Here is a 112,255-nt window from a genome sequence, read left to right on the forward strand (position 1 = left end):
TGCATTTAAATATAAGAAATTTTTAGGTTATCTCATAACTTTTCTTCTACCATTTATCATAGGTATGTTATTTGCTTCAACATCTGTTTTTTTTATTTCACCTGTCTTATTAGTTAGTTTAATAACTTATCACTTTTTCGTGGTAAAAACTAACGGAACATAAATTTATTTTACAGAGAACCTGACATTTGTGATTGATTATTATTGGATATAGAGGAAATAAATCTCGAAATCGAGTCTTCTGTTATAGGGGGCTTTATTATTAAAGAGGAAAGGAAATTTGATGAATTTCAGTTATGTGAAGTTTGAAGTGTTATTACCAGAAGAATTCATTGTACCTTTACGTGACCAACTGAGCAATAATAAAGTATTAACTGTTGGAGAGTATGATCATGTAGTTTCTTATACTGAAACCAAAGGGTACTGGAGGCCTCTAGAATCTTCAAACCCTTATTCAGGTGAAAAGAAAAAAGTAACATTTGGATCAAAGTGCAAAATGGAATTTAAGTTACCTTACAAGAAAATAGAGGAGCTTAGAATAATTACGTAGCTTTTAGAATGATACTTTGATATGGAGTCTTAAAGTATAGTGGCCTTTAGTGAAGGTAAGAGACATGATGTCTCGTACAAAAAGAGCCTTAGTAAAACTAAGACTCTTTAAGAATCAGTCCCATATGTCAGCTCTTTCAACACCAGCAGACCTTAAGTAATCTAAGAGTTGACCAGTATGTATAGATTCGTGATAAGCAATTCTCAATAGCATATCTCCTAGTTCTCGGATGTACCCGACATTGGATCGATCTATCTGTATGTTTGATAAATCATTTTCACTGAATGTGTGGATGGTCTTAATAAATTCATCCCTCAGAGACTGTGAAAAGTCGACTTCATCCTCCGGAGATATTAACGGACGATTTGTAAACGGTGACTCAAAGTCAGGAACGCTACCCTGATTCTTTATAGCTAAATGGTAATAATGTTCTGACTCTAATACATGACGAATCATTTCTAAGCATGACATGGCGTTGATATCTGGACGCCAGTTATAGGCTTCTTCAGGAATTGACTTCCACACTTTGAGACTTCTTCTTCTAACTTCGTTTAAATTTAAAATAATCAAATCAATTGAATTCAATTTTTTCCCTCCTCTTCAATTATCATACTAGAACAAACGTTCTTTTGGAAGAGAGTAATTAAAGACGTAATTCGACGTTTTTATGTAACATATCTCAGTGTCGAGTCTTCCTGTAACTGGGACTTTTCAGGATTACAAAAAGATCTTGTTATTGCTTTTTGAGGTAAGGATTTAGTTGAATATAGAAATAATGTACTTTGGAGGAGGAGAGAAGGATTCAAGAGAAAATCAACTTGTGGTCATTTTTCTTTTCAATTATTTGTGTGATTTTGTTTCTAACAGTTTCTTTCTCAGGTTGGTTCAGTAATTCCAAAATGATGGGTATTCACCCTTTCACTTTAATTTTATTTATTACGTTATTTACATTTCTGGCTGGTGTATTTGGTTTTTCTGGTGTTAGAGACTGGAAGGGTATGGCAAGAAGTGTATTTTCAATAATAGTAACACTTAGTTTATCAGCATTTCTGGGTTGTGTTTTACTATTTGGAAGTTTATTTAACTAATGAGTGTTAGAGAAAATAATAAGATATATCTTGATATTAAGTCTTATAAACCGCGTGCAATTATCCAGCAAGGGTAGTCACTTCCTTACTCAGTATAGGGCACTCAGTAAGCAACCGGACTTTGGTAAAGGGAAAAAAGATCTTTGGAAAATAAAAAGGCTACTTTCTAAAAAATAAAAGAACCAAAAAAGCTTGGTTCTTTAATCTCTCATGGATCCCGCCTCACGAGATGTCATATCCCCTACACCTTTGCTTACATCCTGTTGAATTTCCTGTCTTACTTTTTTTGGATCTGTTCCTGAACAGCCTGCCTTCATCGTTGATTTCTGTACCTCTTTTTGTTCCCCATTAATTCCGGGTGTTATCTGGTTCTTTTTCATTTACCAATCACCTCCATGTCAGTAGGTTTGGCAAGAAATTCAAGATTATCCCTAATTAGAAAAGCTAGCATTGTGTTTGAATGTGAATAGGAGGAATATGTAAAAAGTACTTAAATACATGTGATACTCTTGCAGTGTGCCTCTAAAATTGGCTAACGGACAGGATTTTAGAAGACATACAATGATAAAGGTTGTGATAATGTTGCAAATATATTTTCGAACTAATCGCTTAATTGCAAGACAACTAAAACTTAGTGACCTTGAACAATTTCATACGATGCAAAGCAATATGAAAGTTATGAAATATACATTGGGAAGAACAAAAACAAAAGAAGAAAATGCTGCTGAATTAAAAAACATTATCAGTGAGTATACGCTGAGTGAACCGAACAAAATTGTTATGGGGTTGTCTGAAGTATCAGATGTAACTTGTACTTTAATAGGTACCTGCGCTATTACATCGCTTGATGAAGAGTTTAATGAGGTGGGGTACAGGTTGTTGGAAGAAAGTTGGGGGAATGGGTACGGACGTGAAATTCTGGAAGGTCTTTTGACATATTGCTTCGACGATTTGAAGGTAAAGAAAGTGAAGGCAGAAGTCGAAAAAGAAAATATCTACTCTGTTCGTATACTGGAGAGTTCTCTTTTGAATTATGTAAGAGAATACTATGAAGGGGATAATCTTGTACGCCTTTATGTCATAGAAAAGGATTGATTTTTTAAATCTCATCTAAACGATTTCCTAACTATTTGCAACATCAGTTGTATAAGACTATGAAGCAGTCACAAGAAATGATTTTCCATATCAGTTGTTAAACCTATTTAACTGATGGAGCAGTAAACTTTAATAAGTAAAATGCGTTAGCGTTCAAATAACAATATATAGGGGTGTAGAAATGTGGGTAATATTTGGGGTTATTGCCATAGTAGTTACTGTTGTAAACCTTTTTTTGTATGCAGCAGGAAAGGATTATAAGCTTGCTATGGCGATGGCATTATCATTTACAGCATTAACAATTTGTGCAGATTACAGTTATCTAAATCGGTGGATAGAAGCAGAAGATTGGGCGGCTATATCGGATGTAGTACCTGGTATGACAACGGTATTTTGGTTTTTGACAATTGTTTCTATCTTACTGAATATATCACCTATACTTTTAGAACGAATAGGTAAGAAATAAAACGGGGTCTTTGTTGAATAAACCCCCGCAGAACCTTTTCATAAGAAAATAGGCTTGATCCGAGGTGTTAGTTTTGAAATAATTGGCAGTAGAGATGGGGAGGTGGAAGCAATGCAGAAGGAACCGTTCAATGATGCCGTGGAGCACCAGCAGAAGATAGAAGGATCGCCTGCACCTGGTGACAGGACGATTCCTTTGCCGATCCGGATCATCGGTTACGTTCTGTTGGGAGCTTTGCACTGATGCTGATCCTTGGGCTGCCTGGTCATGTTCTTTTTTAAGGGAGAATCAGTGCTTAGCGATGAATATGGACATAATCGGTGACGAGACGTGATAAAAAAGGAGGTCGGGCCATGTGTACATAAGGGATTGCATTTACGGAGAATCGGAAGTGGACGGAGTGTTGGAGCGACTGATCAACAGTGCGCCGGTGCAGCGTTTGAAAGGGGTCCATCAGGCAGGAGCCGCCTATCTGGTGGAAGAAACGTGGGACGTCAGCCGGTTCGAACATTCGATTGGAGTCATGCTTCTGATCCGGAAGCTTGGAGGATCGGTGGAAGAACAGATCGCAGGACTCCTGCATGACGTATCGCACACGGCTTTTTCCCATGTGGTCGATACCGTGTTTGATAATAGAGCAGAGGACTACCATGAACAAATTTTCGATTCAGTCGTCCGGCATTCCGAAATTCCTGACATTTTGGAAACGTACGGATATTGCTGCGAAGATCTTCTGGACGACAGCAGGTGGACGCTGCTGGAGCGGCCTTCGCCTGAACTGTGCGCTGACCGCGTCGATTACACGCTCCGTGATATGTACCGCTACGGTAAGATCACGAAAGAAGAGGTAGAGAGGTTTCTTGAAGAGCTTGTAGTAGTGGACGGAAGTATGTATGTCTCCTCCGTGGATGCCGGTGAGTGGTTTGTCGAGACGTACTATAAGGAAGTCATCGACTTTTTCCTTGATCCGTTGAACATCTACAGCTACGACCGGCTTGCGGAAGTGTTGAAGCTCGCTATGGGTGAAGGGATTTTAACGACAGACGATTTTCTTCTGGAGGATGAGGCGATGAGGCAGTAATAAGAAAGATCAAAAAAGCAGGAGACAGCAAAATTCTTCAGATGCTGGCTACTCTCCATTCCGATGTGGAGGTAGTGATCGATGAAGTGGACTATCATATCCACCGGGTGAACAAGATCAGGCTGATCGATCCTTCTGTGTGGAAGGGAGCAAAGCTCACCCCGGTTTCGGAGCTTTCCTCCAACGTGAGGCAAAGGAATGAGGATGCGGAAAAGAGGGCGAGGAGAGGGACGTTTGTCCGTGTTTTATCTGCTTAGTTGTCATAGGCATCGTAGTTGCGGCCTTTCTATAGCTTGAAAAATCGAAGGGAGACAGTTCAGATGAAGACGAATCGACAGCAATCTTTTACGGGGCTTCAGCAGGAGGCCGTCGCACTCGTTGAGAATAAGCAATGCGATGCAGCGCTAGAACTTCTGGAGGAAGGAAAAGCGCAATATCCAGAACGCCTGGACAGGATTGGTCATTGGAAAGCGGGCATCTACATGCTTTTGGGAGAGAAGGACAGGGCTGTCACAGAGCTTCAGCAGGTGCTTGATCAAGGAGTATGGTGGAATCCGTCCTTGCTGGAACAGGATGAGGAACTTGCCCCATTGCAGGGATCCGAGGAGTTTCAGCGTATCCTGAGTCAGTGCGCCGAGCGGTTTGAAGAAGCTGATCGCGCAGCCAGCGCGGAGCTTGAAACGACAGGTAATCCGGAAGCGGATGTTGCTATAGTTGCCCTGCATTGGAAAGGCTCCAACGCGGCTGACTTTGCAGCTCAATGGAGCGACCCGGTGATTCTCGCGCGTTATTTCTTCGGCTTCGTTCAGTCCTCGCAGGTATTCAGCAAAGATATCTACCACTGGGACGATCCAGATACGGCTGCGGCCGATGTTACGTCTATGTATCAGCGTTTCTATCAAAGCTTTCCAACAGAGAAAAAGCGGATTCTCGCGGCGGGCGCCTCCCAGGGAGGAAAGACCGTCATCGAACTGCTTCTCCAAAACAAGCTGCCTGAAGTCGAAAGCTTCCTCGCTTTTGTTCCGTCGTTTACAGATGTGGACAAGCTTGCAGCACTTTTCGGGGATCAGGATGTATCGGACGTGAAAGGGTGCGTCATTACGGGGGATGAAGATCCTTTTTATGAGGAGACGAAGAAAGTGGTCGAACTTCTTCAGTCCAAGGGAGCTGACTGCAGGTTGATGGTCATCGAAGGGATGGGGCATAGGCTCCCGGATGAACTGGCCGAAAACCTGCAGGAGGCTGTAGATTATTTAGAATAATCATTAGAATCGTTTGTGGCCAGGATGACAGATGCTCCTCTGTTCGGTAGAGTTATAATATCAAATGTTTGAATTTTTTTACTATTGTTGATTAGTTATCTACTCCATATTAGTTACTATAAAGGAGGAACGTGATGATGGAAGGCAGTCGTCTGTATCTGCGTCCCATCGAAGATCAGGACATTGATGGAATCTGTCATTCTGTCCAGGATGAAGAGACCCGCTACATGACAGGGACACGGCGGACATTCACGAAGAAAGAAATCATCGACAGGTACCGGAAGTTTCGGGAGGACTCTGCGAGACGTGATTTCGCGATCTGTCTTCGTGAAGGTGACAGGGTGATTGGAGACCTGGCGATTGTGGATATCGATCAGAATAATCGTAAGGCCGGTTTTCGAATTTCGCTTCACGCCGGAGCCTATATAAATAAGGGGTATGGGACAGAAGCGGTGAAGCTGGCCGTTTGGTATACGTTCGAAGCATTGGAGCTGAACCGGCTGGAGCTTGAGGTGTATTCGCATAATATCCGAGGTATTAAAGCCTACGAGAAAGCGGGGTTTCAAAAGGAAGGGGTGTGCAGGCAGTCGCTGTTTTGGAACGGCCGCTATTCGGATGAAATCCTGATGGCGGTCCTGAAAGACGAATATGTCGGCTGATTCTTATTAAGGTGGTTGTTCTTATATAAATATCGGAATAGGGAGGAACGGCTATGGGTGCCATAACTGCTGTACTCGTCATCCTGTTGGCGGTGGTCGTCGATTTCTTTTGGTTGGACGTCGACCAGAGGAGATGGGGTTGGATGAAGAACTGGTCGAAGCTGCAAAAAGGTTTGTTCTTTGCCGGCTTTGCGGCTGCAGCTCTGCTTATTTATGCAGGATTAAGCTTGGAGTACATATAAAGAAGGAGGATCACTATGTCCAGACACGTATCACAGGATGAGAAGGCGGAGCTTTATGCGAAATGGAAGGATCGCTTTGATACAAATGCCGAGCGTCACCCGGGCCTTGGGTGGGAACATATCGAGAAAAAGCTCGAAGCGGATGAATCGAAGCTGTGGTCGCTTCGTGAAATGGAGCGCACCGGAGGGGAGCCGGATGTCGTCGGTTATGAAGAAGAGACAGATCGGTATCTTTTCTGTGACTGTTCGCCGGAGAGCCCTAAGGGCAGACGAAGCGTCTGTTACGACAGGGCGGCGCTCGAATCGAGGAAGAAATATAAGCCGGAGACGAGTGCCGTGGATATGGCGGAAGAAATGGGCGTCGAGCTGCTGACGGAAGAGGAATACCGCTCGCTGCAGAAGCTCGGGGAATTCGATAAGAAAACCTCAAGCTGGGTACAGACGCCGGCGGACATCCGTTCTCTCGGCGGAGCGCTGTTCTGCGACTATCGCTATGGGACGGTGTTTCTCTATCACAACGGAGCGGAATCCTATTATGCCGCCCGCGGCTTCCGCTGCCGGCTGCATGTGTGAATCCAGTCTCCGTAAGGAAAGAAGAGGAGGGATCTTTGTTTGATGGTTTGGATGTTGGCACCGATTTATCTCCTTCTTCCACTGGCACTATTGTTCAATCTATGGAAGACGGATTATGCAGGCAGGAAGCTGCTCGTCCTGGAATGGCTTGCCTGCCTGATGTTTATGAGCTACATATTCTTCCTTGGTCCGTGGGCCATTTATAATCATTATCTGCGCTCGCTCTGGCCGGTATTGTTCCTAGTCGTTTCCTTCTTCGTCTGGCGCAGGTACCCGGGGCTTCCGGTGAAAGGACCGAAGAAAAATAAGCCGTACCGCTTTTCCATGGGGATCAGTATCGCTCTCTTTCTCTACTTTGGTGTCATTACCGCCGGCGCTTTGACCGGGTACAGGATGCCGGAACAAGAAAAGGCGGTGGATCTCGCTTTTCCGATGGAGGACGGGGTGTTTACGGTCGGTCATGGCGGGGCGAGTACGGCAATCAACTACCACCATGACGTTGCTCCTCAAGCCTACGCGAATGACATCACCCAGCTCCACTGGTGGGGGATGCGGGCGTCCGGACTGTCTCCGGAGAATTTGAAGAAATACCGCATTTACGGAACCCCTTTGTACAGCCCGTGCAGCGGCGAAGTGACAACGGCCGTCGATCGTTATGACGATCTATCCCCGCAGGAAGATCCGGATGAAGAGGCATCTCCAGCCGGGAACCACGTCATTTTATCCTGTGACGGGACGGAGGTCCATCTTGCTCATATGAAGCCGGCGAGTGTGGAAGTGGAAGAAGGTCAAATGGTCGAAACCGGTGACAGGCTCGGCAGCGTCGGTAATACGGGGAATACGACGGAACCTCATCTGCACATCCACGCGGAGAGAGATGGAGAAGGCGTTCCGATCACGTTTGACGGCAGATTTCTGAAGCGGAACAGTCTGGTCTTCGATTAAAGGACAGGTGGTACAGCGATGAAGAAAAGGAAATGGAAAGCCGTTGGGTTTATTTTGATGATCAGTGCAGCGATTGCCGTCGCCTCTAGCTACTATGGGTTTAAAGAGGCAGAAGCTTCCTGTCTCAAAAGCGGTGGGACGGTCGTTGAGAAGGATGTCAGCCTGCTTGCGTTTCATTGGAAGCTTTCTTGTGAGCAGGGATAGAGGCGGATCTTCTGCTGTGTAAAAGTATGCCATTGACAATCTCAATCCCTCTATATAAAATAAAAGAAAACGTTTACAACTTTATACCTAGTTGGATTGTTACTGTTCGGCAGGCAAAACCTAAATTGGTACAGAGGACGAATGGGTCTTCTTGCGCTCAATTTAGGTTTTTGTTGTTTTTAAGCGTCGCTTAAGGAGGAGGCGGGATATGGAGATCAGGAAGATACTGAACAACAATGTCGTCGTGTCAAACAATGAGGCGGACCAGGAAATTGTCGTGATGGGACGGGGACTCGCATTCAAGAAGAAGGTCGGCGAAGAGGTGGATACATCGAAAATTGAAAAGACGTTCGTGCTGGAGAAACAGGGAACAGCGGACAAGCTGGGACAGCTCTTGCGGGATACGCCGGCGGTTTATTTGGATATTTCCTCGAAAATCATGGACTATGCGCAGTCGCTGCTTCCGTATAAGCTGGACGAGTACTTGTATGTAGCCTTGACGGATCACTTGAGTTTCGCAATCAGCCGGCATGAGCAGGGGATCGAATTGAAGAATCAGCTGTTATGGGAGATCAGGAAGTACTACAAGCAGGAGTTCCAGGTCGCATTGAGAGCGCTTGACATCATCAAAGAGGAGACCGGCATCACGCTTGGGGAGGATGAAGCAGCGTCGATTGCCCTCCACCTCGTAAACAGTCAGCTTTCCAGTGACAACATGGCTTCTGCCGTGCAGGTGACGGAAATGGTCAACAATATTTTGAACATCGTGAAGTATCATTTCAAAATGGAACTCGACGAAGACTCTGTCAATTATGAACGGTTCCTGACCCATCTGCGTTTCTTTGCGGTCAGGTTCGTCCGAAAAGAGAAGCTGGAGGATTCGGTCGATGACTTCCTTTTCGATCAAATCAGACAGAAATATGAGGACGCCTTTGAAGCTACCCGAAAAGTTGCGCTGTATTTGGAGCGCAATTATGAGTGGCTGATCTCGAAGGATGAGCAGGTGTATTTGACCGTCCATATCCACAGGGTCAGTCAAAGGCAGCAGATTTCTTAAAAAAAGATTTAATTTTCTGAATGTAAGCGTTGACATAAACTCGCACTCATGCTATCTTTTATTTAACTTAATAACCTTCGAAGGAATGTTACCAAATTTGGGCATAACCTGATCTGCTTCGGAAAAGCGCGCGCTTTCCGAATCGGTTCAGGTTTTTTATTTGCAAAAAATACCTCGGAAAGCAGGGATCGATGATGAAATACGAACAGCTGGCAAGAGACATTATTGCTAACGTCGGCGGTAGAGAAAACGTGTTGAGTGTCGTTCATTGTATTACCCGTCTACGCTTTAAGTTGAAGGATGAAAGCAAAGCCAATACAGAAGTTCTGAAAGATATGGATGATGTCGTAACCGTCATGAAGAGCGGTGGTCAGTATCAAGTCGTCATCGGCAACCAGGTTCCTGATGTGTACAAGGCCGTCGTCGAAGTAGGCGGTTTCGCGGATCAGGCGGCCGTCGAACAAGAAGGACCGCGGGAGAAGGAGAGCTTGTTCAACCGATTCATCGACGTCATCGCAAGTATTTTCACCCCGGTGCTCGGTGTGCTTGCTGCAACCGGTATGATCAAAGGTTTCAATGCACTATTCGTCACGTTCGGCTGGCTCGATGAAGCCGGGGGGACCTATCAGATCCTGAATGCCATCGGGGACTGTTTGTTCTACTTCCTGCCGATTTTCCTCGGCTATACAGCCAGTAAAAAATTCGGAGGCACCCCGTTTATCGGCATGGCCATCGGTGCTTCTCTCGTCTATCCGACCCTTTCCGGTCTGACAGCAGGCGACCCGCTCTACACGCTGTTTGCCGGAACGTTGATTGAATCACCGGTTCATATCACTTTTCTAGGTATTCCAGTCATCCTAATGACCTATTCTTCTTCCGTCATTCCGATCATTCTTGCTGCCTATTTCAGCTCACGTGTGGAAAAAGGGTTGAAAAAGGTGATTCCGGATGTCGTGAAAATGTTCTTAGTTCCGTTCTGTACGCTGTTGATCGTCGTACCGCTTACGTTCATGATCATCGGACCGATCGCTACGTGGGCAGGGCAGCTTGTAGGAGCCGCCTCCGTCGGTATTTACAGCTTGAGTCCGATTATCGCCGGAATCTTTATCGGTGGATTATGGCAGGTATTCGTCATGTTCGGCCTGCATTGGGGATTGGTCCCTGTCGCCATCAACAACCTGACAGTGAACGGATCAGATCCGGTGCTTGCCATGATGTTCGCAGCTTCCTTCGCACAGATCGGTGCGGTTCTAGGCGTCTGGTTGAAGACGAGAAACCAGAAGATGAAGACGCTCAGTCTTCCAGCGTTTCTCTCCGGTATTTTCGGTGTCACCGAGCCCGCAATCTATGGAATTACTCTGCCGCTTAAACGGCCGTTCATCATCAGCTGTATCGCAGCCGGCTTCGGCGGGGCGCTCCTTGGGGTATTCGGGTCTCAAACCTTTATTATCGGCGGACTTGGTATCTTCGGTATCCCGTCCTTCATCAGTCCTTCCGGTGGTTTGGATCTAGCATTTTGGGGATCCATCATCGCCGTTGCTGCCGCATTCGTGCTGGGATTCGTGCTCACTTACCTGTTCGGTGGTGTCAATAAACAAGTGAAAGCGGACGGCCCGGAGAAGCGGGGAGCAGTGGAAGCGAAAACGACAGAAGTGAAGGTGGAGAACTTAGTTATTGCCAGTCCGCTGCACGGGGACGTCCTTCCTCTTGAGACGATCAAAGACGCAGCCTTTGCATCCGGAGCGCTTGGAAACGGTGTCGCCATCGAGCCGACGGAAGGAAAGCTGTTCGCTCCCTTCTCCGGGAACGTATCGGCGCTGTTCCCGACGAACCATGCGGTCGGTTTGACAACCGATGACGGGGCGGAAATCCTCATTCACATTGGGATGGATACGGTCAAGCTGAACGGGCGGCACTTCACGAGCCGTGTCGCTCAGGGCGACCGGGTCGAAAAGGGACAGGTGCTGATCGAGTTCGATATCGAGGCGATCAAGGCCGAAGGATTCGCTGTCACGACGCCTGTAGTCGTGACGAACCAGCTTCCCTATCAGCTTGTGACAACGAAGCAGACACAGCTGCAGGCCGGGGATACGTTGATGCAGGCGTAAAGGAGACGGGAGAGAGGAGGGCGGTGTCCCTTTTTTCTCAACAAACCAAATGTAAATGCGGCGGAAGCCGGTAAAAAATAATAAAGGGGTAAAGACAATGACAAAACAATCACAAGCATTTCCGGAAGGTTTCTTATGGGGTGGAGCGACAGCGGCCAATCAGATGGAGGGCGGCTTCGGAGAAGGAGAGAAAGGTCTGAATATCGCTGATGTTCTTCCCGGAGGAAAAAAGCGGCTTTCCATCTTAGCCGAGCCTGGGTTCAACTTTGAAATCGATAAAGAAACGTACACGTATCCGAACCATGAAGGCATCGATTTCTACCACCGGTATAAAGAAGATATCGCTCTTTTTGCCGAAATGGGATTCAAGGTCTTCCGGATGTCCATCGCCTGGACGAGAATTTTTCCGAAGGGGGACGAGAAGGATCCGAATGAAGCGGGACTCGCGTTCTATGACCGCGTGTTTGATGAGCTCCATAAGCACGGCATCGAGCCGGTCGTCACCATTTCACACTACGAAATGCCGGTCAACCTCGTCAAGGAGTACGGCGGCTGGCGGAGCCGGGAGGTCGTCACCTTCTTCGAGCGTTATGTCCATGCGATCTTCAATCGGTACAAAGGTAAGGTGAAGTACTGGATGACGTTCAATGAAATCAACAGCGGATTGATGATGCCGATCATGGGTCTCGGATTTTCCATTGAAAAGGAAGAAGACAAGTTCACGCCGACCTTCCAGGCTTTCCACCATCAGTTTGTCGCCTCAAGCCTTGCAGTCAAGGCGTGTCGTGAAATCATGCCGGAGGCGCAGATCGGCTGCATGATTATTTTTGCACCGGTGTATGCGTTTGACAGCAATCCGGAAAACCAGCTGCATGCCCTGCAGGAGGAGCGTTTGTTCAACTATTACTGTGCCGACGTCCAGGTGCGCGGGGAATACTCGCCGTTCGTTAAACGCTATTTCGAGCAGAACGGCATTGAACTCGATATCAAAGAAGGGGACCTCGAACTGCTGAAGGAACATACGGTCGATTACATCGGCTTCAGTTACTATATGTCGCGGACGGAGAAGAAGCATAAGTCTGCGGAGGATAACGTCCACGGCAACATACTTTCCGGGGTGAAGAATCCGTTCCTCGAAGCGAGCGACTGGGGATGGGAGATCGACCCGATCGGTCTGCGTGTCTCGTTGAATAAATTGTATGAACGGTATGAGGTGCCGTTGTTCATCGTAGAAAACGGGCTTGGAGCCTACGATGAAATCGAAGCGGACGGATCGATTCAGGATGATTACCGGATCGATTACTTGAAGAAGCATGTGGAAGCGATGCGTGCGGCGGTCAATGAAGACGGTGTCGACTTGATGGGCTACACGAGCTGGGGCTGTATCGATCTTGTCAGTGCATCGACAGGGGAAATGTCGAAGCGTTACGGCTATATTTATGTCGACAAACACGATGATGGAAGCGGGACGCTGGAGAGGCGCCGGAAGAAGTCCTTCTACTGGTACCAGAAGGTGATCGAAACAAACGGCGAGGAATTGTCTCTTTCCACACCCGTCGAATCATAAGAGGAGGAAGGACACATCCAACCGGATGTGTCCTTTTCACATGCGCCTATCGTTTTTATCCTTGCGTTTGCTTGTGGAGAACATTTCCAATCTGGTACACTTTAAGCAACCGCATCATTTGTGTCCGGAGGTGAGCCGATGTTGATGAAGCTTTGTTTTATGCTTTCCGCTTTATCCATCCCGTTGTCGATGACGGTGGATCAGGCAGGGTGGGGATTGATTGTTTCCTTGTTTTTCCTTTTGAGCGCAGCCTTCTTCAGTAAACCGAGGTTTGCGGATCATCCAAATGTATAGTGGATTCACAGCAAAACGCCTGTCAGGTCATTCCTGACAGGCGTTCAACTTGATGAAGAAACACTTTTCATAAGGAGTGAGCGGGCTCCGTGGAATCGAGCGCTTTCCGTGGGGTGGCCGGTGAGCCTTCTCATCGCTCTGCTCTTCCGGGGTCTCACCTGTGCCACTATTCCCACAGGAGTCTGCTCGATTCCCCTCCACCCTTTGTCCAAATGTCTTTCTTTTGTTTTCTTCCAATCGTCTATAGTTTTTAATGGTTGATCGGAATGTTTATGCTTTCCGTCCATAGCGAAGGGTTTCTCGACACCCTGAAACGCCTGTCAGGTCATCCTTGACAGGCGTTTCCTTTTGATCAAGTGACTGGCAGGTTCTCCTTCTTCCATTGGTGGAAGCCGCCTGTAACGTTGATGACTTCATACCCTTTGTTCAAGAGGATGCTTGCTGCAACAGCGGATCGTTTTCCCGAGGCGCAGTGGACGGCCACTTTATTTCCGGGAAGGTGCAGTTCTGTTTCCGGCAGCTGCGGAAGAGGAACGTGCTCGGCGCCTGGAATATGGCTTTCGTTCCATTCATGGTCGTAGCGGACGTCCAGAACCGGGATATCTCTTTTTGCCACTTCCTTCGGTAATTCGTTCGTATAGGAGCGGGGTGCTTCGGTTTTAGAAAGGGCAGACAGGGAAAACAGCCCTTTCAGGCGGTCCATCCCCATACTTGAAAGAACGCTCCGGATTTCCTGGAATTGAGGAGGGTCGGCGATGATGTAGATGTCTTTCTCATAATCGGCAAGTCTTCCCATCCATTCGGCGAAAACGTCCGGGAACGGCAGGTTGATCGTGCCGGGAAGGTGTCGGCTGGCATAATCGAAGGCGTTCCGTGTGTCGATGACCATCGCATTCCTGGACGCAGCGAGCCTTGCCATGTCTTCCGCTTTTCTTTCCATTTCTACGCCGGGGTTCACGTCGGACAGAGGTGTCATGCCGGTCGGGTTGACTTGTTTCATTTTCGTAAAGTAGGCGGGCGGTTCCGTCTGCCCCTCAAGGAGGAAGGAGAGGAATGCTTCTTCCTCTTCGAATTGGAAGGCAGGATTGTATAACTTCTCATATCCGACGGTGCTTGTCGGCACAGCTCCGAGCGACTTCCCGCAGGCGCTTCCTGCTCCGTGGCCCGGCCATATTTGAATATAGTCTTCATAGTTCTTGAAAGCTTCGAGGGACCGGAACATCTGCCTCGCTCCATTTTCCGTCGAGTTCTTGACACCGGCCGACTTCTCAAGTAAGTCCGGTCTGCCGACATCACCCACGAATACGAAGTCGCCTGTGAATACACCGATCGGCTTGTCCGCTGCGGCACCGTCGGTCAATTCAAAAGACATGTGCTCCGGCGTATGACCCGGTGTATGGATTGCTTTTATCTGTACATTCCCGAGAGTGATGGTTTCCCCATCTTTTAATCCGTGCGTTGGTAACGAGGAAGGAAGCTCGTAGCCGCCGTTATCGGCTCCTTCCGTGGAGTGATAGATGGTCGCTCCTGTCCTTCGTGCAAGTTCCGTCACTCCGGAAACGAAGTCGGCATGGATATGGGTTTCAAACGCCTTCGTCAGGGTGTAGCCCTCCCGGCGTGCCGTCTCCAAATATACGTTAATGTTTCTGGATGGATCAATGATGGCAGCTTCCCCGGAAGCCTGGCAGCCGACCATATAAGAAGCCTGGGCCAGATGGCGATCATAGAAATACTTCAAATACATACATAGTCCTCCTAACGAATTGGTAATTTATAGGTATACTCATACTATATACCCGTTTAGGTATAAAGTGAATCGGTTATTTACAAAATGTATCCGTTATCAAACGGACGGAACTATCTATCTTATTGGAGGAGGAATAGAAATGGAACGAGAACAAATGGAGCAGGAAGAAACGTATCACCTGCCGAGGATCGGCGAGAAAGCACCAGACTTCAAGGCGCAGACGACACACGGGGAGCTGTCCTTAGGCGACTTCGCCGGAAAATGGTTGATCCTGTTTTCCCATCCATCTGACTTTACCCCGGTGTGCACGACAGAATTCGTCGCGTTCCAATCGATTTATGGTTCTCTAAGGGACAAGGGAGTAGAGCTTCTCGGGCTGAGCGTCGACAGTGTTTCCTCCCACATCGCATGGATTCAGAATATAGAAAAGAACTTCGACACGACGATCGAATTTCCCGTCATTGCGGATCTTGATCAGTCGGTGGCACAGAAATTCGGAATGATCATGCCGGAAAGTGATGGAACCGAAACCTCCCGGGCGGTTTTTGTCATCGATGATCAGCAGATCGTCCGCTCTGTCATCTATTATCCGCTGACAACGGGGAGGAATATGCAGGAAATCGTCCGGCTCGTCGAAGCGCTGAAGGTCACGGATGAACACGGCGTGTCGACACCGGCGGACTGGCAGCAGGGAGATCAAGTCATCGCTTCTCCACCGAAGACGACAAAGGCGGCGAAAGAACGCTTGAACGATCCGGATTATGATTGCGTGGACTGGTATTTCTGTAAACAAGATCTTTGAGGCAAGGGGCTGCTTAAGCAGCCTTTTTCATTTGGAGATTTTATTATACGGGGGGAGCGGAATATCTTGTCCGGCTGCATCCGATCTGATTTACGAATCGGCGTTTATGGGTCGATAAAAATCCCATTTTCAGCAGAATGAAGATCTTGAAAGGAGGTAAATCCGTTCATGATGGAAGGTTGTCCTCGCTCAAAGAAGAACGACAGCTGAAGAGAGCTGTCGGTTTTATTGCTTCCTGGATGGCTGTTTGTAATAATTGGAAGAGGAGGGGGGAGCGTATGAAAACGACTTCGGTATTTCTGGAAATGATCCGGCTGTTGATTCTGCTTTTCCTTATCGCCGGAATAGGGTTTACCGCGGTGAACAAAGTCTTCCGAAGCTTCGGGATCGACGTGGCAGAGACGCGGGGAGGCACAGCCTTATCCTTGTCGATGCTGATCCTGTACTTCGTCTTGTACCGGAACAAACTCCAGTTCACCGGTTATTATCAGGGGAAGGGACGGATGAATTTGAAGCGGCCGATTATCTTGTTACTCGTGAGTACTTCCATTTTCCTGATTGTCCTTGCACCTTTTCTCCACTGAGAAGGTGCTTTTTTTATTGCTTATTTATTGGAAAAAAGCTACAATGGCGTAATATTTATCTTTATAAGGGGGAAACGCGGATGCGGCAGGAAGAAGCAGTGCAGGATATCACAGCAAGTCTGAAAAAAGATCCGGCTGTCCGGAGCATTTTTCTGAAAGGATCGATGGGGCGGAACGATCACGATGCCTACTCGGATATTGATTTGTACTGCATGGTCGAAGAAAAGGAGGAACAAGCGTTTTTGAAAAGGCGGATCGACCATTTGAAGGCGTATAAAGAACTGATTTTCACAGACGGCATCTTCATCATCGCCCCGCAGATCATAGGTGTCTATGAGGATCATTTACATATCGACCTGTTTACCGTCACAGAAGCGACGTTTCAGAATAAGGATTACTTCACGGTCTTATACGACCCGGATGGTATCATGGATCCATTTCGAACGGAAGGGAAGTTGACGCTTACCAAAACCGCTTTAACGGAACATATGCTGGATGTGTCCTGGTTCTTATTCCAATATTGGAAAGCAGCCGCGCGAGGCAGTGCCGTATGGGCGGTGGAAATGCTCCGGCACGTCATGAGAAACCTTGCGAACGTGCTGCTTTATAAATATGAACCGGATCGTTCCGTGCTAGGATTGAAGGCATTACCGACGCATCTGCCGGAGGATAAGCGTTTCCGCATCGAAGCCATTTATGAATGGATGACACCATCCCTTCACCGGAAAGCGGCGCGGGAGATTTTGCTGCTTCTAAAGGAAGAAGGCGATTGGATCCGTCACGTATTTTCGGAAGAGGAGAAAGCGGTCGTATTCATGGAGAGCGTGGTAGTGCTGTTATCGGAAGAACCCGGGATAGAAAGGGACGGGGAGCTTCCCATTATACGCGGGAATAGATGAAGACCGAATCGGACGGAATAAGCGCACCGTCCGCCCATGGTATTGTAATGAAAGCTTTCGAATCGAACCTGTCTCCTGTCTGTTGAAAACAGACACGCCATCTCCCGCTCTTCCTTTTCTAACTGCATAAAAAAAGCAGCGGGGTGTGAGAATAACAGGGAAAAGGCGGTGAAGACATGGACATTATCATAGCTCTGATCCCTGCGTTGATGTGGGGTAGTATTCTGCTTGTTGCAAGCAAGCTTGGGGGAGGCCCTGAAGAACAGGTGGTCGGAACGACGTTCGGAGCGCTGGTATTCGCGATCGGAGCGCTCTTCTTCATTTCTCCGGACTATACGGGAACAGCCATCATTATCAGCTTTATATCCGGTCTTCTTTGGTCGCTTGGCCAGATGAATCAGTTCAAAGCCGTTACCCATCTCGGCGTGTCAAAAACGCTTCCGATTTCGACAGGTCTCCAACTTGTCGGTACCTCGCTGTTCGGCGTCCTCGTCTTCGGGGAATGGTCGACGACGATGAAGTTGATTATCGGAATATCGGCACTCGTTCTGATCATTATCGGTGTCGTTTTCACTTCCTACCAGCAGAAAGAAGAGAACGATGATGGTGGAAAGAGCCCGCTTGCCAAAGGAGTCCCGATCCTGCTTATTTCGACCGTCGGCTATGTCGGCTACGTCGTCATCATCCGTTGGTTCTCCATCGACGGATGGACCGCCCTGCTTCCACAGGCGGTCGGTATGGTGATCGGCGCGGTGCTTTTAAGTATCAAAGAAAAACCGTACAGCAAATATACGATAAGGAACTTCATTCCAGGCCTGATGTGGGCGACAGGAAACCTGGCCCTGCTGCTCTCGATTCCGCGCGTCGGGACGGCGACGAGCTTTTCCTTGTCCCAGACAGGGATCATCATTTCAACCCTCGGCGGTATCTTCCTCCTCGGAGAGAAGAAAACGAAGCGCCAGATCGTCTTCGTCATCGTCGGCTGTGTGCTGATCATTATCGGTGGAGTCATGCTCGGCTTCACGAAAAAATAGGAGGGTGTCATCCATGTATGAAGATTTGCAGGGAAAAGTAGCCGTTGTCACGGGTGCGTCATCCGGACTCGGCAAAGCGATTGCTGTCCGGTTCGGACAAGAGAAAATGAACGTCATCGTCAATTACTTGAATAATCCGGACGAAGCGGAGGAGGTCGTCACCGCGATCAAACATGCAGGCGGAGACGCAGCCGCTGTCCAAGGGGACGTTTCCAAGGAAGCGGATGTCGCTGGGTTGATTGAGGCCGCCCATGACCGTTTCGGGACGCTGGATGTCATGATGAACAATGCCGGTATTCAGAAGGAAATCGAGTCCCATACGATGTCGCTTTCCGATTACGAAAAGGTGATATCGGTCAATTTGTCCGGCACCTTCCTTGGTTCCACAAAGGCGATCGCTTATATGCTCGATCACGGCATCAAGGGCTGTGTCATCAATATGTCGAGCGTCCATGAAGTGATTCCATGGCCGCATTTCGTTCATTATGCATCCAGTAAAGGCGGCATCAAGATGCTTACGCAGACGCTCGCCCTTGAGTATGCAGCGAAAGGAATCCGCGTCAACAATATCGGTCCCGGTGCCATTAATACACCGATCAATGCAGAGAAGTTCGCCGATGAGGAAGCAAAGCAGGAGGTCCTTTCCATGATTCCGATGAAGGAGATCGGTGAGCCGGAGCAGGTCGCTTCCATCGCTGCGTTCCTCGCTTCCGAGCAGGCAGGCTACGTTACAGGAACGACGCTGTTTGTTGACGGGGGAATGAAGCTCTATCCATCTTTCCGTGCCGGGAAGGGGTAATGTAGGAAAAAAGACCGTCTGATTCAGGTGGTCTTTTTTGTTTTACAAAAATAGGTTGCAAATGGCCGGTTTTCAGATTACACTACATTAAACAGGTCATCAGATGACCTTACTTATCCCATTTATTGAAAGCGATTTCAAAAGGAGGAGATGCATGTGTATTTACTTATAGCGTGGAGTGCTATTCTGTCCCCGTTCCTGTTCCTGGTAGTCTTCCGAATGCCTGCCAAGAAAGGAATGGCGATCAGCGCGGGAATCGTCATATTTCTATCCTTCCTAGCTTGGGGGATGGAAGGACGTGTCATTGCCGCTTCGATATTGGAAGGAACACATAAAACACTGACTATTCTCTATATCTTATTTGGTGCGATTGTTCTGCTCAACACATTGAAGAAAACGGGTGCGGTGGACAGGATCAACCAGGGGTTCCGGAACATCTCAACAGACATGCGGGTTCAAATCGTCATCGTCGCGTTTTTATTCGGGGCCTTAATTGAAGGGGCGGCCGGCTTTGGCACACCGGCTGCTGTCACCGGTCCGCTCATGGTCGCTCTAGGATTCACCCCAATGGCGGCTGCAGCCATTGCGCTGATCGCTGACAGTTCAGCCGTTTCCTTCGGGGCGGTGGGGACCCCGATTCAAGTCGGGCTCAGTAATTTACCGGATGCTGGATTGCCTTTATACAGAGAAATCGGAATTCAGGTCGCTTTCTTCGACTTGTTCGCCGGCACATTTATTCCGTTTATCCTCGTTGTGGTGCTCACATGGTTCTTCGGGAAGCAGAAAGGACTCAGACCGGCGCTGGAGCTTGCGCCATGGACGCTCGTTGTCGGATTCATCTATACATCCTCTGCGTTTCTTTATGCGTACTTATTCGGACATGAATTCGTAGCTATCCTTGCATCATTGACCGGGCTTGCTGCTGCTGGAATCACCGCGAAGAAGGGCTGGCTCCTGCCGAAAACTACATGGCAGGAAGCGCTGCAGGAGGACTTTCGTATGGAAGATAAGAAACACCATATGACTCTTATCCAAGCATGGTCTCCCTATCTTCTCATCGTTGGTCTTCTGCTCCTTACGAGAATCGTTCCGGACGTGAAGGCATTCACGTTGAAGTACATAGACCTCACCTGGTCCAACATCTTAGGTGTAGAAGGGATTACATCCAGCTGGCAGGTACTGTATTCCCCCGGCTCTGTCCTCATTTTTTCTGCCATCATCGGAGGGATGCTGCAAAAGAAATCGTTTCAGGATTTTGCAAGTGCATCCAAAGAGTCGATTCTATCAATGAAAGATGCCACGCTCGCCCTTGTCGCGACATTGGCTCTCGTTCAAGTGTTTACGAACTCGGGAGTGAATGCCAACGAACTCCTTAGTATGCCGCAGTACATAGCTCAAAACCTTGCGGCCGGTTTCGGTTCGTTGTGGGTACTTGCTGCTCCTTTCCTCGGCCAGCTCGGAGCATTTATAACCGGCAGTGCTACGGTGTCTACGTTGACCTTCTCGCCCATCCAGCACAGTATTGCTGAGGAAGCGGCTCTTGCAAAAGATACGATCCTTTCGCTTCAAGTTCTCGGTGCCGCTGCTGGAAATATGATTTGTGTCCACAATGTAGTTGCCGCAGGAACCGTTGTCGGTCTGACAGGAAAGGAAGGCGATATTATCCGGAAGACGCTCCTTCCCGCTTTGCTGTACGGTGTTCTTGCAGCTGCAGCCGCTCTCCTTTTCACTTTACTCAGGTAAGAACCTTTCGATTGTTCCGTTTTTGGAGTAGAATAAAGGTATCAAGTGACTGGAAGTTGGAGGCAGCAAGGTGGAATACAAACCAATTAGAACCAAGAAGATTTATGAACAGGTCGCCGATTCCCTGCTCGATTCTTTAAAGAATGGAACATTGAAGTCGGGAGACAAACTGGATAGTGTCGAGGTGCTGGCAAAGAATTTTGATGTCGGCAGATCCGCAATAAGGGAAGCGCTGAGTGCCTTGAGGGCGATGGGGCTGCTGGAGATGCGCCAGGGTGAAGGAACGTATGTGAAGTCCTTTGATGCGGCGCGGTTTTCGCTGCCTGTGTCTGTTGCTTTCCTGATGAAACCGGAAGATATGCGGGAGCTGCTTGAAGTGAGGAAAATCCTTGAAGTAGGTGCTGCTGGTTCTGCCGCGGTTTCTCGTTCGGAAGCGGACATTGCCAACATGAAGGATGCGCTGCGCTCCATGGAAGAGGCAGGAGGAAATGGGGAGCTGGGGGAACAAGCGGATCTTTTCTTTCACATGGCGCTAGTCCGGGCTTCTCACAATCAGATGCTGATTAATTTGATGAGCAGCGTTTCCGAAATCATGGTTCAGGCAATGCGGGAAACTCGCAAGCTCCTCCATATCAACAACGGTACAGAAAGACTGCTTCAGGAGCATAAGCACGTCTTAGAAGCCATCATAAACAAAGAGGAAGAAGAGGCAAGGACAGCTATGTACGCTCACTTGAGCAGCGTCGAGCATTCTCTGGAGAATTACTTAAAAAAAGGATCCTGATTTATTCAGCATCCTTTTTTAAAACTGGTAGTCATCAGATGACCTTATGTATAAAGTTAGGAGAGGGTAAAAGATGAAAGTTTCGTTGTTTATCACATGTCTATGCGACACGATTACACCGGATGTAGGAAAGGATACGGTCCAGCTCTTGGAGCGTTTTGGGTGCGAAGTTGATTTCCCTGATGGACAGACCTGCTGTGGGCAGCCTGCCTATAACAGTGGATACAGACAGGAATCCAGTCAGGCAATGAAGCAGATGATTCGCGCCTTTGAATCATCCGAGTATGTGGTGGGCCCTTCCGGATCGTGCGTACAGATGATTAAGGAGTATCCAAACGTCCTGAAGGAAGAGCCGGAATGGCAAAAGAAAGCGGAGATACTTGCAGAAAAAACGTACGAACTGACGCAGTTTCTTGTAGACGTATTGAAAGTTGAAGACGTCGGTTCAACTTTTTGCGGCAAGGCGACCTATCACCCTTCCTGCCATATGACAAGGCTGCTGGGAGTGAAGGATGCACCGAGAATTTTACTGGATCATGTGAAGGGGCTCGAATTGATTGAGCTGCCGATGGGCGAAGACTGCTGTGGATTCGGCGGCACGTTCGCTGTGAAGAATTCGGCAATTTCCGGGAGAATAGTTCAGGAGAAAGCGGAGCATGTAGAAGAAACCAATGCCAAGTATCTAATCGGAGGGGATATGGGATGCCTGTTGAATATGGGAGGACGTTTGAGAAGGAACGAACAGGGCGTGAAGGTACTCCATATTGCACAGGTATTGAACAGTCAATAAAAGGAGGAGTGTATCATGAGTATAAAAATAAGTGGAAAGCCTTATGCAGAAAGGATTCAGGATGGAATAGGAAATGGGTTCATGCGTCATGCTGTCTCGTCTGCACAGGGAAGGTTCCGTACAGGGCGTTTGAGGGCGGCTGATGAGCTCGGTGACTGGGAAGAATGGCGTACACTCGGGGAGGAAATCCGTGCCCATACAATGGAAAACCTTGATTATTATCTCTATCAGCTCAGTGAACAGGTGGAGAAAAGAGGTGGAAGTGTCTTCTTCGCTGAAACGGCAGAAGAAGCAAATGCCTACATACGAACCCTTGCAGAACAGAAGGAGGCGCGAAAGGTCGTCAAATCCAAATCGATGGTCACAGAGGAGATAGGGCTGAATGATGCGCTGACTGGGGCCGGGTGTGAGGTGGTGGAATCGGATCTCGGGGAGTGGATTTTACAGTTGGATGACGAACCACCGTCTCATATCGTTACACCGGCTCTCCATAAAAATAAAGAACAGATCCGAGAAACGTTTCGGAAGAAAAAGGGATATAGCGGATCGGATGACCCTGGGGAGCTTGCTGCTTTCGCCCGTGAACAGCTTCGGAAGGATTTTCTTGGAGCAGATATTGGCGTGACCGGATGTAATTTCGCCGTCGCTGAATCTGGAGCAGTGACTCTTGTCACAAATGAAGGAAATGCCCGAATGGTGACAAGTCTTCCGAAAACACAGATTACGGTGATGGGAATGGAGCGAATTGTCCCGACATGGGAGGACCTGGAGGTTGTTGTTAGTCTGCTGACCAGATCTGCCGTCGGTCAGAAGCTTACCAGCTATGTCACGGCCCTCACTGGTACGAAGCTGGAAGGAGAAGGAGACGGCCCGGAGGATTTTCATTTGGTCGTCGTGGATAATGGACGGTCTAAGATACTTGGCACGGAATTTCAATCGGCACTTCACTGTATCCGCTGTGCTGCTTGTATCAATGCATGTCCTGTATATCGCCACGTCGGTGGTCATGCTTACGGTTCCATCTATCCGGGACCGATCGGGGCAGTACTCACTCCACTTCTCGATGGATATGAGGATCATAAGGAACTTCCCTACGCTTCCAGCTTATGTGCGGCCTGTACGGAGGCGTGCCCGGTAAAAATTCCCCTACATGAACATTTGATTCGGCACAGGGAGATTATTGTGGAGCGGGAGCACAAGACATCGAAAGCGGAGCGGATCATGATGAACGGGTTTGCGAAATGGGCTTCTATTCCGGCTGCTTACAAGCTGTCTGCCAAATTGGCCGGCACAGCCTTGAAACCCTTGGTGAAAGATGGATATATCAGCAAAGGCCCTGGTCCGTTAAAAGGATGGACGGAGGAACGGGATTTTCCTGCCCCTCCGAAGACGAGCTTTCGTGATTGGTACAAACAAAGGGAACAGAGGAGGGAGCACTGATGGCTGTTTATAATGGTGAGGAATTCTTAAGTAAGCTGGCAGGAAGATTAGGAAGAGAGAGAAGAAAAGAAGTGCGCGCCCCTGTTTATTCTACCAGTCCGCAGGATCGAGTTTTTCAAGGTGCCGACCAAGACGACCTGATAGAGAAAATTGAGAAGCAGTGCCAGGTAATTCATACCGATTTCAGGAGGACGACATTCGATGGACTCGAAGCTACTCTTCTTCAAATACTGGATCAATATGAGGTATCAAGTATTGTAAGTGCCGGAGGAAAACGACTGGAGGAATACAAGCTAGACGAAATGTATGAACGATGGAGCCCTGGTCGCTTTGTTCATATATGGCAGGGGAAGAAGGGGGAAGAGAACATAGAAGTGGCCGAGCGTGCAGACACGGGAATTGTTTTTAGTGATGTCACGTTGGCGGAATCGGGTACGGTTGTCCTTTACAACGATCATGATAATGGAAGATCGATCAGCCTTCTTCCAAAAACTTTTATCGCCCTTATTCCAAAGAGTACCCTGGTGCCACGGATGACTCAGGCCGCCCGGTTGATTCATGAACAAGAAGCGGAAGGGAATGGGGTTCCCTCCTGCATCAGCTTCATCACTGGCCCGAGCAACAGCGCGGACATCGAAATGCAGTTGATTGTCGGTGTTCACGGTCCCGTGAAAGCCTCCTATATTGTCATAGAGGATAGATGATCCTAAGGAAGGGGAAACGGCTTTCTTGTCGAATAGAATCAATATCAACTATTTAATCAGGGAGGCGTTCTTATGTTCCAAAAGCTCGGACAGGTGATGGTGTATGTGGAGGATCAGGATAGGGCTGTCGATTTTTGGAAAGAGAAGCTGGGGTTTCACGTACGTTCGGAGGAAAAGGAAAGCGGGATGCGCTGGATCGAGTTGGCGCCGGAAGAAACATCGGAAACAAGCATCGTTCTTCATGACAAAGCCTTTGTCCAAAAGATGGATCCGGAGATGAATCTCGGTACCCCGTCGCTGATGTTCTTCACGGACGACCTTGATCACCTGTACGGAACGATGCAGAAGCGTGGTGTAACGGTCGGGGATGTAGTCGACATGCCCGGCGGCCGCGTGTTCAACTTTGCAGATGACGAAGGACAGTATTTCGCAGTTATGGAACAGAAAAAGTAAGTCTATAGAAAAAGCCGGATCACTCCGGCTTTTTTTGTGTCGTACCTTTTTTCTGTGATACATTAAAAAGAGAAAGAGGATAGACAGGAGGCAGTATATATGGACAGCATTATTTTTGACTTGGACGGAACCATTTGGGATCCGATTGATACGGTGCTCGATGCTTGGAACAAAGCACTGGAGCAGGACGACAGGATCGATACGACATTCACCCGTGCCGACCTGGAAGGGGTTATGGGACTTCAGGTGAAGGAAATGAGTGCAAAACTTATGCCGGAGCTTAAGGAAGCCGATCGTCTGGACATCATGGACCGCTGCTTCGAGCTTGAAGAAGAGCAGATCCGGAAGCAGGGGGGAGCCCTTTTTCCACAGGTGGAAGAAGTGTTGGATCGGCTTTCTGATACCTATGATCTGTTTATCGTCAGCAACTGCCAGGACGGCTACATCGAGTCCTTCTATGAATATCACAAACTCGAACGCTACTTTAAAGATTATGAAAATCCGGGCCGGACGGGGTTGTCAAAAGGCGAAAATATCAAGCTGGTGATCGACCGCAACAACCTTGATGCCCCGGTGTACGTGGGGGATACGAACGGGGATGAGAAGGCGGCGTCGGATGCCGGCATCCCGTTTGTGTACGCGGCCTATGGTTTCGGTGAAGTCGAAGGATATGATAAGAAGATCGAAGCATTTAAGGATCTGGAACAGCTGTTCTAATATTTGTTTAAAGATAGGATGAATGTACGTTTTGTTTGTTATGTATCTCGGAATGTCTGCCGGTATGAACGTCATGACCGGTGTTCCTATAGCCATCGCTTTATTTGCCATCATCACAGCTAATGCAGCGGAACGTTCGATCATTACGAAGCGGTCGAATAAGTATCTGTTTCTCGGAGTCAGTATCATCTACAGCCTCGTCGTTCCTTTCATCGCAGAACCGGTGATGGTGGAGGCTTCCCACGGGGACTCTCCGGGGTACTTCCGCTTCCTGCTGTTTCTAATTGTGCTTGGTTTTGTATTTGTGCAAATCATTGGATATGACCTGTTAAATCGCGTGACGGAAGACGATTGAGGCGTGAAAGAGGAAGGTGGATGTAAGAATTAAAGGCTGTCTATGCGGACAGCCTTTTTTTTCGTCAGCCGGTGATATCCTTTTCCTTTCCCTTCTCGTACGTGACGATGCTTGGAAGGAGAAACGAAATAAACAAGAAATAAAGCACGAGAGCGGCTGTGAAGACAGCAGAGGAATGGAGTAAGGGAACAAAATTCTACAAGATCGGGCAGGAATTGCATCGATACTTAGAGAAACAAGAACGTATATCCTGTGTGCGGAGGGGAGGTCGTTTCGTCAGCTGGTAAGAATCATCCTTTGTAATGGAGGGATTAAAGATGGCTTTACAGGCTAAACAGACGTATCTGAATCTACCTGTCAAAGATCTGGATAAATCCATGCGTTTCTTCAAGGAATTGGGGTTTGACTTTCATACCGATTATACGGACGACAAAGCAGCCTGTCTGATTATCAACGAACGGACGTTTCTGATGCTGCTGGTTAACGACATGTTTGATACGTTTACGAATAAGGAACGGGCAGACACGGCGAAACAGACGGAAATGATCATCGCCGTTTCCACCGATACGCGTAAACAGGTCGATGACATCGTGAACAAAGCGCTGGAAGCCGGCGGGAAACCATCGAATGAACCATTCGATCACGGGTTCATGTACGGGTGGAGCTTCCAGGACCTTGACGGTCACCTTTGGGAAGTGATGTACATGGAAGAGAACGCGAATGAAGAGGCCGCAGGGTAAGAAAAAAAGACGGAAGAGGCGTGCATTCCTCTTCCGTCTTTATGTTATCGATTATGTTTTTCGTTGTCTTTCATATTGCCGATGCCTTCCTGCATGCTGCCTTTCGTCTTGTCTTTCTTGCCTTCGCGCTGCATTTTCGGGTCGTCTTTGGCATTACCTACCTGGTCTTTCACTTCCCCTTTGACTTTGTTGACAGCACCTTTCACTTTATCGCTGAGTCCTTTGTTATCTGCCATTTCGAACACTCCTTATGATAAAAGTGGTTGCAGAGTACTTGTACCCGCTGAGTACTTCCTGAAACATGGGAATGGTTTTGGAGGAAAGCTTTTACATGAAATGCCGGCTGTGCTATAGTGGTTCTAACTTATGAAGAAGGGATGATGGGTGGCCGATGAAAAACTAATCTTATGTTCCAAAGTCTGAAATCGAAACATTTCATGCTTACGAATCTAGGATTAGTCTGCCCATTTTTCCATAGCGACAGGAGCTGTTCCCACGGGAAGGCTTTGTTTGTTGTTGTTTTCGTGCGGCTAATCCTTCCAGGAATCTGGGAGGATTTTTTGTTCTCCTGGAAAAGAGAGGATCGGATGTTTATGAACGAACACGTGAGAATAAGGGACGTCGATGCGGCAACGAATGAGAAAGTGATTTTGAAGGGAGCGGCTGCGACCTGTCATAAGGGAGACGTCATCGGCATCATCGGGCCGAACGGCTGCGGGAAGTCGACGCTGCTCCGCTTGATTTCGGGAGGTTTGAATCCAGACAGAGGGCGGATAGAAATCCTAGGCCGTTCCGTGAGGCTGCTTGAACAAGAGGTGGAGACTTTTCCAACGGAACCAAAGCTGCCGGAGGAGAAGCGGCTGCGTAATAAGTGGCAGGTTCCAGACGGTACGTTCACTTCTCTCAGCGGCGGAGAAAAGTTGAAAGCGCGACTGGCCCGGGCTTTCGCTCAAGGATCTGATCTACTCTTGTTGGATGAGCCGACAAATCACTTGGATGAAGCCGGTATGGAAGCGCTCCTTCAGGAAGTGAAGCGCTACAAGGGCACGATTCTGCTTGTTTCCCACGACCGTCGTTTTCTCGATGAAGCTGTTTCGAAAATCTGGTCGATCGAGAACAAAGGGATTGTCGAGAACGTCGGGAACTATTCGGCGTACATGGAGGTCCGGGAACAGCGGAAACGGACGGAGCAGCGGGCGGTCGCGAAACAACAGAAGATGGTCGAGCAGATCGAAGGCCAGATGAAGGAACTGGCATCGTGGTCGAAGAAAGCGCACGATGCCTCCACAAAGAAGGAAGGCTACAAAGAGTACTACCGGAAAAAGGCCAAGCGGACGGATAAACAGGTGAAATCGAAACAGAAGCGTTTGGAGAAAGAACTGGATAAGCATACGATCGACCGGTTGGAGGAGGAGAAAGACATCCGATTCTCCTTAAAGACGAAAGATAAAACGGGAAGACGTTTCGTGGAAGCGAAAGGGTTGACGAAGCGGTTCGGTGACCGGATATTGTTTGAGGATGTCCACTTTACCATTCAGCACGGGGAAAAAATCGGGCTCGCAGGGCCAAATGGCAGCGGGAAGACGACACTATTGAACATCATCCTTGGCAGGGAGACAGCAGAAGGAGACGTGTGGATTTCGCCGGCTGCCAACGTCGGTGTTCTTACCCAGCAGGTTTTCGATTTACCATTGGACGAAACTCCCGCCCGCTACTTTTATCAGGAATCGTTTGAAGCGAGAGGGAAAGTGCGGACGTTGATGGATCAATTGGGCTTCACGGATGATCAGTGGAAAGAGAAGTTCAAGGATATGAGCATGGGGGAGCGTGTAAAGTGCAAACTGATGGTTCACTTACTGGATGGGAAAGATGTGCTCATCCTTGATGAACCGACGAACCACCTGGACCTCCCCTCCAGAGAACAGCTGGAGAAGACGCTCGCTCTTTATGAAGGGACGCTGATCGTCGTATCCCACGACCGCTATTTCATGGATAAGACGACTGACACAACATGGTCGTTGGCAGGCCGTAAGATCAGAAAGGGAACCAGGGTAAAACCCGTGGAGGAATCAGAAGCGATGCGGATGCGTTTGGAAACGGAACGGCAGGAAGTGCTCGGGAAATTGAGCTTCCTCCTGCCGGGTGATGATGCGTATCAGGAACTGGACGCTAAGTTCAAGGAACTGACACGATTGATCCATCAACAGGAAAAATAAAGGGAAGGGCGGAGAGCCCTTCCCTTTTTCGTAATCTTATTTCCTTAGAGTTGCCAAGATGGTCGCGGGGGATGTCGTAAACAGGATGTAGGTTTCCTTTGTCGTCTTCATAACGATTCTATCTGTCGTGGCAGATGGGAAACCGATGCGCACCGCGTCTGCCGGTCCTCCGCCGTACGTTTCATCCTGATAGATGTCAAGAATGTCTTCAGCAGGTATGTCCACCTTGAAAAACTGCCAGCGGATTTTGATCGTGCTTCCTGTATGTTTCACACGTACCTCGAACATGTCCTGCATCCTTTTTCATAAACGGACTTCGCTCCTCTTTACGATGGTAGGAACGATTTCGTTTCAGAAGAATTCGGGTCTGTTTAGGAAAGCATCAATTTAATGGAAAATAGCGCTGCCGAATGACACGGTCCAAATCGTCAGAAAATGATAGCTGGGGATGCGGTTTTGTGGCATGATGGATAAAAAGTAGAGGAGAGATAGGAATGGCTTTGTCTAAAAGATTGGAGCCGCTTGTGGCTGTGAAACGGATAATAGACGAGAGGTTCCCCGCCTGTGATGCGGCGATCGTTGCCGGGAGTGTTATCCGAGGGGAAGGGACGGCGACGTCGGACCTTGATATCGTCCTGTTTGAGCGGGAAAGACAGGCCTCTTATCGCACATCCTTCTTTGCATACGGATGGCCGATGGAAGTGTTCGTGCACAGCTTCCTTTCTTATGAAAATTATTTCGAAAGCGACAGGGAAAGAGGACAGCCGAGCCTGCAGCAAATGGTTTCGGAAGGGACGATCGTGCGGGATGCCCCTGAACTAAAACGTATCCGGGAGGAAGCGAAGCAGGTGCTCTTGGAAGGACCGGACCTGTGGAGTGAATCGGTAATCAGGGAGAAGCGATATTTTATTACCGATCTGCTGGAAGACTTCATAGGGTGTTCCTCCAGGGACGAAGGAATATTCATTGCCGGATCCCTGGCAGAGCGGACGGGAGATTTTATTTTACGGACGAATAAGTGCTGGAGCGGGTCTTCCAAGTGGCTGCTGCGGGCTCTTAAGAGACATGACCCAACCATAGCTGGACAATTTAGTGACGCCTTTGACCGCTATTATCGGAATGGAGAAAAAGAATCAGTCATTCAATTGGTGGATGAAGCGATGGTTCCGCACGGCGGAAGGTTGTTCGAAGGCTTTTCGATTGGGGAAGACACATGAATAGGATAAGAATGGAGACAGCAGGGAATGATCACTGGTGTCTTTTTTTGTATAAAATATTTTGAAAATTATAACAAATTATCGTATGATAGAGTTTACCTTCTTATTCGATTGGAAGGAAGTGGTTATCTCAGTCGCTGTTCACTATAGTGGGAACGATTTCAGTAAGTCTGATGGAAAGCCTTTCGGGAGGACAAACCATAAAATTAAAAGGTGGAGATGGGATATGAGTTTTCAAATCGAGGAAGCTACGATTGCATCGATCCATACAGCCATGATGAACAAGGAATTGACGTGCAGGGAGCTTGTTGAGATGTATGTGCAGCGAATTCACGATTATGACCAGAACGGCCCGGAAATCAACGCCATAGTCGACGTGAACATGAAGGTGATGGAGGAAGCTGATGAACTCGACACCTACCTTGCCGCTGCCGGTAAATTGAAGGGGCCGCTGCACGGGATCCCCATTCTCGTCAAAGACCAGATTGATACCAAAGGCATCCGTACGACCTATGGATCTGAAGTGTTCGATGAGCATATCCCTGATGAGGATGCCGAGATTATTAAGAAGCTGAAGCAGGACGGGGCTATTGTATTGGCGAAAACCCTGCTGCCTGATTTCGCCGCTTCCTTCTTCGCTTGTTCTTCCTCCGGCGGGGAAACGAAGAACCCGTATGCACTGGACAGGGATGCGGGTGGGTCGAGCAGCGGCAGTGCCGCCGGTGTTGCCGCGAATTTCGGGGCGGTAGCGATAGGGGAAGACACGGCGGGATCGATTCGTCTTCCTGCTTCCTTCAATAATATATTCGGTATACGCGTAACGACAGGGCTGATCAGCCGTCATGGATTATCGTCCCTGGTCCACTTCCAAGATACACCCGGGCCGATGACGCGGACGGTAAAAGATGCCGCCATCCTGCTCGATACAATGGTCGGGTATGATCCGAAAGATCCTTACACCACTGCTGTTCTTCAGGCAAAGGATGCAGGTACCTACACCGAGCAGCTATCGGCGGAAGGATTGAACGGAGCCCGAATTGGAATATTACGGGAAGCGTTTGGGCCGGAAGGAAACCCGGATTGTGCGGCAGTAAACGAAGTAGCAGCCGCTGCCATTGCTGCTATGGAAGAAAACGGAGCGGAAGTGATTGATCCTGTATCCATCCCTGATTTGGAGAAGTATACGATGGAAACGGCACTTTATCATATTCAGTCCAAATATGATATTAATCAATTTTTGGAGACGAAAGGCGAAGTTACTTTGGAGGAGATTTATGAAAAAGGTCAATATCACCGGCTGCTTGATTTATTCCATGCGGTCATGACAGGGCCGGATCGTCCTGAAGAAAATCCGCTGTATTATAAGCAGCGTCACTTACAGGAAGTTTTCAGGCGAGAGATCGAGAACGTGCTCGCTCTTCATGATTTGGATGCGCTTGCTTTCCCGGATGTCCAAGTACTACCGCCGACGAGAGATGAGTTGTACAGTGGCAAGTGGATGAAAGAAATATTCCCTACCAACACCCTCATTTCCTCTCAGACCGGTCTTCCATCCTTGTCTATGCCAGCTGGTTTCACACAGGACGGCATTCCTGTAGGCATCCAACTTCTGGGACGGTCCTACGATGAAGCTACGTTATTAACGCTCGCCTATGGGTATGAACAAAAAGTCAGACCGAGGAAATCTCCGGCACTGGATCTTGTTTCTATGGATGAAAAGCAGGTATAAAGCCTGCTTTTTTTTGTTTTCAGAATGAATTCGTGTACCGATCTGCTTTCGTTCCCCCCTTTCCTGCCCTCCTGATTGTTTGGACATATTACTTACATAGAAGCCGGGATGTTTTTATAATGGAGGTTTAAAGGTTTAGGAGGGGTAAGATGGAGTACCCGTACGAGCAGGTGATGATGGAAAGAGAAACACAAATTTTCATGCTTATGCCTTCCGTGGAATACATATCGATGCATTGGCATGATCGACTGGAACTAATATTGGTGTTGGATGGGAACGTGCGTCTTACCGTCGAGAAGGATGTCTACGATTTGCAGGCGCTTGACCTGGTAGTTGTCAATGCTGATGAAATCCATGGAGTAGAAGCACGGGGACATAACCGCCTGATCATTATGCAGATACCTGTGAAATTCTTGGAATCTGTAGACCCGGACGCTGCAAAGGAATGTTTTATGCGGTTCCTTTCAGCAGAAGGGGATGTAACGAGCGCGGACAAAATAAGAAAGAGAATGATTGAAATGTTGATTCTGGCTGATAAGAATAAACCGTTTGATCATATTAAGATTCATTCCTTATGTTTGGACATACTCTACCTATTATTGAAGGGTTTCAGGACGTCATCGAATAGGGTATGCTTCCGGAAAAAGAAAAACGATCGTTCACGTCTTAACCGTATGATTCAATATATCCAGGACCACTTTTCCTATCCGATTACATTAGCAGATCTTGCGAAACAGGAAGGGCTGAGCCGGTCTTATGTGTCCAGATATTTTCGGAAGCACATGGGGATATCATTCATGTCCTATTTGAAGGGAGTGCGCTTGGAACATGCATTGCGCATGCTGATCGGGTCGGATTGGTCTATCACAGATATTGCACTCCAATCCGGTTTCTCGAATCTGACCACTTTCCATAATCTGTTCAAAACTACCTTCCATAAAACTCCCCACCAATATCGTAAACAAGCCCGGTCACATCAACCTCCGAAGGTTCAACAAAGCGGTGGCCGGATGTACCATTATGAGGAACAGGTGGATATAAACGTATTGGAAAAGGTATATGCACAACTGGCAAATGACAAGGATTGATAGGGTTTATGTCACAAAACGGGATGTTTCCACAAGAGGTCCAGTATACAATGTAGAAGGTGTTCAAACGAAGATTAGTAGGAAGAAGGTCATTCTATGTCACAATTACCAATTACGCGTGTTCTTATAGTCGGCGGAGGCATCGGTGGACTGTCGACGGCCATCGCCCTCGGAAAACTGGGGATAAAAGCAGAAATAGCCGAAGTGAAACAAGATTGGCAGGTGTATGGAGTCGGTATTTTCCAGCCGCCGAATGCACTCCGTGCGTTAAATGAATTAAATGTAGCGAAACGGTGTCTGGAAGAAGGTTATTCATTTGAAGGAATGGCCTACTGCGATGCGGAAGGAATCCGATTCGCAGAACCGGAATCTCCTAAAATTGCAGGGTACCCCGGTCTGAATGTCATCTCCAGAAAAAAACTCCATGATCTTCTTCTTGAAGAGGCATTGTCTTACGACACGACAATGCGAATGGGGACAACAGTTGAATCTTTCAACCATATAGAGCAAGGGGTATCCGTACAGCTTACGGACGGGACTGTACAAACCTATGATCTCGTCATTGGCGCAGACGGAGCGAATTCCAGAATGAGAGACTTGTTATTCGGATCGATCGAAAAGTCTTACGTCGGTCAGGCTGTATGGAGATACAAACTGCCTCGATTGGAAGGTGTGGAAACGAGTATCCTGTATTATGGTGAAAAGGCAAAAGCCGGCTTGGTTCCAATGTCGGAACAGGAAATGTACCTGTTACTAACGACGTCTGAACCAGGGAATCCGAGAATGCCGGAAGATCGCCTTCATGAGTTATTATTGGACAGGATCGATGGTTTCGGTGGACAAGTGGCTGCCATCAAGCCATGGATTACCGATCCTGATGCTGTCGTTTACCGTCCAATCTTTGATCATATGTTGCAAAGTCCGTGGTATGAAGGCTCTGTCCTATTAATAGGAGATGCTGCTCACTGTACTACTCCTCATCTTGGTCAAGGGGCAGCGCTCGCAGTCGAGGATGCCGTCGTCTTAGCGGAGTTGATCAAGGAGCATGAGGATGTTCATACCATCATGCAGGCGTTTATGAATCGCAGGTATGATCGCTCGCGCTATCTTTTGGACCACTCGCACCAGCTGGCGGAGTGGGAATTGATGGAATGGGCGGGGACACTTCCAGAACATACGGATGTGGCCGCTTATTCTTATGAAACGTTGAAGAAGATGAATGAAGCTATTTAACTCTGCGCACCCCTGAAGCAGGCAGCCTCCTGGTTCAGGGGTGCTTTTATCTGCTCCCATTCCGTTCACGCTGTGTTATATTGAGAGTATCACAGTAGTGGATTTTTATGTAAATTCAAGGTGACGGCACTGATTATTTCGGCGAAAGCTATTATCTTCAACCGACCAATATCATAGGATGGTAGAAAGCCAATGATAATGGAGAGGCAGGGGGATCTGTTTGAAAAAGTATGTGTGGATCGGCATCGGGTTACTTGCGGCCGTTGGGTTAAGCTTATTCGGCTATTTTGCCGTCGCCGGATCCGAAGCGGAACCGGCACCTGTCAAATGGGAAGGGGAAGTGACGCAGGAAGAGAAGGAGAAGGTAGGGAAGGTGATCGATGACGTTCTACAAAAAGATTTTTCTGAGAATATTGAGTCGATCACATATCAGCCTGATCAGGAGGCGCTTGTCGTACAAACGACTTTTCAAAAGTCGGACGTGCAGGAAGCATTGGCATTCGATGAAGCGGTCCTTAAGAAAGCAGGAGACAAAAAGAAGGGGCGGTCGTATCAGCTCATTCTGAATTACGACAACGGCGTCCCTTTCTCGACAGCTGTCATCCATAAGGACTGAGAAAAGGGGGAAGGGCATGGAAACAGCTTTAGAAAAGCATTTGTATCAGCTGGAAACCAAACTGCTGGAGGGAGAGGTGCGGAAATCGGCCACATCTCTAAACGAGCTGCTGGCGGATGATTTCCTGGAATTTTCGAGCACAGGAAAAGCGTACGGGAAAGAGCACGTTCTTAAGCGGCTCCCTGGTGAAGACGATCCCGGCTTCCTGCTTGATGATTTTCACTGCACGCCGCTTTCGCCGGAAAGCGCGATGACCTCTTTTCGTATATACATCCAAAAAACGGACAAACACTCCCTGCGGACCTCGGTATGGAAACGGACAGACGGGAAGTGGCAGATGACGTTCCATCAGGGGACAATGATCGGAGATTAGATGTGCGCCTCTCTTTGGAGAGGCGTTTTATGCTATTGCCAGGGAGCATAGGGGAATTACCCTAATGCTTCCTTTTTCTTTCAAACATAAGAAAAGGAATGGTTTAAAGCTTGGGACTGCATCATCGATCCCTCCCTGGCAGACTGCACGTGGTCAAACATCATCGATGGACAACAGCTCTTTGTGGAGAATTTCCCCGGGTAGTCCGTCGATCGTCCCTTGATAAACAGAAACAAAACCTTGTTTCGTTAAGATTCTTTTCGAAGCGATATTCTTCGGATCGATGACGGCCGTCAGTCTTTCGAGGCCTTGGTTTTCTGCCATGGTGATTAACCTTCCAGCTATCCTACTTCCGTATCCGAGACCCCAGCAATCCGGCACGATCATATAACCGATTTCCGCTTCTTCTTGTTTTTCCACGCTGCGGGTTAAATGGGCAAGTCCGAGAAAGCCGCCGGACGAATCGTACACTTTATACGAACCGAACGACGTCCCGTCGGCATTCCTCTTCAGCAGTTTGTCGAAGTTGCTCCGGGCTTCTTCTTCTGGTATGGCACGCTCGGTTATTTGAGCCATGACACGGACATCAGAAACAAGGCGGAAGTAGTCGGAGAAGTCCCCCTCTGTAAATTTCCCCATGCTTATCTCTTTCATATGTTCCCTCCTGATGATCAAGCACGAAGCTGGTTTTTAAAGAACAGCACGGTTTCGAGTTCATCTTCCCGGTCCCGGAACAATCCTGCTTCCTTGGCGACGGCGACGGCAAATTCGATGTAGGCATTCCCTTCCGCAGTAATGACATTCCCGCTTACCGTCACGTCCGTTTTGCTTCTGCCTACTTCGGGAAGGTAATCCGGAAATTCCTCCGACTCGAGCGAAGTGGAATATTCTCTGTCTTCGAGCACTCCGCTCATGCCAAGCAGAGCAGAAGCCCCGCAGATGGCGGCAATTCGCTTGTTCTTGTCATGAAACGATCGGATGAGTGTCCTTAAGGCTTCATCGCCGATCAAAGGCTCCGGATCTCCACCCGGGATCACGAGCATGTCATAATCATCCACGTCACAATTATTTATGTTGTGGTCTACCCGGATGACAAACTGACCCGAATGTCTGATCTCTTCCGTATGGCCGGCCGTCTCAATCGTGACATCTGTTTCGCTGAATATATAGGCAAGTGGACTGATTTCCCAATCGACATACCCGTCGTATAAAAAGAAAAGAGCTTTCATGGATTCGCCTGCTTTCCATAAGGAATAAAATTACTCTCTGATTTTACCATAATTTTCGGAAAATTAAGGAGCGGATAGAGGAAAAAAGGTTCCTTCTGTCAAAGATATACTAGGATCAATGGACGGAGGGATAACAGGTGAGGACGGAATTGGAAATGATGAATCTGATTAATGGAATTGCCGAAGCGGATGAGCGGATCCGTGCCGTGTATATGAATGGTTCAAGAACAAATCCCAATGTGAAAAAGGATATTTTCCAGGATTATGATATTGTTTTTGTCGTGAAGGACATCGGTTCGTTTCTTGCAGACGGTTCGTGGATCCATCGGTTCGGTCGGATTCTTATCGCGCAGGAGCCGGATAAGGGGAGGGACCAAGACGAATGGGATTGGTACGGGTACTTGATGCTGTTGGAAGACGGAAACCGCATCGATCTCCATTTGGAAACGATCGCGCATGCAGAAGCGAACTATGGACAGGATTCTCTGACACTGCCTATTCTCGATAAAGACGGAATTCTTCCGACAATTCCTGAATCTGCGGATACGGATTACCATATTCAAAAGCCGGACAGGGAAGAATTCTACCTTTGCTGCAACGACTTCTGGTGGTGTCAGCAGAATGTGGCGAAAGCGATTTGGCGGGATCAGCTGCCCTATGCGAAATTCATGATGGAAGAGATCATACGCAGCAGGCTCAACCAAATGGTGTCCTGGTGGATCGGTTTCGATATGGGCTTCGACCTATCTGTCGGAAAAGCGGGCAGCGAATTCAAACGCCTGCTTCCGAATCCGTATTGGAATCTCTACGCGGCTACATACGCCGATGACAGCTATCCGGATATATGGGCCGCTCTCTTTACGATGGGAGATTTGTTCCGCTTCCTCGGCCTGGAGGTCTCCGGGGCGGGCGGGTACGATTATCCGGATGGAGAAGATGAGGCGATGACGAACTACCTGCTTCATGTGAAGCAAATGCCTGCCCACGCTAAGGCCGTCTTCGACCTTTGATAAAAAGAACAGAGCTTTCCTTATTTTTTGAAGAGGAAAGCTCTTTTTTTAAAAAAGGGAGGTTGCTTTCCTTGAGTGAGTATGCTAGATTTTATGTAACCGGTTACATAAAATGAGGTGAAGACGTGGTTACAATAAAAGATGTAGCGAAGGAAGCCGGCGTCTCTGTCGCGACCGTCTCCCGTGTGTTGAACGACAACGGATATGTCGGTGCCGACACGCGTGAGAAGGTGATGGAGGCGATCTCGAAACTGAATTACAGTCCGAATGAAGTAGCCCGATCTCTTTATAAGCGGGAATCGAGGCTGATCGGCCTGCTGCTTCCTGATATTACGAACCCGTTCTTCCCGCAGCTGGCAAGAGGTGTCGAGGACGAGGCGGCCCGCGAAGGGTTTCGTCTGCTCCTTGGGAACAGTGATGAGAAAGCGAAGAAAGAACAGGAATACATTCAAACGTTCCTGCAGAATAACGTCGTCGGAGTCATCTCCGCGACCAACAGGGCGGATGATGGTATTTATGAGCCTTTATCGATTCCGCTTGTGCTGATGGACCGTACCTCCGGTGCCTATCCGTCCGTTTATGCGGATGGACGGGAAGGCGGCAGACTGGCGGCAAAAGCGCTGGTCGAACGAGGCGCGAAAAAAATCACGCTTATAAAAGGACCGGCGCACGTTAAGCCTGCGATGGAGCGGTTCCAGGGGGCGCTCGAGGTGCTGGGGGCGGCAGAAGTTGACTTCTCGGTCCTGTCGACAGACTCTTACACATTCGATGCAGCGAAAGGCTGGGCGGAAGAGCTGTTCCGGGTGCACCCGGACACGGATGGTGTGATTGCGAGTAACGATATCGTCGGAATTGCGATTCTCCATGAAGCTCTGCGCCTTGGGAAGCGGATTCCGGCAGACGTGCAGGTGGTCGGCTATGATGATATTCCACAAAGCAGTCTCGCCTATCCACCACTGTCGACAATCCGCCAGCCTGCCTACGATATGGGCAGGGAGGCAGCGAAGCTTCTGATCCGATTAATTAAAAAACAAAGCATAACGGAAACGGCAGTCGAACTGCCGGTAGCATTTATAGACAGACAAACGACTAGAGGAGGAACACATGATGAAGAAAGCTAAAATTGCCGTCATCGGCAGTTCGTCGATGGATCTCGTAGTAACATCAGCAAAAAGGCCGTCGGCAGGAGAAACGGTTTTGGGGGAATCTTTTCAAACGGTGCCTGGAGGCAAGGGAGCCAATCAGGCGGTAGCGGCAGCTCGCCTCGGGGCTGATGTCTATATGATCGGCTGCGTCGGAACAGATCCATACGGGGAAGCTGTTCTCGCCAATTTTCGTGAAAACGGTGTCCATACGGACTATGTGGAACCGGTTACAGATGCTAGGACAGGAACGGCTCACATCATTTTGGCCGAGGGGGACAACAGCATCGTCGTCGTTAAAGGGGCGAATGATCATGTGACGCCGGATTACGTAGAGAAGCTGATTCCTTTTTTCCAAACGTGCGACCTGCTAATGATCCAGCAGGAAATTCCGGAAGAAACCGTAGAGACGATGGCTCAAATCAGTGCCGACATCGGGGTCCCGCTGCTGCTCAACCCGGCGCCTGCCAGGCAAATACCGGCGGAAGTCATCGAACAGGCTGCTTTTCTTACTCCGAATGAGCATGAAGCAGCCGTGCTGTTCGACGGCGGCAACCCGGAGGATGTAACAAAGCGTTACCCTGGAAAACTGCTCATCACGGAAGGGGAAAAAGGCGTCCGCTACTATGACGGCGCAACAGAGAAGCTCATCCCTTCTTTCTCCGTTCAGGTCGTCGATACGACAGGGGCAGGGGACACATTCAATGCGGCGTTCGGAACAGCTATTGCAGAGAAGCAGGACATGGAAGCGGCACTGCTCTTCGCTAATCGTGCGGCATCGCTTTCTGTAACAGGCTTCGGTGCGCAAGGCGGAATGCCGACGAGAGAAGAAGTGGAAAGGGCGTTACGGTCATGAAGAAAAACGGGATGTTGAACAGTCATATTGCGAAAGTGCTCGCAGATCTCGGCCATACCGATACGATTGTGATTGCCGATGCCGGGCTGCCGGTGCCGGATGGTGTAAGGAAAATCGATGTGGCTCTCCGGGAAGGAACGCCGTCCTTTCTGGAAGTCATTAAGCTTATGCAGGAGGAAATGGTCATCGAACAGGTGACGCTTGCAGAAGAAATCGCAGGCAATGAAGCGGTGCACCAAGAGATGGCCGCAAGCTTCCCGGCCATCCGCTACACGGCCCACGAAGCTTTCAAGGAAGCGACGGCGCATGCAAAAGTCGTGATCCGTACGGGAGAAACGACGCCCTATGCGAATGCTATCCTTCATGCGGGCGTCACTTTTTAAGGAGGGATACGATGCACATACGTATGGAAAACATTCATAAAGCCTTCGGTAAAAATAAGGTGCTCGAAGGTGTCGATATAGAAATCAGGGACGGGGAAGTCCATGCCCTGATGGGGGAGAACGGAGCCGGAAAATCGACTCTGATGAACATATTGACGGGGCTGCATAAACGGGATGAAGGTACGATTATCATAAATGGCGAGAAGCATACCTTCACCAATCCGAAGGAAGCTGAGAAGTCCGGTGTCGCCTTTATCCATCAGGAGCTGAACGTGTGGCCGGATATGACGGTGCTTGACAATTTATTTATCAATAAGGAACCGGTTACATCTTTCGGTTTGATTCGAAGGAACAAAATGAAAGCGATTGCAGAAAAGCAGTTTGAGAAGCTTGCGATCACCATCCCGCTGACCAAGGATGCAGGGGAGTGTTCCGTCGGGGAGCAGCAAATGATCGAAATCGCCAAAGCGCTCATGACGGATGCGAAAGTGATCATCATGGACGAGCCGACGGCGGCGCTTACAGAAAGAGAGATTGAAAAGTTGTTCGCGGTCATCCGTTCCCTCAAACAAGACGGGGTATCCATCGTATATATTTCCCACCGGATGGAAGAGATCTTTACGATTTGCGACAGGATCACGGTGATGCGTGACGGAAAAACCGTCGATACGACACCGATTCCGGAAACGGACTTCGATGACGTCGTCCGGAAAATGGTCGGCAGGGAACTGACGGATCGTTTCCCTGCCCGAAAACCTTCTGTCGGAGAAAAAGTGCTGGAAGTAAAGAACCTTTCCCGGGCAGGAGCGTTCCGAAATGTCAACTTTTCTATACGAGCCGGCGAAATCGTCGGTGTCGCAGGATTGATGGGGGCGGGACGGACCGAAATCATGCGGGCGATCTTTGGACTCGATCAGAAAGACGACGGGGAAATCGTCATGAACGGGGAACCGATTGTCGTCAGGCGTCCTTCCGAGGCCGTTGCCAAGGGCATCGGATTTATTACGGAAGACCGGAAAGAAGAAGGGCTCGTCCTTGATTTTTCCATTAAAGATAATATCGCTCTTCCCAGCTTGGCGAGTTTTACGAAGTACGGTCGGATCGAAGAGAAGAGCGAATCGGATTTCGTCGATCTTCTTATCAAGCGGCTGACCATCAAAACAGAATCTTCGGAAACGCCGGCGAACCACCTCTCCGGAGGAAACCAGCAGAAGGTCGTCATCGCGAAATGGATCGGAATCGGGCCGAAAGTATTGATTCTCGATGAACCGACAAGAGGGGTCGACGTCGGCGCGAAGCGGGAAATTTACCAGTTGATGAACGAACTGACGGACAGGGGAGTAGCCATCATCATGGTCTCTTCGGAGCTTCCGGAAGTGCTCGGTATGAGCGACCGGATTCTCGTCGTCCATGAAGGAGAAATCGCAGGAGAATTGGGCAGAGAAGATGCCGATCAGGAAAAAATAATGACATTGGCTACAGGAGGTCATGTACATGGATAACGCAGTCAAAACGAACCATATCGGGAATTTCATCCAGAAGCTCGGACCGCTGCTCGGTCTGATCGTATTGATGGCGACCGTTTCAATAATTAATCCGAGCTTTTTAGAACCATTGAACTTATTGAATTTATTAAGGCAGGTTGCCATTAATGCATTAATTGCTTACGGCATGACCTTCGTCATTCTGACAGGAGGGATCGACCTGTCCGTCGGGTCCATCCTTGCTTTATCGAGTGCTTTGATGGCGGGGATGATGGTGTCCGGCATGGACCCGATCCTTGCCATTTTGATCGGCTGTCTGCTCGGCGCCGTAATGGGTATGGTCAATGGGCTGTTAATTACGAAAGGGAAAATGGCTCCGTTTATCGCGACACTTGCTACGATGACCATGTTCCGCGGCTTGACCCTTGTTTACACCGACGGGAACCCGATTACAGGGCTCGGAGACAGCTATGCGTTTCAGCTGTTCGGACGGGGCTACTTCCTCGGTATTCCGGTACCGGCGATCACGATGCTTCTAGCTTTTCTCGTCTTATGGGTGATTCTGCATAAGACACCGTTCGGAAGAAGGACGTATGCCATCGGCGGAAATGAAAAGGCAGCACGGATCTCTGGAATCAACGTTTCCCGGATGAAAATCATGATCTATTCCCTTGCCGGCCTTTTATCCGCATTGGCGGGGGCGATTCTTACCTCCCGACTGAATTCCGCGCAGCCGACGGCGGGTACGTCTTACGAACTGGATGCGATTGCAGCCGTCGTACTCGGCGGGACAAGTTTATCCGGGGGGCGTGGATTGATTGTCGGGACGTTGATCGGCGCCTTGATCATCGGAACATTGAACAACGGGCTCAACCTGCTCGGCGTCTCGTCCTTCTTCCAGATGGTCGTCAAAGGAATCGTCATTATCATCGCCGTATTGATCGATCGCAAGAAAGCAGCATAGGAGGGAAATCGTATGAAGAAATTATGGATGATAGTCATCGGCTTTTCGCTCATCTTTCTCGGTGCTTGTTCGCTGCAGCCGCCGGAGTGGGCAAAGCCTGGAAATAAGATAGATATGGATGATATCACAATCGGTTTGTCCGTTTCGACGTTAAATAACCCGTTCTTCGTATCTATGAAAGACGGTGTGGAGAAGAAAGCGGAGGCAGAAGGAATGGACGTGTTGACGGTCGATGCACAGAACGATGCGGCGAAACAGATCAGTGACGTCGAAGATTTGATCCAGCAGGGTGTCGATGTGCTCTTGATCAACCCGACGGATTCTGCGGCTATTTCAACAGCCGTGCAGTCTGCGAACAGCATCGGTATCCCTGTCATCACACTCGATCGCTCTTCTGAAAAAGGGGACGTAGAGACGCTCGTCAGCTCGGATAACGAAAAGGGCGGCGAGATGGCCGGGGAATACATCGTCGAGCAGCTTGGCGAAGGTGCGGCAGTAGCAGAACTTGAAGGCGTGCCGGGAGCATCCGCGACGAGGGAACGCGGTGCCGGCTTCCACCATGTGGCAGATGAGAAGCTGGACGTCGTCGCAAAGCAGACGGCGAACTTCGACCGGACGGAAGGCCTGGATACCATGGAAAACCTGATCCAGGGAAACCCGGATATTAAGGCTGTATTTGCTCACAACGATGAAATGGCGCTCGGGGCGTACCAAGCAATAAAGAGCTCCGGCAGGGATGTGCTTGTCGTAGGATTTGATGGAAACGAGGACGCCCTCTCCAGCATCGAACAGGGAAATTTGTCAGCGACAGTAGCCCAGCAGCCGGAGGAGATCGGCTCCCTTGCTGTAGAAGCAGGGCTTGATGTCCTGCAGGGAGAGAAAGTAGAAGAATACATTCCGGTTCCACTTAAATTGGTGACCAAGGATACGGAACAATAAGAAGAAGACCCTTTTGGCTCGTTTGCATAAAAGGGTCTTCTTCCTTTGTATTTCCATCCGCATTTCAAGTGCCGGCTGTTTTACAGACAGGGAGATCCGCTGCCGGGTTTCCTAATACCCTCTCATAAAACGTTAATTATTCCATAATTTGTTATAATAGTGTTAAAAGAGGAGGGATCGTGTGAAAAAAGCAGTAGGGATCCTCGCGTTTTTTCTTCTTCTCCTCGGCTGTTCCCAGGAAACACACCGTTTTGAAGGAACGGGTGATTTCTGGGATGTCCGCTTCCAGGCGGAGGTGACAGGGGAAGACAGGCAGACATCGTCCCTGCAGATCCGCTACATCGGGGATGGGGAAGCTCCTTCCACGGTCGATTATCATTTGGATACCCCGGCCGGAGAGTCTTCCCGAACAGGAGCCTTAGTAGAAGACGGGGCGTTTCAATATTCCGGAGGCGGCTGCTCGGGCTGTGCCGTGAACGAAGCTGACGACGACATCGTCTTTACGATTGATTGGGACGGGGAATCGGAGCAGATCGAACTGCAGAACGAAGACGAATGAAGCAGCTGGACCGCTTGACGGAAGAAGGACGGAACAGCTAGAGAGCAGCCGATGACGGCTGTTCTTTTTTCTATCGATCAGAGGCTTATAGATGTTTCCACTTGGGAGAATACGATGTTCGTCACGGTATGAGCGATATCGGCGAACTCGTTGATGAACGCTTCTATTTCTATCAGCTCGCTGACATGGAGCTTCAACATATAGCAGGCCCGGCCGGCGATTCGTTCACAGGAGGAGACGTCTTTCCGCTTCATGATTCTGTTCTGGAAGCGTTCGTACTGTCCGTCACGGACCGTCACTTCGATGATGCAGCAGATCGGCAGACCGGCGTTTGCGTAATCGATCCGTACCCCGTACCCCTTGATGATGCCGAACGATTCCATCTGCTTGATCCGCTCACTGACAGCCGGCGCGGACATGCCGATACGCCCGCCGAGCTTTCTCATGGAAAGGCGGCTGTCTTTCTGCAATTCATTTAAAATCTGCTTATCTATGTCATCGATTTTCATTTGGATAGCATCCTCTCGAATTCATTTGTGAATGTAAGGTATTCCTCAGTATTGCTTCTATTATGTAATGGTGAGATCCGTGTATTTCTCTTATGATTATGACAAGGGGGGAGAGGAAATGCCAAGAATTAATTTTGCTTCAGAAGGAACGACACCATTTGAACGATTATTAGGACATCAGCCCGCTGCGATGAAAGCGTGGAGCAGCTTAGGTACCTGTCTTATGGAGGAGGGAAAACTGTCCGCAGCATTGAAGGAGCAGGTACGGCGGGTGCTCGCACAGAAGAACGGCTGTGAATATTGTAAGGCGAAAGGAAAGCCGGATCCTTCCGAGTATGACGAACGGACTGCTGTCGCTGCGGGGTTCGCAGAAGTGTTCACCGTCTATCGCGGCATGGTTCCGGATTCGCTCTTCCAAGTCTTACGGGATGTATTCAATGATGCAGAAATCAGTGAACTGTGTGCGTACATCTGCTTCACGACCGCCTCCCAGTACATGGGGGCCGTCCTCGGACTCGAAGCGGAAAAATCTGCAAAAAGTGGTTGACTGGATTTTCCTTTTGGTATAAAGTGTATATCAATTCGATAGGCAACAGCCGTGATGAGGACAAACGGTGGGGTACAGCGGTCCACAGAGAAGGAAGCACAAGCTGAGAGCTTCCTGGAATGCGCCGTCTCCATTTACCACCTCGAAGCTGCATGGAGGATAATGCCATGCCGGATCTGCACCGTTAATGCAGCCGAAGCCGTTACTTATGTGACGGGAATTTGGGTGGAACCACGAGTCGAACACTCGTCCCTTACTTAGAGGGATGCGTGTTTTTTTATTTACGGAAAAAGCGAAGAAGAGGACAAAAGGGAACCGTTGACGATCGACAGAGAGGGAAGGGTATGCTGAGAACTTCCTCGATGCCGGGCTGTTCCTTACCACCTCCGAGCCGCGCGGAGGCCAATGCCGTGCCGTATTGCTGCGTTACAAGCTGTCAGAGAGCCGTCTTCAACGAAGACGGGAAACTGGGTGGAACCACGAGCGCACACTCGTCCCTTTATCGGGATGAGGTGCGTTTTTTTTATACAAAAAAAGGAGAGATTTGTTATGAAGCACTCAAACGTGGAAATCGTTTTTCCAGACGGAAAAAAGAAGGAATTCGAAAGTGGCATCACGCTTGAAGGAATTGCGGATTCAATCAGCCCGAGTCTGAAAAAGCGGTCTGTCGGTGGAAGGGTTAACGGGGAGTTGTATGACTACCGCCGTCCAATTGTTGAAGATGCAGCCATCGAACTGCTGGACTCAAAGTCAGAGGCATTCGTGAAAATGATGCGTCACACGGCCGCCCATGTGCTTGCCCAAGCGATCAGGCGGCTCTACGGGGACGTCCACCTCGGCATTGGACCGGTCACAGAGAATGGGTTCTTTTACGATATCGACATGGATCACATGCTGACGAAAGAAGATCTTCCTGTAATTGAAAAAGAAATGAAAAAAATCATAGAGGAAAATTACCCGGTAACAAGGGAATCGATGACGAGAGAGGAGGCGCATGCCTTGTTTGCAGGGGATCCATACAAAGAACAGCTGATCGACCGGGTGCCGGATGACGAGGGGATTTCTATTTATCGACAAGGGGAATTCGTCGATTTGTGCCGAGGACCCCATGTTCCGTCCACAAAATGGGTCGGTGCCTTTGTGCTTACGAATGTTGCGGGAGCTTATTGGCAGGGGGATAAGGAGAAGCCGATGATGCAGCGGGTGTACGGTAAAGCTTTCCCGACAAAGGCAGAGCTTGACGAACACTCAGCCCTTCTGGAAGAGGCAGAGCGTCGCAGTCACAGGAAGCTCGGGAAGGAACTCAATCTTTTCTTCTTTTCGGAAGAAGCTCCCGGCATGCCTTTTTACACGAAGAACGGTCAAATAATCAGGAATGAACTGGAAGGATTTCTGCGCGGTCTTCAAGAGGCACACGACTATGAGGAAGTCCGGACGCCTCTTATGATGAATCAGCGCCTTTGGAAGCAGTCGGGGCACTGGCATCATTATAAGGAGAACATGTACTTCTCGGAAGTGGATGATCAGACGTTCGCTATGAAACCGATGAACTGCCCGGGCCATATGTTGATTTTCAAAAATCAGCTTCATTCGTACCGTGACCTGCCGATCCGCATGTCTGAGTTCGGGCAGGTGCACCGTCATGAATACAGCGGCGCGTTGAATGGGCTTCTCCGGGTGCGGTCCTTTTGTCAGGATGATGCGCATATATTTGTCCGACCGGATCAGGTCGAAGATGAAATTGCTTCTGCTCTCCGGTTGATCGACGAGGTGTACCGCACGTTCGGGTTTGAATATACTGTTGAGTTATCCACTCGTCCGGAGAAGTCGATGGGGGAGGATGCGATGTGGAACCAAGCGGAGGAAGCATTGAAATCCGTATTGGACCGCCTGCCGAATGATTACGTGATTAATGAAGGCGACGGTGCGTTTTATGGACCGAAGATCGATATTCATATTAAAGATGCGCTGCAGAGAAGCCATCAGTGTGCAACCGTCCAGCTTGATTTTCAAATGCCCGAGAAATTTGATCTCACTTATGTAGATGAAACGGGAGCGAAAGTCCGTCCAGTCGTTCTGCACCGCGCCGTATTCGGCTCCATTGACCGCTTCCTTGGCATTTTAATTGAACATTTCGCCGGAGCATTTCCCGTCTGGCTGGCCCCAGAACAGGTGAAAGTGCTGCCCGTATCGCCTATTGCCCATGAGGCATATGCCGGCCGTGTCATCGAACACTTGAAAAGATCAGGAATAAGAGCAGGGGTGGACGCAAGAGAAGAGAAACTCGGCTATCGAATGCGGGATGCTCAAATGAGTAAAACACCGTATATCATCGTCGTAGGAGATGAGGAGAGAGACAATCACTCCTTGAACGTACGGATCTACGGACAAAAAGAGTCCGAAACGGTGTCGCTGGAAGCCTTTCTGCAAAAAGTGACAAAGCTTATAGGAAATCGTGTTCTTTCCTATTAATATAGCTGTGGAAACCCTTACATTTGTGTAGTATAATCGAAATAGAACGAAACGACCTGAAGGATGCTTGTCCGGGAAAGCAAAAAGGCTCAGAGTATGGATCTACTCTGAGCCTCTCTTTCTATCATCCCTTATTCTTTAAAGCCCGCAGCACTTCCGTTAAGTCCCCGTGGATGACATAATCGAAAAGGTGATCATGGCCGGTTGCTTCCCGGTTGATGATGACCGTCGTGATGCGGGGATTCCCCGCTGCCGTATACGGAAGCAGACTAAAAGGGGTGACCGTAAGGGACGTTCCCATGACAAGCAGCACGTCTGCCTGTTCAATCCGTGCTTCCGCTTCTTCATGAAGCGTGATCGGGTCACCGAACAGCATAACGTCGGGTCGAAGCACACTTCCGCAGGAGATGCAGGAGGGAAGGACAGCTTCCCGGATCGATTCAACCGGGTAAGCGTTCCCGCATTGTGTGCAGCTGGAGCTTCCAAGCGTCCCGTGGTATTCCAGCACGTCCGTGCTGCCTGCACGTTCATGCAGCCCGTCTACATTTTGCGTAATGATGGAAACACGACGGCCCTCTTCCAGTTGTTTCAGGAAGTGATGCACATCATTAGGCTCGTAGTCCTGGAGCAGTTTAAGCCGGAAGATCTCTTTATATTTGTTCCAGAAGTCCTGCGGGTTCTGGTGGAAATAATCAGCGGACATGTAGTACTCTCGGGAATGGTCTTCTGTCCACAGCCCTTGAGAAGAACGAAAATCCGGTATGCCGCTTGCCGTCGAGACGCCGGCACCTGTTAAGACGACAACTCGTTCTGCCTCATCCAGAACCTTTCTTACTTCCTCTATTTTCATTGTTTGTTAAAGCCCTTCTTCTTCACGATGCCGGTAACGTCCATTCGGATCGGCTTCGTGAAACGGCGCAGCATTTGGTCTGTCCACGAATCGCTGCGGTTGTTCGTCTGTCTGCCTGCGTAATAAGCGGCAATCGTTTCATCGAACGCGGCAAGTTTCTCCTTGTGATCCTTCTGATAGGTATTTTCGAAATAAACGGCTTCTTTCGGCAGTCGGGGTTTCTTATCCGGTTCAGCATCCGGCGTGCCGAATACCATGCCGAACAATGGAAGTACGTGTTTAGGAAGATCAAGTATTTCATCTACTTTATTCAATTGGTTTCGAATACTGCCGATATAACAAATACCAAGTCCCATCGATTCTGCTGCAATGGCAGCATTCTGAGCGGCCAGTGCTGCATCGATCGCTGCCACAAGGAAGTGTTCACTGTTCTCCAGGTTTTCCACCATTTCTTCATATTGGTCTTCTGTCGCATGAAGAGTGTGGCGGTGCAGATCGGCACAGAAAATCATCAGGTGTCCGTTATCCTTCACGTACGATTGTCCGGTGATCTCCGCCAGCTGTGCTTTCTTCGTTTCATCCGTGACGCCAATGATGGAATATGCCATCATATAGCTGGAAGTCGAAGCCTGCTGAGCAGATGCGATAATGGTGTTCAACTGCTCGCCGGTCAGCGGAATATCTTTGAATTTGCGGATGGATTTATGATTCAAAATCGTTTCTAAAGTTTCGTTCATTTTGTGTTCCTCCTTATTCCTTTCCGTACTTCCATAGCGAAGTTACGCTTTCGCGTCCGGGTTCTTCCGGAATGGATTCGCTTTTCATTTGAATGAGCGTTTCTTCCATAAAAGTAACAGAATCAATCGCATATTGGTACTGATCCGGTCTGGGAAGTAAGTGTTCATCGGCGGTTTCCAGCTCCATAGGATTGAGGGAAGCCATATCCACAACGGTCATCTGGTGTTTCTTTTCTCCATTGACGTCACGGGAGAAAAGGAAGGCCGCATACCCTCCCTCCGGAGATAATTCTATGCTTTCCCGTTCGCTTAAATCGCTCAGAAGGTAAGATACTTCGTCTTCAAAGCTGATCAATAAATGGGAGCAGACGTCTTCCCGGCATGCAAAATCTATAAGATAACGGTCTTCCGTTACCTCCTGATAATGCAGCCCTTCTATTGCAGCCTCCGTGTTTCCTGAAGAGTGGATGAACTGCCAAAGAATAGGGAAATTATCCTGCTCTATTATGTAAGTTGTGCCGTCCACATCAAGTTTGATTGATTCTTCCTGTTCTTCCGTCGAGTCACCGCCTGCAGCGGAGTCCAAACCTTTTTCCCCGGCACTGCCTGTCCAGCTGCAGCCTGCAATGATCAGGAGGAGAAGGAAAAGAATCGACAACCATTTCCTCATACTTGGATCTCCTCTCCCTTTCGTGGGATCTTGATTTAAGAATACCATAAAAGCATGCAGGGGTAGGAATATATTGCAGTCATGCAGGAGATTGTCCTTTTTGAAAGAATTATTGTACTATACTATTATGTGGGGAGGTCGGATAGGATGGCGGAAGTGTACAATTTCAAAGATTATCAAAAGAAGAAAAAAAAGCGGTCTTTTCAGGACGAACGGACGACTGTCGCAATTTATAAAAGTGTGGTTCATTATGTACATATGTATATCGAACCTCAGTATGAGGAACCGTTCGAGCACTTGACTACAAACATCTGCGTCCCTGAGTTATATAAGTATAATAAAGGGAAATTTTTAGAAACATTCGCAAGCCTGCTTGCTTATTGGAATATCGAGCCTCATCCGGAGAGTGACATTCCAAGAGGTGAAGAATTCAACTATTTTCCGACGATCGGGCATCTATGTGTCTATATTGAAAAAAGGGTGAAAGGTCTATAAGAACATGATTACTCATGTCTCATAGCTTTCACCCTTTTTATATTCACCAAACCAGCGTAAAACTGGATGAGGCCGATACCGAAGAGGATCGGTCCGACGGTCGTCGCGAAGTTAAGGCTGATAAAAGTCTGCACCATTCCCAGTGCTGTAAAGATCATATATTTCCTGGACTTCAAACTGAAGTAGGACGCGAACAGGGTCGCGATACTCACCAGTAGGAGTACAGGTGCGATCCATGGATATAATTCCAATAATCCCATGACTGTCACCTCCTGTAAATTAATGTTGTCAGAAAATTAAGTGTTTTTATATCTTATCATGGGTGGGAGGTATGGGACAAGAGCGAAAACCGTCTAGTTTTGCGGTTTCCAACTTGTGTTGTGAAGTTGTTTATACCCGCTCTATAAAAACATCAAACCTTTACTTCGAAATAAATGCCCCCAGGCTCATATGTATGCGGAACGGGGTATAAGGATAAAGATGAAGGAAAAGGTGAAGAAGGATGGAGGGGTTTGGTATGAATGGAAGAATAGAAGTAGAGCATCTGTCGAAAACATTCAAGAAGGGAAATGTCACCGCGGTGAAAGACGTTTCCTTCCAAGTGGAAGAAGGAGAATTTTTTGCATTTCTCGGACCGAACGGTGCGGGTAAATCCACAACGGTACAAATATTGACAACGCTCATCAATGCATCCTCCGGTAACATTACGGTTGCAGGTCACGATGTCATCCGTGCACCGGAAGAGGTGAGACGTTACATCGGCGTTGCTCTCCAGGAAACGGGAGTAGATCCTGATTTGACCGGAAGAGAGCTTTTGGAACTACAGTCTTATATTTTCGGTTTTGGCAAACAGGACGGGAAGAAGCGCGCGAGGGAACTCTTGGAGATTGTACAGTTGGAAGAAGCAGCCGAGCGTCGTGTAGGCAACTACTCCGGCGGGATGCGCAGGCGCCTTGACCTGGCACTGACGCTTGTCAATGAGCCTAAGATTCTTTTTCTGGATGAGCCGACGACCGGGCTTGATCCGTCGAACCGGATCGCCATTTGGGAAGAGCTCCGCCGTTTAAATGAAGAGAACGGGACGACAATCTTTCTTACTACACAATATTTGGAGGAAGCGGATAATCTGGCTCACCGGCTCAGCATCATTAACAAGGGGGAAATCGTCGCTACCGGGACACCGAAGGAATTGAAGCAGCAGATCGGGGATGATTTGATTACTCTTCGGTTGAAGGACTCCAATCAGGAGGAAGCCGCCCAAGCTCTTCTTCATGACCGGTTGGAACAGAACGATGTCATCAGGAAGGACGGAAATTTACTGATATACGTAGAAGAAGGGACGAAACAGCTGCTGGAAGTCGTCCGTATCTTCGATCAGGAGGGGATCGCAGTGGATGACATCCAGCTTTCTTCTCCGACGTTGGATGATATCTTCCTGAAGATCACGAAAGAGCAGAAGGAAGAAGGGGAGAGAGCACATGGGTAATAATGTATGGAAAGATACATGGCTCCTCACTGTACGCAGTATTAAGACGACGATCCGTAATCCGTTCTCTTTCATTCCAAACTTAATCATTTCTGTCTTTTTCCTGCTCGTCTATGACGGAGGGTTAAGCGGGATCTCCCAGCTTCCTACCTTCGAAGGAGCCAATTATTTAGCATTCATTCTTCCTGTATCCATCGTTTCGGCTGCAATCGGAGGCGCAGGCGGTGCGGGACAGGGGATCGTCAAAGATATTGAGAACGGCTTCTTTTCCAGGCTTCTGCTGACGCCGGCTTCAAGACTTGCAATCGTGCTCGGACCGATCATTGCAGGAATGCTCCAGCTTCTTGTTCAGACAGTATTAATCTTCGGAATCGCCTTCTTGATGGGGCTTGAGGTGAAGACAGGTTTTCTCGGCATGCTGTTTGTCTTGTTGATTGCCATCGGGTGGGGGCTTGCTTTCGCCGGCTATTCTGCGGGGGTCGCGTTAAGAACGAAGAATGCACAGGCGTCTCAGGCGGGAACCTTCATCTTCTTTCCGCTCATCTTCCTGAGCACGACATTCGTACCGTACGACCTTATCGAAGCGCAGTGGCTGAAGGTAGCCGCTGCCATCAACCCGACGACGTATGTCTTTGAAAGCATGCGGACGGTGATGATTGACGGCTGGGTGTTCGGGGATCTGATGAAAGGAGTGATCGCCATCCTTATCGCCTGTGCAATCACGATCACGTTTGCGGCTGTTTCTGCGAAAAAAGCGGTGGCTCGTGGATGATATCAGAAAATTGCCTCCATTCCAACGTTTTCTGATATAATAAAGGAACCAAATAAGTCAGGAGTGATGTTTTATGAAAACGACAAAGCCATTTAACGTAACTTACACCCACCCATATACAAAAGGAGGACATCACTTCTGACGTCCTCCTTACCTTAGGAGGAATCGAATGGAACGGACAGATTTTAATGAATTTTTTCAAGAGCAAGTGAAGGAAGAAGAGCATGCAGGGAGAGTCGTACGCCATACACGCGGTCTGTACACACTGGCGTCTGGAAACGGGGATGTCAGAGCAGAAGTGGCAGGACGTTTTCATCATACCGCTCTTCATGACAGCGATTACCCTGCGGTCGGTGACTGGGTCATTTTTGAGGCGTATGAGAACGGAAGCAGGGGAATCATCCAGAGAGTCCTGGAGAGGAAGACGGTTCTTTCGCGAAAGAAAGCGGGAACAGGGCACGACGAACAGGTGATAGCGGCGAACGTGGATACAGTATTCATCGTTACCTCCTTAACGCTTGAATTCAACGTGAGGCGGATCGAGCGCTACGTCCAGCAGGTATATGAAAGCGGGGCAAGTCCTGTGGTCGTCTGTACGAAAAAAGATTTATGCAGTGATCCGGACGGAAAGACGAGAGAAGTGGAGCAGGTTGCTCCCGGTGTCCCCGTTTATGCCGTAGACAGTCTCAACGGTGTCGGTATAGAGCAAATCCGCCAGTCATTCCGTCCCGGCGAGACCGTCTCTCTGATTGGGTCCTCTGGAGTCGGCAAGTCTACGTTAACGAACGCCCTGATGGGGGAAGCCGTTCAGCACACCCAGTCCGTGCGTTCAGAGGATGGGCGTGGCCGTCATACGACGACACACCGGGAACTCTTTGAAATCCCAGGTGGAGTGTACCTGATCGATACACCGGGCATGCGTGAACTGCAGCTGTGGGGCGAAGATGCAGACCTCGACCAAACGTTCAGCGATGTAGACGCTCTTGGGAACAGCTGCAAGTTCCGCAACTGCAGACATGAAAGCGAACCCGGATGCGCGGTGCGGGCGGCGATAGATTCCGGCGAGCTGTCGGAAGGTCGTCTGAAGAGCTATAATAAGCTCAAGCGCGAATTGAAGCGGCTGGAGTTGAAAGATAAATACGGCACGCATCGGACGAACCGCATGCTGCACGGATCGAATAAACGGTGAAGAATTAATGTCGGGTGAAGAGGGCATGCTCCCGTCCGTTCGCTGAAATTTTCCGTTCCTAATTAGATATATAGTTACAGCGATATTATATTTGTGAAGGAAACGGTTCTTTAAACCTCTTATGTTTCTCACCAATCTGAAAAGATACCTTTAACGAGGTATCTTTTCTTCTTTCCATATTGTCATCGCTTTCAAAGTTTGGAATAATGAGTATGTGCTATATTTCACAATCTTGAGGTGATGACGATGAAGAAGAAATCAATCTATGTAGAAATACCAATCCGTACCTCTATGGATGACCTGTGGAAAGCAAGCCAGGAACCTTCTGTTCATGAACGTTGGGATCTGCGCTTTTCTTCTATTACTTATCTTCCGAAAGCGCAAGGGTCTCCTCAGAGATTTACATACAAGACGAGAATAGGCTTCGGGCTCGATATTTCCGGATGGGGGCAGAGTGTGACAGCGAGAAAAGGGGGAGATGGTGCACGGACATCTTCGCTCCATTTCGGTACAGAGCAGAAACGGTCGATCATTCGGGAGGGGCGGGGTTTTTGGAAGTATGTGCCGAGGCAAGACGGAGGGGTGACGTTCCTCACCCGCTATGATTATACGACCAATTTCGGGGCAGCAGGCCGGCTGTTCGACAGGTTTTGCTTCCGCCCTTTAATCGGCTGGGCGACGGCACTCAGCTTCGATGTCCTGAAGAGGTGGCTGGAAAAAGGGACAGTGCCGGAAGTGCAGTATCGAAATTTTTTCGTTACATGGCTTTCCGCCATCCTATTCAGCTTTATTTGGATCTATCACGGGCTTGTACCAAAACTGATTTTCCAGCATCCTCAGGAACTGGCGATGCTGACATCTGTTCTACCCATTGGAGAAGCCGTGGCTCACCGGGTCATGTCTGCGATCGGAATTGGCGAAGTCGTCATCGGTCTTCTTTGGTTGCTATGCCGAAGGAAGCGCTGGTTGTTCGCCGCTCAGACAGCTGCTTTTCCACTATTGACAATTGGAGCCGTCACGGCTGCCCCGGAATCGCTGACACAGCCATTTAACCCGTTAACTTTCAATCTGGCTCTTTTCGCGCTTTCTTTCCTGGGGTTTTCGTTCAGTAAAGACGTGCCGACTGCGAAATACTGCAGGAGAAGGCAGGTGACGGGGGAATGAAGCCTTGGTTGGTTGTCTCAACGCTGCTGTTTCTTTTAGCCGCCTTCTTTTCCGCAGATCCGTGGTACTATTCGATTCTTACCGCCGCACAAATGATTTATGTCCCTCTCCTCCTTTCAAACAGGCGGCCGGAAGAGGGGAAATCCCCGCTTCTCTTGTACGGAGCGGGTACCGCGGTGGTCATGGTCGCCATTCTTCGGTTGACGGGGGACATGCCGTGGGATGCAGCTCTTGGTCTTTTGTATTTTATTTTTACCATTCTCGTCGCTTTTCATGGCGTTCGCCGAATGGTGCGGCGAGGGTTTACCCATGTCGAAGAGTTTTTCCTTGATGTGGGGTATGTGTATCTCGGTATCGGAGGGTTTTGGTTCTTTGCTTTTGTGGCGGAAATAGATACCGGCTTTTACCCTCTGCTTACATGGCTGACGAGTATTCACTTCCATTATGCGGGATTCATGCTGCTCACCTTTCTCGGGCTTCTCGGCAGAAGGAGGAAATCGCGTTCCTATTATACCGCGGGATGGTCCGTCGTGGCGGCCCCTATCTTGCTTGCGCTCGGCATTTCCTTTTCTCCTATCCTTGAGGTAGCCTCTGTCCTTCTTTATATCGTTGGTATTTATACACTTATCGCTACAGCGTGGAGGACGTCGTTCAAAAATCGGATGCAGGAACTGTTGTGTCGGATTTCTTTTACTTCGCTGGGTGTGACGATTCTCTTTTCCCTTGCTTATGCTCTCAGTCAAGTCATGGATGGGTTTGTCGTGACCATCGAATTTATGATTATGTTTCACGGCGTTATCAATATGGTCGCTTTCGGCTTGTCGGGAGTGTGGGGGTGGAGTCTCGCCTTTCCGGATTCCATGTACCAAGTCCCTCGCTTTCCTGTCAGTAACATAACTGGAGGGTGGCGGATTGGAGAGCATGTTTTGAAAGGGAAGGAAGGTGGAAGGTCCTGCAGCGGCCTTGTCGACGATTTTTCGATCTACGTATCCGAACGGGAAGAAGGGGAGGTCCATCCGGAGATCGTATCCTTTTACGAGCAGACCGATAAATACCGGTTATATTCCCGTGTCTGCTGGCATTGGTGGTTCTATCCCTTCGCTGTTCTCTACCGGGCCGTCAGTACCGTGACAAAGCAGATCAACCTTCCGCTGTCGAGGCAGACGTATGAAATGACGGGGGCTATCCGTTCTGTCTCGGATAAATTAGATGGAAGAGAAAATACTCGTGCCTGGATAAGGAAGGTCAATGAATCCGAGGTGTTTATCGCCTTGTATGCTTCCCATACATCCAGAGGGCAGACGTACATGAACATCTCTCTACCGCTTCCGTTTTCTGCAATGGCAGGCATCTTGGAGGTGAGAAGGGAAAGGGAAGAGCTCGTTCTCACTAGTGAAAAGGGGAACCCGGAATCGGATGCCGGCACGTACCTTATTGTTCGCGGCCGCCCCATCGTTCTGCCGCTGACGGAGCATTTTCGCGTGAGCCATGAAGAGAACGGCGTCCTTTGTGCTGTTCATACGATGAGAATGTTCGGTCTTCCGTTTCTCACCATCCATTATCGAATTAATAGAAAGGGATGAATCTATGTACAGCCGAATACCAGATACATAACAATACCAGCGGGCACGCGCACCTCCTGGAGGATAGAATCGTCCACAAAATAATAGAGGAGGCGCAAAGATGAATTTTAATGATTATTTAAAAGAGGTAGACCGGCCTTTCCATGGATGGGATTTCTCTTACATTACCGGGGCAGGAAGAATGCAGAGCGGACTGCTGCCATGGTCGTATGGATCGATGGCCAGGAACTTCCTCCATGGCGCACGTGCTGCACTCGATATGGGGACCGGAGGAGGCGAGTTTTTGGAAAAGCTCCTTCCGTTTCCGCTGTATATGGCTGCGACAGAGGGGTATGCACCTAATTACCCGCTGGCAAAAGAACGACTGGAGCCACACGGAGTGACGGTGGTTCCTGTCGAGAATGACACGCTTCCCTTCGAAAACGCAAGCTTCGATCTTGTACTGAATCAACACGACTCTTACGACCTGGGAGAGGTGAAGCGTGTATTGAAGCCTGGAGGGATATTTCTTACGCAGCAAGTAGGAGGGGTGGATTGTTCCGGCATAAACGATCGACTGGAGGTTCCTGTTAATGAGGAGTACGCTGGGTGGTCCCTGCAAACGGCTGAAAAACCCTTTCAATCTCCTGAATGGGAACTGATTGCGTCAGGGGAAGCTCATCCGACTCAGAGGTTTTATGATATCGGAGCGCTGATCTACTATTTGAAAGCCATACCCTGGCAGGTGCCTGATTTCACAGTGGAAAAATATAGAGAAGAGCTGCTCTCTATTCACAAGGAAATGAGTAATAACAAGTCTTTAGACGTCAGACAACATCGGTTTTTCATCGCTGCCAGGCTGCTTTAAAAAGTTTGTTAATTATTTTTTTAACTTTTTTTCTGATGTTTTTTTCCGGAATTGAAGGAGTGTTTTTCCTCCGATTTTTTTTCGTGCATACCATTGCATGCTGTAATCCTTCACCCTTGATTTCACAAGGGTTTGAACGCTGTAAAGTGATAAAACATACCCCTTATCCTCTGAAGGATAAGGGGTTTTTTTACTGATTTGAAGCGTTTGCACAGGGTGTTATATTTCGTGGAACGAAGTTGTTTTTTGTCAAATCGCTATTGTTTTATTGTCTTAATTTTGCAATAATTACTTCTAAAGAAATTGGACATTTGGTAGTAAATGAAGGAGTAGGAACGCAATGAAAAATATGAAAACGATGTGGATGGATGAACAGAAGGAAGTCGGAGTTGTGGAATTGCAGGATGAAGTTTTCGGAACCTCTTATCATCCGGTAATCTTCGTCGATGTAGAGGAAAGAGAGTTTAAGGTCATCAACAATCTTTGGTACACGACTTATCATGGGGCGAGGCAGTTCTTTCGCTCGAAGACGAATACATATGTCGTGACAGGCCGAATGAAAAAAGTACGCAGTTGAAGAAGGGGCGGTTCGGTAGATATGGTGGAGGTACGGAAAGCGGATGGTTCCAATGTAGCGGACATTATTCGTGTCTGTGAAGCTGGCTATCGGGAAACATACAAATCGTTGCTGGAGAAAGAAGATATTGAGCAGGTGATTGAAGAATTTTATAACGCAGACCGGATTGCGCGGGAAGTTCGTGATATTTCCGATGAATGGAACGGGTGGTTTGTGGCTGTCGATGAGGAAGGGACTGTCGTCGGTGCCGGCGGGGGAGGAATGACCGGATCTGAAACGGCAGAACTCTTTGTGCTCTACCTTGATCCTGAGAGAAAGAGGGAAGGCATCGGAGGCAGACTGCTTGAAGCTATCACCGAGGATCATATTGCTCGTGGTGCATCGGAGCAATGGGTCTCTGTAACGAAAGGGAACGAGATGGGCATTCCCTTTTATGAGAAATCCGGCTTTGTTTACAAAGGGGAGCGGCCGTCTCATAAGCTTCCTTCAGAAAAGTCCTATATTTCGTTGCGGTATCGAAGAGAAATAGGTAAATAAAGCAGGTGGAACAGCCCCGCATCGGCGGCGGCTTTTTGTTTACACGAAAAAGAAGCTGTTCTTGTATCATGAAATACTATCCATTTCTTGCTTGCTTATATTTCCCGATAAAATAAAAAGAAGCAGCCTTACAAAAGGCTGCTTCTTTTTGGTGTTATCTATTCATATACATGTCTACTTCCCACTGGCTGACCTGCAGGGAGTATTCTGTCCATTCTTTTTCCTTCTCTTCGATATAAGCTTGGGATGTGTGATCGCCAAGTGCGTTCAGAAGGATTTCATCTTTCTTCAAAGCAGAGATAGCTTCTTTCAAATTCGTAGGAAGAGTAGGCACGCTGTCATCCGTCACTTCGTAAAGGTTACGAGTTTCTGCGTCGCCTGCGTCCATTTCCTTACGGATACCTTCAAGACCTGCCTGGATCAATACAGCAAGCGTCAAGTAAGGGTTAGCCGTCGGATCCGGGTTGCGGACTTCGAAACGCGTTCCTTTACCACGTGTTGTTGGTACGCGGACCATACAACTACGGTTGGAGTGGGACCAAGCTACACTTACAGGAGCTTCATAACCAGGAACGAGACGCTTGTAGGAGTTCACGTTCGGGTTCGTAATTGCTGCAATTCCGCTTGCGTGATGCAGAATTCCTGCGATGAACTGTTTCATCGTCTTAGACACGCCGTCTTTCGCATCTTCATCGTAGAACGCGCTGTCTCCATCACGGAACAAGGACAGGTGGCAGTGCATTCCGGAGCCGTTCTCGCCTGCGATCGGTTTCGGCATGAATGTCGCGTGGTAGTTATGGTTTGTTGCAATATCCTTTACAACGTTCTTAAAGGTTTGGATGTTGTCTGCTGCTTTCAGCATGTTATCGAAACGGAAGTTGATTTCGTGCTGTCCCATCGCTACTTCGTGGTGGGAAGCTTCCATCTCGAAACCGTACTTCTTAAGGGTGCGTACGATATCACGGCGTACCTTGTCTCCTTTATCTTTAGGAGAAGCATCGAAGTATCCGGCGCGGTCGTTCATCTTACGAATCGGATAACCTTCATCGTTCAGTTTGAACAGGAAGAATTCCGGTTCAGGACCGACGTTAACGGTATAGCCTAAATCCGCTGCTTCTTTCATAGCACGTTTCAGGATGTAGCGAGGGTCTCCTTCGAATGGAGTGCCGTCCGGCTTGTAGATGTCACAAATGAAGCGCGCGCTGCGATCTTCATCGACCATAGATGGAAGTAGTAGGAACGTATCCAAATCTGGTACAAGATACATGTCACTTTCTTGGATTGCAGAGAAACCGGAGATGGAAGAACTGTCGAACATCGCTTCGTTGTTCAGCACCATGTCCAATTCATCTATCGGCAGTTCTACGTTCTTAGTATCCCCTAGCATGTCTGTGAACTCTAGTAGGATGAATTCTACGTTATTCTCTTTGACTTCCTGCTTGATCTGTTCTTTTGTGTAAGTCATACAATACCCTCTCTTTATCTTTTTTTATGAGTCTTCCATCCCTGATCATGCATCGGATAAGAACCTCAAAATGTCTATGTAAGGAATTCTAACACATAATGTCGTGAAATCTCAAACATCTTTTTGACAATTCCCTTAATTTTTTGTCGTAAACGTCTTTTCAGCGATTTTTATTGGAACGGATTCATAGAGTGATAGAAAAGGAGGAGATGGATAATGGGAAGGTATCAGGCAATCATTTGGAAAGCAGCTGTTTTCTTCTTTTATTTATGGCTGGTTTCTTTTATACAATCGAAGCTTCAGACGCTGGCGGCAGAGTCGTTTATTGTTTACCCTTATATAATCTTCGGTCAAACGGCTTATATTCCTGCCGGTTTTCTGTTGAAATTTGAAAAAATAACACAATGGAGGAAGAAAGACGTCTTATGGAGGTGGAATAGGAAAGGGGTGGGGGTGATCACTCTTTGCCTCTATTTTCTATTAGTTCCTTTCGTGCTTCCTCTGCCTGCGCTGCTTCCCGGAGTCCTTGTTACCAATCCGTCTGCGAGTCCTGTCGTCCAAATGGTGGCCGGATATGCCGCTGCGGCATGTTTTCTGAAGGAGCGCCGGTAATCATTTTTCCTATAGGAGAAGTTGGACTCTTCCGGTATTCTATTTTATAATCGAAAAGACGTAATGCTTACATACTTCGATTATAGAAAGGAAGATTATTTTGGCTAAAACTCTAGTTTTCGGTCACAAGAACCCGGATACGGACACGATCTGTTCTGCACTTGTGTATGCGGATCTGAAAAAGACGATTGGGGAAGACGCGGAAGCCGTCCGCCTCGGTGAAGTAGGGGGAGAGACACAGTTTGCCCTTGAACAATTCAATGTGGAGGCGCCTCGTTTCGTAGAACGTGTATCCGACGAAGTGGAACAGGTTATTCTTGTCGATCACAACGAACGCCAGCAGAGTGCCGACGATATTGATGATGTCCAGGTGCTTGAAGTGATCGACCACCACAGAATCGCGAACTTCGAGACGAAAGGCCCTCTTTATTATCGTGCAGAGCCTGTCGGATGTACGGCAACGATCTTGAACAAGCTTTATAAAGAGCACGGAAAAGAAGTGCCGAAACAAATGGCCGGACTGATGCTTTCTGCGATCATTTCCGACTCTCTCTTGTTTAAATCCCCGACATGCACAGAGGAAGACCGTAAAGCGGCGGAAGAGCTTGCTGCCATCGCAGGTGTCGATGCGGAAGAATACGGCCTTCAAATGCTGAAAGCCGGAGCTGACATCAGCGACAAAACAGCAGAGCAGTTGATTTCTCTTGATGCGAAGGAATTCTCTATGGGTGATAAGAAAGTAGAGATTGCTCAGGTGAATACGGTTGACACGAACGATGTGCTTTCCCGTAAAGGTGAACTGGAGCAGGCGATTGAAAAAGTAACAGCGGATAAAGGGCTTGATCTCTTCGTCCTTGTTGTTACAGACATCCTTGAAAGTGACTCCACCGTCGTAGCAGTAGGCGAAGCGACAGACGCGGTAGCGAAAGCATTTGACGTAACGCTTGACGGTAATCAAGCCGTCCTTCCTGGTGTCGTCAGCCGTAAGAAGCAGATTGTTCCACCTTTGAATACGTATTTCGGATAAAAAAAAGCGCGGTCCTTCTATAAAAGGGCCGCGTTTTTTTATCGGATTACAGGGAGAGAAGGCTCCGGGAAGCATAGTACATTTCTGATGCGTCCTGGACCAAAAGGAGCACTCTGTTATAAACCAAGCAGGCTTTCCGGCCAGGCAATTTTCATGAAACTACTGAGAACGATCAAGGCAACGATTGTAATCCCCGTTGAGTACGCCGCCTTGCCGATGGTGAATCGGGATTCCTTTACTAGAAAAGTCATCAGGAAGACCGCGGAAGCTGCCAGCACTCCGATGATGTAAATCAGTATTACATATCCTACAATCCAGGCGAGATAAATAAGCGGCTGGACAATAAGAACTTTCTGATGCTTCTTATCTTTCTGCTTTACATATTTGATGATTTCAGAGCAGAGGTACAGTCCGGTGACGATGCTTCCCGCTGTTGATACGTAAATGGGAAAAAACTGAGCAAGCCTTGAGAAAGAGAGTGCTGTGATGGCAGCCCAGGTAAATAATGCGAATAAGAAAATAGTAAAAGCGATATTCAACTTTTGTTTATCCATGCTTACACACCTTCTTTCTGAATGCGGCCGCTGATTCTTTTCATTACAGAACCGCCTGTAAGTAATACGACGATCAGGACCGCCAGTGCGATGACGATCGGGTTGCTGATCCATTCCCATCCATAACGTTCAATGGAAATCCAGTAGTACCTTTCTGCGGAAATGGCCAGGACGAAGCCGATCAAAAGCGGCGGCCGCGGCCAGTCGAGGATTGTCATGACATATCCGAGCAGTCCAATGACAAGGAAGGTCACGATATCTCCCCATGCGAAGTTGCTTTGATAGGCCCCGATTAATAATAGAATGACCAGGAAAGGAACCAGCTTTTCACCCGGAATAAGACTGATTTTTGCAATGGGACGGATGAGTACCATACACATCAGCGCACCGACAATATTTGCAATAACAAGTGTCCATACAATGGAAAGCGTGACGGGGAGGTCGTTTGTCAACATTCTCGGACCTGCCTCCAACCCCATTAGAATCAATCCTCCAAGTAAAATGGCTGTCGTTCCGCTTCCTGGGATGCCGAAGAGAAGGGTAGGGATGAGAGAGCCTCCTTCTTTGGCGTTGTTAGCACTCTCCGGAGCGATGACTCCCCTGATATCTCCTTCCCCAAAATTATTGTTCTTCACGGTTTTCTTCCCGGCTCCATAAGCGAGCCAATCGACGACGCTCCCGCCGAGTCCGGGAATGAAGCCGATGAGGCTCCCGAGGACGGCACTCCGAAAGATAAGGAACTTATTGCGGAGGCCATCCTTTACCCCTTCCAACACGCCGCCTTGTAATTTGCCGGTATCTGATACGCTGCCTTTATCCGTCAGCATAGTGATGAGGATGGGGAATGCAAAAATGGCAAGCGCAACAACTGGAAGAGAGAGTCCGTTTGATAAATATAGAAAATCGAAAGTATAGCGGTATTCTGTGATGGCCGGGGCGCTGCCGACAGAGCCTATTAAAAGTCCGAGAAGACCGGACATCGCTCCCTTAGCTGGAGAATCGCCAGCCAGAAGGCCGGCCATGCTTAAACCAAGCATGGTCAGCATAAACAGTTCCGGGGAAGAAAAGCTCGTGATGAGAGGAGTAGCAAAAGGGATAGCGGCGTAAAGGGCAATTCCTCCGATGACGCCTCCGATCATCGAACAGAACAAAGCTGCCCCCATGGCACGTGCTGCCTGGCCTTTTTTCGCGAGGGGATATCCGTCCATGATGGTTGCCTGAGATCCCGATGAACCAGGTATACCGAGCAGGACCGAAGGGAAGGTGTCCCCGGTGTGGACAACAGCGACCATTCCGATTAGTAACGCCATGCCGATGTAAGGGTCCATTCCGAATATAAACGGAAGGAGAAGGGACATCCCGACGGTACCTCCGAGCCCCGGAAGCAATCCTACAACAATACCGAGACCAATTCCGAGAACCATAAACAGCATACGGGAAGGGTCAAGGACAATATGCAAAGCTGACACTGCACTTTCCAACATATGGACACCTCATCTCTTCATAATTTTTTCACATCAACTCCGTGTTCGTGCAGTAGGAAGTCATAGATCCAGTCGATCATTTCCGGAGTAGTGTTTTCTTCTAAACTGGTAATTCGTTGTTTCAATTCTTCATTTGTATATAGCTCGTAGTCTTCAAGAATTTCCGCTGACTCCTTCAGGAAATCTTCATCAGATTTCAAACGATCCGCCGCTTCTTCCAGTTCTTTTTTGGTAGATTCGGGGGCATCCTCGTGGACCCAGATGACTTTCTGTAGCGTGTAAGTCGCATTCAGGAAGTGTTTGTAGGCGTTCCAGTCTTCCCCGGACGGTTCCTTTCCATATAGATCTTCATAGGCTTCCTTCACAGTAGGGAGATCAGGAAACTGCGGGTCGCGTACGACGTTGCCTTTTTCATCAATCTGTCCAAGGCTGTAGAGTGGTACAGCACTTCCTTCTTCCACTCTTGGTTCTATATTCCTCTTATAAGCGGTGGTCGTCTGAAAATCGATATTGCTTTCCCCTTGCTCGAATGCCACTCTGGCAGGTCCTCTTCCTTCATACCCGAGGACAGCCTTCGCATCCATTCCCAATACCTCAAAGGAAATCAAGGTAGTGAGGTCGAGCCCCGTCGGTGACATGCCTGCAAAGTAAAGCTTCTCATCCAGTTCATTCAGATCTGATGCGCTCTCTATTCCAAGGGAGTCGGATACATAGACGACAGCCCCGGTAGGAGCGCCGATGATGGGGTTTAAATCTTCGAAGTTGTATTTTACAGATGATTGACCCAGAAGAAGCGGGATGTGTGTGGAGGCACTTGTCGTGATGAGGTTGCTCCCGTCTCTGTCATAGGAAGTGATGTATTCGTTGGCGCCTGTGATGCTTCCTCCACCGGGGATGTTCTCCACCTGGATACTCGGCTTCGATTCTATATGAGAAGCAAGTGGGTTCGACATATATCTTCCGAAGACATCTGTGCCGCCTCCGGAGTTATAGGGAACTACCATCGTCAAAAGATCTGTTCCGATGCCTTCCTTATCCGAAGTTGATAGCTGGGACTGACCGAGCGTGAGAGAAGAGCATCCGGTTAAGCATAAGGCGCATATGCATATAAAAGTAAGCGCATACATTTTATTCACTGTTCGTCCTCCTTTTTATGTGGTTGGCATAAGGTTATAAAAAAACAGGACATAAGTAAAATAGCGAAAAATTATGAGGTTAAATAAATTTTTTTTATAATTTAACTTTTTGCTGGCTCATGAGGAAGTCGATGAAGGCTTTGACAATGTGAAGCTTCAAGTAGTCCGGCCTGTACATTAACCATGTATCCCGCATGACAGGTTCCCCGTTCTTATAATGAAGCCCTTCTGTGTACAGCTGATCGGATGGACGGAGACAGATTTCCGGTACTACCGCAAACCCGAGGCCGTGCTTGACCATTTCTTTACTCGTTTCCTGACGATCCACTTCCATTGGAGAGTACGGGGACTGGGAAAAATGATTGTTCCACCACTTCGTAATGAGCGACTGCAGGGAATTATCTGTCTTGTAGTTAATAAACGGGAGGCTCGGTAAATCCTCCACAGCGACTGCGTCTTTGGAAATGATATGGAGCTGTTCCTTAATGAGCAGCTGTTTTTCGCCTTCCCAATCATAATCTCCTCTCAAAATGCCGAGGTGGATATGGGACCGGCTCAACAAATTCTTAATTTCAACACTCCATCCTGTTTGAACGTCGAATTGAATGTTCGGGTATTGCTCCGAAAATTTCTTTAAAAGAGCAGGGAGTTTATATTGGGCGAAGTTACTGGAAACACCGATTCTTAACGTGCCCCGCACCTCTTTACCAATGTTCATCAGTTCATCGGACAAGGTCTGCAGCTCTTGGAGCTGTCTTTTTGCATAGGCGACGAGGTGTTCTCCTTCCGAGGTGAATGCAATGCCTGTCTTCGTGCGGAAGAAGAGTTTTGCTTGAAAGGTATCCTCCAGCTGTTTTAAACGGTAACTCAAGGCTGGTTGAGATATGAACAGCGCTTCGGCTGCTTTGGTCAAGCTTTTTCGTTCATCTACAGCACGCAGGATGTCCCAGTCTTTTTGATCCATGTCGAGCCTCCTGTTATAAAATATTTTTATCTGATAAGATCGAAATTCGTGATTTTTCTTATGGTGACTTCCATTGTACGCTAGAACCAACCTGATCACAATAGTATTCCTGGAGGAGAGGATAGCGTATGTATAAAGTTCCGGTGACTCTTATGCGAGGGGGAACGAGCAAAGGTGTATTTATTTTGAAGGATCACATGCCTGCCGATCGAGAAGAGTGGGAGCCGTTTCTCCTCGATATCATGGGGAGCCCCGATCCCAATCAAATCGATGGATTGGGAGGGGCAAATTCTCTTACAAGTAAAGTGGCGATCATCAGTAAAAGCACCCATCCGTTCCATCACGTAGACTATACGTTCGCGCAAGTCAGTCTTGACAAACAAGTCGTAGATTTTAATGGGAATTGTGGCAATATCTCATCCGCTGTCGGACCATATGCAATCAGTAAAGGGATGGTGGATGTCCTTGAGCCGGTTACGTCGGTTCAAATATGGAACACAAATACGAAGAAGCTGATAAGTGCGGAGGTGGAAGTCGAAGGCGATAAAGTCAAGACGGAGGGAAGCTACGAGATTCCGGGCGTCCCTGGAAGTGGATCGCCGATTTTTCTTTCCTTCGAGAAACCGGAAGGGGCCGTTACTGGGAGAATTTTTCCTTCCGGAAAGCCTAAAGATTACGTTGCGTGCTCTTATGGTACCATTCCTATTTCCATTGTGGATGTGGCCAATCCGCTCGTGATGGTAAATGCTGCTCACGTCGGTCTCGCAGGAGATGAACTACCGGATGATTTTTCCAGTGAAACATTAAAGAGGTTGGAGGAAGTCCGTTCGATAGCAGCTGAGCTTTGTGGGTTCTCAGCGAAGGAGGATGCTTCTGACCAATCACCTGCTGTACCGAAATTGACTATTGTAGCCGAGACTTCTAAGTACACGGATATCCAGGGAATTACTCATGAGAAAGAGTACGTTGACGTGCTTGTTAGAATGATGTCAATGCAGAAGCCGCACAAGGCCCTGGCTATTACAGGGGCCGTCTGCCTCTCTGTTGCAAGCAGATTGACCGGTACCGTGCTCTCTGATCTGGCAATCCGGTCGCAGGATTCCCTTCGGATCGGACATCCTGGAGGCGTTCTGGAAGCATATATTACCGAAGATCCGGATGTCCGGGTGAAAATCGGAAGGACGGCGAGGCTCTTAATGGAGGGAATCGTTTATACAAAAAAAGATTATGAAATAAAGGCAAAAGCCGATTCCCGGCTGTTATCCACCTTCCTCCATGAGTCTATTTAAATAAGAATTCAGTAAAAAGAGGACCCCGCAATTCGTGGAGTCCTCTTTTTATTCAGAAGAAAATCGTTGTTTTCGATGATTGTAAAAGATAGATGATCCTGTCTTGATTCTATAGAACCATCCGTCTATTCCATTCTTCCCTCAGGATTCCCATCCGAATCGAATCGTAGTAGGCGCCTTCATAAATTCGGCACTTACGCATTCTGCCTTCGACTTTCATTCCCAATTTCTCGCCGACCCGCATCATCCGTTCGTTTCTTGACCATGTCGTGAGCCCGACCCGTGCGAGCGGGAGATGACGGAACAAGTGATCGATCCACAATTCCAAAGCCTCGGAACCGTAACCGCCGTTCCAGTAGTGCGGGTCATAGATGCCGATACCGACTTCGAGCCAGAGGGAAGGCTTGTGTTCCCAGTAATAGGTGACGGTACCGATGATTCGGCCTTCGACTTCTATAATTAATCGAGAGTCCGGTTCTCCATTCTTCAGCCTTGCTTTTCTTGCGTGCTCGTGGCTGCGGTAGCTTTCCAACGTGTGCGGCTCCAACGGGTAGTAAGGAGCGTCCCACTTCTTCCACTCCGGCTCGAATCCTTGATAAATCAAGTCATAAAGGACGGGAATATCCGTATCCTCGATGCTTCTCAAACGTACGAGCCGTCCTTGTATATGCAGTGCTTTATCCGTATCTGCCATGCCCGCATCCTCCGTTCTTTCCTTTTTTTCCATCGTACCACATCCTGACGGCCCTGTTTGAAGGAATGTTGCAGAGGGTAAAGAAAAAAGGTATCGTACATAAATGGCAGGTGATAGCAATGATAAACATTATGGCTTACTCCAAAGAGAAGGGGATGCAGGAAGGAATACCGATGCAGGAGCTGCGGTCTGAGACTTGGGACTGGTACTGGGTGGATTTCGAAGAGCCGACGAAGGAAGAAATCGGGATGCTGGAAACGGAATTCCATTTCCATCCGCTCGCCATCGAAGACTGTCTGCAAGGGTTGCAGCGACCGAAGCTGGATTATTACGACGACCATACTTTTTTTGTCATCCACTCGGTCAGTCGAATGGAGCTTGAGAAGAAGGAGATCGATATCTTCCTTGGTGACTGCTCGATCGTAACCTTTCATAAAGAGAAAAACGATCCGCTTGAACAGGCGAAACGGATGGTCCGACGCGTAAAAGATTACCAAGAGGTCGATGAATATTTCGTGTTCCACCAGATTCTCGATAAGGTCGTAGACAATTATTTCCCGATCATCTATAAGATTGAGGATCACATCAATGATATCGAGGACAATACGAAGAACCTTTCCATGGAGCGGTTGCTGGAGGAGCTGTTTGATCGCAGAGGGGAACTTTTGACGCTGCGTCAAACGGTACATCCGATGCGCGACTTACTGTATCGTATTTTGAACTCCCACCATTTGGACGGGGTTTTTGACCGGAGGGAATACTTTGCTGATATCCACGATCATTTGGTCAAAGTGGCGGACATGATCGCTTCCAACAGGGAGATGACGCAGGATATCCGGGACAGTTATTTATCCTTAAACTCCCATGAAACGAACCGGACGATGCAGATCCTTACGGTTATTTCGGTCATCTTCATGCCGCTGACCTTTATCGTAGGCGTGTATGGGATGAACTTCTCAAACATGCCGGAATTAAGTACCACATACGGTTATCTGGTTGTTTGGATCATCATGATCAGCGTTGCGGTAGGGATGTACATCTGGTTCCGTAACAAAGGATGGTTTGATTAATGCTTTCAAAAAAAGGCCGGGGTCACGTGTCCCCGGCCTTTTTCTTATTCTTCTTCTTTGTCAAACCATAGAAGCTCCTGCTCATCTACGAAACCATTATAGTTGATGAACACTTCTTCTCCTTGTTTAATGTCCTTATAAGCATAGAAATCGAACGTATGCTGCTCGAAGTTAATTTTATAATTGGCATTCGGTTCGTAGGAGTGATTGAACATCATTCCATAACCGAGCAAAAAGGCGGTATGGTTCTCCCCGTATTCAAAGGCATAGTCGGCAAGACGCGTCTTTTCAATATGCACGTGTTCGCTGTTGGGGTAGGGGATGACGGGCGCTTCGTGGATCAGTTCGTCTTTGGCAATGTCGCGGGTTGCAAACATTCCTCTGTTCAACTCCTCATCCTCGAAACGGGATGTACGTACTTCAATCATTATTTTCACCTGCACTTTCCCATAAAACATTACGTTACAAGTGTGACAGGTCTAAGCAAATAAAGCAAATGGATGACGGGCTGCTCCCGTTATCCGCACTTTTATTCCAATACATCATGGTCGACGTAGCGCTTTCCATTCAGGGCGCTGATAACGTTGACCGCTACTTTTGCTCCATCTCCTGCAGTGATGATGGTATGGACACTTGCGCCTGCTGCGGTCCCTGCCGCCCAAACTTTAGGCATCGATGTGTGCCCGTTTTCGTCTGTTTGGATTATTTTTGCGACCCGGGGCTCGGTGCCTTTTATAATGTCTACGCCAAGATTTTCCGCTGCCTTGACGGACATGCCAGTTGCAAAGATGATGTGTTCGACTTCGTAGGAGCGGGTTTCGGTTTGAATCTCATGTGCTTCGCCTTTAGTGACAATTCCGTTTACGGTTTCCGATACAATCTCTGCTCCGAACTTCGCTGCCTGGGCCTGTCCCTGTTTCAAGAGGTCCGGCCCTTTGATTCCGTCCACTCCGTAATGATTTTCCACCCAGGCCATCTTCGTTATGCTTTTTCCGTGATCGAATACGACTGTCTTCTTGCCTGCTTTGGCGGTGAAAAGTCCGGCACTTGCGCCTGCCGGGCCACCGCCGATAATGGCGACATCGTACATGAAGCAACCCTCCTTATCCTATTACTGCTTTCATTATATCTAAATATTCCGACTTTTTTAAGTGGTTGTGTATACTCTTGTTGCTTTCTCTTGTGAAGTGCTGTATGATTCATTTCGATACTCGAAAGAAAGGGAGGTAAGACATGTGGACCAACGTGTGAAAAATCCGCGCGGGCTGTTAATTTCTTTATGTGCGGTCATGATGATGTCCGTTATGAACGGTACGATGTTTAATATTGCCGTTCCTGACATTGCAGAGACTTATCATTTGATGCCGTCGGAAGTCAGCTGGGTGATGACAGGATACATTATGGTATACGCTATCGGAGCTTTGACATATGGGAAACTGGCTGACTTTTATCCTTACAGGACATTGATTACGTACGGATTGATCATATTCAGCGCTTCATCGTTGTTTGGTTTCTTCGCTCAGAACTATGCCATGGTCTTGGCGGCAAGAGTGCTCCAGGCTTTGGGTGGCGCCATGATTCCGGCCCTCGTATTCCTTGCCCCTTTGAAATATTTCAAGCATGAGCGTGGTCGGGTGCTTGGGATTGTTGCATCCGTCATGGCATTCGCTTCCGGTATCGGACCGATAGCAGGCGGTTTTATCGCAGGCTTCTTAGACTGGAGGTATTTGTTCCTGACCTCTGCAGCCATTATTGTCACGCTGCCCTTCTTAAGGAAGAACCTTCCTCAGGAAGAAGCGAAAAAGGGGTATATCGATTTCATTGGTGCCGCCTTGATTGCAGGATTCATATCTACCCTATTAATAGGTATCACACTTGATATGCCCTTGCTTTTTGTCGCTTCCGGCCTGTTCCTCGCCTTAAACGTGTGGCGGATGCGGACAATTGCCGAGCCGTTCATTCCGACGCACTTGTTCAAGGATGTTCCTTACAGAACGACGATCATTACAAGCTTTCTTGCCGTGCTCTGTTTATTCGGAATGATGTTCATGCTTCCAATCATGTTCCGGGACGCTTATCAAATGGAGACGATGATGATCGGCCTCGTCCTGTTTCCCGGAGCCGTCAGTGCAGCGCTTATGGGGCAGAAGGGGGGCAGTCTTGTCGATACGAAAGGAAATACGTTTGTTCTATATACTGCGATGATACTGCTGATCTCAGGTTTTCTCCTGCTGTCATTCATCGTCGGAGCCCATCCTTATGTTGTCGGGGCAGCCATGATTGTCGCCTACATGAGTTTCCCGCTTGTTCAGGCCTCGTCCGCCGACATACTTGCCAATATACTCGATGACAAGGAGACGGGAGTGGGGATGGGAGTCTTCAACCTGATCAATTTTATCTCCGGTGCTTTAAGCGGTGCTTTGATCGGGAAGGCTTTGGATCTTTATGAACCTGTCTCACCGCTCCACGGAATCGGTTTTCAAGGGGACACGGCGATCTACAGCAATATTTTCCTTTTTTTCGCGGGAATCATAGCTGTAGGATTCGTTCAATTTCACTGGAATTATTTCAAAAAAAAGCAGACCCGCCAACAGAAAGAACCCGCATCCTGATTCTCAGGTGCGGGTTCTTTGGATTACACGAATACAGAGCTTACATTTTTAAGAGCTGCTTCGCTGTACTGTTGGCGCGGTGTGCTGACGGCACCGTTAGCAGCCCATAAGTTTTCTATGTCTGTATAAATTTCTGCACAGCGCTCGCCGCCGATGATGAGGACGAGTGGTTCCTCCATCTTCATGCAAAGGAAGAAGGAAAGGAGCTTTGGCAGATGCTTGGCGTCCGTAATCAGTTGGTTCTGGTGTAAGTATAAATCACAACCGCCGCGGGAAATCAGTTTATATAGTTTCACGATTTGGTTCGTTTCTAATGGTTGGCGCAGTTGGACTTGGTAAGAGGACAGTTCACTCACCGGCAGTCACCTCCGAAATAGTATAGTTGTATAGAAACTACCCGCCTCCCGGATCATATAAACCTGACCGGATTCAGTGCTCGTAGATCATCTTCCGTGTCATCCCGCCGTCAAGGACAATATTTTCTCCATTTACGAAGTGGTTATCAGGGTCTGTCAGGTATGCACAGGCTTTGGCTACGTCTCTGACGTTACCGGCGCGCCCGGAAAGATGCTGTTGATGGTCGATGTCCCTCAGGTCTTCTGCGTCTCCTGTATGGATCCACCCGGGGCTTACGGCGTTTACTCTGATTTGATAAGGACTTAAGGATGCAGCCAGGGCATGGGTCAATGCATAAATTCCGCCTTTACTGGCTGCATAGGCTTCCGAGTCCGGTTCACTCATGAATGCCCGGGTGGAAGCGATATGAACGATTCGGCCCTTGGTTCCCGTCTCTCTCCACAATTCTGCTGCATATTTCGACATGAGGAAACAGCTTCTCAAGTTGGTGTGAATCACATCATCAAACCCTTCTGCGTCGATATCGAAAAGGGATTGAAAGCGGCTGACGCCCGCATTGTTAATCAAGATCGTTATCGTTCCGAAACGTTTTTTTACATCTTCGTGGATTTTCTTGATAGCGGATGGATCACGCACGTCGCAGACAAGGAAATGGATGGCTGGATTTTCATCCGAAAGCTTTTTTCCCGCCTCCTCATCGACATCCAGCGCTATAACCTGCGCACCTTTTTCTGCATAGTATAACGAAAGGCCTTTTCCGATGCCGTTCGCAGCTCCCGTAATCATTACTAATTCATTATGGAATGTCATGTGCCTACCTCCTTGTTTCTATTTTCCTACAGAAGGGGAAAGGTAAACATGGATTTGCTTGTCGGTATTCGGAGAACGTGGTATGATTTCTAAAAAAATTGGAGGTGATCGTATGAAACGAGTGACATTAGTGGATGTATTCAAACATCGCATTACACAAAAGTATTTGCAGCGGTCAGGTATCAACCACGCGGTCACCGTAGCCGGGTATGCCTATGATATGGCGGTGGAGGCAGGTGTCGACCCTGACCTTGCCACGAAATCCGCGCTTCTTCATGACATGGGGCATTATGAATGGTACAGGGACGGGAAGTGGGATTACGATGAGTATCGCAAGCACGATATTCATGCTATAAAAGGAGCGGAGCGGGCCCATAAGCTTTTGATCAGGCTTGGAGAAGACCGCCTTCGTGCCAAGGAAGTGTCTCTCGCGGTTCTTCTCCATACGGACAGCTATCTTCCTTTCGGGTTGGATGGAAAACGAACGGATCTGCAGGAAGTGGTTAGGAAAGCAGACGAGAAAGATGAACAGCCGATGGGGCTCCATCATTACAAAGAAATGGATAAAAGTATGGCTGTTCAGCTTCTTCATGAATTGGACAAAAAGGTCGAAGGTGAGATGGCTGGATAAGGTATGCTCTGTCTGTCAAGCTATTATTTTGAAAATTTAGTGAAAAGTGCTTTACTTTTGGAAAATAGTCCTATATACTTTCCAGTGTAAACAAAATTTCTCAGAAAGCGAGGTCGACTACAATGGCATATAACATGATTCAAACTTCAGCCAACTTCATATTATCGACCTGCGCAGGAACCAACTTCTGAGCTTATTGACCAAATTGCGAAATAGCACTCATAGGAGCCGCAGGTGATGCATAATGTATTCCTGTGGCTTTTTTAGTGGAGAAATCCGTTTTAAAGAAGCTGCAGGCCACCTGCGGCTTTTTATTATGCTATCAAAGAGTAAATTTACTCTTTTGATATAAAATTACTCTCATGAAAGGAGTGTTACCCGTGACGATGAATTTTCTTATCTTCAAAGTTACCGTTGTTAAGAACAAGCGGAAGAAATACCAACAGCTGCCTGGCTATCATCCAACAGTGAAAGATCAATGGCTGGACCGTAAATCATCCTTTATCCATTACATGTAAAACAAACACAAGGAGGTAGGAAACTATGATGGCACTCATGAGGATGGCATTTATGGATTGGTATAACGGGGAGAAGGATACGGATTAGCTCTCATAGGCACGGAAGGAGGTACCGGCATGAGAATCAACTTTTTGATTTTTGCGATTTTCATTCAGCGGCGGGATGCGGCTTCCATCGACAAATCGATCGAACGCAAACGCGTGATTGAAAATAAAATCAACGATGCAAAATTGAAGCACACCAGTATATAAAAAGAAAGTCTCTGCTCTAAATCGGGCAGAGACTTTCTTTTGTTTCCAGCAATAAAGGATGGATGGAGGTGAATACTTAAAAAGAGGGAGGGATAACAAATGGCCCAGGGAAACAAGAAAATCAACGAACGTAATAAGCGCAAGCATGCAGAGAAAGCAGAAGGCAAACGAGAAAAGCAGAGCAAATAAACCACATTAAAAACCGGACGCCCTTCGTAGGGGCGTCCGGTTTAGTTATTGAAAAAAGCTTGGAATGTCACTTTCTTCTGAGGGGTATGCCCATAAGATTTGTGACAATTCCTGCTTTGTCATGTTTTTCTTGATGGCGACGGTGAACAGGTTAATAAGATGATCCGCATGATCGCTCAAGAGGTGTGCTCCAAGGATTTCATCCGTCCCGGGACTTGTAAGTACCTTAATGAAAGCACCTGTCGATCGTGTCCTTTGATAAGAAAAGAACGGGGTGATTTCCTTCGACAGGATTTCGTAGGGTACTCCTTGCTCCTCCGCTTCCTGCTGACTAAGGCCCGTTTTCGCAAGTTTGGGATAGGTGAAAACGACGGATGGAATGACTGGATCAAAGGCGGAATGGTCTTTGTCCTCAAGCATATGGGAAAGGGCTCTCGATGCGCCGAGAGATGCGGCTGGTGTCAGTGGAGGAAGCCCGCTGTCGGCCGCATCTCCAGCTGCATAGATAGATGAGTCGGATGCGGATTTAAAGTTAGCATCGACAGGAATACCTTTGTCCGTAGGGTCTATACCGGCACGCTCAAGATGAAGGGATTGAATATTTGGAACTCTTCCGCCGCCGTGGATGACCAGATCGGTGTTGAACTTATGGGTTAAACCGTCTTTTTCCGCTTCTACTATAAACCCTTCCCGGTCTGTTCTCGTAATGTTTGTCACCTGCGCGTTCGTATGGACGTTAATTCCGATATTCCTGGATAATTCCACGAGTTTGTTCGTCATTTCTATGTCATATTCCTCAAGTACGTGCGCGGCGTCATGGAAGATGGAAACGTTCCTCCCCATCCTTCTGCACATATGAGCCAATTCGAAGGAAACAGGACCTCCTCCTACAAAAACAATAGTATCGGGAAGATATTCCTGTTCGAAGAAATCATCACTGGTTAGTAAATGTTCCGTCCCTTCAAACGGAAGCGGCGCAGGAAGCGATCCCGTCGCTATAAGGAAGTGATCCGCTTTCAGAACACAATCCCCGACTTCAATCGTCGATCCGTCTATAAATACCGCTGTCCCTTTGTACACTTCCATGCCGATTTCTCGGAAGGAATGTTCTACTTGTGCAGGAACAGGAACGGTAAACGTATCTTTGAATTTCTTCATCTGATTCCAGTCTAACGACAATGCCCCCTGTATTCCATAGTCCTTAAGGCGGTGAGCGTCATCATAGGTTTCTGTAATGCCTGACAATATCCTTTTCGGGTCACATCCCCGGTTGGGGCACGTGCCGCCGAGTGGGCCGCTTTCAACGACCGCGGTCTTCCAGCCGTATTGTTGAGCTTCTGTCGCCGCTTTTCTGCCGGCGGCCCCGCTTCCGATTACAATCAGATTATAGGTTGCGTCCATTTTCACTGCTCACCCTTTCCTTTTGTCTGTACAGGTTTATACCCTGTCATCAAAGGGAAAAAACGGATGGACGAAGAAGTCACTCACTCAATAAGAGAGAATATTCGGTAATCTCATGTGTAAATGGTACAATGGAAGAAAAGGGAAGGGAAGATGCACGATGTATTTACATAGAAAACCACTCCCCGTTCCGGAAGCCGTCGCCCGTGTGATGGAGTACGCATGGAACGGCCCTTCGGAAATCGTTCCCATCGGGTCCTGTGACGGAAGAATTCTTGCTGTAGATGTGGAAGCGACTCATCCGGTTCCGCCATTTGATAAATCCCCGTATGATGGATTTGCGTTAAAAGCAGGTGATACGGAAGGTCTCTCCAAAGATCATCCGGGAAATTTCCACGTATTGGAAACAATCGGAGCAGGTGCCCGCGCTTCGCGAGCCCTCAGGGAGGGGGAAGCCGTCCGGATCATGACCGGAGCAGAAATGCCGGAAGGTGCCGATTGTGTCGCTATGTTTGAAATTTGTCATACATATGAAGAAGCCGGTAAGGATTGGGTAACGTTGAAACGGCCGATGCAGTCCGGCCAGAATGTCATAGGAAAAGGAACAGAAACAGAATCCGGGAGAGTGCTGGTGGAGAAAGGGACACCGATTAATCCGGGAGTGAAGGCACTCCTTGCTACTTTCGGCTATTCAGACATCCGAGTACATAAGAAGCCGCGGATCGGTGTATTCGCTACAGGTACGGAGCTGCTGGAAGTAGACGAAGCATTGGTGCCGGGTAAAATCCGCAACTCGAATGCCCAAATGGTCTTGAGCCAAATTAAACGTGCTGGGGGAGAAGGCGTGTATCTCGGTAAGCTGGCAGATGAATTCGAAGTCTGCTATCAGGCTGTGTCCCGTGCGATGAAGGATTTCGATTTTCTAATGACGACCGGAGGCGTTTCGGTAGGGGATTATGACTTAATGCCGGCCATATATGAAAAACTGGAAGCCGATGTGCTTTTCAATAAAGTAGCCATGCGCCCCGGCAGCGTGACAACGGTAGCGGTGAAAGACGGAACACTCCTTTATGGACTTTCCGGTAATCCGTCCGCCTGCTATGTCGGGTTTGAATTGTTCGCTTACCCAGTGATTCAATCCTTCCTTGGCAGAGAAAAGCCGTATCACCCTTCCATTCAAGCCGTTTTGGGAGAAGATTTTAAGAAGCCGAACCCATTCGCAAGGTTTGTACGCGGCTTCCTTGCTTATGAGGAAGGAAGGGTTCTCGTGTATCCTGCAGGAGTGGATAAATCGGCTGTTGTAACTTCACTTGCACATACAAACGTGCTGATCGTCTTGAAAGGCGGTACACGCGGATACCAGAAAGGGGATACTGTCCAGGCGATTTTGTTGGAGTCGCCGGGAAGCCAACCTCATTTCCAGTAGAAGGGGTGATCGTATCGATCCGAACATCATTGATCAATTAGGAAGGCCGATCCGGGATTTACGCATCTCCGTCATCGATCGGTGCAACTTCCGCTGTACTTACTGTATGCCGAAAGAAATATTCGGGAAAGATTATGCCTTCCTCCCGAAGGATGAACTGCTGAGCTTCGACGAAATCCTCCGTCTCGTAAGGATTTCTGCTGCGTTCGGAGTGGAAAAAATACGTCTGACGGGCGGCGAGCCACTGCTCAGGAAGGATTTGGACGTGTTGATTCAAAGAATCCGTGAGGTGGAAGGAATCCGGGATATCGCGTTGACAACGAATGCTGTGCTGCTCACCAAGCAGGCAGAGCGGTTGAAAGCGGCCGGGCTTGATCGTGTGAATATCAGTCTGGATGCTGTTGAAGATGAGGTATTTCAACGAACCAACGGGATGGGCATTAAAACAAAGCCTGTGCTGGATGGAATAGAAGCAGCGAGAGAGGCGGGTCTTGCAATCAAGATCAATATGGTCGTGAAGAAAGGCATGAATGAGGACCAAATTCTGCCGATGGCAAGATATTTCAAAAGTACCGGCGACACCCTGCGTTTTATCGAATTCATGGAAGTAGGCAACCACAATGGGTGGAACATGGATGCTGTCGTATCGAAGACGGAGATCATTGACCGGATTCACGAAGAAATGCCTCTCATCCCGCTTGATGCGGATTATTTCGGGGAAGTAGCCACCCGCTATAAGTATGAAGACAGCAGCACGGAAATTGGAATTATCTCTTCCGTGACGGAGGCATTCTGCTCCAGTTGTACGAGGGCGCGGCTGTCTGCTGACGGAAAGCTCTATACTTGTCTTTTTGCAACGTCCGGTTTTGATCTGCGGGAACGATTAAGGGACGGGTCTACGGATCAGCAAATCACGGATTACCTCTTATCCATATGGACAGGAAGGGCCGATCAGTATTCTGTGGACAGAGCCGAAGGAAAACCGATGAAGCACAATAAAATCGAAATGTCCTATATCGGAGGATGATTGTTGTTCTTTCTTTGCCCCATGCAGCATCGTCCTCTATAATATAAATAATAATCTTTTTCGGGGAGGTTGTTCTCGTGAAAACCTTTAAATTGATTTCTTTAGATATCGTGGAAGAGAAGAATGATGACATTACACAGAGACGGATCAAGCTGCAGGACGGTTTAATCATAAACCGAGAAGATGATCACGGGCGCTGGGTCATTGAAGCTTATGTGGACCACAGCTATCAGGAATTCTTTGAAGACATGTACGAGCGACAAGAAGAAATCATCATCCAGGCGAAAATAACAAAGCAGACCAATACGCCAGCTGCTTTCATGGTAAAGCCGATTGATATTAATAAAATCGGGGATTCTATGAATGTCATCTTCATGGGTACGATTATCGACCGCCGACTGGAACAAGTCGAGCAGGTGTTGAAACAGCTCGTTGACGAGGGATATCAGGGAGAAGCGCTCCTTGAAGCGTTTAAACAGCGCGGGCAGAAAACGAAAGCATAACGATGGCGACAATGGGTTCCGGCCCGTTCGTCGCTTTTTTTAGTAAGAGCCGGCAGGTCTTTAGAATCAATGGATTTAAAAAGATGGGAGAAATTTATCGAACATCCTGCTATACTATGACATGGTGATTCACAAGAGGAATCAGAAAATGAAACATTAAAGGAGATTTACTATGTGGGTGAGGAGAAAAAGCCTGCTGTGGCTGAATGATTTATCGCCATTTCAACTAATCGCACTATACTACTTATTAGCCGTCACCATTTCATCCATATTGATATCTTTGCCGGTCGCTCACAATGAAGGGGTTACGATCAGCTTTATCGATATATTGTTCACTGCTGTCAGTGCCGTCAGCGTTACAGGCCTTACGACTGTTCCGATTGCCGACACGTTCAGTACGACCGGGTACTTCATCATCGCTCTTGTGCTGCAGTTCGGTGGGATCGGTGTCATGACGCTTGGAACACTTGTCTGGCTGATGCTCGGTAAGAAAATAGGGATGAAAGAACGCCGGCTTATTATGACGGACCAGAACCAGACTTCGTTCCAGGGAATGGTCCGGCTCGTCAAGCAGATCGTCCTTGTGGTGCTCATCATCGAATTGATCGGTTTCCTTATCCTGGGTACGTATTATCTGCAGTATTACGATGCTGGGGAAGCGTATCTTCAAGGTTTCTTCGGAACAATCAGCGCCATGACGAACGGCGGTTTTGATATTACAGGACAGTCCCTTGTACCATATAAAGACGATTATTTCGTTCAATTCATCCATATGATTCTGATCATTTCCGGAGCTATCGGATTTCCGGTGTTAATTGAAGTGAAGCAATACCTGCTCCATAATACGGACGAGCAAAGCATCAGCTTCTCTCTGTTTGCAAAATTAACAACATTTACGTTCCTGGCATTGGTCGTATTCGGTACCATCATGATTTTCCTCCTGGAATTCAAAAACTTCTTTGTCGACAAATCGTGGCACGAGATTCTTTTTTATTCCTTGTTCCAATCGGTAACGACGCGTAGTGGAGGACTGGCGACGCTTGATATTAATCAATTTACGGAGCAAACACAGCTGTTCATGTCCTCTCTCATGTTTATCGGAGCTTCACCGAGCAGCGTAGGAGGCGGTATAAGGACAACCACGTTCGCGCTGGTCGTCATTTTCGTTCTCACCTTTGCACGTGGCGGCGATAACATCCGCATCTTCCGTCGCGAAATCCATCCGGAAGATTTGAACAAGGCCGTCGTCGTAACGATCGTCGCTTTGTTCGTCTGCTTTACCGCTGTCCTTGTTCTTTCCATTACAGAACCGTTCAGTCTGAATGAATTGATCTTTGAAGTGACATCCGCTTTCGGTACGGTAGGGTTATCCCTCGGTATTACGCCTGGTCTTTCCTGGTTCGGGAAATGTATACTCATGCTTCTCATGTTCCTCGGAAGAATCGGCCTGCTTACTTTCCTGTTCTCGTTCAAGAAAGAGGATAAGCCGAAAGGGAAGTACCACTATCCGAAAGAACGCGTTATTATAGGATGATAATAAAAAGCACACAGCTTTCGCTGTGTGCTTTTGTTTTGCAACGACCGAGGTTGCCGGTACGTTTTGTTACCCGTTTATTAGCAATAGAATGCTGCTCCGACGATAACCAATAGAATGAACAATACGACGATCAAGGCAAAGTTATTGCCATAACCACGTGGTCTGTAGCATGGGTTGCCACAGCCTCTTCCTCCGTAATAGCCTCCGTACATAAGCTCACCTCCTGTTTCTACATTCGTAGCCTATGCAGATGGAGGCGGTGGTGTATAGTCATTCACCCATTTTTATCAAATAGTGAAAGTCGGAGCTGCCAGTTTAGCGATTTTGCTTTTATGATGTTGTTCATTTTTTCGCTGTTCTTCGTAATGTTCACACCGATCCACTTCTTCACACCAATGGTTCAGTCGTTCGTTGCTGAATTGGTTGTGGGGAGGGTGGTGGGTGGAATGGGAAGGGAAATACGGACTTGAAATTCTTTGATTGGCATACATGCAATCGACCTCCTTGGTCGTATTCTTTCCTTTATAGAGGATTTTATCCCGCATGTGCAGGAATAGCTTTCTTTATACAGAAATAATAACGTAATCGCCTGCCTGGGTTATATCTGATCAAATAAGGGTACATGATGGATATAGTTATTTTTACATAAAAGCTACAACATATTGGTAAAGCATATTCATTAGATATCTTTGTACAACTTTTGTATAATACTTGTACACTTAAAAGACAGATAGAGAAGGTGGAAGTTATGAGAAAAATTGCAGTGATCGGTGCCGGCCCGGGTGGCCTTGCATCCGCCATGATCCTTGCGTCCCAAGGATACGAAGTCGATGTATATGAGAAGCAGGCTTATGTAGGAGGGCGGAACGGGCATTTCCAACTTGGGGATTATACATTCGATATCGGGCCGACGTTCTTGAGCATGCCGCAGATCATGGAAGAAATCTTTGAAATGTCAGGGCGGAATGTCCATGACTATATGGATCTGCGGGAGCTTTCACCTATGTATGAACTCCAGTTTGACGGTAAGCGTGTTCCTATGTATAGAGACCGGGAGAAAATGCTCGCTGTCATCCGTGATTATTTCCCAGGAAATGAGAGAGGATACGAGCGCTTCATGGAGGACACGGGTGAAAAGATGCAGGCAATGATGCCTCTTCTACAGACACGTCACCATCGTCTGATGGACTATGCGAGCAGACGCGCCTTGAAAGCACTCCCTAAATTATCGCTTGGGAAATCGGTCTATGATGTGTTGTCCGAATACTTTACAGATGAAAAGCTGAAAATCGCTTTTACATTCCAGGCGAAATATCTGGGGATGTCACCTTGGGAATGTCCAGGTGCTTTCTCTATCCTTTCCTATATGGAACATGAATGGGGAGTGTTTCATCCGATCGGAGGGGTCAATCAATTGACGAAGGCTATGGCGAAGGTGACGGAAGAACACGGCGGCAGGATCCATTTAAACAGTGGAGTGAAAAGGATTGCGGTAGACGGCAAACGAATCACAGGACTTGAGCTTGAAAACGGGGATTCGGTGATTGCGGATGAGTACATCATAAATGCGGATTTCGCAGAAGCGATGTCCAACCTTGTGGATGACGGAGCACTGAAAAAGCATTCCAGAGACAAATTGGACCGGAAGAAATTCTCCTGCTCGACATTCATGATTTATGTCGGCCTGGATAAGAAATACGATATGCCTCATCATACGATTCTTTTTGCCGATGATTATAAAAAGAACGTAGAGGAGATGACGAAGGATCTTGTGTTGTCTGATGAGCCTTCCATCTATATCCATAATGCGAGCGTTACGGATCCGACCCTTGCACCCGATGGCCATTCAGCCGTCTATATTCTGGCACCGGTCCCGAATAATTATTCGGATATTGACTGGGACGGCAAACAGGAAGCTTTTAAAGAACTCGTTTATGACGAGATAGAGAAGAAAACAGGATTTCACGATATTCGGGAGCATGTGGTTGTCGAGAAAGTGCTGACACCAAAGCAATGGCAGACGGATCATTATGTGCATCAGGGAGCGACGTTCAGCATGGGGCATCAGCTCTCACAAATGATGTATTTCCGCCCTCACAATCGATTTCAGGAACTGGACCACTGTTGGCTTGTAGGAGGCGGTACCCATCCAGGAAGCGGTCTGCCGACGATATTAGAGTCCGCCCGTATTACAACCGGTTGGATCAGGGAAGCGGAGGTGCAGCCTTCATGACAAAGACTGCGATTATCGGTGGAGGTATCGGCGGGCTTGTGACAGCACTGCTTTTATCCCGCGAAGAGAACAGGGAGGTGACTATTTTCGAGAAGAATGACCATCTCGGCGGCCGGTTGACGTATGAACGTCATGGAGAGTTCAAGATCGATCAAGGTCCGACGATTATTCTTCTCCCTGATATGCTTCTTGATATATTGGAAGAGGGTGGGATTCCGAGGGAGGATATACCGATCATCCCGTGCAGCCCGCTTTATGACGTACATTTTGAGGACGGCAAGAGTTTCGTGAAATTCTCCGATCCGGAGAGACAGAAAGAAGAGCTGCGAGCAAAGTTCCCTGGTAATGAGAAGCACTTCGACCGGTTTCTTTCGGATATGAGAACAAGGTTCCTTCAGGGGAAATCCCAGTTTCTTGAGAAATCTTTCGTAGAGAAGCGAACGTTCTTCTCAAGGAAGAACTTAAAAACGCTCATGAAATTGAAAGCCTATCAGAATGTAAAGAAAATGATGCGCAGCTACTTTGATGATGAACGACTCATCGAGGCATATACGCTGCAGACGCTTTATATCGGCGGTCACCCGGAGCAGTCTCCGGCAATGTATTCCCTCGTTTCATACAGTGAACATGAACACGGTATATGGTACATGAAAGGCGGTTATGCCCGACTGGTTGACATCATCCAAGCGGAACTGCAGAAACGCGGAGTGGTGATCCGGACAGGTACGGCAGTGGAAGAAGTGCTCGTGGAAGGTGGAACGGCGAAGGGCATAGCTACGAAGGAAGGCCGGGCCTACTATGATGAGCTTGTCATGAACGGAGATTTTCCGATTATGGATCGAATGCTTCCAGAGCGGTACCGGCTGAACCGTAAATATACACCTTCTTCCGGCTGTTTACTACTGTACATGGGACTCGATCGAAATTATCCCAACCACTCTATTCACCAGTTCTTTATGACAGGGGATTTCGACCGGCACATGAGGCAGGTGTTTCAGGACAAAATGCTTCCGGATGATCCTTCGTTCTATACCTTCCATCCCTCCTTGGTCGATGACTCGCTTGCCCCGGCAGGCAAGGGAGTCCTTTATACATTGATTCCGGTCCCCTCTGGAGAAGAGGTTGACTGGAGCGGAAAAGACCATTTGATCGAGCATGTGCTCGATCAAATGGAAGAAAGGGGCTTTCCTGATCTGCGGGAGCATATCGAATGGCTCCATGTCCGTACTCCGGCACAGGCAGAGCAGGAGGGGCTTTATGCGGGAGGAAGCTTCGGAATTGCCCCTACGCTCTTCCAATCGGGTGTCTTTCGCCCGCAGCTGCAACCGTATCAAGTCGACCACCTGTATGCCGTCGGTGCTTCTATCCATCCGGGAGGAGGGGTGCCGATTGTCATGCAGGGGGCGAAGATATTGGCAGATTATTTGCAATTTGAGGGGAAAGCAAGGCATAATTACAAGCGAGGTGTTTAATTGATGACGGATTTGAACCAAGCATACCATCATTGTCGCAAAGTAATTGAAAAACATTCCAAGACCTTCTCCAAAGCTTTCGCACTGCTGCCGAAACAGCAAAAACAAGCCGTATGGGCCATCTACGCTTTTTGCCGGCGCGTGGATGATATCGTTGATGAGGGGGCGAATCCGAAAGCTGAGCTTGAAGCATTTGCCTTGGAATTCGATAATTTCATGGAAGGAAAGCTCGAGCTGAATGATCCGGCCTGGCTGGCGCTCGACGACGTCTTTCGGAATTTCACCATCGACCCCGAGCCTTATTACGAAATGATCCGGGGACAGCGGATGGATCTGTATCCCGAACCCATAGATACGAAAGAGGACCTTCTTCATTACTGTTATCATGTCGCAAGTACTGTAGGGCTGATGCTGCTGCCGGTAATCGCACCTGGACGTGTCGCTGCATTAAGGACGGGAGCGATCGAGCTCGGTTATGCCATGCAGATCACGAACATACTTAGGGATATCGGCGAAGATATGGAAATCGGACGCCTCTACTTACCTAAAGAGACAATGGAAAAGCACGGCTATACGATGATCGATCTCCGGAGCGGGAAGATCAACGAATCGTTCATAGCGATGTGGGAAGAATTGGCCGCGGATGCCGAGGGATATTATGAGCGTGCACTTGCTACGCTCCCTGAGTATCCTGTCTACTCCCGGATGCCTGTCGGGGGTGCTGCCAAAATGTACCGTGCCATCCTTCCGACTGTCCGCAGGAATAACTATCAAGTGTTCGGCAAACGCAACTTCGTTTCAGATCAGGAAAAGAAAGAGATCATTGCAGAAATGCAGTGATCTCTTTTTTTCGTTCCTATACGTTTTCGTAAACATGTTTTATAATAGTTGAAAAATGGGTCAGGAGGAAAGACATGGAGGCAGTACAATTCATAAAGGTGGAAAGACGATCCGGCGATCATGTCATCCTTCCTTCGTTGAGCTTTTCGATCGATAAAGGGGCGAGGATAGGCGTTTATACGAGTCTGGAAAGGCGCAGGGAGCTTCAGGCGCTGCTCATCGGGCAACAGGATCAAGCAAGCGGAGATGTCAAATTATTCGGGAAGTCTATACATAAAAAGCGCCCCCCTGCACCAGAAGAACTGGGGATATTATTTCTTGATGAAGGGTATTATGAGAGGCTTAATGTGAAAGATCACCTCCGATTCTACAAAAGGATTTATGGATCAGCTCATTCCATACAAGATATTTTAAATACGGTCAAATTGGCGAAGCATGAGCGAGTGCAGGTGGAGCGACTCTCCTTATCGCACCGGCGTCGTTTAGGTATGGCAAAGCTCCTCATTCAAAATCCGGAAATTTTTCTGTTGGAGGAACCGGATCAGAACGTCGATATGGAAACGAAAGTATGGATCAGAGAGCTGCTGATACAGCTCCAAAACGATGGGAAAACGGTACTTGTATTAACGGAGCACATGGAACCGGCGGTTTTATTAAGTGACACGGCGTATCATTTGGATGAAAAGGGCTTGTCTCTGCTTCCCTCAGAGAAAGAAGAAGAGGAGGAGGGCCAAGAGACGGACACGGTCATAAGGATCGATAAAATTCCGGCCAAGTGTGAGGACAAATGGCTGCTGTTCGACCCGGCGGAAATCGATTATTTTGAAAGTGACCAGGGGACATCCGTCCTCTATTGTCATGGAGAGCATTTTCCATGCGGCTTTACGATGGCAGAGTTGGAAGAACGGTTAAAGCATGTCGGTTTCTTCCGCTGTCACCGCTCGTACCTCGTTAACCTGCAGCGCGTGAGGGAAATCATCACATGGTCGAAAAACAGCTACAGTCTGACTCTGGATCGCAAAGAGAAACGGCAGATTCCTCTGTCCAAGAATAAAATGGCGGATTTAAAGACTCATTTAGGGATCAAATAGCTCCATTCAACCTCTTTTATGCTCTTTTCGTGTGAATAAGGAGGAAGGCGACCTCCGTTTCTATTACGATGTAATCAGATCACGAAAAGAGGAAGGGGAAAACGATAGTGATAACAATGGAGAAAGTCGTTAAGTCATTCAAACAAAAAACGGCGTTGAATGAATTGGATGTTCAAGTAAGTAAAGGGGAGATATTCGGGTTTCTGGGTCCGAGTGGATCAGGGAAAACGACCACCATTAAAATCCTGACAGGTCAGATGGTTCCTGATCAAGGCTCAGCCCGCGTTTTTGGAATAGATTCCATTAAAATTAAAGAACCGCAGCATTTAAGGAATATTGGAATCATGACAGACAACAGCAGTTTATATGAGCGTTTGTCCGTATGGGAGAATTTGAAACTGTATTGTAAGCTGTATGACATTCCTTTAAAACGGGTGGATGAGGTGCTTTCCATCGTCGGACTGACCGGTACAGATAAGGAGACAGTGGCCGGGCTGTCCAAGGGGATGAAGCAGCGCATTCTGCTTGCAAGAGCGATCCTTCATGAACCGAAACTGCTTTTCTTGGATGAGCCGACTGGAGCGCTTGATCCTCTGAATACCCGTCATATTCATGAAGGTCTCCGTACGTTGAGGGACAATGGTGCTACGATTTTTCTGACGACGCACGATATGGAAGAGGCTGAGAGCCTGTGTGACCGCGTCGCATTTCTTAGTGATGGAAGAGTCAAAGAAATAGGCAGGCCGGATGTGCTCCGCCGGAAGTACTCTGACTCGACGCTTGTCCTGGAGTTAACCAATGGGACTCAAATCCAGCTGGATCATACGAAGGACAGCGCCAAAGAAGTGTTTCACTATATGCATACCGAACAGGTTGCAAGCATCCATACAAAAGAACCAAGTCTTGGAGACGTATTTATGACAGTAACGGGGAGGCATTTAGTATGACAGGAAGTGTGCGAAGAATTTACGCAATATTCGAGAAAGATTTCAAGGACTTATCTAAAAACCTTTATGTTTTATCGTCTTTGCTGATCCCCGTCCTTTTGGCTTTTCTTATGCGTACGGCAGAAGGAGTCCAGGATATGGTTTATTATATGATTATCAACCTTACTTTTGCAGCTGTCGGAACGTTTCTTCAGTCCGCCATGATTGCAGAAGAGAAGGAGAAGAATACCCTGCGTGGTTTGATGTTGTCCCCAGCCTCTACGACGGAGATCCTTGTAGGGAAGAGCCTGCTTACCGCGTCGATGACATTTCTGCTTCTTTTATTGTCGCTGCGAATCTTAGGCAAGGGTCTTACTTTTGATGGAATGTGGATGACGGCTTTCCTATTGCTGTTTCTCTTTTATATTGCTTTCGGAACGGTGATCGGGCTGTTGTCCCGTTCATTAATGGAGGCGTCTGTTTTCATTGTGCCCGTCCTGCTGATCTTTGGAATGGGCTCGATGTTCCAGGCGTGGATGGATAAATATGAATTTCTCGGCTTCCTTCGGTACTTCCCTAATTTTCTGATGGAAAAGGCCGGAGCGGCAGATGGTTCATGGCAGAGTGTCTCCCTGCTTGCCTTATGGGCACTAGCTGCTGTATTTATGACGGTGGTTGTCTATCAGAGAAGCACGCGGGATGACTGACTATGTATAATTATCCGGTCAAAATGGAATACTTCTTCTTGACTACATTGTCTTAGGAGGTTTCCCGTGACGGAGAAATATTTGGTTTATCACCAGTTGAAATCAGGAGTTGTCAAACAGGTAGCTGTCATGGCTTCCCACAAGGAAAAAGCCCGTGAAGAGCACTTGAAGACGGATCCTAAATCCAAAATCACCCACATTCGTTTAATTTGAGAAACCGGGAAGCATCTGCCTTCACGGTTTTTTTCTTATTCGTCAAAATCCGCGTACATACGTTTCATATTCCATAAACCCGGGTATGTATCTGATATTGAATGCTTTCACTTAGTAAAGCATAGATTGATACTAAAGGGTGATACCATGAATAAGAATATTTTCCGACTGGATGACATCCTGACAGGAACATTTATAGGTCCTGTGGAGCAGAGGATTGTAGACGTCGTCTATGATTCCCGAGAAGTAAAAGACGGAGACGCATTCGTCTGTATCGCGGGTGAACATTTGGACGGTCATCGATATATAAAGCAGGCAATCAGTAATGGAGCACGGACGATCATCGGTACGGATGCAGGGGAAATCCATACATACGTGCATGACTATCCTTATCATAGTTTTGTTATCGTCGAAGACAGCAGAGAGGCGCTCGCCTGGATGGCGGCTGCCGTATGTGGAAATCCCGCTCGGTCTCTGCATACGATCGGCGTTACCGGTACGAATGGAAAGACGACGGTGTCGGCTTTCATCTATTCCCTTCTTAATCACCTGGAATGTCGAACAGGATCCATCGGTACGGCCGGCATTTGGGACGATCAGCAGAAAACAACGTTTAAACAGACGGTACCGACGACCCCGGAAGCGCCTGATATTCAGCGCGTACTCCGTTATTTCCGTGAGAGGGACATGCAGGCAGCTGTCATTGAATCGACGTCCATTGCGATGGAGCAGAAACGCTTGGATACCATTCTTTTCGATGTAGCGGTCCATACCAATCTGACTCCGGAGCATCTGGAATTCCATAAGACGATGGAAGCTTATAAAACAGCCAAAATGAAGCTGTTTAGGCAGGCCAAGGCAGCGGTCATCAATGTGGATGACCCGGGTATGTCCGGGGACTTGCTCCGGGAATTCAGCGGTAAACGATTGACTTATGGAATGAACGACGAAGCGGACTTGCGGGCGGAAGATGTCCAGCCCCATCTTCAAGGGACGTCATTCCGACTCCGTGCATTCGGCGAGACGCACGAAATAATGGCACCGGTTTATGGACTTTATAATGTCTCCAACCTGATGGCCGCGATCGGCGCTTGTTTGCTGCTCGGATTCCCTTTGAAGAGAATACTTACAGGAGTGGATAAGATTAAACGCCCCGAAGGACGTTTTCAATTGGTAGATCGGGAAGCACCTTATCAAATTGTTACCGACTACGCTCATACACCGGATGCGCTTGAAAAAGTACTTGGTGCGGTAGAAGGACTGCCTTACCGCCGGTTAATCGTGATGATCACGGGAATTGGATTGCGTGATCCGAAGAAGCGTCCACTCATGGCAAGTGTAGTGGAGGGACGGGCGGATGAAATTGTCGTGAGTGTAGATCAGCCCGGGCATGTGGATCGTCGAAGCATTGTCGATGACGTGCTGGCCGGCTTCCGGCAGCCTGACGCCCCGACTATTCATCCGATGCTGCATAGAGAAGACGGAATCCACAAAGCGCTCGATTTAGCGAAGCCGGGAGATGTCGTTCTTTTGACCGGAATTGGATTCGGCGGCTATCAAATCATTGGTGACGTCAAGGTCCCCTACGATGAACTGGCTGTGATCGATGAATACTTCCAGCGATCCGGACATGCGAAGGTTATAGAACAGCGGAATAAAGTACAGACAATCGATCGATAAAAGAAGGCCCACCCTGTTCTATCTCATAACAGGGTGGGCCTTCTTTTGTTATTCCATTTCAACAATCCTTCCAATGATCTTATTGGCAACGTTCTGTCCGCTTAAGACAACCATCGGAGATCCGCCGCCCGGATGCGTGCTGCCACCGCAGAACCACAGGCTTTCGATATCCTGTGACTTGTTGAAGGGGCGCATGAACGCCTGTGCCCGGGTGTTGGAAGAGGGGCCGTACAGCGACCCTCTATGTGCGCCGAACTGGTTCTCGATATCGGCAGGGTCCATGACCATCTCGAACGCGGCATGCTTGCGGATCGGAATCTGATAATGCTCCAGCTTGTCGTAAATCTTTTCTTTGTAGGCCTCTTTATCATAATGATTGTTTCCTCCTGCTCTGATTGCAGGGGCATTGACGAGTAGGAAGCAGTTGTCTCCTTGCCTGGAAATGCCGGGATCTGTTTTGGAGGAAGTGGATATATAGATAGTCGGATCCTCTGGGTACTTTCCGGATTTCAGAGTCTGGAACTCTTCTTTATAATTCTTGGAAAAGAAGAGGTGATGATGGTGAAGCCGGTCCAATTCAGTATCCAACCCTGCCATAATAACAAAGGCTGATATAGAAGGATCAAAACGACTGATCCGTCGGTTGGAGAGGGAAGGGCGTTCCGAGTCTCTAAGCAGCTCGGGAACAGCTTTGAGCAGGTCACCGTTTACAATGACGTGGTCGGCTTCATAGTAACCATCTGCTGTTTCCACGCCTTGCACGCGCTTGTTTTTCGTATGGATCTTCTTCACCTCGGTGCCGCTGTAGAGAGTCACTCCGACGTTTTCTGCTGCCTTTACGAAAGCTTCGGCGATCTTCGTATTGCCGCCCCTCACGTAGTACACACCGTCGTTCCACTCCAGATGAGCAATCATAGCGAATGTCGCAGGGGCACGGTAAGGATCGGACCCAATATACGTGGAATAACGGTTTAACGATTGGATAACGGCAGGGTTCCGGAAATATTTTTGGAAAAAGTGGTCCATGGACTCAAGCGGCCGTACTTTTGCCGTATTCAAAGCAAGGGCAGGGGATAGATAATCCTTCCACCCGGAAAATGTACGGTGGAGAAAATGTTTCCGGGACAGCTGATACAGCCGTTCGATTTCCTGGAGAAAGGAATCATAGTTCTTCAGGCCGAAAGGATCCAGCCGCCCCAACTGCTGCTTCATATACGCTTGATCGGTGGAGAAGTCGAACGTAGAACCATCAGGGAAGTCATTTCTCGTGTGATGGACGACATGGATAAACGGAAGCTCGAGGTCCGGATCCAGTCCACCCTGTTTAATGACGTCCCGAAAAACTTCCGGCATGGTTATGGTGTTCGGACCGAAATCGAAGTGGTACCCTTCTTCATCCACCGGCATCATCTTTCCACCGAAATGGCTGTTTTTTTCAAAAAGCGTGACGTCCGCCCCGTGCTTGGCTAACGTTACGGCAGCGGACAAACCTCCGAGTCCGCCACCTATAATGCTGACTTTCATAAGTAGGATCTTCCTTTCCATTGATAAGATTCGCCCCGTTTATGAACCGCCATCGAAGCAAAGAGAATAGCGATTAACAGCACGATGGCGACTGGCAGACAGAACGAAAGCCACAGCGGGTGGCCGGTCTTTACATCGGTGTACATCTTGAAAGCGACCGTCAATAAGTAAGGGAGCAGGTAATAGACAGGAGCACCGAAGAGGACGGTTACAGCGAGAAACGCCGGCAGAAGAAAAACGGCCGTATAAAAGACGGAAAGACCGACGGCCATGACGGTCGAGCGCCCGATTCCTGTAAAGATGTTCTTCTTAAAACCAGCCCACGTTTCTGCGGAAGAATCGTACATATAGGACAGGACCGATCCGGTAATGTTGACGAGTATCATTCGATACCCGTACTTTTTAATCTGTCGTGCGATATGGACATCTTCCACCAGCGAGCCTTTGACGGATTGGTGGCCGCCGATTGCTTGGTACGCTTGCTTCTCCACCATAAGGAAGATGCCGCATGCCGCGGTGAACATCGGCTTTGTTGTCCGATTGGCTACAAATAATGGGAGATGAAGAAGAACGATCATATGCTGAAGCGGCACGAGCATATGACTTAAGAAATGGAAGTTCGGATACCGCGGAAAGCCGCTCACCATGGCAGCGCCGTGCTTTTCCATCGTTGCCATGGTCCGTTCGATGACATCAGGAGCGACCCTTGCATCGGCATCCAGGAACAACAAGTAGTCCCCTGATGCCTGTTCAGACAACTGATGGCAGGCGTGGACTTTGCCGTTCCATCCTTCCGGCAGGTCGTTTCCTTGGATGATCCGGAAACGGGTGTCGTTTCCTGTACAGGAGACGAGCAGGTCATAGGTATCATCATCCGAGTGATCGTCCAGCAGGATCACCTCCAAGTTGTCATATGTCAGACGCTTCAAAGACTCTGTCAGCCCCTTGACATTGGCCGCTTCGTTACGCAGCGGCACAAGAAGGGAGACAGAGTGCCGGGAAGCGTCTCCCTGTCTTTTTTCCAAAGGATAGAGCGACAGGCTGTTAAGCATGGTCCATAGGTTTAAGAAGACAGTGAAGAACAGCAGAACTGTCCATAGCGTCATCATGTATCATTCACCACCTTGATTATAAATTACGGAATGTCCGATGGTCTTCCGTTCGTACTTTCTCCCGCAGACGATCGAGCTGGTCTGTCGCGCACTTCTCGAAATAATTCGTCATTTGCTTTCTATTCAGGGGGAGGTATTCGTTCTCCGGTAAGGGATTTCCTATTTCTATGTATGCGTTCGGTTTCCGTGTATGCTCGAGGCTGTAATAGATCGAGACGGGAACAACTTTCACATCCGGGGTCTTCTCAGCAATATAGGAGATGCCGGAAAAGAATTCGAGCGGTCTTTTCTCCTGATGCTGCTCCTCACCTTGCGGGAAAATCCAGACGGTCCGCTGCCGTTCAAGGAGGCGGATGCTGTATTTCAATGATTCCAACAAGTGTCTGCGATCGGTCTTGTCGACAGAGAAAGCGCCGATGCTGCGGAAGAAGGGGAACCGGCGGATTCCTTCCTCGCCCATCATTCCATAGGCATCCGATTGAACGAGCCGTTCGTTCAGGTGGAAGATGATCAATGGGTCCCACCATGAACTGTGATTGATGAGGAACAGCACGTTACGGCTCGCAACCTCAGGAGGGCTGGCGACACGGATGGATTCAAAGTGTTTTTTTAGGAACCATCGGTTGAATCGTGTAAACCCCCACTCGATGAGGGGGTGCTTACGTGCTTCCCTGAACATCGCCGTCCCTCCATTTATATAAGACATACCATATAACCGTCAGGATTGTAACAAGTGTAATCGCAAAAAACAGTCCGCCTGTCAGTGCGACGACAAGGAACATGAAGACGATCATTAAGAACACATAGCTCATCCGTTTAGGCCACATACCGGTATCCTCCAGTGGTTTAGGGCTCCATAATAAGAAAATCAAGTGGAACACAGCAGACAGGACAAACCATCCGACAAAATTGGAAGCTGGGATATCGTAATAAAGCCCAGGCTCATCCCACAACCAGTATTCCTTGATTTTGTAATTAACAGGATCAAGAATTAAGTCCATCGTTACGGTAACGAGTGAACCAATGATCAGAAAGCTGATGTTCTTAAAAGGTCCTTTCCACGCGGATGTAATGCCACGGGCCATTTCGTGCGAACAGCCCATAACAAGAAGCCAGGCGAAACCGATCGTGATCGGCGTATCGGCGATTTTTAATCCGAAATTATCATTATACGTGTAAGAGCCGAAGAGGAAGTCCTGCTCCACGCCGAGGTGCTCCACGTATATACTGACCACAACGATAATAATGCTGTACAGCAGCCCTTTGTATGTACCATACATCTTACAGAAATAGATCCCGCCGACGACCCCTGCCGTAATCAGAAAGACACTGTTTGCCCATTCCAGCCAGGGCGGAAGGATGTCAAACGTTACGAGGATCAGCCCGCAGGCATACCAGAATAAAAAGAAGCGGTAAATAATAGTCGTCATAAAACACCTCATTCACTTTACTAGTTCCGTTATGTATATAGGAGAATCCTTCTATCATCATACCTCATCTAGAAGAAAATTAAACGGAAAAGCCCTCGCGTGGAAGACTTGAATAAGGATAGGGAAATTTCAGAAAATAAAAGGCATGCGCTTTCAAAATTTGTTAAAATAAACAGGTAGAGAGGGGTTGGACTAAATGGAAATGGTCATGTTTGTTGTCTGTTTGGTTATATTGATCTCGTTAATAGGGATGTGCATGTTTGATAGAGGGTAGCCCTTCTTAAAAACAGAGGTGCCGGGTCTTTTATAAAAGATCCGGCATTTTTTTTTGAAAGACGACACCTCCTTTTTATCCTTCTTCGATTATAGAAGTGAAAGGAGGTGATCAGCATGGCAGTGGAAGCCCACAAACTTGACACAAGGCTGCAGTTGTCTTTTGAAGCAGGGAGAGATCCGGAAGGGAATGTGATCGTCGCCCGTAAATCGTTTAACAACATTAAACTGACCGCGACAGATGAGCAGCTGTATCTTGTATCCCAGGCGCTTGCTCCTCTTCAGAATCGATTGATGTTCCAAGTGGAGCGTACGGATCAGACGGTATTAATCGATGTTTAAAACACAGGAGGAGAGAGTAGATGAAAACACTGGAATTGAAATTTCTCAATGAAGAGGACAAGGTCGTAACGCTTACGCTGGATGATCCGGTCGAGCCGGCCGATCCAGCGGCTGTTAATGCCGCTATGGACGAAATTATCAACCAGAACTGCTTCTATTCAAGCGGAGGTATTCTGATTGGGAAGAAAGAAGCCCGCATTGTCGAGCGGAATGTGGTGGATATTGAAATCTAAAAGAGCAGGGGTTCCTTGAGGGACCCCCTTTCTATTAAGGGGATGGCGGATATGGAAACGTGGTTGTCGCTGATGGCGGATGTCGGTTTTCCGGTGGCAGTAACGTTCTACTTGCTGCATAGAGTAGAAGGGAAGCTGGACCAGTTGATCGACTCCATACATCGGCTGCCGGAAAAATGGATTCCATAAAAAAGAAAGGCCCGGAGGCTCTATGCCGTCCGGGCCTTTCTTTTTTTATTGGTGTCTTCGCTCACGGAGGGTTTTACTTCGTGAGTCCCCATTCCTGGAATGGGTAAATGACCAGTTCTGTCCGGCCGATGATCTCTTCTTCATCAATAAAGCCGAGACCGTTTCTGCTGTCTTTACTGATCGAACGGTTGTCACCCATAACGAAATATTCGCCTTCCGGTACATCAACGGGACCAAAGTCACGGGTCGCCGTAGCTGCCTCGTCCGTCAAATAGTCCTGTGTTTGTTTTTCGCCGTTTACATACAGTTCGTGTTCTTTAATTTCAACCGTGTCACCCGGTTTTCCAATAATCCGTTTCACATAGCTCTTCACAGGACGTTCGATGATGACGATATCGCCACGCTGCGGCTCGTCTATATAATACACAATTTTATTGAACATGACTCGTTCACCGTTTTGAAGTGTCGGGTCCATGCTGGCACCTTCCACGATGGAAGTTGCAAAGAAGAACGTTCTAAGGATAAAAGCCAGCGTGATGGCAACGGCAATGGCTTTCAGCCACTCCAGCCATTCTTTTTTCGATTGCTCGGACAATCTGATCTTCCTTTCTCGATGAACGCTTTATCACATATATTTTACCATAGAGGATAAGAAATGAAAGGGAAGGGAAGCTTAATTTAATACAGATGTAACAATACCGGCAGCTCGTAGAGGGTATAATGGAAGGGAATATTTGTCGAATTTTAGGAACTTTTTGCATTCGTATTTACAAAGTGAATGAAAATTGAGATAATTCTTCCCGTGCCACGTTGCATACGAACACACATTCTTTCTTTTTAGAAGGAAGAGTACAAGGAAATGGATAGAACAAGTCAGGAGGTAGTCGGAATGCAGATGACCGATAAGGATCCTCGCATAACGAGAGTGGAGATACTCCGGAAAGAAATGACCAAAGTAGCCATGGAAAAAGGACTCTCAAGTAAAGAATCCGTGAAATTAAGCCAGGAATTAGACACCTTACTGAATGAGATACAAAGTGATAAACGTCCGAAATAAAGCATATGGATCCCGTCTATATGCTTTTTTAGCTTGTGGAAGAAGTACTTTTCCTAGCGAACGGGTTTCGAAAAAATGAATTACCTTTTTAAGTTTTTTGATCTTCTGGAAAAGCCCATGGATCCAGTCCACGGGCTTTTTACTGTTTCAATTTTTTTGGAGAAACTTCTCGAGCCGGTCGAGTCCTTCTTTCAGCGTATCCATATGGTAGGCGTAGGAAAGCCGCATAAACCCTTGGCCGGAAGCGGAAAAGGCATCACCGGGTACGAGAGCGAGTTTGGCTTCCTCTACCAGCTGGACAGCTCGATCGAACGTCGTTCTTCCTTCAAGTGGAAATTCCACGAAAATATAGAAGGCGCCTTCCGGTTCAGCGAAGGACAGACCCATTTGGCGCAGCCTTTCGGTCACATAATCCCTCCGTTTCCTATAGGCATCCCTCATTTGTTCGGCGTCCTGCTTTCCGTTTGTCAGCGCCTCTAAAGCTGCGTACTGGCTGATCGATGTCGGACAGGAGACATTGTATTGGTGCACCTTGAGAATATGGGAAGCCAGCCAGCGCGGGGCAAGTAAGTATCCGATCCGCCATCCTGTCATACTATGGGACTTCGAAACACCGTTGATGACGATGACCTTATCTCTCAGTTCGGCATACGAGGCGATGGAGACGTGCGGCCGTTCGTACACAAGTTCACTGTATATCTCATCAGCAATCAAGAAGACATGTTTACCGGCAAGAAAGTCCGCAATATCTTCCAATTCCGGCTCTGTCATCGAAACGCCGGTAGGATTGGATGGGTAAGGAAGAATGACGGCCTTCGTCTTATCCGTCCACGCCCGTTCTATTTCGGCCCGTGTGAGTTTAAAGTTGCTTTTCCTTGTATCGACGGTGACTACCTGTCCGCCTGCCAGGTGCACAAGCGGTTCATAGCCGGGATAGACAGGTCCCGGAAGGATTACTTCATCGCCTGGTTCAAGGATTGTCCGAAGTGTCACATCGAGGGCCTCGGAAGCTCCTACGGTGACAATAATCTCATCTTCCGGTGCATAATCGAGTCGGTAATTCGTCTGTACATGTCTGCTGATCGCTTCTCTTAATGGGAGAATGCCTGCGTTGTGCGTGTAGCTGGTCCGGTCTTCTTCGATGGCTTTAATCCCGGCTGCTTTGATGTTTGCCGGTGTCGGGAAATCAGGCTGCCCGATTGTCAGAGAAACAACATCTTTGTAGCCACTGACCATATTAAAGAACCGTCGTATTCCGGATATTTCGATTTCTGTTACTTTCGTATTGATCCTATGTTTCATCGTTTCTCTCCTTGTAACACATAATTAACAAAATGTTCAAACAATTTAATGGTACAGCCTTCAGACATTTGGTATACTGCTAAGGAAGAAATGGAAAGGAGAACAGCTATGAGACCAAACCGAATTTCCTTTGAAGATCTTGTAGATCGTAACAAACAGCAGCTTCTGAAGGACGAAGACGCCCTCGAAAAAATCGAGAACAAAATAGATGAAAAGCATGCCAAAAGACTGGAAAAGAAAACGTATGTCAATTGATGACAGTACATGAGAGAAGCGTCCGATTCTGCGGGCGCTTCTTTTTACTTTCCGGAATCATTTGTGGCAGAATGATAATAAGAATATCTTAAAACAAATCAGAAGGTGATTTCAATGGAAAATACGGGACTGGTGCTGGAAGGCGGCGGCATGCGCGGCGCTTATACAGCGGGGGTGTTGGACTACTTCCTGGATGAAAACATCCAATTCCCTTACGTCGTCGGTGCTTCTGCGGGAGCCTGTAACGGCAGTTCTTATGTCGCGGGACAGCGGGGGAGGAACTATGAAGTAATCGTCGAATACGGGAGTCATCCGGAATACATATCTTACAAACGGATGTTCACAAAACGTCAATTGTTTGGAATGGATTTCATATTCGATACACTTCCAAACCAATTGGTTCCTTTCGATTACGATGCGTTTCTTAAACAGGATACGACTTTTGTGATCGGTACGACGGATATGGAGTCCGGGGCTCCGGTGTTTTATGATAAGTATCCTGATAGGAGCAGTCTGCTTCAGTTGATACGTGCTTCAAGCTCTCTACCCATGATCGCTCCAAGCATAGCTTACGATGGCAGGCAGTTGATGGATGGCGGCATAGCGGACCCGATTCCCCTGGACCGCTCGATGGAGGACGGCAACAAGAAGCACGTCGTCGTCCTGACCAGGAACGATGGGTATATCAAAGGAAAGATGAAAGGCGCCTGGTATATGAATCGGAAGTACAAGCAGTTCCCCTTGTTCGCAAGAGCTATGATCGAACGCCATATCAAATACAATCAGCAGCTTAAGCTTTTGAAGGAGATGGAAGAGGAAGGATCGGTCTTCATTATCCGGCCGAAAGAGCCGCTTAAGGTCGGGCGTGTGGAAAAGAACAGAGAACGTCTGCACCAGCTCTATGTTCAAGGGTATGAAGAAGCGAAACAGTCTGAAGAGCTTCTAGCTTCTTTTTTGGAGAAAGAAAGTTGATGAATAGGGCGAAGGTATTGGCCGCAGCTGTTCACGAGGCGCTTGCTTCAAACAAGAACGAGAAAAACAAGAGGCCCATGGAAGCTTATATGAAACACCATTTTTCTTTTTTTGGAATAAAAGCACCGGATCGCCGGCTTCTATGCCGGCCGATATGGAAAGAATACCGGAACATAGAGGAAGCGGAGAGGATGGAGGCTGCGAAACTCCTGTTCGATATGGAAGAAAGGGAATGTCATTATGCAGCTATTGAACTACTGGAGCGCGGCACGAAGAAAACGCTCCCGTCCGCCATCGACGGGTATAAGCAACTGCTGGAGACGAAACCCTGGTGGGATACAGTCGATCCGATCGCGTCGAAATTGTGTGGTGCTTTCTTCCTTCGTTACCCCGATTTTCTCCGTCCTGTTACGGAGGAATGGAGCCGGTCGGAAACGATGTGGCTGCGCCGCTCGAGCCTCCTGCATCAGTTGAGATACAAGGAAAAGACGGATCGGGACCTGTTATATCACGTTATCCATGAGTTGAAAGAGGAGCGGGAATTTTTTATCGAGAAAGCAATCGGATGGGCGCTGCGGGAATACAGCAAGACAGCACCGGAAGCCGTCCTATTGTTTGTAGAAAGTCACCCGCTCCGCCCGCTCAGCAGAAGAGAAGCATTGAAATGGATGAAAGCACAGGGCATGCTGGACGTTTAAGGAAATCTTTCCTTGTTCATAATGGTAGTAATGAGAACAAGGAGATGAACGTACATGAATTTGTCCGAATGGCTGGACCCCTCTATTCTGGATGGAGCAATCCGGATGTTGGACCCTGATCTATTGGGGATATTCGGCCTTGAACCCCACCACGTCCAATTCACACTTGTATTTCTGTTGATGGCGGCCGTCATGTGGGTGATGAAACCCGTAATGGAGTGGATCATCCTTCATAACTGGAAGACTTTTGCAAGCTACCTGGGCAGCAGTCTGACAGTGCTCGTCTTTCTTCAACTAATTGATCGTTATGCGATGAGCGGAAACACGTCGATGCTGCCTGACTTTTTCTGGTCGATTTCCCTGCTTGGCATAAGCAGCTTCGGTTTATGTTATATCCTCTTTCAGGCAGGAAAGCGGAGCTGGAAGAAACTCAGCCGTCGCCACAAAAAAGCAGCTTAGGATGTTTTCTGTGACGACGGACTCTTTGTCATTTACGTGGGAGAATAAGTATATTTGTTTGCATGAATACATGTCATTGAGCCTGAATTCTGGGGCTTTTTTTTGTAAGTAGGACTTCTTTTCTAAACCTTCCAGGAAGAATGTCGATATAAGGCATAGATCCGATACAGGAAGGGCGATGAAATGTGAACAAAGAACAGGGAATCCTATTGGAGAGCGGCACCAACGAATTGGAGATTGTAGAATTCGGTATCGGGGGCAACCGCTTCGGGATCAACGTCATCAAAGTCAAGGAGATATTAAACCCGCATCCTATTACGAAAATCCCTCATTCCCATAAGTCGGTGGAGGGAATTATAGAAATTCGTGGAGAGGTCGTGCCGGTGGTGGATGTGGCACACGCCCTGGGTTTCCCTGCCTCGGAAAATCCGGAACGGGATAAATTCATTCTTACGGAATTTAATCAGACAAAAATTGTTTTCCACGTACATACCGTTACCCAGATCCACCGCATTTCATGGAGTGATATCGAAAAGCCTGATCGTATGTATCAAGGGCTGGAGACGCAGGTCACAGGTGTGATCAAGATGGAAGAGGGAATGATGCTTCTGCTTGATTTTGAGAAGGTCGTCGCTGACATTAACCCGGAGTCCAGCATTCACAAAGGGCAGCTTAGGGAACTTGGAGACCGGGATCGGTCGACGAAACGAATTCTGCTGGCAGAGGATTCAGCCATGCTCCGGGCAATGGTTCAGGAGACACTCGGGGAAGCAGGATATGAGCAGACGTTCAGCTTTGAAGACGGCAAAGAAGCATACGATCATTTGGCAGGATTGGCAGAAGAAGGTAAAGTGCTGGAAGAGGAATATCAATTGATCATTACAGACATTGAGATGCCCCGTATGGACGGGCATCATCTGACAAAACTGATTAAAGAAAATGAAGCAATGAGCAAGCTGCCGGTGATCATCTTCTCTTCCTTGATCACCGATGATCTGCGGCATAAGGGAGAAATGGTCGGTGCTGATGCGCAAGTGTCCAAACCGGAAATCGTCGACCTTGTTAAATGGATCGACCATTTTATTCTGTAACAGCTGTAAACGAGGGGCACGAAGAAAAAATGATGACAAAGGGCGCAAAGCGGCCTCTTGTCATCTTTTTTTATCCATCTCATTCTGTGTGAAAAGCTTATCATGCCAGGCGTAGGCATGCTTGGAGAGTACTTCCGGGTCCTTCCCTGCAGGGGACGCCTGGATGACCTTTTCTTTTTGTTCTGTGGTCAGATGCTCATAGGATGAACGCATTTCCGTCGTGTATTCCATATACTTCTTCAAATGATAAAGAAAGTCTTCCATTGGATCCATCGTCATAGAAATCAGCCTCCTCCTTATGTTTTATTCCTTATTTTTACAGAAGCGAAACATAAGGAGCGGTTTTATCAGCGATCCCTTCGTCTGCGTTGGTTCCACGGACCGCCGGTCGGCTGCCCGAGAAAGCTCGGACTTGTCGTCTGCATGGCATGCATCGGTTTTTTCGGCATTTTCCAATCCAAATAGTGGTAAAGATTCCGCTTCGCTTTCGACAGGGAAAGCTTCGGCTTAGGATTGCGGTAGGACTGGTCGACTTTACCGAGGTGCTTGAGTTGATCGAAATCCTGTTTATGTGCAGGAACGTGGAAGTAATAGCCCCCGACTTCAATCAGGAGAGTCGAATGCTGCTGGCTGAATCTCGGGTGGTCCGAGAAGTGAAGTCCTACTTTCTTCGCGCGGTTTTCCTGAAGGAGTTTTTCGATGGTTTGTTTTTTGATGTCGTATAAGTGCTTTGGTTCCGGAGCTGTCTTGGCATGGCGGTTGACGATAAATAAGGATTCTGCCAATTCCCGGTTCGATAAATGTGTTTCTTTCATCAGTGGACTCCTTTCCATCCAATTCAAACGGTTTTCTATCTATTAGGATTTGACGAAAGGCGGTGTAACGGAAGTTCCCGTCATAGATCCGCCTGGCTGTAAAATAAGCTTTGGTAACGGGCGGATGCATCAGCCTGTCCCTCCCTAGGTAGGAGGATAGAGAGAGCTGTCTTAGTATAACCAACAGGACCTCTCCTACAAGTAAACTTCTTCTAGTGTACCACTTGTATTCGTATGGTTGCATGATTTATGTGTAGTCTTTAAGAATCATTTGATTTCAAGAGAAATAACGAAATTTCCGGCTGACAAAGGAAACGGTAAGGCAGCCGTGTCGTTCCGATGCCTCTGCTCACGTACAAATCGAGTCCCTGTTCCAAGCGGTAATGACCTTCGACATATTTCTCCGCATAGGGAGGGGTGACCATGTACCCGTAAAACGGCAGCTGCACTTGTCCTCCATGGCTGTGACCGGAAAGTTGAAGGTCGATCGGGTAGCGTTGATAGTCGTCGGCTACATCCGGCTCATGAACCATCAGGAGTGTGAATAAATCCTCTGGAATACGGTTCAATGCTTTTTCAATATCCGGTTTCCCCAGCATCACATCGTCCAAACCTGCAAGGGCAAAAGATGCAGACCCATTTCGAATGAGGATGTGTTCGTTCTGCAAAAGTTGGAAGCCGCCCTGGTCCATCACGTCCCGGATTTTGTCTGTACCGTAACCACCATGGTCGTGGTTTCCGTAAATCCAGTACTTCCCGCGTTTAGCTTCCAGTTTCCTGAGCACCTGCACAAGCTCCACAGGATAATCGTACGTGTGGGGTTTATCGACGAGATCGCCTGTAAAAAGCAGGAGGTCGGGCTCGTACCCATTGATGGTCTCTGAGAGCTTGTTTAATTGGTTTATATCATAATGGAACCCGAGATGGGTATCGGAGAACTGGAGAACTTTGAAATTGTGGAAAGCTCTCGGAATTTTCTCGCTTGTAATCGAATAGGTTTTTGTCTGAAGCATGTGAGGCTCGAGATAACGGGCATACGAGTATCCAAAAGCGCCGATCCCGAGAATGCCTGCTGTACCGGATAAAACGCGTTTCAGAAAGGTTCTACGACTCATTTTCATAGCAGCACTCCCCCGAATTCTTCCGCCATTATATCACGAAACGAAAAAATAATTCGTCGAAAATACCGCGTTTTTTATAAAATGAACAGGAATTCATTTTATGCGTGTAGAAAGATATGTAAGAGGAAAAGAGGAGGAATTTGTCATGAAGAACGAAGTAGTCATTGTCACGGGAGGATCGAGCGGGATGGGGCTCCATATGGCTAAACGTTTCGTGGAGGCAGGAGCAAAGGTCGCCATTGCCGGTAGAAACGAAGAACGTCTGGAAGCGGCGCGGAAGGAAATTGCACAAGGAAAGGAAGATGACGTCCTTACCATTCAGATGGATGTGCGAGAAGTGGAAGATTCAGAGAGAATGGTCGCTGAAACTGTAAGCGCTTTCGGTAAGGTGGATCATCTTGTTAATAATGCGGCAGGTAATTTCATCGTACCTGCGGAGGATTTATCGCCCAACGGCTGGAATGCGGTCATTAACATTGTACTGAATGGTACCTTTTACTGCAGTCATGCCGTAGGAAATTACTGGATTGAAAACAAAATCAAAGGATCCATTCTGAATATTGTCGCTACATATGCATGGGGAGCAGGGGCAGGAGTTATTCATTCCGCCTCGGCTAAAGCGGGAGTCCTTGCCATGACCCGCACGCTTGCTGTGGAGTGGGGAAGTAAGTATGGTATAAGGGCGAACGCCATTGCCCCTGGGCCGATTGAGAGGACAGGTGGGGCAGAGCGGTTGTTTCAGTCGGAGGAAGCGGCGGAGCGGACATTGAAGTCCGTACCTCTGAAGCGTCTTGGAACACCGGAAGAGATTGCGGCTCTCGCAAATTTCATTCTCTCAGAAGCTTCCTACATGAATGGTGAAGTGGTAACGCTGGACGGCGGACAGTGGCTGAACAAACATCCATTTTGATTCACATAGAAAAAGGTTCAGAACCGTCATCCGGCTCTGAACCTTTTTTTATGTGCTGATGGAACGATCACTTCAACCGATGATATAGAAGAATACCGTAAAGAAGTGCAGGATCGACCCACCGAGGACGAACAAGTGCCAAACCATATGGTGATAGGTGAAACTGCGCCATACATAGAAAATTGCACCGATGGAATACAGGACGCCTCCGACGACGAGGTACGTGATGCCGGCGGCTGGAACCTGAGCGGTAAGCGGACCCCAGGCAAGAACGATAAGCCAGCCCATCAGTACATAGAAAACGGTGGACATTACAACAAAACGTTTGACGAAGAATACCTTAAACAGAATACCGAGAACCGCAAGCCCCCATACGATGCCGAACAGAGTCCAACCGAGCGCTCCTCTTAATGGGACGAGCAGAATCGGGGTATAGGTGCCGGCAATGAATAAATAAATCGCCGAGTGATCAAAGATTTCAAACAGGTCCTTTGCTTTCCCTGGAGGAAAACTGTGGACGAGTGTCGAAGAAACATATAAGACGAGCATGGATACACCGTATATCGTCACACTTGTTATGTGCCATGCATTGCCGCCGATACTTGCGAACACAATCAGAAGGACGAGCATGGCAGCACTCAGGACAGCCCCTATCCCGTGCGTCACAGCATTCGCTATTTCCTCGCGTTTCGAGAAGGTGTGTGTCATCATTTCCATCTATTCCACTCCAATACTATCAGGTGTGTTCATTATACGCCTATAAAAGTGATTTATAAAGGGAAGCAGAAAGAAGAGGTTTGATGTTATCCAAATAGTGGGTAATAGATAGTCGTCCGAATGCGTCAGAGAGAGAGAATTGTCGGAAATTGCGGTTCGTGATCAGGCTTGATCTATGTTAAACTATGTAATGGTTCCTTAGAGCGTCTCTTTCTGCTCCTTCAGATGTTGAACAAAGGAGTGAACATGATTATGGTAAGTATAGAAGAAACAGAAACATTGAGGATCCCTCTCGTATCAGAGATCATGATCCCATCAGAGAAGGTCGCCCACGTGCAGGTAGGCAATCCTTTGGAGCACGCGCTGCTAGTCCTCGTGAAATCAGGCTATTCTGCAGTTCCTGTACTGGACCCTACGTACAAATTCCAAGGGGTGATCAGTAAGACAAAGATACTGGAGGAAACGTTGGGAATGGAAAGGTTCGAGCTTCATCACTTATCGGATATCAAGGTGTCGGAAGTGATGGATAAAGAGGTACCGTGCCTTAAACAGGACGATACGATGATTGATGCCCTTCATAAACTGATTGATTTTCCTTTTGTCTGCGTCACCAATCCGGAAGGCGAATTTGACGGAATCGTCACCCGCCGCACGATACTAAAACAATTCAGCAAACACTACCACGAAACCTTCAAACACACGATGAACGAATCGAATGCATAATACAAAAACTATACCGGAATAGATGGCATCTTCCTGATGTCATCTATTTTTTGTAGTATAGTTAAAGCGATTACATAGATAAAGGGGATGAATCCTTTGCAGAAAAACAGACAGAGAAGGGGACTCGTCCTTGCTTCGATTATGCTTGCCATGTTCCTGGCAGCCATCGAAGCGACGATCGTTTCGACGGCTATGCCGAGCATCGTGGCCGACCTTGGTGGGTTCAGCTTGTACAGCTGGGTATTCTCCGCCTACTTATTGACCAATGCCTCTACGGTTCTGCTGTTCGGCAGACTGTCCGATGTTTATGGTCGAAAACCGATTTTCATGGTCGGAATCAGCTTGTTTTTAACGGGAGCGGTCATTAGTGCACTTTCTCCTTCTATGGAAGTATTGATCGTGGCAAGGCTTGTTCAAGGACTCGGAGCGGGTGCTTTGATGCCGATTGCGACAACGATTGTAGGCGATATCTACACGAAAGAGGAGCGGGCGAAGATCCAAGGCTACCTCTCGAGCGTCTGGGGGATTTCTGCTGTTACAGGTCCTGTTCTGGGCGGTTTTTTTGTGGATATACTCAGCTGGCATTACGTATTTTGGATGAATATACCGCTCGGCCTGCTGGCTCTCGCAGGTATCCTGCTTTTCTTTAAGGAGGAAAAGGTCAAAGAAAAGCGTTCGGTCGACTGGACAGGGTCGCTGCTGGTGGTCGTTACCATCAGTACTGTCATGATTATCCTTGTAGAAGGAGGTACGGGACTCGAGTGGAGCTCGCTTCCAATTGCCGGACTTGCTGCTGCAGCTTCAGCGGGAGCTTTAAGTTTTGTCTTTCATGAGAGAAGAATAGCAGACCCGATGATTCCGGTCGAGTTATGGAAGATCCCTTCCATCCGCTACGCCAACCTCACTTCTCTCACGACAGGAATGATTCTGATCGGCGTCAGCAGCTACCTGCCTGCATTCGTCCAGGGAGTAATGGAGCAGTCTGCGACCGTTGCGGGCTTCACCTTGACGACTATGTCGATCGGCTGGCCGATTGCTTCGACGGCTGCAGGACGTCTCATCCTGAAAATAGGATATAGACCAACCGCATGGATCGGAGGAGTTTCCCTTATTATCGGGGGAGCGGTCTTTACCATGCTTACACCTGATAAAGGTCCGTGGTTCGCCGCCTGTGCTTCATTGTTCATCGGGATTGGAATGGGTCTGACGTCGACCTCTTTCATTGTGTCCATTCAAAATGCCGTGCCTTGGAAGCAGCGGGGGATCGCGACAGCAACCAATATGTTCATGAGGACGATCGGCAGTGCCGTGGGGGCGGCACTCTTAGGAGGCCTCCTGAACAGCCGGCTTGCAGGTACGATCAAGGAAGCAGGCTTAGCTGATTCGCTCGGAGTCGATTCCGCCAATTCCCTGCTTAGGGAAGAAAGCCGGGGCGATTTAACGACGGAGGAGCTTCGTGTTTTGCAGGACGGACTCACGGACGGCCTGCACCTTGTTTACATCGGTTTATTGGTGCTCTCCATTGTCAGTTTTCTTTTAATTCTGCAACTTCCGAAAAAAGAGGATTGAAATTAGGCACGGTGCTTTGATAAAGTAAAGGGGGAAAGAAATACATAGAGGAGGAAACAACATGAAGCAGATGGACGCTAATGAAATCATTTCATTCATTTCAAATAGCAAGAAATCAACACCGGTCAAAGTTTACGTCAAAGGGAGCGATCTTGAAAGTATCGAATTCGGAGAAGAAGTGCAGGATTTCGTCTCCGGTACTTCCGGCGTCCTTTTCGGAGAGTGGAAAGTCATTAAATCGGTTCTTGAAGCAAACGAGTCTAAGATTGCGGATTATGTAATAGAGAATGACCGCCGTAATTCCGCGATTCCGCTGCTGGATATGAAAGATATCAATGCCCGTATCGAGCCTGGTGCTATCATCCGCGACCAAGTAGAGATCGGAGATGGAGCCGTCATCATGTTCGGTGCCATGATCAATATCGGTTCTGTAATCGGGGAAGGTACGATGATCGATATGAACGTGGTTCTTGGAGGACGCGCAACAGTAGGGAAGAACTGCCACATCGGTGCTGGAGCCGTACTTGCAGGTGTTATTGAGCCGCCATCCGCTAAACCGGTTGTCATCGAGGATGGCGTTGTCATCGGTGCGAACGCTGTAGTACTGGAGGGCGTAACCGTCGGTGAAGGTGCTGTTGTTGCTGCCGGAGCGATTGTAACGGAGGATGTTCCGCCGAATACACTTGTTGCCGGTACCCCTGCGAAAGTTCTTAAGGAAATCGATGATCAGACGAAGTCGAAAACCGAGATCAAGCAGGAACTGCGTAAACTGGACAATTAATTTAACGAATTACAGGGCCTTGCTGGCAAAGCAAGGCCTTTCTTATAAGGAGGAACCACCATGCAGCAAGAGCAGTTGACAGCTGTGCGAAGAGAATTACATCGTATTCCGGAGCTCGGCTTTCAGGAATTTGAAACCCAGCGTTATTTATTGAACTATATTGCCGGGCTTCCTCAGGAGGCTTTGGTTGTTGAGACATGGAGGACCGGAATTTTTGTCAGAGTCAGAGGAACTGTAGGAGCGAAGACAATCGGCTACCGGGCCGACATGGACGGATTACCGTTGACGGAGCAGACCGGCTATGACTTTGCCTCGGAATACCCGGGGAGGATGCACGCGTGTGGACACGATTTCCATATGACCATCGCGCTCGGGGCTCTCACCCGTCTGGCGGAAAAGCCGACAGAAGATGATGTCGTGTTTCTTTTCCAACCTGCAGAGGAAGGGCCGGGCGGTGCGGAGCCGATGATGCAGGCGGAGGAAATGAAATCCTTCCGTCCGGACGTCCTGTTCGGGCTTCATATTGCACCGGAACTGCCTGTCGGGACAGTATCTTCCAAACCAGGTCTCCTGTTTGCCAATACAAGTGAGCTGTTTATCGATTTTCACGGACTTGGAGGGCATGCAGCATTTCCGCATCTGACACGGGATATGGTGGTCAGTGCCAGTACATTCGTGACCCACTTGCAGCAGATTGTCGCGAGAAGAGTCGATCCACTGGACAGTGCCGTCATCACGATCGGGAAAGTGGAAGCAGGCACGGTGCAGAACATCGTCGCTGAAACGGCCCGTCTGGAAGGGACGATCCGTACATTATCACCGGAGGCGATGGACCGGGTGAAGAAAGAGATCGAAAAAGTGGCCACAGGATTTGAAATTGCTGATGACTGTCGAATTCACATCGATTACGGATCAAACTACCATCAAGTATTCAATAACGACACATACGTGAAGCAGTTCCGAGGAATTGTAGAACAATCGGATTACCAATACAAAGAAGCTTTGATGGCCATGACAGGAGAAGATTTTGGATATATGATCAAAGAAATTCCTGGTTTTATGTTCTGGCTCGGTGTAGAGTCTGATGCCGGCCTGCATCATGCAACGCTGAAACCTAAAGAGACAGCACTCACCGTCGGTGTGGATGTTGTCGAACAAACGATCCGCGGACTATAGATACCCATGCATACCTGCTATATACAAGCAAACAATAAAGTAGGCTTGATGTATGCAAGAGGAGGGTTTGCGGATGGAATCCACCATAAAATTAATCGCCGTTGCATTATTGATTGCATTGACGGCATTTTTCGTTGCCAGTGAGTTTGCTATCGTTAAGGTAAGAAGGACGCGTTTGGAAGCGAAAGCGCAGGAAGGAAACAAGCGGGCTGAGATGGCGCTGAAGATCGTCCGAAACTTGAACTATTATTTATCTGCCTGCCAGCTGGGCATTACGATTACGGCGCTGGGTCTAGGGTGGCTCGGTGAACCGACGCTTGAAGTGCTGCTCCATCCACTGTTCGGTTCCCTTTCGCTGCCGGAAGGCTTTACAAATACGCTTTCCTTCGCTGTCGCTTTCTTTGTCATCACTTTCCTCCATGTTGTTTTAGGAGAGCTGGCACCGAAAACCGTAGCGATACAAAAAGCGGAACAGCTGAGTCTGCGTCTGGCGCGGCCGCTTCTCCTTTATAGTAAAATTATGTACCCTCTGATCGTTCTTTTGAACGGATCAGCTAATCTGCTTGTCCGCCTGCTCGGATTTGGAGTCGTCAAGGAATCGGAAGAGGTACACTCGGAAGAAGAACTCCGCCATATTTTGACGAAAAGTTACCAGAGCGGAGAAATCAACCACTCCGAGTTCACGTATGTAGACAGGATATTTGAATTTGACAATCGAATGGCGAAGGAAATTATGGTGCCGAGGACAGAGGTGGTCGTCCTTGATGCTCACCAATCCATTGCCAGTGCAGAACGAGAAATGAAGCAGAACCGCTTTACCAGGTACCCGGTCGTGGACGGGGATAAAGACAACGTAATTGGTTTAATTCATATGAAGGAACTTTTATATGAAGACGGCTCCAAAGATATAAACATCCGGCCGTATATCCGCCCGATTATGAAGGTGTTCGAGAATGTACCTATTCAGGAAATACTCGTCAAGATGCAGAAAGAGCGGAGCCATATCGCTTTACTGATCGATGAGTACGGAGGTACTGCCGGTATCATCACGATTGAGGATATTATTGAGGAAATCGTCGGAGAAATCCGGGATGAGTTCGATGCTGCGGAGGAGAGAAATATCAAACGCCTGAAGAATGGTCACTTCCTTTTGGAAGGAAAGACGCCGCTTCAGGAAATCAATGACTACTTTGATCTCCACCTGACCGGACAGGATGTCGATACCATAGCAGGATGGGTCTATATGAAAGATTATGAAGCAGGACAAGGGACGGTGCTCGAAGCGGAGGATTATCAGTTCCGCGTGATCGGTGTCGACAGGGGGCAGATCAAAAAGGTGGAAGTGATCCGGGGTTACGAATAAAAGGTCCGGCCGGAGGGTCTTGAGAATTGAGAATAGCATGAACAAGCGTATAGGACATTCCTTCGCCAATAAAAAAAGACCCCATCAGGGTCTTTTTTTTATGCTTCTTTGCGTATGTTAACTTGATGTGGGTAGGGGATTTCGATGCCGGCAGCGTCCAGGGCTTCCTTCATCGCTTTTCTCATATCGCGTTCCACTGCCCATTGTTCCATGTTCTCTGTCTTTCCGAGGATACGGATAACGACATCGGAAGAACCAAGGCTTTGGACGCCAAGGACGTTCGGACCTTCTTTGAAACGCTCATCGGACGCAAAGTCATCAGCCACCTTCTGAAGCACCGCCATAGCTTCGTCAATATTTTCATCATAGCCGATACCAATATCAACAAGGGCGCGCATATTTCCGCGGGAGTGGTTCGCCACGCCTGAAATGTTGCGGTTCGGTACGAAATTGAGCGTACCGTCAAAGCTGCGGATCTTCGTCGTGCGGATACCTACCTCTTCCACGACTCCGTCGTACCCGCCGGCAGTTACGTAATCATCGACTTCGACCTGACGCTCCAATAATAAGAAGAAACCGGTCACGATATCGGACACAAGTCCCTGCGCACCGAAACCGATCGCAAGTCCAAGGATACCGGCACCGGCAAGAAGCGGTCCGATATTGATGTCGACAGCAGTGAGCAACATCATGATCAGAATGGCGATCAATACATAAGAAAATAAATTGACACACAAACGATGAAGGGTTTTTGTGCGCCCCTCCGATAATTTCCGCTGTTGACCCATCCGATCGATTGCGGCACCGATCGCTTTCGAACCAAGCGGTTTGACGATAGCAAACGCAATTAATAATACGATGATTTCCAAGCCGACAGAAATAAGGCTGTCCACCAGCTCTGCCGCATTAAATTTAAATCCCTCTTCAAAAATGTTCAAAGTCAAAACTCCTTCCTGTCTTCCAATTTCTACTGCTCCTACATAGGATATCGGAAATCACAGGGGGATTTCAACGATTAAGAATGAATTAGTAGATAGATGTCGAATGCTTGCTGCCGTATTACTTCTTTTTTCAGCCTTTCTCAGCATTTCTTATTACCTCAGGGTGTATCGTTCTTCCACAATAAGATGGAATTCTGAGAAAGTTGTTTGAAGGTAAAGGACAGAAAATTTTAAAAATTGGGTCGAATAGGTGGAAAAATATTTCGATACCCGATATATTTATAGTTATGTTCCGAAACAAATTTCCCATCGGACGATAAACAAAAAGGAGGGGCATCTATGGAAACATTCAGGAAATTAAAGGCATTCTACTGGCCCTATCGGAAATATTTCTTCTTATCTCTATTCTCACTTTTCTTTGTGACGGCTATTACAGTCGTCTATCCCATTGTTCTGCAGGTGACCATCGATGACGTCGTGGCAGGGGGACGGTACGAGTGGATCCCTTACATCTGCGCGGTTTTCCTCTTGTTGATGGTAATCAAGGGTATTGCTACTTATTACCATCAGTATCTCGGCGATTACTTCGGGATCCGCTCTGTCTATCGCCTGCGTGACGGGCTGTACAAGAAATTGCAAAGGCTTTCTTTCAAGTATTACGACAATGCGAAGACGGGAGATTTGATGTCGCGCTTGACGGCGGACGTCGAAGGGTTCCGTTTCTTTCTGTCCATGGGATTCTCGGAGCTCGTTCGTATCGTCCTGCTCATCCTTATCAGTTTAAGCGTCATGTTTTATTTCTCTGTACCTCTTGCGCTCATTACGATGGCTGCTATGCCTTTTCTTGCCGTGGTCGTCTACCGCTTTGAAATTCAAGTCCACCCCGCATTCCGAAGAATCCGTAAGTCATTCGGGAAGTTGAATACAAGGGTGCAGGAAAACATCAGCGGCATGAATACGGTCAAATCCCTTTCCCGCGAGAATTTCGAAATCGGTCGTTTCTCGGACAGCAGCAGCGATTATCGCTCTAAATTCATTACATCTTCCAACATCTGGGCAAAGTTCTTCCCTCTGATGGAATTCATTGGAAATGTGAGCGTCGTCGCACTTCTGGCTTACGGCGGATATTTAGTTGTCAATGGCTCGCTGCAGCTTGGGGAGCTGGTCGCTTTCTTCAGTCTCGTCTGGTATATCCTGGGACCGCTCATGAACATCGGTTTCGTCATCAACCTGTTTTCTCAAGCCAAAGCATCCGGAGAGCGTCTGCTTGAGATATTAGAGGCGGAAGAAGACATCCAGGAGAGGGAGGACGCGCTGTCCGTTGATCGTCTAAATGGCCATGTCACCTTCCGCGATGTCACCTTAACGTATGTCGAAGGAGATGATTCCGCATTGAAGCATATCTCTTTTGATGCGCCTCCCGGCAAAACGATCGGCCTGATCGGACCGACTGGTTCGGGAAAAACGAGCATTACCCAGCTGATTACACGCTTCTATGAACCGGAGGCGGGAGAGGTGCTCATCGATAACCATCCTGTTTCGGATTATGGCTTGAAATCCCTCCGCAAGAATATCGGTTTTGTCCTTCAGGAGTCTTTCTTGTTTTCGACGACCATCAGGGAAAACATCGCCTATGGCGATCCTGATGCTTCTGAAGACGCAGTGATCGAGGCAGCCAAGCGTGCTCAGGCACACGACTTCATCATGGAAATGCCCGACGGCTATGATACGCTGCTCGGTGAACGGGGGATGGGACTCTCCGGTGGTCAAAAACAGAGGATTGCTATTGCACGCTCAATTCTAATCGACCCGGCTGTCCTCGTTCTCGATGATGCAACATCCGCGGTTGATATGGAAACAGAATTCCAGATTCAGAAGGCACTAAAGGAAGTGATGAAAGGGAGGACGACGTTCATCATCGCCCACCGGATTTCTTCCTTAAAGCACGCGGATGAAATCCTGGTGCTGGAAGATGGAGAAATCAAGGAGCGTGGTGTCCATGATGATCTCTTACACAATAACGGCCCATATCAACGGATCTATGATATCCAATACCAGGATAAAGAAAAAATACTGAACGCATCCAACGTTTCGTAAGAAGGAGGAGTGAAGATGTCTGCTGAAAAAACAGAAACGAATAAGCATTTGAATCGTTTCAAATATACACAGGACCAGGCCATTGAGAAGCCGTTTAACTGGGGACAAATGTGGCGTCTGCTTGCTTACA

127 protein-coding genes and 1 pseudogene (1 of these 128 only partly in view) are annotated in these 112,255 nt (G+C 48.1%); 92 read left to right on the forward strand and 36 right to left on the reverse strand.

What is annotated here, in order from left to right:
- Positions 1-283: 283 nt before the first annotated feature.
- Complete coding sequence (locus tag AXG56_RS02915; protein WP_062513182.1) at positions 284-550, forward strand: hypothetical protein; 267 nt, start codon at positions 284-286, stop codon at positions 548-550.
- A gap of 114 nt (positions 551-664) precedes the next feature.
- On the opposite strand, the gene AXG56_RS02920 is transcribed toward AXG56_RS02915, so the two are convergent.
- On the reverse strand, positions 665-1,135 hold the full coding sequence (locus tag AXG56_RS02920) for a DinB family protein (RefSeq protein WP_062513184.1): 471 nt from the start codon (positions 1,133-1,135) through the stop codon (positions 665-667).
- A gap of 703 nt (positions 1,136-1,838) precedes the next feature.
- On the reverse strand, positions 1,839-2,018 hold the full coding sequence (locus AXG56_RS02925; RefSeq protein WP_062513186.1) for a hypothetical protein: 180 nt from the start codon (positions 2,016-2,018) through the stop codon (positions 1,839-1,841).
- Positions 2,019-2,199: 181 nt separating this feature from the next.
- Here AXG56_RS02925 and AXG56_RS02930 point away from each other — a divergent pair, with 181 nt between their 5' ends.
- The 14 genes and pseudogenes from AXG56_RS02930 to AXG56_RS19375 all read left to right on the forward strand — a co-directional run bounded on the left by AXG56_RS02930 (position 2,200) and on the right by AXG56_RS19375 (position 13,191).
- Positions 2,200-2,733, forward strand: a complete 534-nt coding sequence (locus AXG56_RS02930; protein ID WP_062513188.1) for a GNAT family N-acetyltransferase — start codon at positions 2,200-2,202, stop codon at positions 2,731-2,733.
- 181 nt (positions 2,734-2,914) lie between these two features.
- The gene (locus AXG56_RS02935; RefSeq protein ID WP_026578577.1) at positions 2,915-3,199 is read left to right on the forward strand and encodes a hypothetical protein; all 285 of its coding nucleotides are present in this window, start codon (positions 2,915-2,917) and stop codon (positions 3,197-3,199) included.
- Between the two features lie 111 nt (positions 3,200-3,310).
- Complete coding sequence (locus AXG56_RS19815) at positions 3,311-3,442, forward strand: hypothetical protein (protein ID WP_255358480.1); 132 nt, start codon at positions 3,311-3,313, stop codon at positions 3,440-3,442.
- A gap of 112 nt (positions 3,443-3,554) precedes the next feature.
- Positions 3,555-4,537: pseudogene (locus AXG56_RS02940) on the forward strand (HD domain-containing protein).
- Between the two features lie 63 nt (positions 4,538-4,600).
- Complete coding sequence (locus tag AXG56_RS02945; RefSeq protein WP_062513190.1) at positions 4,601-5,542, forward strand: alpha/beta hydrolase; 942 nt, start codon at positions 4,601-4,603, stop codon at positions 5,540-5,542.
- Between the two features lie 134 nt (positions 5,543-5,676).
- Positions 5,677-6,201, forward strand: a complete 525-nt coding sequence (locus AXG56_RS02950) for a GNAT family N-acetyltransferase (protein ID WP_062513193.1) — start codon at positions 5,677-5,679, stop codon at positions 6,199-6,201.
- A 53-nt stretch (positions 6,202-6,254) separates the two neighbouring features.
- The gene (locus AXG56_RS02955) at positions 6,255-6,443 is read left to right on the forward strand and encodes a hypothetical protein (RefSeq protein WP_026578581.1); all 189 of its coding nucleotides are present in this window, start codon (positions 6,255-6,257) and stop codon (positions 6,441-6,443) included.
- A gap of 15 nt (positions 6,444-6,458) precedes the next feature.
- A complete protein-coding gene (locus tag AXG56_RS02960; protein WP_035388489.1) occupies positions 6,459-7,016 on the forward strand; it encodes a DUF4256 domain-containing protein in 558 nt (185 codons plus the stop codon).
- A 42-nt stretch (positions 7,017-7,058) separates the two neighbouring features.
- Complete coding sequence (locus AXG56_RS02965) at positions 7,059-7,961, forward strand: M23 family metallopeptidase (RefSeq protein ID WP_064503469.1); 903 nt, start codon at positions 7,059-7,061, stop codon at positions 7,959-7,961.
- Between the two features lie 18 nt (positions 7,962-7,979).
- A complete protein-coding gene (locus AXG56_RS02970; protein ID WP_062513194.1) occupies positions 7,980-8,165 on the forward strand; it encodes a hypothetical protein in 186 nt (61 codons plus the stop codon).
- 208 nt (positions 8,166-8,373) lie between these two features.
- Positions 8,374-9,222, forward strand: a complete 849-nt coding sequence (licT, locus tag AXG56_RS02975) for a BglG family transcription antiterminator LicT (protein ID WP_062513196.1) — start codon at positions 8,374-8,376, stop codon at positions 9,220-9,222.
- Between the two features lie 194 nt (positions 9,223-9,416).
- A complete protein-coding gene (locus AXG56_RS02980; protein ID WP_062514090.1) occupies positions 9,417-11,330 on the forward strand; it encodes a beta-glucoside-specific PTS transporter subunit IIABC in 1,914 nt (637 codons plus the stop codon).
- 97 nt (positions 11,331-11,427) lie between these two features.
- Positions 11,428-12,897, forward strand: a complete 1,470-nt coding sequence (locus AXG56_RS02985) for a glycoside hydrolase family 1 protein (RefSeq protein ID WP_062513198.1) — start codon at positions 11,428-11,430, stop codon at positions 12,895-12,897.
- A 138-nt stretch (positions 12,898-13,035) separates the two neighbouring features.
- Positions 13,036-13,191: a hypothetical protein gene (locus tag AXG56_RS19375; RefSeq protein ID WP_008639424.1), complete on the forward strand. Its 156-nt coding sequence runs from the start codon at positions 13,036-13,038 to the stop codon at positions 13,189-13,191.
- A gap of 352 nt (positions 13,192-13,543) precedes the next feature.
- Here the strand turns inward: AXG56_RS19375 and AXG56_RS02990 are convergent, their stop codons facing one another.
- Positions 13,544-14,935: an MBL fold metallo-hydrolase gene (locus AXG56_RS02990; RefSeq protein WP_062513199.1), complete on the reverse strand. Its 1,392-nt coding sequence runs from the start codon at positions 14,933-14,935 to the stop codon at positions 13,544-13,546.
- Positions 14,936-15,077: 142 nt separating this feature from the next.
- Between AXG56_RS02990 and AXG56_RS02995 the strand changes: the two genes are divergently transcribed.
- The 14 genes from AXG56_RS02995 (at position 15,078) to AXG56_RS03060 (ending at position 26,782) form a co-directional block, all read left to right on the forward strand.
- Positions 15,078-15,740: a peroxiredoxin gene (locus AXG56_RS02995; protein ID WP_008639427.1), complete on the forward strand. Its 663-nt coding sequence runs from the start codon at positions 15,078-15,080 to the stop codon at positions 15,738-15,740.
- Positions 15,741-16,018: 278 nt separating this feature from the next.
- The gene (locus AXG56_RS03000) at positions 16,019-16,324 is read left to right on the forward strand and encodes a hypothetical protein (protein WP_062513201.1); all 306 of its coding nucleotides are present in this window, start codon (positions 16,019-16,021) and stop codon (positions 16,322-16,324) included.
- 80 nt (positions 16,325-16,404) lie between these two features.
- Positions 16,405-17,223: an aminoglycoside 6-adenylyltransferase gene (locus tag AXG56_RS03005; RefSeq protein WP_062513203.1), complete on the forward strand. Its 819-nt coding sequence runs from the start codon at positions 16,405-16,407 to the stop codon at positions 17,221-17,223.
- Between the two features lie 176 nt (positions 17,224-17,399).
- A complete protein-coding gene (locus AXG56_RS03010) occupies positions 17,400-18,257 on the forward strand; it encodes a GRP family sugar transporter (protein WP_008639431.1) in 858 nt (285 codons plus the stop codon).
- A 13-nt stretch (positions 18,258-18,270) separates the two neighbouring features.
- Entirely contained in the window at positions 18,271-19,056 is a 786-nt protein-coding gene (locus tag AXG56_RS03015; protein WP_008639432.1) for a glucose-1-dehydrogenase, read from the forward strand.
- Positions 19,057-19,212: 156 nt separating this feature from the next.
- Positions 19,213-20,799, forward strand: a complete 1,587-nt coding sequence (locus AXG56_RS03020; protein ID WP_062513204.1) for an L-lactate permease — start codon at positions 19,213-19,215, stop codon at positions 20,797-20,799.
- A gap of 70 nt (positions 20,800-20,869) precedes the next feature.
- Positions 20,870-21,583 (forward strand): FadR/GntR family transcriptional regulator, encoded by a 714-nt coding sequence (locus AXG56_RS03025; protein WP_062513206.1) that lies wholly within the window; start codon positions 20,870-20,872, stop codon positions 21,581-21,583.
- Positions 21,584-21,656: 73 nt separating this feature from the next.
- Complete coding sequence (locus tag AXG56_RS03030; protein WP_026577599.1) at positions 21,657-22,373, forward strand: (Fe-S)-binding protein; 717 nt, start codon at positions 21,657-21,659, stop codon at positions 22,371-22,373.
- A 15-nt stretch (positions 22,374-22,388) separates the two neighbouring features.
- Positions 22,389-23,813 (forward strand): LutB/LldF family L-lactate oxidation iron-sulfur protein, encoded by a 1,425-nt coding sequence (locus tag AXG56_RS03035; protein WP_026577598.1) that lies wholly within the window; start codon positions 22,389-22,391, stop codon positions 23,811-23,813.
- A complete protein-coding gene (locus AXG56_RS03040) occupies positions 23,813-24,517 on the forward strand; it encodes a lactate utilization protein C (protein WP_062513208.1) in 705 nt (234 codons plus the stop codon). The genes AXG56_RS03035 and AXG56_RS03040 overlap by 1 nt, the downstream gene beginning before the upstream one ends.
- A 72-nt stretch (positions 24,518-24,589) precedes the next feature.
- Complete coding sequence (locus AXG56_RS03045; RefSeq protein WP_026577596.1) at positions 24,590-24,970, forward strand: VOC family protein; 381 nt, start codon at positions 24,590-24,592, stop codon at positions 24,968-24,970.
- Positions 24,971-25,069: 99 nt separating this feature from the next.
- Positions 25,070-25,687: an HAD family hydrolase gene (locus AXG56_RS03050; protein ID WP_026577595.1), complete on the forward strand. Its 618-nt coding sequence runs from the start codon at positions 25,070-25,072 to the stop codon at positions 25,685-25,687.
- 31 nt (positions 25,688-25,718) lie between these two features.
- Positions 25,719-26,042 (forward strand): hypothetical protein, encoded by a 324-nt coding sequence (locus AXG56_RS03055; protein ID WP_062513210.1) that lies wholly within the window; start codon positions 25,719-25,721, stop codon positions 26,040-26,042.
- A 317-nt stretch (positions 26,043-26,359) separates the two neighbouring features.
- Positions 26,360-26,782, forward strand: a complete 423-nt coding sequence (locus AXG56_RS03060) for a VOC family protein (protein ID WP_062513212.1) — start codon at positions 26,360-26,362, stop codon at positions 26,780-26,782.
- A gap of 44 nt (positions 26,783-26,826) precedes the next feature.
- On the opposite strand, the gene AXG56_RS03065 is transcribed toward AXG56_RS03060, so the two are convergent.
- Entirely contained in the window at positions 26,827-27,018 is a 192-nt protein-coding gene (locus tag AXG56_RS03065) for a CsbD family protein (protein ID WP_008639437.1), read from the reverse strand.
- Between the two features lie 357 nt (positions 27,019-27,375).
- Between AXG56_RS03065 and abc-f the strand changes: the two genes are divergently transcribed.
- Positions 27,376-28,998 (forward strand): ribosomal protection-like ABC-F family protein, encoded by a 1,623-nt coding sequence (gene abc-f, locus AXG56_RS03070; RefSeq protein ID WP_062514093.1) that lies wholly within the window; start codon positions 27,376-27,378, stop codon positions 28,996-28,998.
- Between the two features lie 36 nt (positions 28,999-29,034).
- On the opposite strand, the gene AXG56_RS03075 is transcribed toward abc-f, so the two are convergent.
- Complete coding sequence (locus AXG56_RS03075; protein WP_062513214.1) at positions 29,035-29,286, reverse strand: hypothetical protein; 252 nt, start codon at positions 29,284-29,286, stop codon at positions 29,035-29,037.
- A gap of 206 nt (positions 29,287-29,492) precedes the next feature.
- Here AXG56_RS03075 and AXG56_RS03080 point away from each other — a divergent pair, with 206 nt between their 5' ends.
- From AXG56_RS03080 to AXG56_RS03105, 6 genes are all read left to right on the forward strand, one after another.
- Positions 29,493-30,215, forward strand: a complete 723-nt coding sequence (locus tag AXG56_RS03080; protein WP_062513216.1) for a nucleotidyltransferase domain-containing protein — start codon at positions 29,493-29,495, stop codon at positions 30,213-30,215.
- A gap of 226 nt (positions 30,216-30,441) precedes the next feature.
- Complete coding sequence (locus tag AXG56_RS03085) at positions 30,442-31,944, forward strand: amidase (RefSeq protein ID WP_062513218.1); 1,503 nt, start codon at positions 30,442-30,444, stop codon at positions 31,942-31,944.
- Between the two features lie 149 nt (positions 31,945-32,093).
- Positions 32,094-33,032, forward strand: a complete 939-nt coding sequence (locus AXG56_RS03090; RefSeq protein ID WP_062513219.1) for an AraC family transcriptional regulator — start codon at positions 32,094-32,096, stop codon at positions 33,030-33,032.
- Between the two features lie 96 nt (positions 33,033-33,128).
- Positions 33,129-34,265, forward strand: a complete 1,137-nt coding sequence (locus AXG56_RS03095) for an FAD-dependent monooxygenase (protein WP_062513220.1) — start codon at positions 33,129-33,131, stop codon at positions 34,263-34,265.
- Positions 34,266-34,485: 220 nt separating this feature from the next.
- A complete protein-coding gene (locus AXG56_RS03100) occupies positions 34,486-34,881 on the forward strand; it encodes a hypothetical protein (protein ID WP_026577589.1) in 396 nt (131 codons plus the stop codon).
- 16 nt (positions 34,882-34,897) lie between these two features.
- Complete coding sequence (locus AXG56_RS03105; protein ID WP_008639454.1) at positions 34,898-35,254, forward strand: DUF4440 domain-containing protein; 357 nt, start codon at positions 34,898-34,900, stop codon at positions 35,252-35,254.
- Between the two features lie 153 nt (positions 35,255-35,407).
- Here AXG56_RS03105 and AXG56_RS03110 read toward each other — a convergent pair whose 3' ends face one another.
- On the reverse strand, positions 35,408-35,908 hold the full coding sequence (locus AXG56_RS03110) for a GNAT family N-acetyltransferase (protein ID WP_062513222.1): 501 nt from the start codon (positions 35,906-35,908) through the stop codon (positions 35,408-35,410).
- Between the two features lie 17 nt (positions 35,909-35,925).
- On the reverse strand, positions 35,926-36,483 hold the full coding sequence (locus AXG56_RS03115) for a DJ-1/PfpI family protein (RefSeq protein ID WP_026577587.1): 558 nt from the start codon (positions 36,481-36,483) through the stop codon (positions 35,926-35,928).
- A 137-nt stretch (positions 36,484-36,620) separates the two neighbouring features.
- On the opposite strand from AXG56_RS03115, the gene AXG56_RS03120 reads away from it, so the two are divergent.
- The 8 genes from AXG56_RS03120 (at position 36,621) to AXG56_RS03155 (ending at position 43,820) form a co-directional block, all read left to right on the forward strand.
- The gene (locus tag AXG56_RS03120) at positions 36,621-37,493 is read left to right on the forward strand and encodes an aminoglycoside 6-adenylyltransferase (RefSeq protein WP_062513224.1); all 873 of its coding nucleotides are present in this window, start codon (positions 36,621-36,623) and stop codon (positions 37,491-37,493) included.
- A gap of 125 nt (positions 37,494-37,618) precedes the next feature.
- Positions 37,619-38,614 carry a LacI family DNA-binding transcriptional regulator gene (locus AXG56_RS03125; RefSeq protein WP_062513226.1) on the forward strand — a complete coding sequence of 332 codons (996 nt, stop codon included), beginning with the start codon at positions 37,619-37,621 and terminating at the stop codon, positions 38,612-38,614.
- Positions 38,601-39,491 (forward strand): ribokinase, encoded by an 891-nt coding sequence (gene rbsK, locus AXG56_RS03130; RefSeq protein WP_008638433.1) that lies wholly within the window; start codon positions 38,601-38,603, stop codon positions 39,489-39,491. The genes AXG56_RS03125 and rbsK overlap by 14 nt, the downstream gene beginning before the upstream one ends.
- Entirely contained in the window at positions 39,488-39,874 is a 387-nt protein-coding gene (rbsD, locus tag AXG56_RS03135) for a D-ribose pyranase (protein ID WP_062513228.1), read from the forward strand. Before rbsK ends, rbsD begins: the two co-directional genes overlap by 4 nt.
- 11 nt (positions 39,875-39,885) lie before the next feature.
- Positions 39,886-41,376 (forward strand): sugar ABC transporter ATP-binding protein, encoded by a 1,491-nt coding sequence (locus AXG56_RS03140; RefSeq protein WP_008638431.1) that lies wholly within the window; start codon positions 39,886-39,888, stop codon positions 41,374-41,376.
- The gene (gene rbsC, locus AXG56_RS03145; protein ID WP_051348869.1) at positions 41,363-42,322 is read left to right on the forward strand and encodes a ribose ABC transporter permease RbsC; all 960 of its coding nucleotides are present in this window, start codon (positions 41,363-41,365) and stop codon (positions 42,320-42,322) included. Before AXG56_RS03140 ends, rbsC begins: the two co-directional genes overlap by 14 nt.
- 12 nt (positions 42,323-42,334) lie before the next feature.
- On the forward strand, positions 42,335-43,261 hold the full coding sequence (gene rbsB, locus AXG56_RS03150) for a ribose ABC transporter substrate-binding protein RbsB (protein WP_062513230.1): 927 nt from the start codon (positions 42,335-42,337) through the stop codon (positions 43,259-43,261).
- Between the two features lie 181 nt (positions 43,262-43,442).
- Positions 43,443-43,820, forward strand: a complete 378-nt coding sequence (locus AXG56_RS03155; RefSeq protein ID WP_051348868.1) for a hypothetical protein — start codon at positions 43,443-43,445, stop codon at positions 43,818-43,820.
- Between the two features lie 77 nt (positions 43,821-43,897).
- Here the strand turns inward: AXG56_RS03155 and AXG56_RS03160 are convergent, their stop codons facing one another.
- Complete coding sequence (locus AXG56_RS03160; RefSeq protein WP_062513232.1) at positions 43,898-44,329, reverse strand: Lrp/AsnC family transcriptional regulator; 432 nt, start codon at positions 44,327-44,329, stop codon at positions 43,898-43,900.
- A 118-nt stretch (positions 44,330-44,447) separates the two neighbouring features.
- Here AXG56_RS03160 and AXG56_RS03165 point away from each other — a divergent pair, with 118 nt between their 5' ends.
- Entirely contained in the window at positions 44,448-44,876 is a 429-nt protein-coding gene (locus AXG56_RS03165; protein ID WP_062513234.1) for a carboxymuconolactone decarboxylase family protein, read from the forward strand.
- 549 nt (positions 44,877-45,425) lie between these two features.
- Positions 45,426-47,348, forward strand: coding sequence for a threonine--tRNA ligase (thrS, locus tag AXG56_RS03170; RefSeq protein ID WP_062513236.1), 1,923 nt, complete (start codon positions 45,426-45,428; stop codon positions 47,346-47,348).
- Positions 47,349-47,472: 124 nt separating this feature from the next.
- On the opposite strand, the gene AXG56_RS03175 is transcribed toward thrS, so the two are convergent.
- Genes AXG56_RS03175 through AXG56_RS03185 form a run of 3 tightly spaced genes read right to left on the reverse strand, consistent with a single transcriptional unit; the run spans position 47,473 to position 49,605 of the window.
- On the reverse strand, positions 47,473-48,198 hold the full coding sequence (locus AXG56_RS03175) for an NAD-dependent protein deacylase (protein WP_062513238.1): 726 nt from the start codon (positions 48,196-48,198) through the stop codon (positions 47,473-47,475).
- Complete coding sequence (gene nfsA, locus AXG56_RS03180; RefSeq protein ID WP_062513240.1) at positions 48,195-48,935, reverse strand: oxygen-insensitive NADPH nitroreductase; 741 nt, start codon at positions 48,933-48,935, stop codon at positions 48,195-48,197. Before nfsA ends, AXG56_RS03175 begins: the two co-directional genes overlap by 4 nt.
- 13 nt (positions 48,936-48,948) lie before the next feature.
- A complete protein-coding gene (locus AXG56_RS03185; RefSeq protein WP_062513243.1) occupies positions 48,949-49,605 on the reverse strand; it encodes a hypothetical protein in 657 nt (218 codons plus the stop codon).
- A gap of 147 nt (positions 49,606-49,752) precedes the next feature.
- On the opposite strand from AXG56_RS03185, the gene AXG56_RS03190 reads away from it, so the two are divergent.
- On the forward strand, positions 49,753-50,100 hold the full coding sequence (locus AXG56_RS03190; protein ID WP_062513245.1) for a hypothetical protein: 348 nt from the start codon (positions 49,753-49,755) through the stop codon (positions 50,098-50,100).
- 8 nt (positions 50,101-50,108) lie between these two features.
- On the opposite strand, the gene AXG56_RS03195 is transcribed toward AXG56_RS03190, so the two are convergent.
- Complete coding sequence (locus AXG56_RS03195) at positions 50,109-50,360, reverse strand: hypothetical protein (RefSeq protein ID WP_008638412.1); 252 nt, start codon at positions 50,358-50,360, stop codon at positions 50,109-50,111.
- Between the two features lie 257 nt (positions 50,361-50,617).
- Here AXG56_RS03195 and AXG56_RS03200 point away from each other — a divergent pair, with 257 nt between their 5' ends.
- The 8 genes from AXG56_RS03200 (at position 50,618) to AXG56_RS03235 (ending at position 58,255) form a co-directional block, all read left to right on the forward strand.
- The gene (locus tag AXG56_RS03200; RefSeq protein WP_062513247.1) at positions 50,618-51,586 is read left to right on the forward strand and encodes an ATP-binding cassette domain-containing protein; all 969 of its coding nucleotides are present in this window, start codon (positions 50,618-50,620) and stop codon (positions 51,584-51,586) included.
- The gene (locus AXG56_RS03205) at positions 51,579-52,358 is read left to right on the forward strand and encodes an ABC transporter permease (RefSeq protein WP_008638410.1); all 780 of its coding nucleotides are present in this window, start codon (positions 51,579-51,581) and stop codon (positions 52,356-52,358) included. The genes AXG56_RS03200 and AXG56_RS03205 overlap by 8 nt, the downstream gene beginning before the upstream one ends.
- A gap of 169 nt (positions 52,359-52,527) precedes the next feature.
- On the forward strand, positions 52,528-53,547 hold the full coding sequence (rsgA, locus tag AXG56_RS03210; protein ID WP_062513250.1) for a ribosome small subunit-dependent GTPase A: 1,020 nt from the start codon (positions 52,528-52,530) through the stop codon (positions 53,545-53,547).
- Positions 53,548-53,793: 246 nt separating this feature from the next.
- The gene (locus AXG56_RS03215; RefSeq protein WP_026577572.1) at positions 53,794-54,711 is read left to right on the forward strand and encodes a DoxX-like family protein; all 918 of its coding nucleotides are present in this window, start codon (positions 53,794-53,796) and stop codon (positions 54,709-54,711) included.
- Positions 54,708-56,294: a YndJ family protein gene (locus tag AXG56_RS03220; RefSeq protein WP_062513252.1), complete on the forward strand. Its 1,587-nt coding sequence runs from the start codon at positions 54,708-54,710 to the stop codon at positions 56,292-56,294. The genes AXG56_RS03215 and AXG56_RS03220 overlap by 4 nt, the downstream gene beginning before the upstream one ends.
- A gap of 100 nt (positions 56,295-56,394) precedes the next feature.
- On the forward strand, positions 56,395-57,141 hold the full coding sequence (locus AXG56_RS03225) for a class I SAM-dependent methyltransferase (RefSeq protein WP_062513254.1): 747 nt from the start codon (positions 56,395-56,397) through the stop codon (positions 57,139-57,141).
- A 340-nt stretch (positions 57,142-57,481) separates the two neighbouring features.
- A complete protein-coding gene (locus AXG56_RS03230) occupies positions 57,482-57,718 on the forward strand; it encodes a hypothetical protein (RefSeq protein ID WP_008638404.1) in 237 nt (78 codons plus the stop codon).
- Positions 57,719-57,739: 21 nt separating this feature from the next.
- Complete coding sequence (locus tag AXG56_RS03235) at positions 57,740-58,255, forward strand: GNAT family N-acetyltransferase (RefSeq protein ID WP_026577569.1); 516 nt, start codon at positions 57,740-57,742, stop codon at positions 58,253-58,255.
- Between the two features lie 154 nt (positions 58,256-58,409).
- Here the strand turns inward: AXG56_RS03235 and glnA are convergent, their stop codons facing one another.
- On the reverse strand, positions 58,410-59,720 hold the full coding sequence (glnA, locus tag AXG56_RS03240) for a type I glutamate--ammonia ligase (protein ID WP_008638400.1): 1,311 nt from the start codon (positions 59,718-59,720) through the stop codon (positions 58,410-58,412).
- A gap of 216 nt (positions 59,721-59,936) precedes the next feature.
- Here glnA and AXG56_RS03245 point away from each other — a divergent pair, with 216 nt between their 5' ends.
- Positions 59,937-60,332, forward strand: coding sequence for a hypothetical protein (locus AXG56_RS03245; RefSeq protein WP_062513256.1), 396 nt, complete (start codon positions 59,937-59,939; stop codon positions 60,330-60,332).
- A gap of 100 nt (positions 60,333-60,432) precedes the next feature.
- Positions 60,433-61,359 (forward strand): manganese-dependent inorganic pyrophosphatase, encoded by a 927-nt coding sequence (locus AXG56_RS03250; RefSeq protein WP_008638397.1) that lies wholly within the window; start codon positions 60,433-60,435, stop codon positions 61,357-61,359.
- Positions 61,360-61,475: 116 nt separating this feature from the next.
- On the opposite strand, the gene AXG56_RS03255 is transcribed toward AXG56_RS03250, so the two are convergent.
- From AXG56_RS03255 to AXG56_RS03270, 4 genes are all read right to left on the reverse strand, one after another.
- Entirely contained in the window at positions 61,476-61,913 is a 438-nt protein-coding gene (locus AXG56_RS03255; protein WP_062513259.1) for a tripartite tricarboxylate transporter TctB family protein, read from the reverse strand.
- Between the two features lie 2 nt (positions 61,914-61,915).
- A complete protein-coding gene (locus AXG56_RS03260; RefSeq protein ID WP_062513261.1) occupies positions 61,916-63,397 on the reverse strand; it encodes a tripartite tricarboxylate transporter permease in 1,482 nt (493 codons plus the stop codon).
- A 17-nt stretch (positions 63,398-63,414) separates the two neighbouring features.
- Positions 63,415-64,524 (reverse strand): hypothetical protein, encoded by a 1,110-nt coding sequence (locus AXG56_RS03265; RefSeq protein ID WP_235601480.1) that lies wholly within the window; start codon positions 64,522-64,524, stop codon positions 63,415-63,417.
- A 103-nt stretch (positions 64,525-64,627) separates the two neighbouring features.
- Entirely contained in the window at positions 64,628-65,497 is an 870-nt protein-coding gene (locus tag AXG56_RS03270; protein WP_008638388.1) for a LysR family transcriptional regulator, read from the reverse strand.
- A 128-nt stretch (positions 65,498-65,625) separates the two neighbouring features.
- Between AXG56_RS03270 and AXG56_RS03275 the strand changes: the two genes are divergently transcribed.
- Positions 65,626-66,786 carry a 2-methylaconitate cis-trans isomerase PrpF family protein gene (locus tag AXG56_RS03275; RefSeq protein WP_062513266.1) on the forward strand — a complete coding sequence of 387 codons (1,161 nt, stop codon included), beginning with the start codon at positions 65,626-65,628 and terminating at the stop codon, positions 66,784-66,786.
- A 109-nt stretch (positions 66,787-66,895) separates the two neighbouring features.
- Here AXG56_RS03275 and AXG56_RS03280 read toward each other — a convergent pair whose 3' ends face one another.
- A complete protein-coding gene (locus tag AXG56_RS03280) occupies positions 66,896-67,513 on the reverse strand; it encodes a GNAT family N-acetyltransferase (protein WP_235601459.1) in 618 nt (205 codons plus the stop codon).
- 86 nt (positions 67,514-67,599) lie between these two features.
- Between AXG56_RS03280 and corA the strand changes: the two genes are divergently transcribed.
- Positions 67,600-68,550, forward strand: coding sequence for a magnesium/cobalt transporter CorA (gene corA / locus AXG56_RS03285; RefSeq protein WP_026577563.1), 951 nt, complete (start codon positions 67,600-67,602; stop codon positions 68,548-68,550).
- 44 nt (positions 68,551-68,594) lie between these two features.
- Here the strand turns inward: corA and AXG56_RS03290 are convergent, their stop codons facing one another.
- Entirely contained in the window at positions 68,595-68,978 is a 384-nt protein-coding gene (locus AXG56_RS03290) for an SET domain-containing protein (protein ID WP_008638380.1), read from the reverse strand.
- Between the two features lie 101 nt (positions 68,979-69,079).
- Positions 69,080-69,640 carry an FAD-dependent oxidoreductase gene (locus AXG56_RS03295; RefSeq protein WP_008638379.1) on the reverse strand — a complete coding sequence of 187 codons (561 nt, stop codon included), beginning with the start codon at positions 69,638-69,640 and terminating at the stop codon, positions 69,080-69,082.
- A gap of 145 nt (positions 69,641-69,785) precedes the next feature.
- On the opposite strand from AXG56_RS03295, the gene AXG56_RS03300 reads away from it, so the two are divergent.
- Positions 69,786-71,162 (forward strand): MFS transporter, encoded by a 1,377-nt coding sequence (locus AXG56_RS03300; RefSeq protein ID WP_008638378.1) that lies wholly within the window; start codon positions 69,786-69,788, stop codon positions 71,160-71,162.
- A gap of 23 nt (positions 71,163-71,185) precedes the next feature.
- Here the strand turns inward: AXG56_RS03300 and AXG56_RS03305 are convergent, their stop codons facing one another.
- Entirely contained in the window at positions 71,186-71,518 is a 333-nt protein-coding gene (locus AXG56_RS03305; RefSeq protein ID WP_062513268.1) for a hypothetical protein, read from the reverse strand.
- A gap of 73 nt (positions 71,519-71,591) precedes the next feature.
- Positions 71,592-72,329: an SDR family NAD(P)-dependent oxidoreductase gene (locus tag AXG56_RS03310; RefSeq protein WP_026577561.1), complete on the reverse strand. Its 738-nt coding sequence runs from the start codon at positions 72,327-72,329 to the stop codon at positions 71,592-71,594.
- A 112-nt stretch (positions 72,330-72,441) separates the two neighbouring features.
- On the opposite strand from AXG56_RS03310, the gene AXG56_RS03315 reads away from it, so the two are divergent.
- The 3 genes from AXG56_RS03315 to AXG56_RS19820 all read left to right on the forward strand — a co-directional run bounded on the left by AXG56_RS03315 (position 72,442) and on the right by AXG56_RS19820 (position 73,730).
- The gene (locus AXG56_RS03315) at positions 72,442-72,960 is read left to right on the forward strand and encodes an HD domain-containing protein (RefSeq protein ID WP_062513270.1); all 519 of its coding nucleotides are present in this window, start codon (positions 72,442-72,444) and stop codon (positions 72,958-72,960) included.
- Between the two features lie 380 nt (positions 72,961-73,340).
- The gene (locus AXG56_RS19380; RefSeq protein ID WP_161484895.1) at positions 73,341-73,478 is read left to right on the forward strand and encodes a hypothetical protein; all 138 of its coding nucleotides are present in this window, start codon (positions 73,341-73,343) and stop codon (positions 73,476-73,478) included.
- A gap of 117 nt (positions 73,479-73,595) precedes the next feature.
- Entirely contained in the window at positions 73,596-73,730 is a 135-nt protein-coding gene (locus AXG56_RS19820) for a hypothetical protein (RefSeq protein ID WP_008639943.1), read from the forward strand.
- A gap of 234 nt (positions 73,731-73,964) precedes the next feature.
- On the opposite strand, the gene AXG56_RS03320 is transcribed toward AXG56_RS19820, so the two are convergent.
- A complete protein-coding gene (locus tag AXG56_RS03320; protein ID WP_064503484.1) occupies positions 73,965-75,320 on the reverse strand; it encodes an NAD(P)/FAD-dependent oxidoreductase in 1,356 nt (451 codons plus the stop codon).
- 160 nt (positions 75,321-75,480) lie between these two features.
- Here AXG56_RS03320 and glp point away from each other — a divergent pair, with 160 nt between their 5' ends.
- The 4 genes from glp to AXG56_RS03340 all read left to right on the forward strand — a co-directional run bounded on the left by glp (position 75,481) and on the right by AXG56_RS03340 (position 79,810).
- On the forward strand, positions 75,481-76,746 hold the full coding sequence (glp, locus tag AXG56_RS03325) for a gephyrin-like molybdotransferase Glp (protein ID WP_062513274.1): 1,266 nt from the start codon (positions 75,481-75,483) through the stop codon (positions 76,744-76,746).
- Positions 76,747-76,759: 13 nt separating this feature from the next.
- Positions 76,760-77,773 (forward strand): GTP 3',8-cyclase MoaA, encoded by a 1,014-nt coding sequence (gene moaA, locus AXG56_RS03330; RefSeq protein ID WP_153017404.1) that lies wholly within the window; start codon positions 76,760-76,762, stop codon positions 77,771-77,773.
- Between the two features lie 77 nt (positions 77,774-77,850).
- The gene (locus AXG56_RS03335) at positions 77,851-78,276 is read left to right on the forward strand and encodes a YwpF-like family protein (RefSeq protein ID WP_008639936.1); all 426 of its coding nucleotides are present in this window, start codon (positions 77,851-77,853) and stop codon (positions 78,274-78,276) included.
- A 172-nt stretch (positions 78,277-78,448) separates the two neighbouring features.
- Positions 78,449-79,810: a TrkH family potassium uptake protein gene (locus tag AXG56_RS03340; RefSeq protein ID WP_008639934.1), complete on the forward strand. Its 1,362-nt coding sequence runs from the start codon at positions 78,449-78,451 to the stop codon at positions 79,808-79,810.
- An 80-nt stretch (positions 79,811-79,890) separates the two neighbouring features.
- Here AXG56_RS03340 and AXG56_RS19060 read toward each other — a convergent pair whose 3' ends face one another.
- Entirely contained in the window at positions 79,891-80,025 is a 135-nt protein-coding gene (locus tag AXG56_RS19060) for a YjcZ family sporulation protein (RefSeq protein WP_008639932.1), read from the reverse strand.
- A 75-nt stretch (positions 80,026-80,100) separates the two neighbouring features.
- Complete coding sequence (locus AXG56_RS03345; RefSeq protein ID WP_008639930.1) at positions 80,101-80,304, reverse strand: hypothetical protein; 204 nt, start codon at positions 80,302-80,304, stop codon at positions 80,101-80,103.
- A 257-nt stretch (positions 80,305-80,561) separates the two neighbouring features.
- Between AXG56_RS03345 and AXG56_RS03350 the strand changes: the two genes are divergently transcribed.
- The 8 genes from AXG56_RS03350 to AXG56_RS03380 all read left to right on the forward strand — a co-directional run bounded on the left by AXG56_RS03350 (position 80,562) and on the right by AXG56_RS03380 (position 88,975).
- Positions 80,562-82,046, forward strand: coding sequence for an NAD(P)/FAD-dependent oxidoreductase (locus tag AXG56_RS03350; protein ID WP_008639928.1), 1,485 nt, complete (start codon positions 80,562-80,564; stop codon positions 82,044-82,046).
- Positions 82,043-83,518 carry an NAD(P)/FAD-dependent oxidoreductase gene (locus AXG56_RS03355; protein WP_062513278.1) on the forward strand — a complete coding sequence of 492 codons (1,476 nt, stop codon included), beginning with the start codon at positions 82,043-82,045 and terminating at the stop codon, positions 83,516-83,518. The genes AXG56_RS03350 and AXG56_RS03355 overlap by 4 nt, the downstream gene beginning before the upstream one ends.
- 3 nt (positions 83,519-83,521) lie before the next feature.
- Positions 83,522-84,358, forward strand: a complete 837-nt coding sequence (locus tag AXG56_RS03360) for a phytoene/squalene synthase family protein (RefSeq protein WP_008639923.1) — start codon at positions 83,522-83,524, stop codon at positions 84,356-84,358.
- A 74-nt stretch (positions 84,359-84,432) separates the two neighbouring features.
- Complete coding sequence (locus AXG56_RS03365) at positions 84,433-85,449, forward strand: LytTR family transcriptional regulator DNA-binding domain-containing protein (protein WP_026577553.1); 1,017 nt, start codon at positions 84,433-84,435, stop codon at positions 85,447-85,449.
- 107 nt (positions 85,450-85,556) lie between these two features.
- Positions 85,557-86,396, forward strand: a complete 840-nt coding sequence (locus AXG56_RS03370) for an ABC transporter ATP-binding protein (RefSeq protein ID WP_026577552.1) — start codon at positions 85,557-85,559, stop codon at positions 86,394-86,396.
- Positions 86,393-87,082 carry an ABC transporter permease gene (locus AXG56_RS03375; protein WP_008639916.1) on the forward strand — a complete coding sequence of 230 codons (690 nt, stop codon included), beginning with the start codon at positions 86,393-86,395 and terminating at the stop codon, positions 87,080-87,082. Before AXG56_RS03370 ends, AXG56_RS03375 begins: the two co-directional genes overlap by 4 nt.
- Positions 87,083-87,148: 66 nt before the next feature.
- Positions 87,149-87,295, forward strand: a complete 147-nt coding sequence (locus AXG56_RS19385; protein ID WP_008639914.1) for a hypothetical protein — start codon at positions 87,149-87,151, stop codon at positions 87,293-87,295.
- 147 nt (positions 87,296-87,442) lie between these two features.
- On the forward strand, positions 87,443-88,975 hold the full coding sequence (locus AXG56_RS03380) for a UDP-N-acetylmuramoyl-L-alanyl-D-glutamate--2,6-diaminopimelate ligase (RefSeq protein ID WP_062513280.1): 1,533 nt from the start codon (positions 87,443-87,445) through the stop codon (positions 88,973-88,975).
- Between the two features lie 48 nt (positions 88,976-89,023).
- On the opposite strand, the gene AXG56_RS03385 is transcribed toward AXG56_RS03380, so the two are convergent.
- From AXG56_RS03385 to AXG56_RS03400, 4 genes are read right to left on the reverse strand one after another with little or no spacing between them, the layout of a single operon-like run.
- Complete coding sequence (locus AXG56_RS03385; protein WP_062513282.1) at positions 89,024-90,499, reverse strand: NAD(P)/FAD-dependent oxidoreductase; 1,476 nt, start codon at positions 90,497-90,499, stop codon at positions 89,024-89,026.
- A complete protein-coding gene (locus tag AXG56_RS03390) occupies positions 90,496-91,608 on the reverse strand; it encodes a glycosyltransferase family 2 protein (RefSeq protein ID WP_062513284.1) in 1,113 nt (370 codons plus the stop codon). Before AXG56_RS03390 ends, AXG56_RS03385 begins: the two co-directional genes overlap by 4 nt.
- 19 nt (positions 91,609-91,627) lie before the next feature.
- Positions 91,628-92,290 carry a lysophospholipid acyltransferase family protein gene (locus AXG56_RS03395; RefSeq protein ID WP_062513286.1) on the reverse strand — a complete coding sequence of 221 codons (663 nt, stop codon included), beginning with the start codon at positions 92,288-92,290 and terminating at the stop codon, positions 91,628-91,630.
- Positions 92,271-93,041: a carotenoid biosynthesis protein gene (locus AXG56_RS03400; protein WP_008639898.1), complete on the reverse strand. Its 771-nt coding sequence runs from the start codon at positions 93,039-93,041 to the stop codon at positions 92,271-92,273. The genes AXG56_RS03395 and AXG56_RS03400 overlap by 20 nt, the downstream gene beginning before the upstream one ends.
- Positions 93,042-93,431: 390 nt before the next feature.
- On the opposite strand from AXG56_RS03400, the gene AXG56_RS03405 reads away from it, so the two are divergent.
- From AXG56_RS03405 to AXG56_RS19065, 3 genes are read left to right on the forward strand one after another with little or no spacing between them, the layout of a single operon-like run.
- On the forward strand, positions 93,432-93,656 hold the full coding sequence (locus AXG56_RS03405) for a DUF1659 domain-containing protein (protein ID WP_026577546.1): 225 nt from the start codon (positions 93,432-93,434) through the stop codon (positions 93,654-93,656).
- Between the two features lie 20 nt (positions 93,657-93,676).
- Positions 93,677-93,889, forward strand: coding sequence for a DUF2922 domain-containing protein (locus AXG56_RS03410; protein WP_008639894.1), 213 nt, complete (start codon positions 93,677-93,679; stop codon positions 93,887-93,889).
- A 51-nt stretch (positions 93,890-93,940) separates the two neighbouring features.
- Positions 93,941-94,078 (forward strand): YvrJ family protein, encoded by a 138-nt coding sequence (locus tag AXG56_RS19065; RefSeq protein WP_008639892.1) that lies wholly within the window; start codon positions 93,941-93,943, stop codon positions 94,076-94,078.
- Positions 94,079-94,151: 73 nt separating this feature from the next.
- Here AXG56_RS19065 and lepB read toward each other — a convergent pair whose 3' ends face one another.
- Positions 94,152-94,673 carry a signal peptidase I gene (lepB, locus tag AXG56_RS03415; protein WP_008639890.1) on the reverse strand — a complete coding sequence of 174 codons (522 nt, stop codon included), beginning with the start codon at positions 94,671-94,673 and terminating at the stop codon, positions 94,152-94,154.
- Between the two features lie 294 nt (positions 94,674-94,967).
- On the opposite strand from lepB, the gene AXG56_RS19070 reads away from it, so the two are divergent.
- On the forward strand, positions 94,968-95,135 hold the full coding sequence (locus AXG56_RS19070; RefSeq protein ID WP_008639888.1) for an aspartyl-phosphate phosphatase Spo0E family protein: 168 nt from the start codon (positions 94,968-94,970) through the stop codon (positions 95,133-95,135).
- A 147-nt stretch (positions 95,136-95,282) separates the two neighbouring features.
- On the opposite strand, the gene AXG56_RS03420 is transcribed toward AXG56_RS19070, so the two are convergent.
- The gene (locus AXG56_RS03420; protein WP_008639886.1) at positions 95,283-96,437 is read right to left on the reverse strand and encodes an aminotransferase A; all 1,155 of its coding nucleotides are present in this window, start codon (positions 96,435-96,437) and stop codon (positions 95,283-95,285) included.
- A 108-nt stretch (positions 96,438-96,545) separates the two neighbouring features.
- Between AXG56_RS03420 and AXG56_RS19075 the strand changes: the two genes are divergently transcribed.
- From AXG56_RS19075 to AXG56_RS03440, 5 genes are all read left to right on the forward strand, one after another.
- Positions 96,546-96,692 (forward strand): FbpB family small basic protein, encoded by a 147-nt coding sequence (locus AXG56_RS19075; protein ID WP_081694881.1) that lies wholly within the window; start codon positions 96,546-96,548, stop codon positions 96,690-96,692.
- Between the two features lie 114 nt (positions 96,693-96,806).
- Complete coding sequence (locus tag AXG56_RS03425; protein WP_008639882.1) at positions 96,807-97,664, forward strand: patatin family protein; 858 nt, start codon at positions 96,807-96,809, stop codon at positions 97,662-97,664.
- Positions 97,664-98,362, forward strand: a complete 699-nt coding sequence (locus tag AXG56_RS03430) for a DNA alkylation repair protein (RefSeq protein WP_062513288.1) — start codon at positions 97,664-97,666, stop codon at positions 98,360-98,362. Before AXG56_RS03425 ends, AXG56_RS03430 begins: the two co-directional genes overlap by 1 nt.
- A gap of 54 nt (positions 98,363-98,416) precedes the next feature.
- Complete coding sequence (locus AXG56_RS03435) at positions 98,417-98,821, forward strand: hypothetical protein (RefSeq protein ID WP_062513290.1); 405 nt, start codon at positions 98,417-98,419, stop codon at positions 98,819-98,821.
- Positions 98,822-99,006: 185 nt separating this feature from the next.
- A complete protein-coding gene (locus tag AXG56_RS03440) occupies positions 99,007-99,912 on the forward strand; it encodes a chemotaxis protein (RefSeq protein WP_062513292.1) in 906 nt (301 codons plus the stop codon).
- Positions 99,913-99,972: 60 nt separating this feature from the next.
- On the opposite strand, the gene AXG56_RS03445 is transcribed toward AXG56_RS03440, so the two are convergent.
- From AXG56_RS03445 to AXG56_RS03455, 3 genes are all read right to left on the reverse strand, one after another.
- Positions 99,973-100,191: a hypothetical protein gene (locus AXG56_RS03445; RefSeq protein ID WP_062513294.1), complete on the reverse strand. Its 219-nt coding sequence runs from the start codon at positions 100,189-100,191 to the stop codon at positions 99,973-99,975.
- A gap of 68 nt (positions 100,192-100,259) precedes the next feature.
- A complete protein-coding gene (locus tag AXG56_RS03450) occupies positions 100,260-100,727 on the reverse strand; it encodes a YkyB family protein (protein WP_008639875.1) in 468 nt (155 codons plus the stop codon).
- A 260-nt stretch (positions 100,728-100,987) separates the two neighbouring features.
- Positions 100,988-101,848: a metallophosphoesterase gene (locus tag AXG56_RS03455; protein WP_026577541.1), complete on the reverse strand. Its 861-nt coding sequence runs from the start codon at positions 101,846-101,848 to the stop codon at positions 100,988-100,990.
- Positions 101,849-101,993: 145 nt separating this feature from the next.
- Here AXG56_RS03455 and fadH point away from each other — a divergent pair, with 145 nt between their 5' ends.
- Positions 101,994-102,758 (forward strand): 2,4-dienoyl-CoA reductase, encoded by a 765-nt coding sequence (gene fadH, locus AXG56_RS03460; RefSeq protein WP_062514095.1) that lies wholly within the window; start codon positions 101,994-101,996, stop codon positions 102,756-102,758.
- A 72-nt stretch (positions 102,759-102,830) separates the two neighbouring features.
- On the opposite strand, the gene AXG56_RS03465 is transcribed toward fadH, so the two are convergent.
- On the reverse strand, positions 102,831-103,469 hold the full coding sequence (locus AXG56_RS03465) for a hemolysin III family protein (RefSeq protein WP_026577540.1): 639 nt from the start codon (positions 103,467-103,469) through the stop codon (positions 102,831-102,833).
- 258 nt (positions 103,470-103,727) lie between these two features.
- Here AXG56_RS03465 and cbpB point away from each other — a divergent pair, with 258 nt between their 5' ends.
- From cbpB to AXG56_RS03490, 5 genes are all read left to right on the forward strand, one after another.
- Positions 103,728-104,198 carry a cyclic-di-AMP-binding protein CbpB gene (gene cbpB / locus AXG56_RS03470; RefSeq protein ID WP_008640437.1) on the forward strand — a complete coding sequence of 157 codons (471 nt, stop codon included), beginning with the start codon at positions 103,728-103,730 and terminating at the stop codon, positions 104,196-104,198.
- 87 nt (positions 104,199-104,285) lie between these two features.
- Complete coding sequence (locus AXG56_RS03475) at positions 104,286-105,767, forward strand: MDR family MFS transporter (protein WP_062513296.1); 1,482 nt, start codon at positions 104,286-104,288, stop codon at positions 105,765-105,767.
- A gap of 61 nt (positions 105,768-105,828) precedes the next feature.
- A complete protein-coding gene (gene dapD / locus AXG56_RS03480) occupies positions 105,829-106,548 on the forward strand; it encodes a 2,3,4,5-tetrahydropyridine-2,6-dicarboxylate N-acetyltransferase (RefSeq protein ID WP_008640439.1) in 720 nt (239 codons plus the stop codon).
- Between the two features lie 60 nt (positions 106,549-106,608).
- Entirely contained in the window at positions 106,609-107,724 is a 1,116-nt protein-coding gene (locus AXG56_RS03485) for an N-acetyldiaminopimelate deacetylase (protein ID WP_026577537.1), read from the forward strand.
- A 73-nt stretch (positions 107,725-107,797) separates the two neighbouring features.
- Positions 107,798-109,087, forward strand: coding sequence for a hemolysin family protein (locus AXG56_RS03490; protein WP_062513299.1), 1,290 nt, complete (start codon positions 107,798-107,800; stop codon positions 109,085-109,087).
- A gap of 98 nt (positions 109,088-109,185) precedes the next feature.
- On the opposite strand, the gene AXG56_RS03495 is transcribed toward AXG56_RS03490, so the two are convergent.
- A complete protein-coding gene (locus AXG56_RS03495) occupies positions 109,186-110,025 on the reverse strand; it encodes a mechanosensitive ion channel family protein (RefSeq protein ID WP_008640442.1) in 840 nt (279 codons plus the stop codon).
- 342 nt (positions 110,026-110,367) lie between these two features.
- Here AXG56_RS03495 and AXG56_RS03500 point away from each other — a divergent pair, with 342 nt between their 5' ends.
- Positions 110,368-112,125 (forward strand): ABC transporter ATP-binding protein, encoded by a 1,758-nt coding sequence (locus AXG56_RS03500; protein WP_008640443.1) that lies wholly within the window; start codon positions 110,368-110,370, stop codon positions 112,123-112,125.
- Positions 112,126-112,140: 15 nt separating this feature from the next.
- On the forward strand, positions 112,141-112,255 hold the 5' end (the start) of the coding sequence (locus AXG56_RS03505) for an ABC transporter ATP-binding protein (protein WP_008640444.1). The gene runs 1,709 nt beyond the window's last position; the window shows 115 of its 1,824 coding nt (coding positions 1-115); its start codon is at positions 112,141-112,143; its stop codon lies beyond the right edge, outside the window.

The organism is Halobacillus sp. KGW1 (assembly GCF_001592845.1).
Taxonomy (GTDB): domain Bacteria; phylum Bacillota; class Bacilli; order Bacillales; family Halobacillaceae; genus Halobacillus.

Bases quoted from the DNA above. Each gene is read 5' to 3' on its own strand.
- AXG56_RS02915 (WP_062513182.1), top strand. From the start codon at position 284: ATGAATTTCAGTTATGTGAAGTTTGAAGTGTTATTACCAGAAGAATTC.
- AXG56_RS02925 (WP_062513186.1), bottom strand. From the start codon at position 2,018: ATGAAAAAGAACCAGATAACACCCGGAATTAATGGGGAACAAAAAGAG.
- AXG56_RS02930 (WP_062513188.1), top strand. From the start codon at position 2,200: ATGATAAAGGTTGTGATAATGTTGCAAATATATTTTCGAACTAATCGC.
- AXG56_RS02935 (WP_026578577.1), top strand. From the start codon at position 2,915: ATGTGGGTAATATTTGGGGTTATTGCCATAGTAGTTACTGTTGTAAAC.
- AXG56_RS19815 (WP_255358480.1), top strand. From the start codon at position 3,311: ATGCAGAAGGAACCGTTCAATGATGCCGTGGAGCACCAGCAGAAGATA.
- AXG56_RS02945 (WP_062513190.1), top strand. From the start codon at position 4,601: ATGAAGACGAATCGACAGCAATCTTTTACGGGGCTTCAGCAGGAGGCC.
- AXG56_RS02950 (WP_062513193.1), top strand. From the start codon at position 5,677: ATGATGGAAGGCAGTCGTCTGTATCTGCGTCCCATCGAAGATCAGGAC.
- AXG56_RS02955 (WP_026578581.1), top strand. From the start codon at position 6,255: ATGGGTGCCATAACTGCTGTACTCGTCATCCTGTTGGCGGTGGTCGTC.
- AXG56_RS02960 (WP_035388489.1), top strand. From the start codon at position 6,459: ATGTCCAGACACGTATCACAGGATGAGAAGGCGGAGCTTTATGCGAAA.
- AXG56_RS02965 (WP_064503469.1), top strand. From the start codon at position 7,059: ATGGTTTGGATGTTGGCACCGATTTATCTCCTTCTTCCACTGGCACTA.
- AXG56_RS02970 (WP_062513194.1), top strand. From the start codon at position 7,980: ATGAAGAAAAGGAAATGGAAAGCCGTTGGGTTTATTTTGATGATCAGT.
- licT (WP_062513196.1), top strand. From the start codon at position 8,374: ATGGAGATCAGGAAGATACTGAACAACAATGTCGTCGTGTCAAACAAT.
- AXG56_RS02980 (WP_062514090.1), top strand. From the start codon at position 9,417: ATGAAATACGAACAGCTGGCAAGAGACATTATTGCTAACGTCGGCGGT.
- AXG56_RS02985 (WP_062513198.1), top strand. From the start codon at position 11,428: ATGACAAAACAATCACAAGCATTTCCGGAAGGTTTCTTATGGGGTGGA.
- AXG56_RS19375 (WP_008639424.1), top strand. From the start codon at position 13,036: ATGTTGATGAAGCTTTGTTTTATGCTTTCCGCTTTATCCATCCCGTTG.
- AXG56_RS02990 (WP_062513199.1), bottom strand. From the start codon at position 14,935: ATGTATTTGAAGTATTTCTATGATCGCCATCTGGCCCAGGCTTCTTAT.
- AXG56_RS02995 (WP_008639427.1), top strand. From the start codon at position 15,078: ATGGAACGAGAACAAATGGAGCAGGAAGAAACGTATCACCTGCCGAGG.
- AXG56_RS03000 (WP_062513201.1), top strand. From the start codon at position 16,019: ATGAAAACGACTTCGGTATTTCTGGAAATGATCCGGCTGTTGATTCTG.
- AXG56_RS03005 (WP_062513203.1), top strand. From the start codon at position 16,405: ATGCGGCAGGAAGAAGCAGTGCAGGATATCACAGCAAGTCTGAAAAAA.
- AXG56_RS03010 (WP_008639431.1), top strand. From the start codon at position 17,400: ATGGACATTATCATAGCTCTGATCCCTGCGTTGATGTGGGGTAGTATT.
- AXG56_RS03015 (WP_008639432.1), top strand. From the start codon at position 18,271: ATGTATGAAGATTTGCAGGGAAAAGTAGCCGTTGTCACGGGTGCGTCA.
- AXG56_RS03030 (WP_026577599.1), top strand. From the start codon at position 21,657: ATGAAAGTTTCGTTGTTTATCACATGTCTATGCGACACGATTACACCG.
- AXG56_RS03035 (WP_026577598.1), top strand. From the start codon at position 22,389: ATGAGTATAAAAATAAGTGGAAAGCCTTATGCAGAAAGGATTCAGGAT.
- AXG56_RS03040 (WP_062513208.1), top strand. From the start codon at position 23,813: ATGGCTGTTTATAATGGTGAGGAATTCTTAAGTAAGCTGGCAGGAAGA.
- AXG56_RS03045 (WP_026577596.1), top strand. From the start codon at position 24,590: ATGTTCCAAAAGCTCGGACAGGTGATGGTGTATGTGGAGGATCAGGAT.
- AXG56_RS03050 (WP_026577595.1), top strand. From the start codon at position 25,070: ATGGACAGCATTATTTTTGACTTGGACGGAACCATTTGGGATCCGATT.
- AXG56_RS03060 (WP_062513212.1), top strand. From the start codon at position 26,360: ATGGCTTTACAGGCTAAACAGACGTATCTGAATCTACCTGTCAAAGAT.
- AXG56_RS03065 (WP_008639437.1), bottom strand. From the start codon at position 27,018: ATGGCAGATAACAAAGGACTCAGCGATAAAGTGAAAGGTGCTGTCAAC.
- abc-f (WP_062514093.1), top strand. From the start codon at position 27,376: ATGAACGAACACGTGAGAATAAGGGACGTCGATGCGGCAACGAATGAG.
- AXG56_RS03075 (WP_062513214.1), bottom strand. From the start codon at position 29,286: ATGTTCGAGGTACGTGTGAAACATACAGGAAGCACGATCAAAATCCGC.
- AXG56_RS03080 (WP_062513216.1), top strand. From the start codon at position 29,493: ATGGCTTTGTCTAAAAGATTGGAGCCGCTTGTGGCTGTGAAACGGATA.
- AXG56_RS03085 (WP_062513218.1), top strand. From the start codon at position 30,442: ATGAGTTTTCAAATCGAGGAAGCTACGATTGCATCGATCCATACAGCC.
- AXG56_RS03090 (WP_062513219.1), top strand. From the start codon at position 32,094: ATGGAGTACCCGTACGAGCAGGTGATGATGGAAAGAGAAACACAAATT.
- AXG56_RS03095 (WP_062513220.1), top strand. From the start codon at position 33,129: ATGTCACAATTACCAATTACGCGTGTTCTTATAGTCGGCGGAGGCATC.
- AXG56_RS03105 (WP_008639454.1), top strand. From the start codon at position 34,898: ATGGAAACAGCTTTAGAAAAGCATTTGTATCAGCTGGAAACCAAACTG.
- AXG56_RS03110 (WP_062513222.1), bottom strand. From the start codon at position 35,908: ATGAAAGAGATAAGCATGGGGAAATTTACAGAGGGGGACTTCTCCGAC.
- AXG56_RS03115 (WP_026577587.1), bottom strand. From the start codon at position 36,483: ATGAAAGCTCTTTTCTTTTTATACGACGGGTATGTCGATTGGGAAATC.
- rbsK (WP_008638433.1), top strand. From the start codon at position 38,601: ATGAAGAAAGCTAAAATTGCCGTCATCGGCAGTTCGTCGATGGATCTC.
- rbsD (WP_062513228.1), top strand. From the start codon at position 39,488: ATGAAGAAAAACGGGATGTTGAACAGTCATATTGCGAAAGTGCTCGCA.
- AXG56_RS03140 (WP_008638431.1), top strand. From the start codon at position 39,886: ATGCACATACGTATGGAAAACATTCATAAAGCCTTCGGTAAAAATAAG.
- rbsC (WP_051348869.1), top strand. From the start codon at position 41,363: ATGTACATGGATAACGCAGTCAAAACGAACCATATCGGGAATTTCATC.
- rbsB (WP_062513230.1), top strand. From the start codon at position 42,335: ATGAAGAAATTATGGATGATAGTCATCGGCTTTTCGCTCATCTTTCTC.
- AXG56_RS03160 (WP_062513232.1), bottom strand. From the start codon at position 44,329: ATGAAAATCGATGACATAGATAAGCAGATTTTAAATGAATTGCAGAAA.
- AXG56_RS03165 (WP_062513234.1), top strand. From the start codon at position 44,448: ATGCCAAGAATTAATTTTGCTTCAGAAGGAACGACACCATTTGAACGA.
- thrS (WP_062513236.1), top strand. From the start codon at position 45,426: ATGAAGCACTCAAACGTGGAAATCGTTTTTCCAGACGGAAAAAAGAAG.
- AXG56_RS03175 (WP_062513238.1), bottom strand. From the start codon at position 48,198: ATGAAAATAGAGGAAGTAAGAAAGGTTCTGGATGAGGCAGAACGAGTT.
- nfsA (WP_062513240.1), bottom strand. From the start codon at position 48,935: ATGAACGAAACTTTAGAAACGATTTTGAATCATAAATCCATCCGCAAA.
- AXG56_RS03185 (WP_062513243.1), bottom strand. From the start codon at position 49,605: ATGAGGAAATGGTTGTCGATTCTTTTCCTTCTCCTCCTGATCATTGCA.
- AXG56_RS03190 (WP_062513245.1), top strand. From the start codon at position 49,753: ATGGCGGAAGTGTACAATTTCAAAGATTATCAAAAGAAGAAAAAAAAG.
- AXG56_RS03195 (WP_008638412.1), bottom strand. From the start codon at position 50,360: ATGGGATTATTGGAATTATATCCATGGATCGCACCTGTACTCCTACTG.
- AXG56_RS03200 (WP_062513247.1), top strand. From the start codon at position 50,618: ATGAATGGAAGAATAGAAGTAGAGCATCTGTCGAAAACATTCAAGAAG.
- AXG56_RS03205 (WP_008638410.1), top strand. From the start codon at position 51,579: ATGGGTAATAATGTATGGAAAGATACATGGCTCCTCACTGTACGCAGT.
- rsgA (WP_062513250.1), top strand. From the start codon at position 52,528: ATGGAACGGACAGATTTTAATGAATTTTTTCAAGAGCAAGTGAAGGAA.
- AXG56_RS03215 (WP_026577572.1), top strand. From the start codon at position 53,794: ATGAAGAAGAAATCAATCTATGTAGAAATACCAATCCGTACCTCTATG.
- AXG56_RS03220 (WP_062513252.1), top strand. From the start codon at position 54,708: ATGAAGCCTTGGTTGGTTGTCTCAACGCTGCTGTTTCTTTTAGCCGCC.
- AXG56_RS03225 (WP_062513254.1), top strand. From the start codon at position 56,395: ATGAATTTTAATGATTATTTAAAAGAGGTAGACCGGCCTTTCCATGGA.
- AXG56_RS03230 (WP_008638404.1), top strand. From the start codon at position 57,482: ATGAAAAATATGAAAACGATGTGGATGGATGAACAGAAGGAAGTCGGA.
- AXG56_RS03235 (WP_026577569.1), top strand. From the start codon at position 57,740: ATGGTGGAGGTACGGAAAGCGGATGGTTCCAATGTAGCGGACATTATT.
- glnA (WP_008638400.1), bottom strand. From the start codon at position 59,720: ATGACTTACACAAAAGAACAGATCAAGCAGGAAGTCAAAGAGAATAAC.
- AXG56_RS03245 (WP_062513256.1), top strand. From the start codon at position 59,937: ATGGGAAGGTATCAGGCAATCATTTGGAAAGCAGCTGTTTTCTTCTTT.
- AXG56_RS03255 (WP_062513259.1), bottom strand. From the start codon at position 61,913: ATGGATAAACAAAAGTTGAATATCGCTTTTACTATTTTCTTATTCGCA.
- AXG56_RS03260 (WP_062513261.1), bottom strand. From the start codon at position 63,397: ATGTTGGAAAGTGCAGTGTCAGCTTTGCATATTGTCCTTGACCCTTCC.
- AXG56_RS03265 (WP_235601480.1), bottom strand. From the start codon at position 64,524: ATGTATGCGCTTACTTTTATATGCATATGCGCCTTATGCTTAACCGGA.
- AXG56_RS03270 (WP_008638388.1), bottom strand. From the start codon at position 65,497: ATGGATCAAAAAGACTGGGACATCCTGCGTGCTGTAGATGAACGAAAA.
- AXG56_RS03275 (WP_062513266.1), top strand. From the start codon at position 65,626: ATGTATAAAGTTCCGGTGACTCTTATGCGAGGGGGAACGAGCAAAGGT.
- AXG56_RS03280 (WP_235601459.1), bottom strand. From the start codon at position 67,513: ATGGAAAAAAAGGAAAGAACGGAGGATGCGGGCATGGCAGATACGGAT.
- corA (WP_026577563.1), top strand. From the start codon at position 67,600: ATGATAAACATTATGGCTTACTCCAAAGAGAAGGGGATGCAGGAAGGA.
- AXG56_RS03290 (WP_008638380.1), bottom strand. From the start codon at position 68,978: ATGATTGAAGTACGTACATCCCGTTTCGAGGATGAGGAGTTGAACAGA.
- AXG56_RS03295 (WP_008638379.1), bottom strand. From the start codon at position 69,640: ATGTACGATGTCGCCATTATCGGCGGTGGCCCGGCAGGCGCAAGTGCC.
- AXG56_RS03310 (WP_026577561.1), bottom strand. From the start codon at position 72,329: ATGACATTCCATAATGAATTAGTAATGATTACGGGAGCTGCGAACGGC.
- AXG56_RS03315 (WP_062513270.1), top strand. From the start codon at position 72,442: ATGAAACGAGTGACATTAGTGGATGTATTCAAACATCGCATTACACAA.
- AXG56_RS19820 (WP_008639943.1), top strand. From the start codon at position 73,596: ATGAGAATCAACTTTTTGATTTTTGCGATTTTCATTCAGCGGCGGGAT.
- AXG56_RS03320 (WP_064503484.1), bottom strand. From the start codon at position 75,320: ATGGACGCAACCTATAATCTGATTGTAATCGGAAGCGGGGCCGCCGGC.
- glp (WP_062513274.1), top strand. From the start codon at position 75,481: ATGTATTTACATAGAAAACCACTCCCCGTTCCGGAAGCCGTCGCCCGT.
- AXG56_RS03340 (WP_008639934.1), top strand. From the start codon at position 78,449: ATGTGGGTGAGGAGAAAAAGCCTGCTGTGGCTGAATGATTTATCGCCA.
- AXG56_RS19060 (WP_008639932.1), bottom strand. From the start codon at position 80,025: ATGTACGGAGGCTATTACGGAGGAAGAGGCTGTGGCAACCCATGCTAC.
- AXG56_RS03345 (WP_008639930.1), bottom strand. From the start codon at position 80,304: ATGTATGCCAATCAAAGAATTTCAAGTCCGTATTTCCCTTCCCATTCC.
- AXG56_RS03350 (WP_008639928.1), top strand. From the start codon at position 80,562: ATGAGAAAAATTGCAGTGATCGGTGCCGGCCCGGGTGGCCTTGCATCC.
- AXG56_RS03355 (WP_062513278.1), top strand. From the start codon at position 82,043: ATGACAAAGACTGCGATTATCGGTGGAGGTATCGGCGGGCTTGTGACA.
- AXG56_RS03360 (WP_008639923.1), top strand. From the start codon at position 83,522: ATGACGGATTTGAACCAAGCATACCATCATTGTCGCAAAGTAATTGAA.
- AXG56_RS03365 (WP_026577553.1), top strand. From the start codon at position 84,433: ATGGAGGCAGTACAATTCATAAAGGTGGAAAGACGATCCGGCGATCAT.
- AXG56_RS03375 (WP_008639916.1), top strand. From the start codon at position 86,393: ATGACAGGAAGTGTGCGAAGAATTTACGCAATATTCGAGAAAGATTTC.
- AXG56_RS03380 (WP_062513280.1), top strand. From the start codon at position 87,443: ATGAATAAGAATATTTTCCGACTGGATGACATCCTGACAGGAACATTT.
- AXG56_RS03385 (WP_062513282.1), bottom strand. From the start codon at position 90,499: ATGAAAGTCAGCATTATAGGTGGCGGACTCGGAGGTTTGTCCGCTGCC.
- AXG56_RS03390 (WP_062513284.1), bottom strand. From the start codon at position 91,608: ATGATGACGCTATGGACAGTTCTGCTGTTCTTCACTGTCTTCTTAAAC.
- AXG56_RS03395 (WP_062513286.1), bottom strand. From the start codon at position 92,290: ATGTTCAGGGAAGCACGTAAGCACCCCCTCATCGAGTGGGGGTTTACA.
- AXG56_RS03400 (WP_008639898.1), bottom strand. From the start codon at position 93,041: ATGACGACTATTATTTACCGCTTCTTTTTATTCTGGTATGCCTGCGGG.
- AXG56_RS03405 (WP_026577546.1), top strand. From the start codon at position 93,432: ATGGCAGTGGAAGCCCACAAACTTGACACAAGGCTGCAGTTGTCTTTT.
- AXG56_RS03410 (WP_008639894.1), top strand. From the start codon at position 93,677: ATGAAAACACTGGAATTGAAATTTCTCAATGAAGAGGACAAGGTCGTA.
- AXG56_RS19065 (WP_008639892.1), top strand. From the start codon at position 93,941: ATGGAAACGTGGTTGTCGCTGATGGCGGATGTCGGTTTTCCGGTGGCA.
- AXG56_RS19070 (WP_008639888.1), top strand. From the start codon at position 94,968: ATGCAGATGACCGATAAGGATCCTCGCATAACGAGAGTGGAGATACTC.
- AXG56_RS03420 (WP_008639886.1), bottom strand. From the start codon at position 96,437: ATGAAACATAGGATCAATACGAAAGTAACAGAAATCGAAATATCCGGA.
- AXG56_RS19075 (WP_081694881.1), top strand. From the start codon at position 96,546: ATGAGACCAAACCGAATTTCCTTTGAAGATCTTGTAGATCGTAACAAA.
- AXG56_RS03425 (WP_008639882.1), top strand. From the start codon at position 96,807: ATGGAAAATACGGGACTGGTGCTGGAAGGCGGCGGCATGCGCGGCGCT.
- AXG56_RS03430 (WP_062513288.1), top strand. From the start codon at position 97,664: ATGAATAGGGCGAAGGTATTGGCCGCAGCTGTTCACGAGGCGCTTGCT.
- AXG56_RS03435 (WP_062513290.1), top strand. From the start codon at position 98,417: ATGAATTTGTCCGAATGGCTGGACCCCTCTATTCTGGATGGAGCAATC.
- AXG56_RS03445 (WP_062513294.1), bottom strand. From the start codon at position 100,191: ATGACGATGGATCCAATGGAAGACTTTCTTTATCATTTGAAGAAGTAT.
- AXG56_RS03450 (WP_008639875.1), bottom strand. From the start codon at position 100,727: ATGAAAGAAACACATTTATCGAACCGGGAATTGGCAGAATCCTTATTT.
- AXG56_RS03455 (WP_026577541.1), bottom strand. From the start codon at position 101,848: ATGAAAATGAGTCGTAGAACCTTTCTGAAACGCGTTTTATCCGGTACA.
- fadH (WP_062514095.1), top strand. From the start codon at position 101,994: ATGAAGAACGAAGTAGTCATTGTCACGGGAGGATCGAGCGGGATGGGG.
- AXG56_RS03465 (WP_026577540.1), bottom strand. From the start codon at position 103,469: ATGATGACACACACCTTCTCGAAACGCGAGGAAATAGCGAATGCTGTG.
- cbpB (WP_008640437.1), top strand. From the start codon at position 103,728: ATGGTAAGTATAGAAGAAACAGAAACATTGAGGATCCCTCTCGTATCA.
- AXG56_RS03475 (WP_062513296.1), top strand. From the start codon at position 104,286: ATGAATCCTTTGCAGAAAAACAGACAGAGAAGGGGACTCGTCCTTGCT.
- dapD (WP_008640439.1), top strand. From the start codon at position 105,829: ATGAAGCAGATGGACGCTAATGAAATCATTTCATTCATTTCAAATAGC.
- AXG56_RS03485 (WP_026577537.1), top strand. From the start codon at position 106,609: ATGCAGCAAGAGCAGTTGACAGCTGTGCGAAGAGAATTACATCGTATT.
- AXG56_RS03490 (WP_062513299.1), top strand. From the start codon at position 107,798: ATGGAATCCACCATAAAATTAATCGCCGTTGCATTATTGATTGCATTG.
- AXG56_RS03500 (WP_008640443.1), top strand. From the start codon at position 110,368: ATGGAAACATTCAGGAAATTAAAGGCATTCTACTGGCCCTATCGGAAA.